The sequence below is a fragment of the Streptomyces triculaminicus genome (genome assembly GCF_017349075.1).
Lineage (GTDB): Bacteria > Actinomycetota > Actinomycetes > Streptomycetales > Streptomycetaceae > Streptomyces > Streptomyces triculaminicus.
Window position 1 is genome coordinate 340,512 of sequence record NZ_JAFMOF010000003.1, and the last position, 115,343, is coordinate 455,854.

The 115,343-nt window shown below is 72.1% G+C and carries 99 protein-coding genes, 1 tRNA gene and 7 pseudogenes (2 of these 107 cut by a window edge); 76 read left to right on the top strand and 31 right to left on the bottom strand.

Annotation, left to right across the window (positions count from 1 at the left end; translation table 11 throughout):
• Positions 1 to 453, top strand: partial view of a TolB family protein gene (locus J1792_RS20185; RefSeq protein ID WP_207247941.1) — the 3' portion only. Its footprint begins 153 nt before the window's first position; 453 of the gene's 606 nt are visible here — the last part of the coding sequence; its start codon lies beyond the left edge, outside the window; it ends in the stop codon at positions 451 to 453.
• Between the two features lie 106 nt (positions 454 to 559).
• Here J1792_RS20185 and J1792_RS20190 read toward each other — a convergent pair whose 3' ends face one another.
• Positions 560 to 1,774, bottom strand: a complete 1,215-nt coding sequence (locus J1792_RS20190; protein WP_086567958.1) for an NAD(P)-dependent malic enzyme — start codon at positions 1,772 to 1,774, stop codon at positions 560 to 562.
• Positions 1,775 to 2,351: 577 nt separating this feature from the next.
• Between J1792_RS20190 and J1792_RS20195 the strand changes: the two genes are divergently transcribed.
• From J1792_RS20195 to J1792_RS20210, 4 genes are all read left to right on the top strand, one after another.
• A complete protein-coding gene (locus J1792_RS20195) occupies positions 2,352 to 3,320 on the top strand; it encodes an ABC transporter substrate-binding protein (protein WP_086567957.1) in 969 nt (322 codons plus the stop codon).
• Between the two features lie 468 nt (positions 3,321 to 3,788).
• On the top strand, positions 3,789 to 4,673 hold the full coding sequence (locus J1792_RS20200) for an amino acid ABC transporter permease (RefSeq protein ID WP_086567972.1): 885 nt from the start codon (positions 3,789 to 3,791) through the stop codon (positions 4,671 to 4,673).
• Positions 4,670 to 5,431: an amino acid ABC transporter ATP-binding protein gene (locus tag J1792_RS20205; RefSeq protein WP_086567955.1), complete on the top strand. Its 762-nt coding sequence runs from the start codon at positions 4,670 to 4,672 to the stop codon at positions 5,429 to 5,431. The genes J1792_RS20200 and J1792_RS20205 overlap by 4 nt, the downstream gene beginning before the upstream one ends.
• Before the next feature lie 148 nt (positions 5,432 to 5,579).
• A complete protein-coding gene (locus J1792_RS20210; protein WP_207247942.1) occupies positions 5,580 to 6,227 on the top strand; it encodes a CGNR zinc finger domain-containing protein in 648 nt (215 codons plus the stop codon).
• Here the strand turns inward: J1792_RS20210 and sodX are convergent.
• On the bottom strand, positions 6,113 to 6,583 hold the full coding sequence (gene sodX, locus J1792_RS20215; RefSeq protein ID WP_307843050.1) for a nickel-type superoxide dismutase maturation protease: 471 nt from the start codon (positions 6,581 to 6,583) through the stop codon (positions 6,113 to 6,115). The two genes, J1792_RS20210 and sodX, sit on opposite strands and share 115 nt — an antisense overlap.
• A gap of 146 nt (positions 6,584 to 6,729) precedes the next feature.
• On the opposite strand from sodX, the gene sodN reads away from it, so the two are divergent.
• Together sodN and J1792_RS20225 are read left to right on the top strand one after the other, a co-directional pair.
• Positions 6,730 to 7,125, top strand: a complete 396-nt coding sequence (gene sodN, locus J1792_RS20220) for a superoxide dismutase, Ni (RefSeq protein WP_086567954.1) — start codon at positions 6,730 to 6,732, stop codon at positions 7,123 to 7,125.
• A 247-nt stretch (positions 7,126 to 7,372) separates the two neighbouring features.
• Positions 7,373 to 8,086, top strand: coding sequence for a VC0807 family protein (locus J1792_RS20225; RefSeq protein ID WP_207247943.1), 714 nt, complete (start codon positions 7,373 to 7,375; stop codon positions 8,084 to 8,086).
• A 31-nt stretch (positions 8,087 to 8,117) separates the two neighbouring features.
• Here J1792_RS20225 and J1792_RS20230 read toward each other — a convergent pair whose 3' ends face one another.
• Positions 8,118 to 9,107, bottom strand: a complete 990-nt coding sequence (locus tag J1792_RS20230; protein WP_086567934.1) for a PadR family transcriptional regulator — start codon at positions 9,105 to 9,107, stop codon at positions 8,118 to 8,120.
• Positions 9,107 to 9,970 carry a DUF4097 family beta strand repeat-containing protein gene (locus tag J1792_RS20235; protein WP_086567933.1) on the bottom strand — a complete coding sequence of 288 codons (864 nt, stop codon included), beginning with the start codon at positions 9,968 to 9,970 and terminating at the stop codon, positions 9,107 to 9,109. Before J1792_RS20235 ends, J1792_RS20230 begins: the two co-directional genes overlap by 1 nt.
• 111 nt (positions 9,971 to 10,081) lie before the next feature.
• Between J1792_RS20235 and J1792_RS20240 the strand changes: the two genes are divergently transcribed.
• A complete protein-coding gene (locus J1792_RS20240) occupies positions 10,082 to 10,918 on the top strand; it encodes a hypothetical protein (RefSeq protein ID WP_086567931.1) in 837 nt (278 codons plus the stop codon).
• 67 nt (positions 10,919 to 10,985) lie between these two features.
• Here the strand turns inward: J1792_RS20240 and J1792_RS20245 are convergent, their stop codons facing one another.
• Positions 10,986 to 11,165: a DUF6104 family protein gene (locus J1792_RS20245; protein ID WP_086567929.1), complete on the bottom strand. Its 180-nt coding sequence runs from the start codon at positions 11,163 to 11,165 to the stop codon at positions 10,986 to 10,988.
• A 264-nt stretch (positions 11,166 to 11,429) separates the two neighbouring features.
• On the opposite strand from J1792_RS20245, the gene J1792_RS20250 reads away from it, so the two are divergent.
• The 5 genes and pseudogenes from J1792_RS20250 to J1792_RS35430 all read left to right on the top strand — a co-directional run.
• On the top strand, positions 11,430 to 11,798 hold the full coding sequence (locus J1792_RS20250; protein WP_179198818.1) for a CU044_2847 family protein: 369 nt from the start codon (positions 11,430 to 11,432) through the stop codon (positions 11,796 to 11,798).
• Positions 11,795 to 13,081, top strand: a complete 1,287-nt coding sequence (locus J1792_RS20255; RefSeq protein WP_207247944.1) for a trypsin-like serine peptidase — start codon at positions 11,795 to 11,797, stop codon at positions 13,079 to 13,081. Before J1792_RS20250 ends, J1792_RS20255 begins: the two co-directional genes overlap by 4 nt.
• Positions 13,078 to 13,938, top strand: coding sequence for a VMAP-C domain-containing protein (locus tag J1792_RS20260; protein ID WP_207247945.1), 861 nt, complete (start codon positions 13,078 to 13,080; stop codon positions 13,936 to 13,938). Before J1792_RS20255 ends, J1792_RS20260 begins: the two co-directional genes overlap by 4 nt.
• A gap of 154 nt (positions 13,939 to 14,092) precedes the next feature.
• Positions 14,093 to 15,097, top strand: a complete 1,005-nt coding sequence (locus J1792_RS20265) for an AAA family ATPase (protein ID WP_086567925.1) — start codon at positions 14,093 to 14,095, stop codon at positions 15,095 to 15,097.
• Positions 15,098 to 15,103: 6 nt separating this feature from the next.
• Positions 15,104 to 16,051 (top strand): annotated as a pseudogene (locus tag J1792_RS35430) (SAV_2336 N-terminal domain-related protein); the annotation flags it as partial.
• A 55-nt stretch (positions 16,052 to 16,106) separates the two neighbouring features.
• Here the strand turns inward: J1792_RS35430 and J1792_RS35435 are convergent.
• A complete protein-coding gene (locus J1792_RS35435; protein ID WP_207247946.1) occupies positions 16,107 to 16,427 on the bottom strand; it encodes a hypothetical protein in 321 nt (106 codons plus the stop codon).
• Between the two features lie 407 nt (positions 16,428 to 16,834).
• Between J1792_RS35435 and J1792_RS35440 the strand changes: the two genes are divergently transcribed.
• The 9 genes from J1792_RS35440 (at position 16,835) to J1792_RS35845 (ending at position 26,715) form a co-directional block, all read left to right on the top strand.
• A complete protein-coding gene (locus tag J1792_RS35440) occupies positions 16,835 to 18,205 on the top strand; it encodes a hypothetical protein (RefSeq protein WP_207247947.1) in 1,371 nt (456 codons plus the stop codon).
• Positions 18,206 to 18,305: 100 nt separating this feature from the next.
• A complete protein-coding gene (locus J1792_RS20280) occupies positions 18,306 to 18,524 on the top strand; it encodes a hypothetical protein (protein ID WP_143587933.1) in 219 nt (72 codons plus the stop codon).
• Between the two features lie 774 nt (positions 18,525 to 19,298).
• The gene (locus J1792_RS20290; RefSeq protein WP_278186376.1) at positions 19,299 to 19,895 is read left to right on the top strand and encodes an aKG-HExxH-type peptide beta-hydroxylase; all 597 of its coding nucleotides are present in this window, start codon (positions 19,299 to 19,301) and stop codon (positions 19,893 to 19,895) included.
• A gap of 61 nt (positions 19,896 to 19,956) precedes the next feature.
• Positions 19,957 to 22,941, top strand: coding sequence for an FxSxx-COOH system tetratricopeptide repeat protein (fxsT, locus tag J1792_RS20295; protein ID WP_207247950.1), 2,985 nt, complete (start codon positions 19,957 to 19,959; stop codon positions 22,939 to 22,941).
• Positions 22,942 to 23,793: 852 nt separating this feature from the next.
• On the top strand, positions 23,794 to 24,258 hold the full coding sequence (locus J1792_RS20300) for a hypothetical protein (RefSeq protein WP_207247951.1): 465 nt from the start codon (positions 23,794 to 23,796) through the stop codon (positions 24,256 to 24,258).
• A 67-nt stretch (positions 24,259 to 24,325) separates the two neighbouring features.
• Entirely contained in the window at positions 24,326 to 24,592 is a 267-nt protein-coding gene (locus J1792_RS20305; RefSeq protein ID WP_207247952.1) for a hypothetical protein, read from the top strand.
• A gap of 223 nt (positions 24,593 to 24,815) precedes the next feature.
• Complete coding sequence (locus J1792_RS20310; protein WP_307843051.1) at positions 24,816 to 26,039, top strand: helix-turn-helix domain-containing protein; 1,224 nt, start codon at positions 24,816 to 24,818, stop codon at positions 26,037 to 26,039.
• A gap of 122 nt (positions 26,040 to 26,161) precedes the next feature.
• The gene (locus tag J1792_RS20315; RefSeq protein ID WP_086568417.1) at positions 26,162 to 26,482 is read left to right on the top strand and encodes a hypothetical protein; all 321 of its coding nucleotides are present in this window, start codon (positions 26,162 to 26,164) and stop codon (positions 26,480 to 26,482) included.
• A 17-nt stretch (positions 26,483 to 26,499) separates the two neighbouring features.
• Positions 26,500 to 26,715: a DUF6255 family natural product biosynthesis protein gene (locus J1792_RS35845; protein ID WP_372446140.1), complete on the top strand. Its 216-nt coding sequence runs from the start codon at positions 26,500 to 26,502 to the stop codon at positions 26,713 to 26,715.
• Positions 26,716 to 26,894: 179 nt separating this feature from the next.
• Here the strand turns inward: J1792_RS35845 and lon are convergent, their stop codons facing one another.
• Both lon and J1792_RS20325 read right to left on the bottom strand, forming a co-directional pair.
• A complete protein-coding gene (lon, locus tag J1792_RS20320; protein WP_086568415.1) occupies positions 26,895 to 29,291 on the bottom strand; it encodes an endopeptidase La in 2,397 nt (798 codons plus the stop codon).
• A gap of 141 nt (positions 29,292 to 29,432) precedes the next feature.
• On the bottom strand, positions 29,433 to 30,257 hold the full coding sequence (locus J1792_RS20325) for a rhomboid-like protein (protein WP_086568414.1): 825 nt from the start codon (positions 30,255 to 30,257) through the stop codon (positions 29,433 to 29,435).
• A gap of 185 nt (positions 30,258 to 30,442) precedes the next feature.
• On the opposite strand from J1792_RS20325, the gene J1792_RS20330 reads away from it, so the two are divergent.
• The 6 genes from J1792_RS20330 to J1792_RS20355 all read left to right on the top strand — a co-directional run bounded on the left by J1792_RS20330 (position 30,443) and on the right by J1792_RS20355 (position 43,147).
• Positions 30,443 to 31,177, top strand: a complete 735-nt coding sequence (locus J1792_RS20330) for a spermidine synthase family protein (RefSeq protein ID WP_086568412.1) — start codon at positions 30,443 to 30,445, stop codon at positions 31,175 to 31,177.
• 89 nt (positions 31,178 to 31,266) lie between these two features.
• Positions 31,267 to 32,004: a response regulator transcription factor gene (locus J1792_RS20335; RefSeq protein ID WP_086568410.1), complete on the top strand. Its 738-nt coding sequence runs from the start codon at positions 31,267 to 31,269 to the stop codon at positions 32,002 to 32,004.
• Complete coding sequence (locus J1792_RS20340; protein WP_086568408.1) at positions 32,001 to 33,101, top strand: HAMP domain-containing sensor histidine kinase; 1,101 nt, start codon at positions 32,001 to 32,003, stop codon at positions 33,099 to 33,101. The genes J1792_RS20335 and J1792_RS20340 overlap by 4 nt, the downstream gene beginning before the upstream one ends.
• Positions 33,102 to 33,342: 241 nt before the next feature.
• Positions 33,343 to 37,128, top strand: coding sequence for a multifunctional oxoglutarate decarboxylase/oxoglutarate dehydrogenase thiamine pyrophosphate-binding subunit/dihydrolipoyllysine-residue succinyltransferase subunit (locus J1792_RS20345; protein ID WP_207247954.1), 3,786 nt, complete (start codon positions 33,343 to 33,345; stop codon positions 37,126 to 37,128).
• A gap of 282 nt (positions 37,129 to 37,410) precedes the next feature.
• Positions 37,411 to 40,131, top strand: coding sequence for a M4 family metallopeptidase (locus tag J1792_RS20350; RefSeq protein ID WP_307843052.1), 2,721 nt, complete (start codon positions 37,411 to 37,413; stop codon positions 40,129 to 40,131).
• Between the two features lie 124 nt (positions 40,132 to 40,255).
• Positions 40,256 to 43,147 carry a M4 family metallopeptidase gene (locus J1792_RS20355; RefSeq protein ID WP_207247956.1) on the top strand — a complete coding sequence of 964 codons (2,892 nt, stop codon included), beginning with the start codon at positions 40,256 to 40,258 and terminating at the stop codon, positions 43,145 to 43,147.
• Positions 43,148 to 43,250: 103 nt separating this feature from the next.
• Here the strand turns inward: J1792_RS20355 and J1792_RS20360 are convergent, their stop codons facing one another.
• Positions 43,251 to 44,096, bottom strand: a complete 846-nt coding sequence (locus J1792_RS20360; protein ID WP_086571829.1) for a lysozyme — start codon at positions 44,094 to 44,096, stop codon at positions 43,251 to 43,253.
• A gap of 112 nt (positions 44,097 to 44,208) precedes the next feature.
• Here J1792_RS20360 and J1792_RS20365 point away from each other — a divergent pair, with 112 nt between their 5' ends.
• On the top strand, positions 44,209 to 44,703 hold the full coding sequence (locus J1792_RS20365; protein ID WP_086571831.1) for a MarR family winged helix-turn-helix transcriptional regulator: 495 nt from the start codon (positions 44,209 to 44,211) through the stop codon (positions 44,701 to 44,703).
• Between the two features lie 47 nt (positions 44,704 to 44,750).
• Here J1792_RS20365 and J1792_RS20370 read toward each other — a convergent pair whose 3' ends face one another.
• Complete coding sequence (locus J1792_RS20370) at positions 44,751 to 45,524, bottom strand: hypothetical protein (protein ID WP_086571833.1); 774 nt, start codon at positions 45,522 to 45,524, stop codon at positions 44,751 to 44,753.
• 165 nt (positions 45,525 to 45,689) lie between these two features.
• Here J1792_RS20370 and J1792_RS20375 point away from each other — a divergent pair, with 165 nt between their 5' ends.
• The 6 genes and pseudogenes from J1792_RS20375 to J1792_RS20400 all read left to right on the top strand — a co-directional run bounded on the left by J1792_RS20375 (position 45,690) and on the right by J1792_RS20400 (position 51,653).
• Complete coding sequence (locus J1792_RS20375; protein WP_207247957.1) at positions 45,690 to 48,488, top strand: nitrate- and nitrite sensing domain-containing protein; 2,799 nt, start codon at positions 45,690 to 45,692, stop codon at positions 48,486 to 48,488.
• Positions 48,464 to 48,667 (top strand): hypothetical protein, encoded by a 204-nt coding sequence (locus J1792_RS20380; protein WP_207247958.1) that lies wholly within the window; start codon positions 48,464 to 48,466, stop codon positions 48,665 to 48,667. The genes J1792_RS20375 and J1792_RS20380 overlap by 25 nt, the downstream gene beginning before the upstream one ends.
• The gene (locus J1792_RS20385) at positions 48,664 to 49,206 is read left to right on the top strand and encodes a roadblock/LC7 domain-containing protein (RefSeq protein WP_086573051.1); all 543 of its coding nucleotides are present in this window, start codon (positions 48,664 to 48,666) and stop codon (positions 49,204 to 49,206) included. The genes J1792_RS20380 and J1792_RS20385 overlap by 4 nt, the downstream gene beginning before the upstream one ends.
• On the top strand, positions 49,203 to 49,676 hold the full coding sequence (locus J1792_RS20390; protein ID WP_086573050.1) for a DUF742 domain-containing protein: 474 nt from the start codon (positions 49,203 to 49,205) through the stop codon (positions 49,674 to 49,676). The genes J1792_RS20385 and J1792_RS20390 overlap by 4 nt, the downstream gene beginning before the upstream one ends.
• Positions 49,657 to 50,355, top strand: a complete 699-nt coding sequence (locus J1792_RS20395; RefSeq protein ID WP_207247959.1) for a GTP-binding protein — start codon at positions 49,657 to 49,659, stop codon at positions 50,353 to 50,355. The genes J1792_RS20390 and J1792_RS20395 overlap by 20 nt, the downstream gene beginning before the upstream one ends.
• A gap of 36 nt (positions 50,356 to 50,391) precedes the next feature.
• A pseudogene (locus J1792_RS20400) lies at positions 50,392 to 51,653 on the top strand (styrene monooxygenase/indole monooxygenase family protein).
• A 13-nt stretch (positions 51,654 to 51,666) separates the two neighbouring features.
• Here J1792_RS20400 and J1792_RS20405 read toward each other — a convergent pair.
• The 4 genes from J1792_RS20405 to J1792_RS20420 form a co-directional block, all read right to left on the bottom strand.
• A complete protein-coding gene (locus J1792_RS20405) occupies positions 51,667 to 52,311 on the bottom strand; it encodes a coiled-coil domain-containing protein (RefSeq protein ID WP_086573045.1) in 645 nt (214 codons plus the stop codon).
• A 102-nt stretch (positions 52,312 to 52,413) separates the two neighbouring features.
• On the bottom strand, positions 52,414 to 52,677 hold the full coding sequence (locus tag J1792_RS20410; protein ID WP_086573044.1) for a DUF8847 domain-containing protein: 264 nt from the start codon (positions 52,675 to 52,677) through the stop codon (positions 52,414 to 52,416).
• Positions 52,678 to 52,810: 133 nt separating this feature from the next.
• Positions 52,811 to 53,533, bottom strand: coding sequence for a TetR/AcrR family transcriptional regulator (locus J1792_RS20415; protein WP_207247960.1), 723 nt, complete (start codon positions 53,531 to 53,533; stop codon positions 52,811 to 52,813).
• A 42-nt stretch (positions 53,534 to 53,575) separates the two neighbouring features.
• Positions 53,576 to 54,511: an AurF N-oxygenase family protein gene (locus tag J1792_RS20420; RefSeq protein ID WP_086573042.1), complete on the bottom strand. Its 936-nt coding sequence runs from the start codon at positions 54,509 to 54,511 to the stop codon at positions 53,576 to 53,578.
• Between the two features lie 124 nt (positions 54,512 to 54,635).
• Between J1792_RS20420 and J1792_RS20425 the strand changes: the two genes are divergently transcribed.
• Positions 54,636 to 55,733, top strand: a complete 1,098-nt coding sequence (locus J1792_RS20425) for a ferritin-like domain-containing protein (RefSeq protein ID WP_086573041.1) — start codon at positions 54,636 to 54,638, stop codon at positions 55,731 to 55,733.
• 155 nt (positions 55,734 to 55,888) lie between these two features.
• Positions 55,889 to 56,707, top strand: coding sequence for a polysaccharide deacetylase family protein (locus J1792_RS20430; RefSeq protein ID WP_086573039.1), 819 nt, complete (start codon positions 55,889 to 55,891; stop codon positions 56,705 to 56,707).
• 129 nt (positions 56,708 to 56,836) lie between these two features.
• Here J1792_RS20430 and J1792_RS20435 read toward each other — a convergent pair.
• Positions 56,837 to 56,908 (bottom strand) — tRNA-Arg (locus tag J1792_RS20435).
• 181 nt (positions 56,909 to 57,089) lie between these two features.
• Between J1792_RS20435 and J1792_RS20440 the strand changes: the two are divergent.
• From J1792_RS20440 to J1792_RS20560, 25 genes and pseudogenes are all read left to right on the top strand, one after another.
• Positions 57,090 to 57,505 (top strand): annotated as a pseudogene (locus tag J1792_RS20440) (response regulator).
• A gap of 44 nt (positions 57,506 to 57,549) precedes the next feature.
• Positions 57,550 to 58,395 (top strand): ArgS-related anticodon-binding protein NrtL, encoded by an 846-nt coding sequence (gene nrtL / locus J1792_RS20445; protein ID WP_086566590.1) that lies wholly within the window; start codon positions 57,550 to 57,552, stop codon positions 58,393 to 58,395.
• 15 nt (positions 58,396 to 58,410) lie between these two features.
• Positions 58,411 to 59,802 (top strand): diaminopimelate decarboxylase, encoded by a 1,392-nt coding sequence (gene lysA, locus J1792_RS20450; RefSeq protein ID WP_086566592.1) that lies wholly within the window; start codon positions 58,411 to 58,413, stop codon positions 59,800 to 59,802.
• A gap of 148 nt (positions 59,803 to 59,950) precedes the next feature.
• On the top strand, positions 59,951 to 61,243 hold the full coding sequence (locus J1792_RS20455) for a homoserine dehydrogenase (RefSeq protein WP_086566593.1): 1,293 nt from the start codon (positions 59,951 to 59,953) through the stop codon (positions 61,241 to 61,243).
• Positions 61,244 to 61,280: 37 nt separating this feature from the next.
• The gene (gene thrC / locus J1792_RS20460; protein ID WP_086566627.1) at positions 61,281 to 62,351 is read left to right on the top strand and encodes a threonine synthase; all 1,071 of its coding nucleotides are present in this window, start codon (positions 61,281 to 61,283) and stop codon (positions 62,349 to 62,351) included.
• A gap of 325 nt (positions 62,352 to 62,676) precedes the next feature.
• Positions 62,677 to 63,591 carry a homoserine kinase gene (thrB, locus tag J1792_RS20465; protein ID WP_086573288.1) on the top strand — a complete coding sequence of 305 codons (915 nt, stop codon included), beginning with the start codon at positions 62,677 to 62,679 and terminating at the stop codon, positions 63,589 to 63,591.
• A gap of 417 nt (positions 63,592 to 64,008) precedes the next feature.
• The gene (rho, locus tag J1792_RS20470) at positions 64,009 to 66,069 is read left to right on the top strand and encodes a transcription termination factor Rho (protein ID WP_086573287.1); all 2,061 of its coding nucleotides are present in this window, start codon (positions 64,009 to 64,011) and stop codon (positions 66,067 to 66,069) included.
• A gap of 321 nt (positions 66,070 to 66,390) precedes the next feature.
• Positions 66,391 to 67,509, top strand: coding sequence for an LCP family protein (locus J1792_RS20475; RefSeq protein ID WP_086573285.1), 1,119 nt, complete (start codon positions 66,391 to 66,393; stop codon positions 67,507 to 67,509).
• A 136-nt stretch (positions 67,510 to 67,645) separates the two neighbouring features.
• Positions 67,646 to 67,870, top strand: a complete 225-nt coding sequence (rpmE, locus tag J1792_RS20480) for a 50S ribosomal protein L31 (protein ID WP_086573283.1) — start codon at positions 67,646 to 67,648, stop codon at positions 67,868 to 67,870.
• 120 nt (positions 67,871 to 67,990) lie between these two features.
• A complete protein-coding gene (gene prfA, locus J1792_RS20485) occupies positions 67,991 to 69,070 on the top strand; it encodes a peptide chain release factor 1 (RefSeq protein ID WP_086573282.1) in 1,080 nt (359 codons plus the stop codon).
• Between the two features lie 83 nt (positions 69,071 to 69,153).
• The gene (gene prmC / locus J1792_RS20490) at positions 69,154 to 69,999 is read left to right on the top strand and encodes a peptide chain release factor N(5)-glutamine methyltransferase (protein WP_086573280.1); all 846 of its coding nucleotides are present in this window, start codon (positions 69,154 to 69,156) and stop codon (positions 69,997 to 69,999) included.
• 59 nt (positions 70,000 to 70,058) lie between these two features.
• Positions 70,059 to 70,706 carry an L-threonylcarbamoyladenylate synthase gene (locus J1792_RS20495; protein WP_086573278.1) on the top strand — a complete coding sequence of 216 codons (648 nt, stop codon included), beginning with the start codon at positions 70,059 to 70,061 and terminating at the stop codon, positions 70,704 to 70,706.
• Positions 70,703 to 71,356 carry an arsenate reductase/protein-tyrosine-phosphatase family protein gene (locus tag J1792_RS20500; protein WP_086573277.1) on the top strand — a complete coding sequence of 218 codons (654 nt, stop codon included), beginning with the start codon at positions 70,703 to 70,705 and terminating at the stop codon, positions 71,354 to 71,356. The genes J1792_RS20495 and J1792_RS20500 overlap by 4 nt, the downstream gene beginning before the upstream one ends.
• Positions 71,357 to 71,444: 88 nt before the next feature.
• Positions 71,445 to 72,752, top strand: coding sequence for a serine hydroxymethyltransferase (gene glyA, locus J1792_RS20505; RefSeq protein WP_086573275.1), 1,308 nt, complete (start codon positions 71,445 to 71,447; stop codon positions 72,750 to 72,752).
• Positions 72,753 to 72,864: 112 nt separating this feature from the next.
• Positions 72,865 to 74,151 carry an MraY family glycosyltransferase gene (locus J1792_RS20510; protein WP_086573274.1) on the top strand — a complete coding sequence of 429 codons (1,287 nt, stop codon included), beginning with the start codon at positions 72,865 to 72,867 and terminating at the stop codon, positions 74,149 to 74,151.
• Positions 74,152 to 74,448: 297 nt separating this feature from the next.
• Entirely contained in the window at positions 74,449 to 74,886 is a 438-nt protein-coding gene (locus tag J1792_RS20515) for a Cg1360 family ATP-synthase-associated protein (protein WP_086573272.1), read from the top strand.
• Positions 74,887 to 75,150: 264 nt separating this feature from the next.
• Complete coding sequence (atpB, locus tag J1792_RS20520; RefSeq protein ID WP_242705350.1) at positions 75,151 to 75,963, top strand: F0F1 ATP synthase subunit A; 813 nt, start codon at positions 75,151 to 75,153, stop codon at positions 75,961 to 75,963.
• A 76-nt stretch (positions 75,964 to 76,039) separates the two neighbouring features.
• Entirely contained in the window at positions 76,040 to 76,291 is a 252-nt protein-coding gene (atpE, locus tag J1792_RS20525) for an ATP synthase F0 subunit C (RefSeq protein ID WP_030367998.1), read from the top strand.
• A gap of 41 nt (positions 76,292 to 76,332) precedes the next feature.
• The gene (locus tag J1792_RS20530) at positions 76,333 to 76,893 is read left to right on the top strand and encodes a F0F1 ATP synthase subunit B (protein WP_086573271.1); all 561 of its coding nucleotides are present in this window, start codon (positions 76,333 to 76,335) and stop codon (positions 76,891 to 76,893) included.
• Complete coding sequence (locus tag J1792_RS20535; RefSeq protein ID WP_086573269.1) at positions 76,890 to 77,705, top strand: F0F1 ATP synthase subunit delta; 816 nt, start codon at positions 76,890 to 76,892, stop codon at positions 77,703 to 77,705. Before J1792_RS20530 ends, J1792_RS20535 begins: the two co-directional genes overlap by 4 nt.
• Before the next feature lie 147 nt (positions 77,706 to 77,852).
• A complete protein-coding gene (gene atpA / locus J1792_RS20540; RefSeq protein WP_086573268.1) occupies positions 77,853 to 79,427 on the top strand; it encodes a F0F1 ATP synthase subunit alpha in 1,575 nt (524 codons plus the stop codon).
• Positions 79,428 to 79,429: 2 nt separating this feature from the next.
• A complete protein-coding gene (locus J1792_RS20545) occupies positions 79,430 to 80,350 on the top strand; it encodes a F0F1 ATP synthase subunit gamma (RefSeq protein WP_086573266.1) in 921 nt (306 codons plus the stop codon).
• A complete protein-coding gene (atpD, locus tag J1792_RS20550; protein ID WP_086573264.1) occupies positions 80,351 to 81,793 on the top strand; it encodes a F0F1 ATP synthase subunit beta in 1,443 nt (480 codons plus the stop codon).
• Between the two features lie 113 nt (positions 81,794 to 81,906).
• Complete coding sequence (locus J1792_RS20555) at positions 81,907 to 82,281, top strand: F0F1 ATP synthase subunit epsilon (protein ID WP_086573262.1); 375 nt, start codon at positions 81,907 to 81,909, stop codon at positions 82,279 to 82,281.
• Positions 82,282 to 82,402: 121 nt separating this feature from the next.
• Positions 82,403 to 82,852, top strand: coding sequence for a DUF2550 domain-containing protein (locus J1792_RS20560; RefSeq protein WP_086573290.1), 450 nt, complete (start codon positions 82,403 to 82,405; stop codon positions 82,850 to 82,852).
• Between the two features lie 97 nt (positions 82,853 to 82,949).
• On the opposite strand, the gene J1792_RS20565 is transcribed toward J1792_RS20560, so the two are convergent.
• Positions 82,950 to 83,543 (bottom strand): hypothetical protein, encoded by a 594-nt coding sequence (locus tag J1792_RS20565; RefSeq protein ID WP_086573260.1) that lies wholly within the window; start codon positions 83,541 to 83,543, stop codon positions 82,950 to 82,952.
• Positions 83,544 to 83,702: 159 nt separating this feature from the next.
• Here J1792_RS20565 and J1792_RS20570 point away from each other — a divergent pair.
• From J1792_RS20570 to J1792_RS20580, 3 genes and pseudogenes are all read left to right on the top strand, one after another.
• A pseudogene (locus J1792_RS20570) lies at positions 83,703 to 84,895 on the top strand (sensor histidine kinase).
• Entirely contained in the window at positions 84,892 to 85,551 is a 660-nt protein-coding gene (locus tag J1792_RS20575; RefSeq protein ID WP_207247961.1) for a response regulator, read from the top strand. The pseudogene J1792_RS20570 and the gene J1792_RS20575 overlap by 4 nt, the downstream one beginning before the upstream one ends.
• 166 nt (positions 85,552 to 85,717) lie before the next feature.
• Positions 85,718 to 87,724, top strand: a complete 2,007-nt coding sequence (locus tag J1792_RS20580) for a glycoside hydrolase family 18 chitinase (protein ID WP_207248158.1) — start codon at positions 85,718 to 85,720, stop codon at positions 87,722 to 87,724.
• 233 nt (positions 87,725 to 87,957) lie between these two features.
• On the opposite strand, the gene J1792_RS20585 is transcribed toward J1792_RS20580, so the two are convergent.
• Positions 87,958 to 88,530, bottom strand: coding sequence for a cob(I)yrinic acid a,c-diamide adenosyltransferase (locus J1792_RS20585; protein ID WP_207247962.1), 573 nt, complete (start codon positions 88,528 to 88,530; stop codon positions 87,958 to 87,960).
• 243 nt (positions 88,531 to 88,773) lie between these two features.
• Between J1792_RS20585 and J1792_RS20590 the strand changes: the two genes are divergently transcribed.
• From J1792_RS20590 to J1792_RS20600, 3 genes are all read left to right on the top strand, one after another.
• Positions 88,774 to 89,622 carry a 3-hydroxyacyl-CoA dehydrogenase family protein gene (locus J1792_RS20590; protein WP_086574661.1) on the top strand — a complete coding sequence of 283 codons (849 nt, stop codon included), beginning with the start codon at positions 88,774 to 88,776 and terminating at the stop codon, positions 89,620 to 89,622.
• Between the two features lie 136 nt (positions 89,623 to 89,758).
• A complete protein-coding gene (locus J1792_RS20595; protein ID WP_086574659.1) occupies positions 89,759 to 90,085 on the top strand; it encodes an STAS domain-containing protein in 327 nt (108 codons plus the stop codon).
• A gap of 278 nt (positions 90,086 to 90,363) precedes the next feature.
• Positions 90,364 to 92,964 carry an ATP-binding protein gene (locus J1792_RS20600; protein ID WP_207247963.1) on the top strand — a complete coding sequence of 867 codons (2,601 nt, stop codon included), beginning with the start codon at positions 90,364 to 90,366 and terminating at the stop codon, positions 92,962 to 92,964.
• A gap of 101 nt (positions 92,965 to 93,065) precedes the next feature.
• Here J1792_RS20600 and nucS read toward each other — a convergent pair whose 3' ends face one another.
• The gene (gene nucS / locus J1792_RS20605) at positions 93,066 to 93,725 is read right to left on the bottom strand and encodes an endonuclease NucS (RefSeq protein WP_086574721.1); all 660 of its coding nucleotides are present in this window, start codon (positions 93,723 to 93,725) and stop codon (positions 93,066 to 93,068) included.
• Positions 93,726 to 93,932: 207 nt separating this feature from the next.
• Here nucS and J1792_RS20610 point away from each other — a divergent pair, with 207 nt between their 5' ends.
• Positions 93,933 to 94,325 (top strand): SCO5389 family protein, encoded by a 393-nt coding sequence (locus tag J1792_RS20610; RefSeq protein ID WP_086574723.1) that lies wholly within the window; start codon positions 93,933 to 93,935, stop codon positions 94,323 to 94,325.
• Positions 94,326 to 94,470: 145 nt separating this feature from the next.
• On the opposite strand, the gene J1792_RS20615 is transcribed toward J1792_RS20610, so the two are convergent.
• Complete coding sequence (locus J1792_RS20615) at positions 94,471 to 95,496, bottom strand: LLM class flavin-dependent oxidoreductase (RefSeq protein ID WP_086574725.1); 1,026 nt, start codon at positions 95,494 to 95,496, stop codon at positions 94,471 to 94,473.
• A gap of 203 nt (positions 95,497 to 95,699) precedes the next feature.
• Between J1792_RS20615 and J1792_RS20620 the strand changes: the two genes are divergently transcribed.
• Complete coding sequence (locus J1792_RS20620) at positions 95,700 to 96,032, top strand: Rv1322 family protein (RefSeq protein WP_086574727.1); 333 nt, start codon at positions 95,700 to 95,702, stop codon at positions 96,030 to 96,032.
• 25 nt (positions 96,033 to 96,057) lie between these two features.
• Here J1792_RS20620 and J1792_RS20625 read toward each other — a convergent pair whose 3' ends face one another.
• From J1792_RS20625 to mce, 7 genes and pseudogenes are all read right to left on the bottom strand, one after another.
• Positions 96,058 to 97,038 carry an ABC transporter permease gene (locus J1792_RS20625; protein ID WP_372446141.1) on the bottom strand — a complete coding sequence of 327 codons (981 nt, stop codon included), beginning with the start codon at positions 97,036 to 97,038 and terminating at the stop codon, positions 96,058 to 96,060.
• Positions 97,016 to 98,190 (bottom strand): annotated as a pseudogene (locus J1792_RS20630) (ABC transporter ATP-binding protein). The gene J1792_RS20625 and the pseudogene J1792_RS20630 overlap by 23 nt, the downstream one beginning before the upstream one ends.
• A 164-nt stretch (positions 98,191 to 98,354) precedes the next feature.
• Positions 98,355 to 99,125 (bottom strand): ABC transporter permease, encoded by a 771-nt coding sequence (locus J1792_RS20635; protein ID WP_207247965.1) that lies wholly within the window; start codon positions 99,123 to 99,125, stop codon positions 98,355 to 98,357.
• A gap of 2 nt (positions 99,126 to 99,127) precedes the next feature.
• Entirely contained in the window at positions 99,128 to 100,114 is a 987-nt protein-coding gene (locus J1792_RS20640; RefSeq protein ID WP_086568305.1) for an ABC transporter ATP-binding protein, read from the bottom strand.
• Positions 100,115 to 100,320: 206 nt separating this feature from the next.
• Positions 100,321 to 101,259 carry a coiled-coil domain-containing protein gene (locus tag J1792_RS20645; RefSeq protein WP_086568306.1) on the bottom strand — a complete coding sequence of 313 codons (939 nt, stop codon included), beginning with the start codon at positions 101,257 to 101,259 and terminating at the stop codon, positions 100,321 to 100,323.
• Positions 101,260 to 101,383: 124 nt separating this feature from the next.
• Positions 101,384 to 106,270, bottom strand: coding sequence for a polarized growth protein Scy (scy, locus tag J1792_RS20650; RefSeq protein WP_278251602.1), 4,887 nt, complete (start codon positions 106,268 to 106,270; stop codon positions 101,384 to 101,386).
• 177 nt (positions 106,271 to 106,447) lie between these two features.
• Complete coding sequence (gene mce, locus J1792_RS20655) at positions 106,448 to 106,888, bottom strand: methylmalonyl-CoA epimerase (RefSeq protein ID WP_086568309.1); 441 nt, start codon at positions 106,886 to 106,888, stop codon at positions 106,448 to 106,450.
• Positions 106,889 to 107,026: 138 nt separating this feature from the next.
• Between mce and J1792_RS20660 the strand changes: the two genes are divergently transcribed.
• Positions 107,027 to 108,238, top strand: coding sequence for an acetyl-CoA C-acetyltransferase (locus J1792_RS20660; protein WP_207247966.1), 1,212 nt, complete (start codon positions 107,027 to 107,029; stop codon positions 108,236 to 108,238).
• Between the two features lie 44 nt (positions 108,239 to 108,282).
• On the top strand, positions 108,283 to 109,239 hold the full coding sequence (meaB, locus tag J1792_RS20665; RefSeq protein WP_086568312.1) for a methylmalonyl Co-A mutase-associated GTPase MeaB: 957 nt from the start codon (positions 108,283 to 108,285) through the stop codon (positions 109,237 to 109,239).
• Positions 109,240 to 109,330: 91 nt separating this feature from the next.
• Here meaB and J1792_RS20670 read toward each other — a convergent pair whose 3' ends face one another.
• From J1792_RS20670 to J1792_RS20685, 4 genes and pseudogenes are all read right to left on the bottom strand, one after another.
• Positions 109,331 to 109,807: a MarR family winged helix-turn-helix transcriptional regulator gene (locus J1792_RS20670; protein WP_086568314.1), complete on the bottom strand. Its 477-nt coding sequence runs from the start codon at positions 109,805 to 109,807 to the stop codon at positions 109,331 to 109,333.
• Positions 109,808 to 109,909: 102 nt separating this feature from the next.
• Positions 109,910 to 110,675 (bottom strand): annotated as a pseudogene (locus J1792_RS20675) (AIM24 family protein).
• Positions 110,672 to 111,322, bottom strand: a complete 651-nt coding sequence (locus tag J1792_RS20680) for an AIM24 family protein (protein ID WP_207247967.1) — start codon at positions 111,320 to 111,322, stop codon at positions 110,672 to 110,674. Before J1792_RS20680 ends, J1792_RS20675 begins: the two are co-directional and overlap by 4 nt.
• Positions 111,322 to 111,960, bottom strand: a complete 639-nt coding sequence (locus J1792_RS20685) for an AIM24 family protein (protein WP_086567696.1) — start codon at positions 111,958 to 111,960, stop codon at positions 111,322 to 111,324. The genes J1792_RS20680 and J1792_RS20685 overlap by 1 nt, the downstream gene beginning before the upstream one ends.
• A gap of 182 nt (positions 111,961 to 112,142) precedes the next feature.
• On the opposite strand from J1792_RS20685, the gene J1792_RS20690 reads away from it, so the two are divergent.
• Positions 112,143 to 112,487 carry a DUF3817 domain-containing protein gene (locus tag J1792_RS20690; RefSeq protein ID WP_086567697.1) on the top strand — a complete coding sequence of 115 codons (345 nt, stop codon included), beginning with the start codon at positions 112,143 to 112,145 and terminating at the stop codon, positions 112,485 to 112,487.
• A 390-nt stretch (positions 112,488 to 112,877) separates the two neighbouring features.
• On the opposite strand, the gene J1792_RS20695 is transcribed toward J1792_RS20690, so the two are convergent.
• Positions 112,878 to 114,266, bottom strand: a complete 1,389-nt coding sequence (locus J1792_RS20695; protein WP_086567699.1) for a recombinase family protein — start codon at positions 114,264 to 114,266, stop codon at positions 112,878 to 112,880.
• A 77-nt stretch (positions 114,267 to 114,343) separates the two neighbouring features.
• Here J1792_RS20695 and J1792_RS20700 point away from each other — a divergent pair.
• From J1792_RS20700 to J1792_RS20710, 3 genes and pseudogenes are all read left to right on the top strand, one after another.
• Positions 114,344 to 114,511 (top strand): annotated as a pseudogene (locus J1792_RS20700) (thiamine-binding protein); the annotation flags it as partial.
• Between the two features lie 79 nt (positions 114,512 to 114,590).
• Complete coding sequence (locus J1792_RS20705; RefSeq protein ID WP_086567705.1) at positions 114,591 to 115,100, top strand: MarR family winged helix-turn-helix transcriptional regulator; 510 nt, start codon at positions 114,591 to 114,593, stop codon at positions 115,098 to 115,100.
• 55 nt (positions 115,101 to 115,155) lie between these two features.
• Positions 115,156 to 115,343 carry the 5' portion of a DUF3817 domain-containing protein gene (locus J1792_RS20710; RefSeq protein ID WP_086567707.1) on the top strand. It continues 145 nt past the right edge of the window, so 188 of the gene's 333 nt are visible here — the first part of the coding sequence; its start codon is at positions 115,156 to 115,158; the stop codon falls past the right edge of the window.

A 115,343-nucleotide genomic window follows, 5' to 3' on the forward strand; every position in this document is an offset into this window, starting at 1 on the left:
AGCGGCGACGGACGCTTCGTCGTCCTGCGCTCCATGGCCACCAACCTGGTGCCCGGCACCCCGGACATCCAGCACCGCGTCTACGTCAAGGAACTGCGGACCGGCCGGATCGAGCTGGTCAGCGTGGCCTCGGACGGCACCCGCGCCAACGGCGCGTCGTGGTCGTCCTCGATCAGCGCCGACGGGCGGTACGTCGTCTTCGACTCCGAGGCGACCAACCTGGCGCCGGGCCGCAACCCCGGCACCAACGGGGACGTCTTCCTCCGCGACCGGGCGACCGGCAAGGTCGAGCGCGTCAGCCTCGCGCACGACGGCTCCCAGGGCAACGGCCGCTCGGCCGCCCCCAGCACCGACCTGGCCGGGAAGACGCTCGTCTTCACCAGCGCCGCGGACAACCTCGTCCCCGGCGACACCAACGCGGTGTACGACGCCTTCGTACGCCGCCTGGGGTGACTTGGGATGACCTTGGGATGACCTTGGGATGAATCGTCACCCGGGGGGAAAGCCGTGCGGGGCCGGACCGTCCTGCGGTCCGGCCCCGCACGGGGATGCCCGGGGCTCAGCGGCGCGCGACGCCCTCGGCCCGCGCGGCGGCGGCGACGGCCGCCGTCACGGCGGGGGCGACCCGCTCGTCGAACGGCGAGGGGATCACGCACTCCGCGCTCAGCTCGTCCGCCACCACCGCGGCGAGCGCCTCGGCCGCGGCGAGCTTCATGCCCTCCGTGACGCGCGAGGCCCGCACCTGCAGGGCGCCGGCGAAGATGCCGGGGAAGGCGAGCACGTTGTTGATCTGGTTCGGGAAGTCGCTGCGGCCCGTGGCCACGACGGCCGCGTACTTGTGGGCGACGTCCGGGTGGATCTCCGGGTTCGGGTTGGCCATCGCGAAGATCAGCGCGTTCTTCGCCATCTTGGCGACCGCCGCCTCCGCGACCGTACCGCCCGAGACGCCGATGAAGACGTCGGCGCCGTCCAGCGCGGTCTCCAACGGACCGGACAGACCAGCCGAGTTGGTGAACCCGGCCAGCTCGCGCTTGACCTCGGTGAGGTCCTCGCGGTCCCGGGAGACGATGCCCTTGCGGTCGCACACGGCCACGTCGCCGATGCCGGCCTCGACCAGGATCCGGGCGATGGCGACGCCGGCGGCGCCCGCACCCGAGATCACGGCGCGCAGCTCGCCGAGCGTACGACCGGTCAGCCGCGCGGCGTTGCGCAGCGCGGCGAGCGTGACGACGGCGGTGCCGTGCTGGTCGTCGTGGAAGACGGGGATGTCCACGCGCTCCTGGAGCTTGCGCTCGACCTCGAAGCAGCGGGGAGCGGAGATGTCCTCCAGGTTGATGCCGCCGAAGGACGGCGCGAGCCGGGCGACGGTCTCGACGATCTCGTCGACCTCCCGGCAGTCCAGCGCGATCGGCACCGCGTCCACGCCGCCGAACTGCTTGAAGAGGATGGCCTTGCCCTCCATCACGGGCAGGGACGCCTCCGGGCCGATGTCGCCGAGGCCGAGCACCGCGCTGCCGTCCGTGACGACCGCGACGACCTTGGACTTCCACGTGTAGTCGTGGACCAGCTCGGGTTGTTCGGCGATGGCGCTGCACACCTTGGCGACGCCCGGCGTGTACGCGAGGGACAGGTCGTCCCTGTCGCGCACGGGGACGGTCGCCTGGACCGCCATCTTGCCGCCTTGGTGCAGCACGAAGGCCGGATCGGTGAGCTCACCCTGAGCTCCCCCGTCCGGGCCGCCGGCACTGCGAGGATTCACGATCTCCGCTGCCACTGTTCTTGACCCCTTTGTCAGATTGCCATCGAGGGTAACCGCCCCTGGGTTCGCGGAGCGGGTCGGGCACCTGCCCGCGGACCGGACGGCGGATGGGCCACCGTGCGACGGAAGCGCTGCGGACATCGGGCACGCCGCACACACGTGCCCTGAGCCCCGGGTGAGGGGTGTAACTGGTCTTTCTACCGGAAGAGCGCTACGGCCGACGAGTGAGTTCCGGCCCGGTGAGCACCGACGGCGCTGTGCGATCCGGCCGGAAACGTGTGAACTGGAGACGACGGCCCGAAAGTGTCCACACAGTGAGACAGAGCGGGCGTGACCTGGGTCTCGCGCCCAGAAGCCGATCAGAACGGATATCAGGGCCAAAAGGGGAGTGAACCACCCGGTACTACTTGGCGATCACCCGTTATCCGATTTTGACATCGCTGGCCCCCCGAATGGGGTAGTCCGGATGGCAAGATGCGCAGACCGCACGAGGTCGCGGCACACGAGGAAGTGTGCTGCGAGATCTGCCGTGTTTTTGCGTGATTGCCGAGTTACCAGTCGGACCCCCCCTCAACCGCAGGAGGAACGAGCAATGACCGCAAGCACCACCCCCCGCCCGGCTGCTGCCAGGAGTCGTTTGGCCGCCGTCGGCGCGATCGCGGTCGCCGGCACCCTGCTGCTGACCGGCTGCGGCGACCAGCGTGACAAGACCACCACCGGCAATGGCGCCGGGACCACCGCGAACTCCAACGCGCCCCTCTTCGACAAGCTGCCGAAGAAGATCCAGGACGCCGGGGTCATCAAGGTGGGTTCCGACATCGCCTACCCGCCCGTCGAGTTCAAGAAGGACGGCAAGGTCGTGGGCATCGACCCCGACATCGCCGCCGCCATGGGCAAGGAACTCGGGGTGAAGGTGCAGTTCGAGAACGGCACCTTCGACGCCCTGCTGACCGGTCTGCGATCCAAGCGTTACGACATCGCGATGTCCGCGATGACGGACACCAAGGACCGCCAGGAGGGCATCGACCCCAAGACCAAGAAGAAGGTTGCCGAGGGCGTCGACTTCGTCGACTACTTCAACGCCGGCGTCTCGCTCTACACCAAGAAGGGCGAGACCAAGGGCATCGGCGGCTGGTCCGACCTCTGCGGCAAGAAGATCGGAGTGCAGCGCGGCACCGTCTCGCACGACCTGGCGAAGGCCGAGTCGGAGAAGTGCGAGAAGGGCGACAAGGACGCGATCGGGATGGAGGCGTTCGACACCGACCTCGAGGCGCAGACGCGCCTGAAGGCCGGCGGCGTCGACGCCGTCTCCAGCGACTTCCCCGTCGCCGCCTACGCGGTGAAGACCTCGGGCGGCGGCAAGGACTTCGAGCTGGTCGGCGACCAGGTGGAGGCCGCTCCGTACGGCATCGCCGTCGCGAAGCAGAACAGCCAGCTGCGGGACGCCCTCCGGGAGGCCCTCGAAGCGATCCTCAAGAACGGTGCGTACGAGAAGGTCGTCAAGACCTGGGGCGTCGATGCGGGCGTCATCAAGGAAGCCAAGATCAACGGCGGTTCCTGACTCTTCCCTGACCTCGTACGGCAACGCTGAAAGGCAACATCCGTGACTGACTCCCCTGACAAGCCCGAGCCCGGGACGACGGGATCCGAGCCCGAGACGCCGGAGACCGGGAAGGCCGCGACCGAGCTGGCCAAGGCCGCGTCCGAGCTGGCCAAGGCCGCGTCCGACCTGGCCAAGGCTGCGTCCGAGCCGGCCAAGGCCGACGAGCCCGCCCAGGCTGAGGAGCCCGCCAAGGCCGCGTCCGAGCCCGCCCCGGCCGAGGAGCCCGCCAAGGCCGACCCCGCCCCGGAGCCCGAGGGCGACAAGGGTGGCAAGGACCCCAAGGACCCCAAGGGCGACAAGGACCCCGAGGACCCCAAGGACGCCCCCAAGGGCGACAAGGGTGACAAGGGCGGCAAGCCCGCCAAGGCGGACCTCGCCAAGAAGGACGCGGCCGGCGCCACGGCCACCGCGACCCTCCCCGAGGCGATCAAGGCCATCCCGGTCCGGCACTACGGCCGGTGGATCTCGGCGGTCCTGGTCCTGGCCCTGCTGGCCCTGCTGGTGAACGCCTTCGCCTCCGCGAACGTCCACTACAGCGCCATCCCGGACTACCTCTTCGACCCCACGGTCCTCTCGGGCCTCGGCAAGACGGTCCTGATCTCGGTGCTCGCCATGGTGCTGGGCCTGGTGCTCGGCATCCTGCTGGCCGTGATGCGACTGTCGAAGAACCCGGTGACGTCATCCGTCTCCTGGCTCTACATCTGGTTCTTTCGGGGCACCCCGGTCTACGTCCAGCTGCTGCTGTGGTTCAACCTCGCGCTGATCTTCCCGTACATCAACCTCGGCCCGATCTACCGGGACGAGATGAGCGACTTCATGACCCCCTTCATGGCCGCGCTGCTCGGCCTGGGTCTGAACGAGGCCGCGTACATGTCGGAGATCGTGCGGGCCGGCATCCAGTCGGTCGACGAGGGTCAGACCGAGGCCGCCCACGCGCTCGGCATGAGCCAGTCGAAGACGCTGCGCCGGATCGTGCTGCCGCAGGCGATGCGCGTGATCGTGCCGCCGACCGGCAACGAGTTCATCAACATGCTGAAGACCTCGTCGCTGGCGGCGAGCGCCGCCCAGTACCTCGAGCTGCTGCGGTCCACGTCCGACATCGGACAGACCACCGGTGCCACGGTGGAGATGCTCTTCCTCGCTGCCACCTGGTACCTGATCCTCACCAGCGTCTTCAGCGTCGGACAGTTCTACCTGGAGCGGCGTTACGCCCGTGGCTCGCTGCGCACTCTGCCGCTCACCCCGTGGCAGAAGGTCAAGGCGAACCTGTCCTCCTTCAGCAACCGTTCCAAGGGAGGCGTCACCGCATGAACGCCATGGTGAAGGCCGAGGGCGTCCACAAGTCCTACGGCGCCGTCCAGGTCCTCAAGGGCATCGACCTCGAGGTCGCCCCGCGCGAGGTGTTCTGCCTCATCGGCCCCTCCGGGTCCGGCAAGTCCACCTTCCTGCGCTGCATCAACCACCTCGAGCAGGTCAACTCGGGCAAGCTGTACGTCGACGGCCAGCTCGTCGGCTACCGCCAGTCCGGCAACAAGCTCTACGAGCTCAAGGACAGCGAGGTGGCCCGCAACCGCCGGGACATCGGCATGGTGTTCCAGCGCTTCAACCTCTTCCCGCACATGACGGCGCTGGCCAACGTCATGGAGGCGCCGATGCAGGTCAAGGGCGAGACCAAGGCCGTGGCCCGGGAGCGCGCCCTGAAGCTGCTCGACCGCGTCGGCCTGGGCGACAAGGCCGGCAACTACCCCTCGCAGCTGTCCGGCGGCCAGCAGCAGCGGGTCGCGATCGCGCGGGCGCTGGCGATGGAGCCGAAGCTGATGCTCTTCGACGAGCCGACCTCGGCCCTCGACCCGGAGCTGGTGGGCGACGTCCTCGACGTCATGCGCGGCCTCGCCGAGGACGGCATGACGATGATCGTGGTCACCCACGAGATGGGCTTCGCCCGCGAGGTCGGCGACTCGGTCGTGTTCATGGACCAGGGCGTCGTCGTGGAGTCGGGCAACCCGCGTGACGTGCTGACGAACCCGCAGCACGAGCGCACCAAGTCCTTCCTCTCGAAGGTGCTGTAACCCGGCACGCGGAACGAGGGGCGGTACGGGCGGCGGCCCGTGCCGCCCCTTTCCGCGTTGCCGCGCCCGTCTGTAATACCCTCGACAGTGGAACATCCATTACCGATGTTCCCTTGCCGATATTCGGGCGCCATCAGAGGGACCGGACGTGGAACTTGCCTCCTACTCGGACTACGCCGTGCGGCTGGTCAACACCGAGCAGCCCGCGCGCGCGGCCGACGCGCTCACCTCGCTCGACGCCGTCCGCGAGCTCGTGGGCCCCGAGTCCCAGTCCGCCCGCCGCCTGACCGACGGCGACCTCACCCGGCTGCGGGCCGTCCGGACCCGGCTGCGGGCCGTGTTCGAGGCGGCAGCCGAGGGCGAGGAGGTGCGGGCCGTGGACCTGCTCAACGCGCTGCTGATGGAGTTCCCGGTCAGCCCGCAGGTCTCGGGCCACGAGTACCGGGACGAGGACGGCCGCCCCAAGTGGCACCTGCACATCGCCGACCACGCCCCCAGCGCCGCCGCGTCCTACACCGCCATCGCCTGCATGGGCCTGGCCGTCCACCTCACCGAGCTGGGCGTCGACCGCCTGGGCATCTGCCAGGCCACGCCCTGCCGCAACGCCTACCTCGACACCTCCACCAACCGCTCCCGCCGCTACTGCTCCGACCGCTGCGCCACCCGCGCCAACGTCGCCGCCTACCGGGCCCGCAAGCGCCTGGGGAACGGCCGCTCGGAGGAGCGCGCGGAGGGCGACCGTACGGGCCGTACCGCCGACGCCGCCCACGACAGCAGCGCCGCCGCCGAGCGCTGACCGCGCTCCGGCGGCCGGCGCAGCCGCACCCAGGCGCGGGCCACCACGAACTCGTCCGGCACCGGGCCGAACTCCCGGCTGTCGTTCTCCACCAGCGGGTTGTCCCCCGTCACCCACCAGCCGCCCGCGCGCCGCTCCACCGCGCGCTTGACGATCAGCAGGTCCTGGCGGAACGGATGCCGCATCACCACCACGTCACCCGGCCGCACCACCGCCCCGTACCGCACGACCAACTGGTCCCCGGGGGTCAGCGTCGGGACCATCGAGGGGTTGTAGACCTCCGCCATCCCGATCCGCAGCAGTCCACGACGCTCACGGTCCAGCTCGTGCCCGCGTTCCTCCACCTGCTCCTGCACCGCGGCACCTCCGTGTCCGTTCCTTCCACGCCCGGTCCCAGACTGACACCGGACTTTTGTCCTAAGCCCCCCGGGGCACCCGAGAAAAGCCTTCCCACACCGAGTAATCTCGCACCTGAGAAGACGATCACGAGGAAGGACAGCACATGCTCTCCCGCCTGTTCGCCCCCAAGGTGAAGGTCAGCGCCCACTGCGACCTGCCCTGCGGTGTGTACGACCCGGCCCAGGCCCGCATCGAGGCGGAGTCGGTCAAGGCCGTCCAGGAGAAGTACCAGGCCAACGAGGACGCGCACTTCCGCGCCCGTGCCACGATCATCAAGGAGCAGCGCGCGGAGCTCGCCAAGCACCACGTCTCGGTGCTGTGGAGCGACTACTTCAAGCCTCCGCACTTCGAGAAGTACCCGCAGCTGCACCAGCTGATCAACGACACCCTGAAGGCCCTGAGCGCCGCCAAGGCGTCCACGGACCCGAAGACGGGAGAGAAGGCGCTGGAGCTCATCGCCGAGATCGACCGGATCTTCTGGGAGACCAAGAAGGCCTGACGTCAGGTACGCGACCGCGCCCGGACCATCTCATGGTCCGGGCGCGGTCGTCTGTCGTGCGCGGGCGCCGACCTCGGCTGACGCGCGCCGGTGTGTGTGGGCGCGTGCCGCACTGTCATGCTCCGCGCCTGACAAAAGTCATGCCGAGGGGTGGACGGTCGGCTCTGCCGTGAAGAGGGTCTGGGCCGTGATGCTGTACGTGTCCCCGGGAAGGGGGCGCGTACGACTCACGGGGGAGAGGCCCATCATGCGGACGGTCACGAGGACGGCGGACACCTTCAGAGCGCGGACGGCGGCCGCCGACCGGCGTCGTGCGGTGGTGCAGAGCCTGGCGCCGCTGGTCGTGGACGCGCTCCTGCCCATGGCCGCCTACTACGCGCTGCGCGAGGGCTTCGGCATGAGCACCTTCGCCGCGCTGGCCTGGAGCAGCGTCCTGCCGGCCCTGCGCACCGTCTGGAGCATCGTCAGGGACCGCCGGCTCAACGGCCTCGCGGCCCTCATCCTGACCGTCAACGTCCTGGGCCTGCTGCTCACCACGGTCACCGGCGACGTGCGCCTGATGCTCGCCAAGGAGAGCGCCGGCAGCGGCGTGGTCGGCGTCGTGGTGCTGGCGTCCGTCCTGGCCGGGCGGCCGCTGATGACCGCGGGCCTGCGGCCGTGGGTCACGCGCGGCGACGCCGCCAAGAACGCCGCCTGGGACCGGCTCGTGGCCGGCACCGCCCGCTTCCGCCGCGCCGAGCTGGCCTTCTCGGCGGTGTGGGGCGCCTCCCTGCTGGCCGAGTCCGTCGTCCGTGTCGTCGGCGCCTACACGCTGCCGGCCGACACGATGGTGTGGCTGGGCAGCGTGATCATGGGTGTCGCCGTCGTCGCCGCGATCGTCGTCTCGGGCGGCATGGCGGTCGATCCCATGGAGAAGATGGTCGCGGCCGAGGCGGCCGGCGGCGAGCCCTCGTCCGTCTGACCGCCGCCTCCCCGGCCCCGCCTCTTCCTCCTCAGTCCTGCCGCTCCCTCAGCAGCGCCCCGACGCGGGCGGCGGCGGCCGCCAGGTGGTGGCGGGCCTCGGCCAGTTGATCGGCCGTCACACCATGGTCGCGGGCCGCGTCGCGCACCTCGTCGCGGAAACGATCCAGCAGCCGGTCGAGGTCACGGCCCGGGTTCTTGGAGAAGGCGTCGTCGGCCGTGGCCCAGTCGGGCAGCGGGATCCCCTCCGCGGCCGGCTCGTCGCGGTCGGTGCGCTCGACCGTGACGGTCGTGGGGCCCGAGGGGGCGTCGCCGCGGCCGGCCTGGCCGGCCAGCGCGCCGAGCTCCCTGGCCAGGGCGCCGAAGCCCTCGACCAGGCCGGCGGGCCAGTCGCCCTTGCGGGCGTGCTCGCGCATCTGCTCGCGGACCCGCTCCTGGATGCGCAGCATCTCCTCGCGGGCGTGCTCCTGGGCGGCGCGGGCCTGGCTGCGGGCGGTGTGGGCCTCCTCCCGGGCGCGGTGGCTCTCCTCCTTCGCCCGGCGGGCCTGCTCCTTCCACTCCTCCTTGGCCTTGCGCAGCTCCTCCTTCGCCGTGGCGAAGTAGTCGGCGGGGTGGCCGTCGGCGGGGGCGCCGGCGCGGGCCTGGCGCGCGGCCTCGCGCATCTCGCGCCGCAGGTCGCCCGCCGCGCCCCGGACGTCCTCGCGGATGTCGGCGGCGAGCGCGGCGACGGACTCGCGGATCTCGAGCTCGAGGTCGGCCAGTTCGCCCTGGCGCTCGGCCAGCTCGGCGCGCCCGGCGTCGGTGAGGGAGTAGACCTTGCGGCCGCCTTCGCTGGTGTGGGTGACGAGCCCCTCGGCCTCCAGCTTGGCCAGACGCGGGTAGACGGTGCCGGCCGAGGGTGCGTACAGCCCCTGGAAGCGCTCCTCCAGCAGCCGGATGACCTCATAGCCGTGGCGCGGGGCCTCGTCGAGGAGCTTGAGCAGGTACAGCCGCAGTCGGCCGTGGGCGAAGACGGGAGGCATCAGAGGACCTTTCCCTGGACGGGGACATCGGCGACGTCCTCCTGGGACGGGGGCCGCCGCAGCAGCGCCACCGCGCCCGAGAGGGTGGTGACCTTGAGCCGGCCGCGGCCCGCGCCGAGCCGGCCGGTGATGCGCTTGGCGCCCCACTGGCCGCTGACCCGCAGGTCGTCGAAGGCGCAGGAGACCTGGCCGCTGGTGGTGTTGGCGTTCACCTCGGCGTCCACCGGGTGCGGCAGCCGGACGGCGACCTCGCCGGAGACGCTGGTCAGGTCGAGGGTGGGACGGTCCGGGGCGCCGGCGGCCAGGTCGACCGTCATGTCGCCGCTGACGGTCTCGGCCTTGACCGATGCGCTCGCACTCTCGATGAGGGTCAGGTCGCCGGAGACGGAGTTGAAGCGCAGGCCGCCGGCGAGCGCCTGGGCCTGGAAGTGGCCCGAGACGGTCTCCGCGCGGACCTCCCCGCGCACGCCGACGAGCGTGGTGTCACCGCTGACGCCGCGCACCTCCGTGGCGCCGGTGATCCCGGAGACCACGGCGCTCGCGCCGACGACGCCCAGCTCGACCCGGGTGGCGGTCGGCACGGTCAGGGTCACCGTGACGCTGCGCTTCCACTCCTTGCGGTCGAACCACTTGAGGACGTTCTTCCAGGGCAGGTCCTCGTACGCGACGGTGAGCGTGCCGCCCTCGTGGATGACGATCAGGGGCGGGCCGTCGATCGCGGACAGCTCAAGGCCGGCCGGCCCGCCGTCCGTGCCGACGACGTTGACGGTGCCGCCGACGACGCGCACCTTCAGGGCCGTCACGGGCCCCTCGAAGGCGAGCTTCTGCGGCGTGGTGAGCGACCACTCGGACCGGTCCGACATTCCGGGCTCCTCTGCGGGTGGACGGGACGCAACATATCGCGTCTGTCAATAAACACGATATATCGCGTCGTCCGGAAGTCAAGTGCCGCTCGAGTGGCATAGCGTTGACGCATGTCCGCTACTGATCGCAGCCGGGCGGCGGGGGTACTGCTGCTCTGCCGGGCCGAGCCCGACCGTGTCCGTCCCTCCGCACAGCTCCTGCGCGAGCCGATGATCCTCGCCCCCGCCGGCGAGGACTGGACCGTGCTGGTGCCGGCCGAGGAGGCGTGGCGGGAGGAGGGCAGCCACCTGGCCGCCGTCGCGGCCGAGTGGGCGCACGCCCTGACGGTCGCCGAGTCCTGGCCGGCGGTCGGGCTGTGGTGGGACGAGGAGGGCGCGGGCTTCGTGGTGGCCGCGGGCTTCCGCCGCACGGTCGGCTACACCTGGCTCGCCGACGGCGCGCCGGTGGGCGAGGAGGGCGCGATGACCGCCCTGCGCGCCCGGCTGGGCCTGGACCCGGTGCTGGACGCCGAGGCTTTCGACCAGCTGACCCGGCCGGACTCCGACGCCGACGCGGCGGCGCGCGTACGCGGGGTGATCGCCGTGCTGGCGCGGTCGGGCCTGCACCTGCCGGCCGGCCTCGTCCCCGGGGCGGGCACCGACGCGCTGCGCGCGGCGGCCGAGGCGGCGCCGAGGGCCGAGGCGGTGGAGTGGCCCGGCTGGCGCGAGGCGGTGCGCGGCGGGCTCGACGCCTCGGAGAACGGCCTCATGGGGGAGTGGATACGGGGCCCGAGGGCGCGGGCGCTGGGGGCCGCCGAGATCGCGGCGGGCGTCTGCCTGCTGGTCTACGCCCGGCGGGGTGCCGGTTCGCGTCGGCGCTGGTCGGCGGCGGGCGTGGTGCTCGTCGCGGACGGGGCGCTGACGATCGCCTACGACACGTGGCGCTCGCGGGGGACGAGCGGGGCGTAAGCCCGTACGCGGTGCCGGGCCGTCGCCGCCGCCCGGCACCGCGAGAGGGACGCGCGAGCGGGAGGGACTACTCGTCGTCCTCGTCGTCCAGCCGGGCCAGCCACGTCGCGAGGCGCTCGACCGGGACCTCGAAGTCCGGGTTGAGGTCGACGAACTCGCGGAGCCGCTCGGCGACCCAGCCGAGGGAGACCTCCTCCTCGCCCCGCCGGTTCTCCAGTTCCTCGATGCCGCGGTCGGTGAAGTACAACGTGATCTCCGTTGGGGATGGTGGACGGGCCTGCAGTCCAGCCCAGGATAGGCGGCGGCCCCGACGGCCTTGGCCAGGACCTCTCGCGCCGGTGCGATCAGAGGACTAGCCTGCTGCCTCACTCGCGGCGACACCGCCGGCAACGACGGCACCGCCCGCGGCGACGCCACCGCCCACAGCGGCGGCAACGGGGACAACGGCAGCAACGGCAGCGACGGAGGCGTCCGCGGCGACCGGTCGCGGACGCGGTAACGGGGGTGGCGCGTGGCCGACGGCATCACTCAGGTCCGGCTCGACGACGGCACGGTCGTCTGGGCGAGGATCACGGAGGCACAGGAGCTCGCGGAATCATCCGGGGGCGCGTACGAGGACTCGAGCGCCGCCCGGCGCGTGGCCGATATGGCGGGCGGTCTCGCCGACGTCGTACGCGGCGTCGTCGGATCCCTGCGCATGGGTCTCGCGGCGGCACGACCGCACGAGGTCAGGGTGGAGTTCGGCATCGAACTGGCCGCTCAGGCGGGCCAGGTGATCAGCCTCATCGCCGACGGCAGCGGCAAGGCGTCGATCACCGTGGCGCTCACCTGGGCGGAGCGGGCCGAGCAGGGGGCGCCCGCCGCCCCCGGCGCTCCTTGAGCGCCCTGGAGGGGACCGCGCGCCGTGCGGTCGTACGCATCGCGGAGCGCGACGGCGGGTATGACCGAAGCGGCGCCCGGTTCTGGGGCAGTGGCTTCTTCATCGCCCCCGGCTGGGTCCTGACCTGCGCCCATGTGGTGGGGAACGGGGGTGGCGACGTGCTCCGCGGCCGTAGCGTCGTCGACGTCACCGACTGGCGGGACCGCACCGCCGCCGGCCGGGTCGCGCTCGCCCTGCCGTTCCCCGACGACGCCGACCGCCCGCCCCGGCCCTGGCCCCTGCCGGACCTGGCGCTGGTGGAGGTGGACGCCGCGGACGACACCGAATGCCTGTGGCTGAGCGACCGTTCGACGATCGTGCCCGCCGACATCAGCGTGCACGGCTGGTCCCGGGACACCGGCGAGCTCGCCCCGCGCCACGGCCTCGGCACCGCCAGCGGCGGCGAGGGCGGCAGCGCCATGCTGCTGCGCGGCGAGATCCCGGTGGCCGGCTGCTCCGGCGGGCCCGTGGTGGACACCGGCAGGGGAGCGGTCATCGGCGTCGGCAAGGGGCGGGGCAAGGGCGACGCCGGACTCGCCGTGCCGATCACCGCCCTGCGCCGCGTCGCCGACGACCGGCCCGGCCGGGACCGGCTGCACGCGATCATCCGCGCCCACGACCGCCACCACTACGACCGCTACCGCGCGCTCGGCACCGGCGGCAGCTGGCCCGGCCTGCAACAGCGCCTGCGCGAGGCGGCGCTGCGGGCCCCGGTCGGCGGCTTCACCCCCCGCCTGCGCACCCACCTCTTCGCCCGCCTGTCCAGACCCCGCCCCGCACCCCGGCGGGTGATGCAGCTGGTCAGGGACACCAAGCGCCGCATGATCCAGGACCCGTACCACCCGGGCGTCGAGCACGACCCGCGCACCTGGCGGGAGGGCGTGGGCCTGCTGTACGACCTGCGCGACGGAGCCGGACGGGCCAAGGAGCCCGACGGCGAGCGGGACCTGGAGCTGGAGGCGGTGCTGCTCTACTCGGCCCGGGTCGCGGCGGCCGTCAGCCGCCTGGGCCACGACCGGGACCTGCCCCACCTGCGCGACCTGAGCGGATGGCTGACCGGCGAGGCCGAGCCCCTGTCCTACGTCATCCGCGAGGAGATACGGCAGATACTGCACGGCGGTTCCCCGGCGCCCGAGGCGCCGGCGCGGCGGCCCCGCCGGGGACGGTCGAGCTGCGCAAGCCCGAGCGCAGGGACGTCGAGCCCGGCCCGGGCGGCCCGCCCACCCGCCGCCGGGGCGACGTGATCGTCGAGATCGACCCCCTCCTCTACGGCGACCGCTACCCCTGGCGCGTCAAACTCCTGCTCGAGGACGGCATGGTCACCCCGCTGCACGCCGACGACGAGGGCGTGCCCCGGGCCCTGCTGCGCGAGCGGCTGCGCGAGCCCGTCGCCGCCGCGCTGGACCAGGGCGACGTCGGCGAACACCTGGCCGAGCTGCATGTGGTGCTGCCGCGCGAGCTGTTCGACGAACCGCTCGACGACTGGCGGCTCGCCCCGCCCGGAGCCGACGACGACGGCTTCGACCCGCGCACCATGCCCCTCGGCCTGCGCCGCGTGGTGATCCTCAAGGACCGCAGGCGCCGCGACCAGCCCGCCACCCCCGAGTGGAAGAAGCGCTTCAAACGGGCGAGTCTCGGCCCGATGACCGCCGTGCCGCTGCGCCGCGAGGCGCCGGCGCACGGCCACGACGGCCCGCGCCGGGAGGGCGGCCACGTGGCGTACGCGCGGCTGTCCGAGGCGCCCGGCACGGCCGTGCCGGTGTACTGCGGCGAGGTCGGCCGGGGCGCGGGCGCGACGGCGATGGACGCCGCCCTGGCCGCCGGGCACGGGGTGGTGATCTGGCGCCGGTGCGCGACCGGCCATACGGATTGCGCCGAATTCCACGAGCGGGCGGCGAGGCTCGTGTGCGAGGCGGGGAACGCCGAGGGGCTCCACCGGCGCGTCCGCAACCTCCGCATCCGCTGCGGCGACCCCGACTTTCCCGATCCGGACGCCTTGTGGGCGCGTTCCATCGCGCTCCTGTTCGACGATCCGGATCGTCCGCCGGGGCCCGACACGCCGTTGCACGCCCCCGGCGTCCGCCCCGGGACGGCGCCATGACACCACGTCAAGTACCTGCCAGGAGAGTCCCGAAAGGGTCGGCAGGGCAGTGTCCGGACGGTACCGTCGAGCGGGGGACGGCAGCGGGCGGCAGGGACGCGAAGCCCCGGGCACGGCAGGCCTCACGGTCATCACCAGCTACGAGGAGCCCAGTGTGAACGATTGGCGCATCTATCGGGGAGCCGGCCTGCCGCACGACGGAATCCGGCGGCTGCCGCCGCCCCCGCCCTGGCGGGACTTCGCCTCCGCCGGACCCGACACCGGCTCCGGCAGCGACCCCAGCGCCGCCCGCCGGCTCGGGGTGCTGCGCCGCCTGGTGGAGAACCACCACCCCCGCCCCGAAGAGGTGGAGGCCGTCAACGCCGCGCTCTACCTGCGCCGTCCGCTCCTGGTCACCGGCACCCCCGGAACGGGCAAGTCCACTCTCGCCCACGCCGTCGCCCACGAACTGGGCCTGGGCCGCGTGCTGCGCTGGCCCATCGTCAGCCGCAGCACCCTGCGCGACGGCCTCTACCACTACGACGCCATAGCCCGCCTGCAGGACGTCCAGCTCGAGCGCGCGGGCGGCGACGGCGACGCGCGGCGCTCCATCGGCTCGTACGTCCGCCTCGGCCCGCTCGGCACCGCCCTGCTGCCCGTGGCCCGGCCGCGGGTCCTGCTGATCGACGAGCTGGACAAGGGCGACCTCGACCTGCCCAACGACCTCCTCAACGCCCTGGAGGAAGGGGAGTTCCGGCTCCCCGAGCTGGAGCGGATCGCCGACCGCGAACCCGAGGTCGAGGTCCTCACCGACGACAGCGAACGGGCCGTCGTCCACGGCGGCCGGGTGCGCTGCACCATGTTCCCGCTGATCGTCCTCACCTCCAACGGCGAGCGCGACTTCCCCGCCGCGCTGCTGCGCCGCTGCATCCAGCTCGACCTCGAGCCACCGCGCGAGGAGCAGGTGACGGCCATGGTCAGAGCCCACCTCGGCGACGACGCGGTGGCCTCCGGCGACGCCCTCATCCAGCGCTTCCTCGAGCGGGAGCCCGGCGAGGTGATCGCCGCCGACCAGCTGCTCAACGCCCTCTTCCTCACCCAGCACGCGCCCCGCGCCGAACGCGTCACCCGCGAGCGGCTCGCGAACATGCTCATGCAGCCCCTGGACCGTCCGAGGTGATGAGAGATGACGGCGCCCCCCGACCATCGGCTGGGGCAGTTGGTCGCCCGGCTGCGGTCCGCGCGGTGGGACCTCACCGCGCGGGAGCTCGCGGACGCCGTGTGGCTGGCCCAGTGGGTCACCCCGGACGCGGCCCCGGCGACGGACGGGGAGCGCCCGGCGGGTGAGGCGCCCCTGACCGCCGGCCGCCCGGCCGGCCGCCCCGGCGGGGCGGGCCGCACCGCCCCGCCGGACGCCCGGCGCGGGCCCGGCGGGCGGGAGGACCGTACGGCCCCGGGCCGCACCGAGCGTCCGGTGGGGCGGTCCGGCCCGGTGTCCCTCTACGCCCACGGCGCGGGCCCGGGGACCGACCCCGGCGAGGCCCGGGGCGAGACCTTCCCGATCCGCATCCCGATGGCCGCGTCCCTGCCCGGCCTGCTCGGCCTCCAGCGTGCCCTGCGGCCCCTGCGCGGCTACCGCGTCCCCGGCGCCCGCCCCCCGGGCCCGCTCGACGAGGACGCCACCGCCGAGACCGGCGCCTCCTCCGGCGTCCTGGACCCCGTCTACCGCTCGGGCGAACACCGGGCCGCCACCATGCAGCTGCTGATGGACGCCTCCGCCTCGATGGCCGTCTGGGAGCGCATGCTGGAGGAACTGCGCCAGACCTGCGCCCAGCTCGGCGTCTTCCGGGACGTCCAGGTCCGCTATCTGCACCGGGGCGCCGACGGCGACCCCCTGATCGGCACCACCGCCCAGCCCGGCGCCGCCGGCCGGCCGCACCCGCGCGCCGCCCAGCAGTTCCGCGACCCCACCGGGCGCAGCCTCACCCTGGTCGTCAGCGACTGCGTGGGCCGGCTGTGGCAGGAAGGCCAAGCCCAGCGCCTCCTCCACGACTGGGCCCGCACCGCGCCGCTCGCCGTCGTCCAGCCCCTGCCGCCCCGGCTGTGGCCGCGCACCGCCCTGCCCGCCGAGCCCGGAACGCTCACCCGCGACCCGCCACGGGCGGCAGGCCGCACTTCGAACCCGACGGCTACGGCCCCCGCCCCGCCGCCGCCCTGCCCGTCCCCGTCCTGCCCCCACCCGCGACGCCCTGGGCACCTGGGCCCGGCTGCTGTCCGGCCCCGGCCGGCAGAGCGTGCGCGGCGCCGCCGCCTGGCTGCGGCCGGACCAGCCGCCCCACGACGTGCCGGCGCCCGGCCCCGGCCAGGACGCCGCGCCCGACGCCGGCGAACTGCTGCGCACCTTCCGCGCCGGCGCCTCCCCGGGCGCCCTGCGCCTGGCCGTGCACCTGGCCGCCGTACCGCTGACGCTGCCGGTCATGCAGGTCGTCCAGCGCGATGCTGCCCGACACCGGCCCCATGGAGCTGGCCGAGGTGCTGCTCAGCGGGCTGCTGTGGCGGCTGCCCGGACCCGGCCCGGACCCCGCCGCCGGACACCGCTACGAATTCGCCGACGGCGTACGGGAGATGCTGCTGCAGTCCCTCGACCGCAGCGCCGCCGCCCTCGTCCTCAAGCACTGCTCGGACTACGTCGAGCGCCACTTCGGCAAGGGCGCCCGCAACTTCTCCGCCCTCGCCGCCGCCCAGCTCTCCGGCCGCCCCCTCCCGGACGACGACACCCGCCCCGCCGGCCCCCGCCCGCCGACGCCCCGGCCGAACCGGAGCTCTTCGCCGAGGTGCCCGCCCGCGTGGTCCGCTGGTACCAGCCGTCCGCCGTGGGCAGCGGGCCCGTCGCCGAGGCCGAACGGCTGCTGCGCCTGTGGCACGTCAGGCCGACCCCACCCTGCTCCACGAGGCCCGCGAACGCGCCGCACCTGCCGCGGCCATCCCCTGCCCCCTCGCTTCCGAGGGCCCCACCGGCCCCGCCGCCGCCGAGGGTACGGGCCCGGCTCGTCCTCGGCCGGGTCCTGCGCGCCTGGCCGGCACCGAGTCCGTACGCCATGACCCCATCCAGCGGCACACGATGCTGACGGAGGCCGTCGCCCTGCTCACCGAGGCCCACGACCACACCGGCCCCACGGGCGAACACCGCACGGAGGCCGCCCTCGAGCTCGCCGCCACCCAGCACACCGCCTGGCTGGCCGACGGCGACCACGAACGCCTCCTCGCCGCCGAACGGACCCTGCGCGCCCTGCCCGCCGGCACCCCCGAACGCCACCTGCGCCTGGGCCGGGTGCTGCTGGACCTCGCCCGGGCCGGCCACGACACGGCCGCACGCGCCGCCGAGGCCGCATCCGAACTCCACGAGGGCCACGCCCTGCTCGAGGCCGACGACGCCCCCGGCATCCGGCGCTGCGCCGCCCTGCTGGACCTCGCCCGGGCCCTGCGGCTGTCCGGCGCGCCCGCCGCCGGCACGCTCGCCGTCCTCGAACGCGCCGCCGGCCGGGCCGTCGACGACGTCCAGCGGCTGAGCTGCCGCACCGAACAGGCCCGCGCCCACGCGGACGCCCGGTCCTGGCCGGAGGCCGACGACGCCTACGCCGCCGCCGTCGCCCTCACCGGACGGCACAGCCCCCGCCGGTGCGAACTCCTCGCCGAATGGGGCGAGTCGCTGCTCGCCCGGGCCGAGACGGCCGGCGAGGGCGGCTCCGTGGAGATCGTCGGCCGCGCCGAGGCGGTGCTGCGGGAGGCCTTCGCGGTCAGCCCCGGCCGCTCCCCGCTGCGCGCGCGGACCCAGCTGATGCTGGGCCGCGCCCTGGTACTGCGGTTCGGCCGGCAGGGCTTTCTGCCCGACCTCTACGAAAGCTGCCACCTGCTGGAACAGGCGGTCCGCCAGGCCCCCGACGGCCTCACCCGCGCCGAGGCCTGGCTGGCGCTGGGCACCGCCCGGCTGACGCTCGCCGAACACTCCGCCACCATGCCGGTGGCCGACGCGGCCTCCGCCTTCGAGACCGCCGCCAAGGAGGCCCGGCGCCGGTCCGCCGACGACGAGCCGGGCTCGGTGACCGCCGCCCGCGCCCTGCACCGCCACGGCGTGGCCCTGGAACGCATGGGCATGCCGGGGGCCGCACTGGCCGCCTACCGCGACGCGCGGCGCGAATGGCTCGCTCTCACCGGCCGGCTGGCCGAGGTGCCCTGGCCCGAGGTCCAGGCCACCCGCGAGAGCGTGGCACGCCTCGGCGGCCCATGACCGGAGGTGGCCCTGGCGTGTTTCTGCGCCATGGGCCCCGGGAAGAACCGTGCAGCCGCGGGGGCCGCTCCCGGCGGAGGGCGGCAGGGAGGAGAAGAAGGTGCCTGAGCACGAGAACGCCGCTACGGTCGCGCGGGACGACGTCCCGCGGGTGCCGCCGCTGCCCGACCTCACCGGCCTGGGCCTGCGGGCCTTGCGCGAGACGACGGACCGGGACGTGGCGGTCGCCGTGGAGCACGCGCTCGCCCGCCCGGCGGAGCTGGCCGAGACCTGGTACTCCGGCGGCAGCGAGGCGGGCGCGACGGGCGCCGCGCGCTGAACCCGCCGCGACGAGCCGGTTTCCGGACAACAAACCCCGGGGCGGCGGAATGAGGTGGCCCGTATGACCGTCGAACGCCTGCCCCCGGGGCCCTGGCCCGCCTGGCCCGGACCCGGTCCGCCCCGGCGACCACGCCGCGCTGCGCGACGGCGCCCACAGCCTGCGGCTGGTGCTGCTCAAGTCCCTGCTGACCCGCCTCGAACGCCACCCCGGCGCGGTGCCCCGCCCCGCCCGCGAACGCTTCGAGGAGCACTGGCGGTTACTCGAGCGCACCGAGGCCCGCGACCGGCGCCCGGTGCGCGACACCCTGGACTACCCCTCCGTCGGCCACTGGCTGGCCCGCACCTGCCGCCCCCGACGGCGACGCCCTGGCCGGCGCCCTCGGCCACTTCAGCGCCGTCGTCGCGGCCGCCGCCCTGCGCGCGAGCGGCTCCTTCACCCTGGAGACGGCCACCCCCGGCGGCGTCCTCGTCCTCCCCGGCGCCGGCCTCGCCGAGACCGGCACCGACACCGTCCGGCTCACCGCCCACGGCCGCACCGCCCGCCTGACCGCCGCCGGCCGCCGCGCCGGACCCGTACTGCTGCGCGTCCCCGGCCGCGTCTGCGGCGTCGGCCCCGGCTGGCGCGCGCTGAGCGCTCCTCCCCGGCAGCGACGCCCTCGTCGACGACCTCGACCCTACCGGGCCCCGCCCGAAGGCGTCAGCCGCGCGGCCCTGCCCCCGCCCCCGCTCCGAGACCGGCCGCGAGCCCTGGGCCCGGCACTGGCGCGCCGCGCTGGACCTGCTGCGCGCCACCGACGCCGAGCGCGCGGCCGAGGTGACGGCGCTGCTGCGCTGCCTGGTGCCGCTCGCCCGCTCCGGCCCGTACGGACGCGCCGTCACCCGAGTGAGCGCCACCTACCGGGTGGCGCCCGGCGCCGTCCTCACCTCGGCCCCCGACACCGCCGAGGACCTCGCCGAGGTCCTCGTCCACGAGACGCAGCACGGCAAGCTCGCGGTCCTCCACGACCTTCTGCCGCTGCACCGCGCCGCGCCCGAGGCCGTGCACCGCGTGGCCTGGCGCGCCGACCCCCGGCCGCTCGCCGGGGTGCTCCAGGGCACGTACGCGCACCTGGCCCTGGCCGACCTCTGGGCCCGCGCGGCCGCCGGCCGCACCGGCACGCCGTCCGCCCGGCGCGAAGCCCGGGCGCGCCGGGATTCCTACCTCCGGCAGGTCGCGCAGGCCCTGCCCATCCTGCTTGAATCGGGAGAACTGACTCCCGCCGGACGGGAGTTCACCCAAGGCATGGAGCGGCACCTCGCGGACCTGGGGCGGCTCCGCGACCCGTCCGCGGCGATCGGCGGTACGTCACCAGCTGGTGACGTACGGTAATCTTGCGTCCGTGCCGGCCCCTCGGCCGACGCAGTGCGAAGGAACAGAGGGAGACGTGCGGATGGCCACGCAAGGGCAGGGCAGCGAGCATTTCGTCGTCGTCTTCGCCGGGTACCACCGGCCCTGGGCCACCTGGATCGGCCACCGGCTGGAGAGCCACGGCCACCGGGTCACCCTGCAGCGCTGGGATCCCCGGCGGGAGGTCCCCCTGGAGACCGCCCTCGGCGACCTGCTGCTGGCCTCCGGGCGGATACTGCTCGTCCTCAGCGACTGGTTCTTCCAGCTCGGGCCGCGCCGCGAGGGCGAGTGGAGCGAGGCCCTGCGCGGCGTCGTCGCCGCCAACGCCCAGCGCTTCGCCGCCGTCAACCTCACCAACCGCACGCTGCTGCCCGCCACCGCCGTGCTGGAGCCGGTGGACCTGTGGAGCGTCGGCGCCCAGGAGGCCGAACGCCGCCTCCTCAGCCGCCTCGGCCTCCCGGCCTCCGGCCGCCGCCCCTGCCCGCCACGCCCGGCTCCCGCTTCCCAACGACCCCCGGCCGTCTGGGGCGAAGTACCCCGCCGCAACGTCCGCTTCACCGGCCGCGACGACCTCCTCAACAGCCTCCAGCAGCACCTCATGGACGCCGAGCAGGGCACCGCCGTCGTCACGCTCCTGGGCATGTCCGGCATCGGCAAGACCCAGATGGCCGCCGAATACGCCCACCGCTTCAGCTCCGACTACGACGTCGTCTGGTGGGTGAACTCCGACACCCGCGGCACCCTGCGCGAACGCCTCGGCGAGCTCGCCCCCGAGCTGGGCCTCGCCAGCGGCTCCGAACCCGGCGAGCGCATCCGCGCCGTGGGGGAGGCGCTGCGCCGCGGCGACCCCTACGGCCGCTGGCTGATCGTCTTCGACGGCTGGGACGACATCGACGGCGCCGAGGACCTGCTGCCCGAGGGCCCCGGCCACGTACTGATCACCTCCCGCAACCGCAGCTGGAACGACAGCCGCACCACCCTGGTCGAGGTGCCCGGCTTCGACCGCCACGAGAGCACCGGCTACCTGATGCGCCGCGCCCCCCGCATCACCGCCGACCAGGCCGACGAGGTCGCCGCCGAGCTCGGCGACATCCCCCTCGCCCTCGTCCAGGCCGCCGCCTGGCTGGGCGAGTCCGACATGGACGTCACCGACTACCTGCGCATGGTGCGCGACGGCGAGCTGTCCGAACTCGCCGACCAGAGCGGCTTCGACGGCGTCCCCCGCTCCTCCCTCACCTCCTGGTCGATACTGATCAACCGGCTCCGCGAGTCCCAGCCCCACGCCGTGGAGCTGCTCTCCCTGTGCACCTCCTTCGCCCCCGGCCGCATCCCCATCGGCCTGGTCCGCCACCTCGCGGCCGCCGACCTGCCGGAAGGCCTCGGCTGGCTCGCCACCGACCTGGCCGGCTGGACCCGCGCCCTGGACACCCTCGTCAACTACTCGGTCTTCACCCGCGACACCCGCAGCGCCCTCGCCGGCGAGGAGCCGGGCCCCGAGCAGGAGTCGGTGCACATGCACCGCATCGTCCACGACATCGTCGGCCGCCTCACCTCCCCCGAGGACCGCAGGCGGCACCGCGAGGTCGTCCGCCGGATGCTCGTCGCCGCCGACCCCGGCAACCCCCAGGACTCCCGCCTGTGGCCCCGCTACGCCGAGCTGCTGCCCCACCTCGAGCCCTCCGGCGCGCTCGGCAGCCGCGACGACCGCGTCCAGGAGACCATCCTCAACCTGCTGCGCTACTGCTTCCGCAGCGGGGAGTTCCGCACCGGCGTCGAGCTCGCCGACCAGGTGCGCGAGCACTGGTCGGAGCTCTTCCCCCCGGAGCACCCCCGCATGGTCGAGCTCACCACCCAGCAGGGCAACATCCTGCGCGCCTACGGAGGCTTCCGCGCCGCCTACGAACTCGACCGCGAGCTCCTGGACCGGCTGCGCGCCGCCCCCGCCACCGACCCCACCCACCTGATGACCGCCACCAGCTGCCTGGCGGCCGACCAGCGCTACCTCGGCCAGTTCTCCGAGGCCCTCCAGGCCCAGCGCGAGGTCCTCGAGACCGCCCTCGAACTCCTCGGCCCCGACGACTACCTGACCCTCCTCGCCCAGCACAACCTCGGCGCCGGCCTACGGCTCCTGGGCCGCTACGCCGAGGCGTACGAGGTCGACCTCGAGACCCTGCGCAAACGCGAGTCCCTGCTGCGCGCCCGTCACGCCACCACCCTGGTCTCCGGCATCGCCTGCGCCCGCGACCTGCGCCTGATGGGCCGCTACCGCGACGCCCTCGCCCGCCAGGAGCTGGGCATGCGGCTGCACGTCCAGGTCCTCGGCCCCCAGCACCCCCAGACCCTGCGCGCCCGGCACAACCTCGTCCTGTGCGAGCGCCGCGCCGGCGCCCTCCAGGACGTCGGCGGCGTCATGGCCAGCCTGCTCGACCAGACCGAACAGGTCCACGGCCGCCGCCACTACGCCACCATCTGCCTCGTCGTCGACTACGGCAACTACGCCCGCGAACACGGCGACCTCGGCCAGGCCCGCGACCTCATCGCCGAGGGCGAGAACGGCCTCCGCGAACTCCTCGGCCCCGCCCACCCCATCAGCACCGGCATGCTCTCCAACACCGGCCTCGTCCTCCAGGCCGCCGGCGAACGCGCCGAAGCCCTCACCATGTTCGAAGCCGCCCTCGCCGGCCTCACCGCCACCCTCGGCCCCGACCACCCCTGGGTGCTGGGCTGCGCCCTCAACGCCGCCGCCGGCCGCAACTTCACCGGCCGCCTCGACAGCGCCCAGGAACTCAGCCGCGACACCCTCCGCCGCGCCCGCCACGCCCTGGGCGAGGACCACCCCTTCACCCTCTCCTGCGAGGTCGCCCTCGCCATGGACCTCCGCGCCCTGCGCGAACACGAGGAAGCCGGCAAGGTCGAAGAGGGGGCCCTCCAACGCCTCACCCGCACCCTGGGCGCCCAACACCCCCACACGTTGGCGGCCAGGCAACGGATGCGGCCCTACTGGGACTTCGAGCCGTACATGGGGTGAGGGGGCGCCGCGCGTCCGCCGACGGCGGCTGGCGAAGGCCCGTCCGAGTGAGTGGGGCGGGCCTTCACGCATGCCTCGGCGACGAACGAGTGCCATTCGACCGGGGCGCCTGAAATCCCAGCCTTCCGTGGAGCGGAGATCGACAGCTTCGCAAGGATGTCGAACGGGCTGTCGAATGTCTGGCCGAAATTCGACGGCTGGGATCCAGGCGGGTAGCAATGCTCGTGGAGCAAGCTAATGAACTGCCGATGCCGATAGCGGGTTGATGGGCTTGCGCAGTAGGATCTGCGATGACGCGATCGCCCGCCCGCGCCGGGTGATGGGATGTGACAACACGCCAGACGTTAAACCGGCCATTAAGGTCCTGTCGAAAGGCGTGAGGGAAAGACGTCGAGCCCGTTCCCGTACGTGGCATCGATATATGGCCAGTCCGGGCAGTGCCGCGTGGGTCTATATCCGCTGGTCAGCACTGATCGGCGGCGCTCGTGGCGACCGGGAATGAGCCAACTCCTTTACATTTCTTGCCCTTTGATCAGTCGGTGGCATACATTCGAAACGCACTCAGCGAAACGGGCAACTGGGGACCGTTCAGCACCGAGTCGGGGGGATGGCTTGCGAGAGCCCTGTAGGGCAAGAAAGCGTCGCGTCGTCGACGTCTTTGGCCGACGCGTTCGGAGCGTTTTCTCCCACGCCTCACCTGTAAAGGTAGCTACCAAGTAGCTCTCTCGCGCGCAAGTGATCGTTCCTCAGAATCGAAACACTGCCTTCGCTGCGCCCTTAAATGTCCGCGCCCCAGCTGGTTTTGGCGACCCTCGCAAGGACGCGGACACTCTCCAACGGAGGAAAGACTACATGAATCACAAGTCCCTGAGAATAGCGGCCGCGACCGCGATGGCCGCCGTTGCGTTCGGTGCGGCCGTCCCCGCTGCCAACGCCGTGGACGCCCACCGCAACGCCGCCGCCGTATCCGCGCCGGCCATCTCCGAGGCGGAACTCGCTGCCCTCAAGGCGGCCAACCCGCGGTCCGCTACCAACGGTGAGGCCAGCATCTCGGCCGCCGAGCTCGCTGCCCTGACCGCCGCTGCCAACGCTGCGGAGGGCCAGCAGATCCTCGGAGGCAAGCTCGACGCTCTCATCGCCCTGCTGAAGAAGTCTCCCGGGCTCTTCAAGGATGCCGTGAAGGCCGCCAAGAAGGGTGCAGACGCCTTCAACGACTGGGTCGACGGGCTCTCCAACTGGAACCCGGTCAAATGGGCCATCAAGGGAGCGCCCAGCGAGATCCTGTACGAGCTGATCCGCTACCTCGCCGGCATGTAATACCGCTTCTGGCTGCGGTGTCCTCCGATTCTGGAGGGCGCCGCAGCCCCCTGCTTGGAGCTGCAGATTGAACAAAACAAGGGAACAGGCCGTCGCCGATAATATCTGGGGTGCGTCGGCGCTGTTCATGATTGCCGCCTTCGTCTGCTTCAATTTCGTGAGTGGTGCGTCTGCCACGAAAGCGGGCTGGATCCTGTACGCATGCGGGTGGGTTCCGGTACTCGCGATGCTCATCTGGTGTGCCATCAAGCGGCGTAAGCCCGGTGTCGGCGGCGCTGTGAGTATTTCCCTGCTGATTATTTTCGCCCTCGTTTTCTGGCTGAACCATAGCTGATTGCGTACAAGGAGTAACGGAACTTCTTCCGCTGCCTTGTCGCCGCCTTGCCGCTGAGGGCTGCGCGCGGATCTCGCGCAGTCCTCGATCGTCATGAGGCGACCCGGGCTCATTCTTTCGCGCTCCCGCCACAGCAGGATGCTTGAACATGGAATCGGCGTCGACAAGTGCCTGTCAGACGTAGCCTGTTGCTGAGGGGATGGTGAAGCCCATGTCGTCAGGGTTGGCAGACAACGTCCGCAAGTTCCGCCGCGCGGCAGGCCTGAGCCAGGAGAGGCTGGCCCACGAGTCGGGTCTCTCCGTCGGTGTCGTGCGCAAGCTCGAGCAGGGCGGTGACGCGCGTGTCGAGACATTGCACGCGCTGGCTCGCGTGCTAGGCGTGACGACGTCGGCCCTGTTCGCGACGGAGGCACCCCAGCCGGTCGTTGGGGACGAGGCGAACCGGCGGTATCTGGTCGAGCTGCGGAAGGCGTTGATGCCACCCATCGGGCTCGCCGCCCCTCTGACGGATCCGGGCGAGGCAAGTGACCTTTCCCTGCTCCAGAGGGAGATCGCGGACGGCGACGCGCTCTATCAGGCGGACCGGTACGGCTCCGTGGCCAAGAGGCTGCCGTGGCTCTTGCGGTCGACCGAGGCGTCCGTTGCCGTGACGGAAGGCGAGAAGAGGCAGCACGCGGAGATCGTGCGGGCACACGCTCTACTGCTGGCGGGCAAGTACCTCACCCAGGTCCGGCAGTACGACATGGCGTACTACGCCCTTGCCGAGGGCATTCGTCTCGCCCGGGAGGCCGGCCAGACGCTCACCACCGCCACGGGGGTCGTCGGCATGTGCTGGCTCCTGTTGCGCCAGGACCGCTTCGACGAGAGCGAACACCTCGCCGCTGTCACGGCAGCGGCGATGGAGCCACGTATCTCGTCGGCCAGTCCAGGCCACCTGGCTGTCTGGGGCGAGCTGTGGCTGCGGGTGGCGTCGTCGACCGTACGTAATAACCGCCCACAGGAGGCCCGGGAGGCACGCAGGATGGCAGGAACGGCGGCGAGCGCACTCGGTAAGCAGTTCTGCGCCTTCGGGCAGAACTGGGGGAACTTCGGCCCTGTGACGACGGAGCTGAAGGTCGTCGAAGACCTGTCGATCGCCGACGATGCGCGAGGGGTGCTCCGCCGCGCCGATGATGGTCTGTTGAGCTCGAAGGCCATCGGCGCATATGGCGAGCCGGGCGTGAACAGCTGGGGCCGTCACCGGCTCGACGTCGCCAAGGCACACGTCACCCTTGGGTCTCATGAAGACGCGTTGGGCGAACTGAAGCAGCTTCGGCGCAGCTCCGGGCAATGGCTGAAGCATCAGCCCATGGCCCGGTACGTCATGAGCGATCTCCTCAAAACGCGGAAACGAACGCTGACCGAGGAGATGCGAGAGATGGCCTCCCACCTGGGCATCAAGGATTAAGTACCACGAAGCGTGGTACTTCCTGTTCAGCCTCCCACCCAACTACCACGCTTCGCGCCTGGTCCACGGCTTCGCCCGCCCATACGTTCCTCGTGAGTCACGAGACGAAAGGCGTTGTGTGAATGACGTACCGGAACGGTGCCTACGTGATGGACATCCGCGAGGACAGAATCGCCCAGGTCATCGGGCGCGCCGGCGCCATGGTGCAGGTCCGGACGCCGGGCGGCGGTCTGCAGTGGGAGGTACCCGCGTCCGCGCTGCGGCTGGCGACTCGTGAGGAGCGCGAGGCGGCCGGGCTGCGGCCCTACCTCAGTGGGTGCGCCAAGTGCGTGGAGCTCGAGACGGCTCGGCAGAAGGCGGGGCCCGGCGAACGTCCTCGGGCCACCGCCGCCGCGCGTACGCACTGGATCGTGGAGCACTCGGCGTCGGAGGCGCGCCGGTGAGGGCCGTAGGCCGCCTGGTGAACCACTGTGCTCACCGTAGGGGCTGGGTCGTCACCGCCGAGGGTGAGCAGCGGTGCGACGACTGCGGCACCCGCCGCTTCACCGGCTACGGGGCCCTGAGGCCCCCGGGGCTGCCGGAGCGTACGGCCCCTCCATCAAGGGACCGTGCCCGGGCCGACCGTGACGCGGCCCGGCTGATCTCACGGATCCGGCGCCGGGGCGCCGTCGCCTGAAACGCCACTGGGCCCCCGCCGGTGGGGCAGCGGGGGTCCACGTCCAGGTAGCGGTCGTCTGCCATCGCACACCCCTCCCCGCCGCTCAACGATGCGGACAACGGCCGGGACACGCCTGCGGCCCGGCCCCCGCTCACGGGAAACCGGGCCACAGGCGCGAACCCCCGGCCGTCAGGCCGTCACGCCGCCACTGCCACCTCGGCCGTCGCTGCCGTCAGGGCCAGGTCCAGGACCTGGCGGACGTCCGAGACCGGGTGGACGTCGAGCTTGGCCAGGATCTCGGCGGGGACGTCGTCGAGGTCGGGCTCGTTGCGCTTGGGGATGATCACCGTGGTGATGCCCGCCCGGTGCGCGGCGAGCAGCTTCTGCTTCACGCCGCCGATGGGCAGGACGCGGCCGGTCAGCGAGACCTCGCCCGTCATGGCCACGTCGGGGCGGACCTGACGGCCGGAGAGCAGGGAGGCCAGGGCCGTCGTCATGGTGATGCCCGCGCTCGGGCCGTCCTTGGGCACCGCGCCCGCCGGCACGTGCAGGTGGACGCCGCGCTCCTTGAAGTCGCCGACCGGCAGTTCCAGCTCGGCGCCGTGCGAGCGGAGGAAGGAGAGCGCGATCTGGGCGGACTCCTTCATCACGTCACCCAGCTGGCCGGTCAGGGTCAGGCCGGCTCCGCCGGTCTCCGGGTCGGCCAGGGAGGCCTCGACGAAGAGGACGTCGCCGCCCGCGCCCGTCACCGCCAGGCCCGTGACCACGCCGGGGACGGACGTGCGCCGCTCGGCCGGGTCCTGGGCCGACTCGGGCGTGTGGTGCGGTCGCCCGATCAGCGGGCGCAGCTGGTCGGCGCCGATGGTGAAGGGCAGCTCCTGCTCGCCCAGCTCGTGCCGTGCCGCGACCTTGCGCAGCAGCCGGGCCACCGCGCGCTCCAGGTTCCGTACGCCCGCCTCGCGGGTGTACTCGCCGGCCAGACTGCGCAGGGCCTCGTCCTCCAGCACGACCTCCCCCGGCTCCATGCCCGCCCGCTCCAGCTGCCGGGGCAGCAGGTGGTCGCGGGCGATGACGACCTTCTCGTCCTCGGTGTAGCCGTCGAGGCGGACCAGCTCCATGCGGTCGAGCAGTGCCTCGGGGATGGCCTCGAGGACGTTGGCGGTGGCCAGGAAGACCACGTCGGACAGGTCGAGCTCGACCTCCAGGTAGTGGTCGCGGAAGGTGTGGTTCTGGGCCGGGTCGAGGACCTCGAGCAGGGCGGCGGCCGGGTCGCCCCGGAAGTCGGAGCCGACCTTGTCGATCTCGTCGAGCAGGACGACCGGGTTCATCGAGCCGGCCTCCTTGACCGCCCGGACGATGCGGCCGGGCAGCGCGCCCACGTACGTACGCCGGTGGCCGCGGATCTCCGCCTCGTCGCGGACGCCGCCGAGCGCGACGCGCACGAACTTCCGGCCCATGGCGTGGGCCACGCTCTCGCCCAGCGAGGTCTTGCCGACACCGGGCGGGCCGACGAGCGCGAGCACCGCGCCCCCGCGCCGCCCGCCGACCACGCCCAGCCCCCGGTCGGCGCGCCGTTTGCGCACCGCCAGGTATTCGGTGATCCGTTCCTTGACGTCCTCCAGGCCCGCGTGCTCCCGGTCGAGCACGGCCTTGGCGCCGGGGATGTCGTAGGCGTCCTCGGTGCGCTCGTTCCACGGCATCTCCAGGACCGTGTCGAGCCAGGTGCGGATCCAGCCGCTCTCGGGGCTCTGGTCGGAGGCGCGCTCGAGCTTGCCGACCTCCTTCAGCGCGGCCTCGCGGACGGCCGGCGGCAGGTCGGCGGCCTCGACGCGGGCGCGGTAGTCCTCGGACTCGTTCTCCGGGTCGCCGTTGAGCTCGGAGAGCTCCTTGCGGACGGCCTCCAGCTGGCGGCGGAGCAGGAACTCGCGCTGCTGCTTGTCGACACCCTCCTGGACGTCCTTGGCGATCGACTCGGCGACGTCCTGCTCGGCGAGGTGGTCGCCGAGCCGCTTCACGGCGAGCCGGAGCCGGGCCACCGGGTCGGCGGTCTCCAGCAGCTCGACACGCTGGGCGACGGTGAGGAAGGGGGAGTAGCCGGCGTTGTCGGCGAGCTGGCCGACGTCGTCGATCTGCTGGACGCGGTCCACGACCTGCCAGGCGCCGCGCTTGCGCAGCCAGCTGGTGGCGAGGGCCTTGTACTCCTTGACCAGCTCCGTCACCGCGCCGGGCAATGGGTCGGGGGTGATCTCCTCCATCGCGACGCCCTCGACCCACAGCGCGGCGCCCGGGCCGGTGGTGCCGGCGCCGATGCGGACGCGGCGCACGCCGCGGATCAGGGCACCGGGGTCGCCGTCGGAGAGGCGCCCGACCTGCTCCACGGTGCCGAGCGTGCCGACGCCGGCGTACGTGCCGTCCACGCGCGGCACGAGCAGGACCCTGGGCTTCTCGCCCGGGGTGGCCGCGGCCTGGGCCGCCTCGACGGACGCCCGGGCCTCGGGGTCCGAGAGGTCCAGCGGGACGACCATGCCGGGCAGCACCACCTCGTCGTCGAGCGGCAGCACGGGCAGGGTGAGCGGTGTGGACGTCGAAGCCATGATCTCCCCTTCGGCAGGCAAGTTGAGCTATGTCGACTCAATGCACGGGGGTCGCAAGATGTTCCCAGGGCTTTGTTCGCTCTGAGCGATCAATGGGGATCACGGAAAACCGCGGGAGAACGAGCCAGGACGTACGAACGGTCAGCCGCGCCGCAGCGCGTCCTCCGGGCGGCGCGACGCCTCACCCTCCGCGCGCGGGCGGGGAACGGACACCGGCGGCGGGGCCACAGAGGCGGCGGTGGGCGCCGGCGGGGGCGTGCGTACCGGGCCGGGCGCCGGCGTACGCGGCGCGCGGCGTGAGCGGGCCTCGTCGCGGATCAGCGCGTGGCAGGCGACCCCGGTCAGCAGCGCGATGGGGTGGCCCCAGCTGGCGAGCGGGTCGACGAGCTCGATCAGGTCCCGGGCGCAGATCGCCCCGGCCACGCCCAGCAGCGTCCACCTCCAGCGGCCCGGCAGCAGCCCCGACAGGGCTCCGACGCAGGCCATCAGACCGAAGCTGATGCCGTAGTCCAGGCGGTGCAGCGAGGCCTCGGGCAGCCGGCCGGCCGCGACCGCGCCCGCCACGGGGAGCTCGGTGGCCAGCGTGGCCAGCACGTGCCCCGCCAGGAACACCCCGGCCGTCCGGGCCGCGCCCACGCGACGCTCCAGCGCGGTCCCGACGAGGGCGAAGGCGGGCCCGTACGCGGAGAGGAGGCCGCCGGCCACCCACAGGGCGCTGGCCAGGAGGACGACCAGCGGCTGATCGGCCAGGTGGGCCGCGTCCGTGCTGGAGTCGCGCAGCAGCTGGTTGACGGTGGCCTCGTCGCCGACGTCGGCGTAGACGGCGAGGGTCAGCAGGATCAGGCCATAGAAGAAGGTGAACGGCGTCCCCGTGGGAGTGGGCAGCAGCCGGCCGACGCGCCTCAGCGCACGGCGGCGACGCGAGGGCGTCGCGCCGGAGTTCGCGCCGGCGTCAACCGCGGTCACTCGGTCATGCCCCTTTCCGCGCACCACTGCGGGGCCGCGGAAAAAATCGCCCGCCCGCCCATTCAAGAACATTAAGGTGCACAGGCTCCGCCGAATCAACCTCTGGCCGTGACTCCGGTCACCCTTGTCAACCTCTTGACGCGCGGTTGCGTCGGCGCAGCCCGTCGACCTGAGGAGGCATGAGAATGACCGTCCCGGACATCCGGCGCACCGCCGACGAGACGCCCGTCACGATCGAGCGACGCGAGGGCCCCCACGGCGAGGTCGTACTGCGGCGCAGAGGGACGCACTACGAGATCATCGCCAACGGCTGCTTCCTGATGGACACCGCCGACGGCCGCTCCGAGCGCCTGCTGGTCGACGCCGCCCTCGCCGCGCTGCCCCCCGGTCGCCCGTCACCGTCCGTGCTGATCGGCGGCCTCGGCGTCGGCTTCTCCCTGGCCCGGGCGGCCGCCGAGCCGCGCTGGGGGCGGATCACGGTCGTCGAACGCGAGGAGGCGGTCATCGACTGGCACCGCACCGGCCCGCTGTCCGCGATCTCCGCTCCGGCGCTGGCCGACCCGCGCACCCGGATCGTCCACGACGACCTCCTCGCCCACCTGCGCGACGCGGCCGCCGACGGCGCCGAAGACGCCGCTCGTGCAGCGGACACCCGCTACGACGCCCTCTGCCTCGACATCGACAACGGCCCCGACTGGACCGTCACCGAGGACAACGGCGGCCTCTACTCACCCGCCGGTCTCGCCGCCTGCCGGGCCCGGCTGACCCCCGGCGGCGTGCTCGCCGTGTGGTCCGCGCAGCCCTCCCCGGCATTCGAACAAGCCCTCCGGAATGCCGGATTCGCCGGGGTAACCACCAGAGAGATCACCGTTGCCCGGGGCGTCCCCGACGTGGTCCACCTCGGCATCGGCGCCGCGTAGCCGAGCCGCGCCGGGTGCCCGTAACCTGCCTTCCACAACTGCAGGACTGCCAGCGAGAACGCTACGGGAAGACGCTAGGGGCGGGGCGCATGGAGCAGACACACATCGGCCCGAGCGGCGCCGCAGCCTCCGCCGGGGCACAGCGCCGGGTACTGATCGTCGAGGACGACAGAACGATCACCGACGCCATCGCGGCCCGGCTGCGGGCCGAGGGATTTCAGGTACGCACGGCGGGCGACGGGCCCGCGGCGGTGGACACCGCCGAGGCGTGGCAGCCGGACCTGCTGGTCCTGGACGTCATGCTGCCCGGCTTCGACGGGCTGGAGGTGTGCCGCAGAGTGCAGGCCCAGCGGCCCGTCCCCGTCCTGATGCTCACCGCGCGCGACGACGAGACCGACATGCTCGTCGGTCTCGGCGTGGGCGCCGACGACTACATGACCAAGCCGTTCTCGATGCGCGAGCTGGCGGCCCGGGTGCATGTGCTGCTGCGCCGCGTGGAACGTGCGACGCTGGCCGCGCACACGCCGCGCAGCGGCATCCTGCGGCTGGGCGAGCTGGAGATCGACCACGCCCAGCGCCGGGTCCGGGTGCGCGGCGCGGACGTCCATCTGACGCCGACCGAGTTCGACCTGCTGGTGTGCCTGGCCAACACGCCGCGCGCGGTGCTCTCCCGCGAGCAGCTGCTGGCCGAGGTGTGGGACTGGGCCGACGCCTCCGGCACCCGGACGGTGGACAGCCACATCAAGGCGCTGCGCCGGAAGATCGGGGCGGAGCGGATCCGTACGGTCCACGGGGTGGGCTACGCGCTGGAGACCCCGGCCGCATGACGCGCGAGGGCGGGCCCGCGGCAAGGGTGTGGGGCCGGGTCTGGGAGGCGCTGCGCCCCCTGGACCCGTACCGGTCGGTGAAGGCGGCGCTGGGCGCGCTGGTCATCGGCTCGGTGGTGATCACGACGTTCCTGGTGTTCGTCGCGATCCGCTCGGCGACCGAGCTCCGGGTGATCACCATCTTCTCGATCATCGCCTCGCTGCTGATCACCCAGTTCGTGGCGCACCGCCTGACCGCGCCGCTGGACGAGATGACCGAGGTCACCCGAGCCATGGCGCAGGGGGACTACACCCGCCGGGCGGGAGCCGGCCGGCGGGACGAGTTCGGGGACCTGGCCGCCGCCTTCAACCGCATGGCGGCCGACCTGGAGGCGGTGGACACCCACCGCAAGGAGCTGGTCGCCAACGTCTCGCACGAGCTGCGCACGCCCATCGCCGGCCTGCGGGCCGTCCTGGAGAACGTGGTGGACGGCGTCTCGGCCGCCGACCCCGAGACGATGCGCACGGCGCTGCGGCAGACCGAACGGCTGGGCCGGCTGGTGGAACAGCTGCTGGACCTGTCCCGGCTGGACAACGGCGTGGTGCCGCTGCGGGCCCGGCGCTTCGAGGTCTGGCCGTACCTGGCGGGCGTGCTGAAGGAGGCGAGCATGGCCTGCGTCAGCGGCTCCTCGCCCCGCGCCCGCAAGGACGTGCACCTGCACCTGGACGTCTCGCCGCCGGAGCTGACGGCGCACGCGGACGCCGAACGGCTGCATCAGGTGGTGGCCAATCTGGTGGACAACGCGGTCAAGCACAGTCCCCCGCACGGCCGCGTCACCGTGCGCGCCCGGCGCGGGGAGGGAGCGGAGTCGCTGGCCCTGGAGGTGCTGGACGAGGGCCCCGGCATCCCCGAGTCCGAGCGGCACCGGGTCTTCCAGCGCTTCAACCGGGGGACCTCCGGCACCCCCGGGCCGGGCAGCGACGGCGGTACGGGCCTGGGGCTGGCGATCGCGCGCTGGGCCGTCGACCTGCACGGCGGGGACATAGGAGTGGCCGAGTCACCGCGTGGCTGCCGCATCCGGGTCACTCTTCCGGGCGGACCTCGGGAACAGTCTTGACGTAGGGTCGGTGGTGGGAGCACACGTCCGAACCGGGCGTGGGGCAGGCCCCGGCGAACCCAGGAAGCCCCGGGACGAGTGGAACCACCGGGTTTTCCCGCCATGTCATGCCCTGAAACCCGGGTCCGAGTGTGACTTAGGCGACGACTGGCCCGGGTGGCCTGCATCTAAGGTCCCGACAGGCGTAGCCTTTATTCCCGCTGTCCACCACCTTAGGAAGCGGAAGAGGGCGGTTGCCGCCGTGTCGCCACAGTCCCCCAACACCTCGAGCATCTCGACCGACCAAACGGGGCAGGCCAAGAGTCCTGCCGACGTGTTCGGTCCCAATGAGTGGCTCGTCGACGAGATCTACCAGCAGTACCTCCAGGACCCGAACTCGGTCGACCGAGCCTGGTGGGACTTCTTCGCCGACTACAAGCCGGGCCAGGCGGCGGCTGCGCCGCCGACGGATGCCGGGGCCCCGGTGACGCCGGCCGCGCCGGCGCCGGCCCCCGTCGCCCCGGCCCAGCCGGCCCCCGCTGCCCAGGCCCCCGCGGCCCCGGCCGCTCCGGCCCCTGTCGCCCCGGCTCCGGCCGCCGCGCCCGCGAAGCCCGCCCCCGTGGCGAAGCCCGCGGTCGCCAAGCCGGCCGCGGCCGCGAAGCCGGCCACCGAGCCGGCCGCCGGCCCGGAGTTCGTCACCCTGCGCGGTCCGTCCGCCGCGGTCGCCAAGAACATGAACCTCTCCCTGGAGCTGCCGACGGCCACGTCCGTCCGCGCGGTCCCGGTGAAGCTGCTGTTCGACAACCGCATCGTCATCAACAACCACCTGCAGCGTGCCCGCGGTGGCAAGGTCTCCTTCACGCACCTCATCGGCTTCGCCATGGTGCAGGCGCTGAAGCTGATGCCGTCGATGAACTACTCCTTCACGGAGAAGGACGGCAAGCCCACCCTCGTCAAGCCCGAGCACGTCAACCTCGGTCTGGCGATCGACCTGGTCAAGCCCAACGGCGACCGCCAGCTCGTGGTCGCGGCCATCAAGAAGGCCGAGACGCTCAACTTCTTCGAGTTCTGGCAGGCGTACGAGGACATCGTCCGCCGCGCCCGGGTCGGCAAGCTGACGATGGACGACTTCACCGGAGTCACCGCGTCGCTCACCAACCCCGGCGGCATCGGCACCGTGCACTCCGTGCCGCGCCTGATGCCCGGCCAGGGCCTGATCATCGGCGTGGGCGCCATGGACTACCCGGCCGAGTTCCAGGGCACCTCGCAGGACGCCCTGAACAAGCTGGGCATCTCCAAGGTCATGACCCTGACCTCGACGTACGACCACCGCGTGATCCAGGGCGCCGCCTCCGGCGAGTTCCTGCGGGTCATGAACCAGCTGCTGCTGGGCGAGAACGGCTTCTACGACGAGATCTTCGAGGCGCTGCGCATCCCCTACGAGCCGGTCCGCTGGCTCAAGGACATCGACGCCTCGCACGACGACGACGTCACGAAGGCCGCCCGCGTCTTCGAGCTGATTCACTCCTACCGGGTCCGCGGCCACGTCATGGCCGACACCGACCCGCTGGAGTACAAGCAGCGCAAGCACCCCGACCTCGACATCACCGAGCACGGCCTCACCCTGTGGGACCTCGAGCGCGAGTTCGCGGTCGGCGGCTTCGCCGGCAAGTCGATGATGAAGCTGCGCGACATCCTGGGCGTGCTCCGCGACTCGTACTGCCGCACCACCGGCATCGAGTTCATGCACATCCAGGACCCCAAGCAGCGCAAGTGGATCCAGGACCGCGTCGAGCGCCCGCACTCCAAGCCGGAGCGCGAGGAGCAGCTGCGCATCCTGCGCCGCCTGAACGCCGCCGAGGCGTTCGAGACGTTCCTGCAGACGAAGTACGTCGGCCAGAAGCGGTTCTCCCTGGAGGGCGGCGAGTCCGTCATCCCGCTGCTGGACGCCGTGCTGGACGCGGCCGCCGAGGCCCGCCTGGACGAGGCCGTCATCGGCATGGCCCACCGTGGCCGCCTCAACGTCCTCGCCAACATCGTCGGCAAGTCCTACGCGCAGATCTTCCGCGAGTTCGAGGGCAACCTCGACCCGAAGTCGATGCACGGCTCCGGCGACGTGAAGTACCACCTGGGTGCCGAGGGCGTCTTCACCGGCCTGGACGGCGAGCAGATCAACGTCTCGCTGGCCGCCAACCCCTCCCACCTGGAGACGGTCGACCCGGTCGTCGAGGGCATCGCCCGCGCCAAGCAGGACATCATCGGCAAGGCCGGCACGGACTTCACCGTCCTGCCGATCCAGCTGCACGGCGACGCGGCCTTCGCGGGCCAGGGCGTCGTGGCCGAGACCCTGAACATGTCGCAGCTGCGCGGCTACCGCACCGGCGGCACCGTGCACATCGTCATCAACAACCAGGTCGGCTTCACCGCGCCGCCGGAGTCCTCGCGCTCGTCGATGTACTGCACCGACGTCGCCCGGATGATCGAGGCGCCGATCTTCCATGTGAACGGTGACGACCCGGAGGCCGTGGTCCGCGTCGCGCGGCTCGCCTTCGAGTTCCGCCAGGCGTTCAACAAGGACGTCGTCATCGACCTGATCTGCTACCGCCGCCGCGGCCACAACGAGTCCGACAACCCGGGCTTCACCCAGCCGCTGATGTACGACCTGATCGACAAGAAGCGCTCGGTGCGCAAGCTGTACACCGAGTCCCTCATCGGTCGTGGCGACATCACCCTCGAAGAGGCCGAGCAGGCGCTGCAGGACTACCAGGGCCAGCTCGAGAAGGTCTTCATCGAGGTCCGCGAGGCCGACACGGCTCCGGCCCCGGCCGCCGCCCCGGCCCCGCTGGACGGCTTCCCGGTCGCGGTGGACACCGCGATCTCCCAGGAGGTCGTCAAGCGGATCTCCGAGTCCCAGGTCAACCTGCCGGAGGGCGTCACCGTCCACCCGCGCCTGCTGCCGCAGCTCCAGCGCCGCGCCTCCAGCGTCGAGGACGGCACGATCGACTGGGGCACGGGCGAGACCCTCGCCTTCGGCTCGCTGCTGATGGAGGGCACCCCGGTCCGGCTCGCCGGCCAGGACTCCCGCCGCGGCACCTTCGGCCAGCGCCACGCGGTGCTCGTCGACCGCGAGACCGGCGAGGACTTCACCCCGCTGCTCTACCTCTCCGAGGACCAGGCCCGCTTCAACGTCTACGACTCGCTGCTCAGCGAGTACGCGGCGATGGGCTTCGAGTACGGCTACTCGCTCGCCCGCCCCGAGGCGCTGGTGATGTGGGAGGCCCAGTTCGGTGACTTCGTCAACGGCGCCCAGAGCATCGTCGACGAGTTCATCTCCTCCTCCGAGCAGAAGTGGGGCCAGACCTCCGGCGTCACCCTGCTGCTGCCGCACGGCTACGAGGGCCAGGGCCCGGACCACTCCTCGGCCCGCGTCGAGCGCTTCCTCCAGCTGTGCGCGCAGAACAACATGACGGTCGCCATGCCGACGCTGCCGTCGAACTACTTCCACCTGCTGCGCTGGCAGGTCCACAACCCGCACCACAAGCCGCTGATCGTCTTCACTCCGAAGTCGATGCTGCGTCTGAAGGCCGCGGCGTCGAAGGTGGAGGAGTTCACCACCGGCGGCTTCCGCCCGGTGATCGGTGACGACCAGGTCAAGGCCGAGGACGTCCGCAAGGTCGTCTTCTGCGCCGGCAAGGTCTACTACGACCTCATCGCCGAGCGCGACAAGCGCGGCGCGACCGACACGGCCATCATCCGCCTCGAGCGCCTCTACCCGCTGCCGGGTGCCGAGCTCCAGGCCGAGATCGCCAAGTTCCCCAACGCCGAGAAGTACATCTGGGCGCAGGAGGAGCCGGCGAACCAGGGTGCGTGGCCGTTCATCGCGCTCAACCTGATCGACCACCTGGACCTGGCGGTCGGCGCCGACGTCCCGGCCCGTGAGCGACTGCGCCGGATCTCCCGGCCGCACTCCTCCTCCCCGGCCGTCGGCTCCGCCAAGCGCCACCAGGCCGAGCAGCAGGCCCTGGTCGCCGAGGTCTACGACGCCTGACCTCGGATGATCCGGTAGCACCACATCACCGGCCCCCACCGCTTCGGCGGTGGGGGCCGGTGGCGTTCCCGGGCCGTAGGCCCGTCCGGAGCGGCCGGAAGCCGCCCTTGCAGTTCCCTCGCACCCATTGAACCGCCTCCGTCACCCCGGTTGCATGTTCCCCTGTCATGGTTCGTTCCGGCGTCGGCCGGTACGTACGGAGGGGGCAACTTGCGCGGAAACAGAGCACGTTCGAGAAGACAGGCAGGGGCGGCAGCGCTGGTCGGCGCTGCCGCCCTTGTCGTGACCGGCCTGCCCGGCCAGGCCCTCGCGGCCTCTCCGGCGCCCGGTCCGGGCGAGGTGGTGCCGGGGACGGGCACCGCCACGCCGGCGCTGGTGGACGGGATCCGGGAGGGGGTGACGGCCGCCGGCAGCGCGGCCGACGCGGCGCGCGGGCACCTCGCCGGCAAGCGGGACCGTTACCGCATCGCCGATCCGGGCCGCGACCTGAAGCCGTTACGGACCACGAGCGCCGGCTCCTCCGAGACGGTGCGGCTGCAGCAGAAGCACCGGGGGATCGACGTCCTGGGCGGGCAGTACGTGGTCCGGATGGAGAAGAAGGACGGCAAGCGCGTCGTCACCGGCACCTCCGGCAAGTACTTCACCGCCCTCAAGGCCGACACCAAGGCCGACGTGAGCGAGGAGACCGCCGTCGAGCGGGCGGTCGACGCGACGCTCGCGCAGTTGGGGCGCGACGACGGCTTCGGCGGGGGCGACGAGGGGTCGCCGTCGCTGACCGGCACCGCGCGCGGGCTCGTCATCGTGCCCAAGGGCGCCGGCGTGCTGGCCCACCACGTCACGGTGCGCGGCACGGACCGGGCCGGCGGGCAGCCGGTGCTGCGCGAGGTGTACGTCGACGCCAAGGCCGGCTACCCGGTGCTGCAGTACAGCGGCATCAGGACATTCGGCGCCCCGGCCGCCGCGAGCGGTGGCGCGGCGCAGGCCCCGCGCGCCAAGGCGGCCGCCGACGCCCCGGGGGTCAGGGGCTCGGGGGTCACGTACGACGGCACCACGGTCGAGCTGCAGCTCACGCAGGACGACGGGAGCAAGGAGTACCTCATGCGGGACCAGTCCCGCATGCGCGGCAGCAGCAAGAACGTCCTCTCGACCTGGGACGCGCGCGGCAAGGACGTGAGCGAGACGTCAGGCCGCTGGCCCGAGGGCATCAAGGAGTTCGGCTCGAAGGGCCCGCAGTTCTCCCAGGAGTTCACCGAGGCGGGCGCGGTGGACGCGCACTGGGCCGCCGGCAAGGTCTACGACTACTACAAGCAGGCGCACGGCCGTGACAGCCTCGACGGCCGGGGCATGACCATCAACTCCCTCGTCGGCGTCACCTACTTCGGCATGCCGTACGTCAACGCCTTCTGGGACGGCACCAAGATGGTCTACGGCTCGGGCGACAAGGAGTACCGCACCCTCTCCGCCGGCCTCGACGTGGTCGGTCACGAGATGACGCACGGGGTCGTGGAGAACACCGCGAACCTCGTCTACGCCGGACAGTCCGGCGCCATGAACGAGGCGGTCGCCGACTACTTCGGCAACGCCATCAAGACGGACGCGTACGGCACCTCCATGGACAGCCCAGACTCCGGGCTGCTCGGCGAGCGGCTGTGCCGTACCAAGACCCCGCGCGAATGCGCCATCCGCGACCTCAACGACGGCCGGACGACCTCCAAGTCCTTCCTCGGTGTGAGCTTCGCGACCGACAACGGCGGCGTGCACCTCAACTCCACGATCTTCTCGGGCGCGCTGTGGGACATCCGCAAGGACGTCGACCGGGCGCTGGCGGACCGGATCGTCTACAAGGCGCTCACCGAGTACATGACGCCGCTCGACGGCTTCACCGAGGGCCGCAACGCGGTCATCGCCGCCGCCAAGGCCCTCAAGGTCCCGGCCAAGGACCGGAACGCGGTCACCCGTGCCTTCAACGCCCACGGCATCGTCCCCAACTGGGAGCAGGCCATGGGAGTGGACTCCGACCAGCTGCTGGGGCGGCTGAACACCTCCAACACGACGGTCGGCGCGGGCGGCGGCTGGTGGGCGGCGTCCAAGTCCGACGACAGCGGTGGCGAGGCGTACTCCGTGTGGGCCGGCAAGGTGGCCGGCGGCGGCGCCCAGAAGCTGATCAGCCCCAACGACGGCCGCTACCACGTCAACCCGGCCACCGACGGCAAGACGGTGGTGTGGGAGGCCTACGGGCCGGGGAACGTGGAGCTGCTGTCGCGGCCGCTGGCGGGCGGACCGGTCAAGAAGCTGTGGTCCAACCGGCGGGGGATGCGCGGGCTGAAGGTCGAGGGCAAGGTCGTGGTGTGGGCGGAGTCCCCGCGCGCGTCCGTCGGCCTGCAGGTGATGTACCTGCGCCCCGGTGACGCGGAGCCGACCCCGGTGGGCCACCGCAGCACCCGGGACGCGACGTCGCTGCAGTCGATCAGCGGCGGGCGGATCGCCTACGCCCAGCGCACGTACCACGCGCGCCCCACCAGGGGATACACGTACTCCGTCGAGGTCCTCGACACCGCCACCGGGAAGACCACGGTCGTCCAGGCCCCCGGCAGGCACTCCGTGGGGCAGACCGGCGTCACCGGCAAGCACGTCTTCTGGCTGGTCGACGAGGTCGACGACCAGGGCCAGCGGGGCGTCCGGCGGGCGAACCTCGACGGTACGGGCACGGTGGACGTCAGCAAGGAGCAGGGCGCCGACGCCCTCCACGCCGTCACCCTGACCGCCTCGGACGAGGCGGTGACGGTCACCGCCGCCACCCCGGACACGCAGTACCGCAACGAGACGCTCTCCAAGCTCTGGCAGCTCTCGGCGGACGGCACGCGCTCGGGCCGCGTCTCCTGCAACCGCGGTGAGCAGGCCGCCGCCGCGGCGGCGGGCGGCAGGCAGGTGGTGTGGATCGACGGCACCACCGGCTACACCGACCTGGTGACCCGCGGCCGTCCGGCGGGCAACTGCGGCTGAACCGGAGGGGAAACGACCGTGCCCGCGTGCGCAGGAACGCCATCACGACGCGCCGCGTGGGCACGGCCGAAAGTGACCCATCGACACTGACGACCCATTGATCTCTCTTCGCCACACCGATTGCATGTCCCCCGACCACAGATGTTCCGGCGTTCCGGCACGTACGGAGGGGGAATCCTTGCGTAAGCCCAGAGCACGTTCAGGAAGACCGGCTACGAAAAGCGGGATAGCGGGGGCGGCAGCGCTGTTGGGCGCTGCCGCCCTCGTCGTCTCGGCGGTGCCCGGCCAGGCCCTCGCGGCCCCGGCCGGTTCGGACCCCGCCGAGGTGATACCGGGGACGGGCACCTCCACCCCGTCGCTGGTGGACGGCATCCGGGAGGGTGTGAAGTCCACCGGCAGCGCGGCCGACGCGGCGCGCGGGCACCTCGCCGACAAGAAGAGCCGCTACCGCATCGCCGACCCGGGCCGCGACCTCAAGCCCGTCCAGACGCTCACGACCGGGGCGTCCGAGACGGTCAGGCTGCAGCAGAAGCACCGGGGGATCGACGTCCTCGGCGGGCAGTACGTCGTGCGGATGGAGAAGAAGGACGGCAAGCGCGTCGTCACCGGCACGTCCGGCAAGTACTTCACCGCTCTCAAGGCCGACACCAAGGCCGAGGTCGGCGAGGAGCTGGCCGTCCAGCGGGCCGTGAACGCGACGCTCGCCCGGATCGGCGGGAAGAAGCTGGACAAGAGCGCCGTCGCCGCGCAGCGCGGCCTCAAGGCGGCGCCGCGCCTGACCGGCACGGCGCGCGGCCTGGTCGTGCTGCCCAAGGGCGCCGGCGTGCTGGCCCACCACGTGACCGTACGCGGCACCGACCCGGCCTCGGGCGAGCCGGTGCTGCGCGAGGTCTACATCGACGCCAAGGCCGGCTACCCGGTGCTGCAGTACAGCGCCATCAAGACCTTCGGCGCGTCGGCGGCGGCCCCCGCGGCGGGCGCGAGCGAGGGCAAGGCGGGTGCGGGCAAGGCCCCCGAGGAGGCCGGGCGCCACCCGGGCGTCGCGGGGTCCGGCGTCAAGCTCGACGGCAGCACCGTCGAGCTGGGCCTGTACTTCGACACCGCGCGCGGCGAGTACCTCATGCGTGACCACGCGCGCATGTGGGACTCCAGCAAGAACCTGATCGCCACCTGGGACGCCCACGAGAAGGACGCCAACGAGGCGTCCGGCCGCTGGCCCGAGGGCATCAAGGAGTTCGGCTCCAAGAGCCCGCAGTTCCCCAAGGAGGCCACCGAGGCGGGCGCGGTCGACGCGCACTGGGCGGCCGGCAAGGTCTACGACTACTACAAGAAGGTCCACGGCCGGGACAGTCTCGACGGCCGGGGCATGACGATCAACTCCCTCGTCGGCGTCACCTTCTTCGGCATGCCGTACGTCAACGCCTTCTGGGACGGCACCAAGATGGTGTACGGCTCGGGCGACAAGGAGTACAAGACGCTCTCGGCCGACCTCGACGTCGTCGGCCACGAGATGACGCACGGCGTGGTGGAGAACACCGCGGGCCTGGTCTACGCCGGCCAGTCCGGCGCGCTCAACGAGGCGATCGCCGACTACTTCGGCAACGCCATCGCCGTGGACGCGGCCGGCATGGCCATGGACCACCCCGACGCGGGCCTGCTCGGCGGCGACCTGTGCCGCACCAAGTCCCCGCGTCAGTGCGCCCTCCGCGACCTCAACGACGGCGCGACGACGTCCAAGAACTTCCTGGGCGTGAGCTTCGCCAACGACAACGGCGGCGTGCACCTCAACTCCACGATCTTCTCGGGCGCCCTGTGGGACATCCGCGAGGACCTGGGCCGCACCCTCGCCGACAAGATCGCCTACAAGGCGCTGTCGGAGTACATGACGCCGCTCGACGGCTTCACCGAGGGCCGTAACGCCGTCCTTTCCGCCGCCAAGGCCCTCAAGATCTCGGCGAAGGACATGAACGTCGTCAAGCGGTCGTTCAACGCCCACGGCATCGTCCCGAACTGGGAGGAGGCCCTCGGCGTCGACACCGACCGTCTCTTCGGCCGGCTCAACACCGCCGACACGACGGTCGGCGCGGGCGGCGGCTGGTGGTCCGCGTCGAAGTCCAACGACGACGGCACCGAGGCCTACTCGGTCTGGGCCGGGCGTACGGACGGCAAGGGCTCGCCGAAGCTGATGAGCCCCAACGACGGCCGCTTCCATGTGAACCCGGCGACCGACGGCAAGAGCGTGGTGTGGGAGGCGTACGGGCCGGCGGGCGTGGAGGTCCTGTCCCGGCCGCTCGCGGGCGGTCCCGTCAAGAAGCTGTACGTCACCACCGACCTGGTGCGCGGCGTGCGGGTCGAGGGCGCGGTGGTGACCTTCGAGACGATGGACAGCTTCGGCGCCCGGCACGCGGGGTACCTGCGCACGGGTGACAAGGAGCCCACCTGGGTGGACGGGCGCAAGGCCGACGTGGGGTCGGCCGTGCCGTCCATCGGCGGCGGGCGCATCGCGTACGCCAAGGCGTACCCGGAGGGCGACTCGTACCGTATGGGCGTCGAGGTGCTGGACCTGGCGAGCGGCGGGCGCACGCTGATGCCGCAGCTGGGCACCCCGCAGACCATCGGCCAGACGGCCGTCACCGGCAAGCACGTGTACTGGCTGGCCGACGAGGTCGTCGACCAGGGCCAGACGGCGGTCCGGCGGGCGAACGTCGACGGTACGGGCGTGGTGGACCTCAGCAAGGAGAAGGGGGACGACGCGCTGTACGCGTCCGACCTGACCGCCTCCGAGGCCGCGGTGACCGTGACGGCCCAGCTGCCGGACGTCCGCTACCGCAACGAGTCGATGGCCAAGCTGTGGCAGTTCGGCGTGGACGGCGGGGCCCGGGCGCGGGTCTCCTGCAACCGTGGTGAGCAGGCCGCCGCCGCGGCGGCGGGCGGCAAGCAGGTGGTGTGGCTGGACGGCACCACCGGCTACACCGACCTGGTCACCCGCACCCGCCCGGCGGGCAACTGCGGCTAGCCCCCGCGGCCGGAAGTACCGCTGAACACGGCCGGGCCCCCGGCGCCGATGGCGCCGGGGGCCCGGCTCGTATTCGCCTCCTCGCCGTGCCGGCGCGCGGGCGTCAGCCGTAGGCGAGCGTCTTCAGGCGGCTGAGCGTGCCGTTGAAGCGGTTGTGGTCGCCGACGGTCGGTCCGGAGTCGGTGTACTGCCAGAAGGTGTAGAAGCCCCAGCCGGCCGGGAGCTCGCCGGAGGCGGAGCCGTAGCGCGGCATCCACAGCGGGTTCCAGCCGCCGAATCCGTTGTGGTTGCCGGTGCACTTCTTCCACCACGTGGTGGAGGTGTACAGCACCGCGTCGCGCCCGGTGCGCTCGCGGTAGGTGTCGAAGAAGTCCTCGATCCAGTCGATCATGCGGCCGGTGGACATGCCGTAGCACTGACTGCCGTAGGGGTTGTACTCCATGTCGAGCACCCCCGGCAGCGTCCTGCCGTCACTCGACCAGCCGCCGCCGTGGTCGGTGAAGTAGTCGGCCTGCGCGGCGCCGCTGGAGGTGTCCGGGAGCGCGAAGTGGTACGCGCCGCGGATCATGCCCTCCCGGTACGCGCCCTTGTACTGCTGAGAGAAGTAGGGGTTGGTGTAGCCGGTGCCCTCGCTGGCCTTGACGTAGGCGAACCGGGCCCCGCTGTCCCAGAGCTTCGACCAGGAGACGTTGGCGTTGTGGCTGCTGACGTCGACGCCCTCGACATGGGCGAGCGCGGAGTTGTCGGGGAGTGCGGGCGCGCTCTCGTGGTCGCGGAGGGTGGAGCCCATCCAGTCCCGGTCGGGGTGGGCGGGGCGTCCTTCGCTGGACGCCGCCGTGGCGGACGGGAGGGTGACGACCAGGGCGAGCGCGGCCAGCAGGGAGACGAGGTGGGCCGCCATGGTGGTGGGGGGTGTCCGGCGGCCCGGACCGCAGCGGTACACGGGCATGAGCTGCCTCCGAGACCAGGGTGGGGGGAGTGGGCGATACTGACACAGCCGCGGCGACGTGCCGCGGCCGCGGACATCTTTCGGTGGCCGGTAACGCAGGAGAGGGCCTCACGTGCACGAGAGCAGGACGCCGTCCGGCGAGGGGGGCTGCCCGGGCCCGGGCGACGGCACGGGAGTGGACCGGGCCTTCCTCGCCCTGGAGCGGGAGCTGTCGGTCTTCCTCCGCCGCGCCCGGGCCTCCTCCGGCGAGCTGGCCCGCCAGGTCCACCCGGACCTCGAGCCGGCGGCGTACGGCCTGCTCGTCCGGCTGGAGGAGACCGGCCAGCAGCGGGCCACCGACCTCGCCGCGTACTTCGGCGTCGGCAAGGCCACGATGAGCCGTCAGCTGCGCGCCCTGTACGACCTCGGGCTGGTCGACCGCGAGCCGGATCCGGCCGACGGCCGGGCCTCCCTCGTCCAGATCACCGACGAGGGCCGGGCCCGCTTCACCCGGGTGCGCGACGCCCGGCGCACGCTGTACATGAGCAAGCTCGCCGACTGGGACCGCACCGAGATCGCCGAGCTGGCCCGGCTGCTCCACCAGCTGAACGAGCGGGCGGAGGCGTAGCCGCGGCGCGGTGACGGGTCCGACATTCGGACAAAGAGCGCATCTCATTACAATTCAGCGTAAAGGGCTGCCGCATCGTCATGGGGCTTGCCGCGCCGGAAGGACCGCCCGTCCGGGTCGGCGAGCTCCGCCTCGCGCACCCGCTCGATGAGCGCCTCGGGCCCCTCCTTCGCCAGGACCGAGAGGCACTCCCGCCAGCCGCCCGCCCGGAACACCTCCACCCAGCGGGCGGCGCCGTCGCTGAGCGCGCCCAGTGCCCGTACGTCCGTACGAGGCGTGGCGCCGGTGACCGCCCGGCCGGCCACGGCCGGGTCCGCGGCCGCCGTGAAGAAGCCCCCCTCCGCGTTGCGCAGGCGGTCCGTCACCGGGCCCACGGCCGCCAGGCGCGCGATCCGGTCGTCGAGCACGGCCCGTACCGTGCCGTCCAGCGCCTCGATCAGCAGCACGGAGTCCGACAGCACCAGGTGCTCCACCGTCGTCGCGTCCCAGCGCGCCAGGACGACCGTGGCCTGCGGGGTGCGCCGGTGGGAGAGGTCGCAGCCGTCCCGATGGGCGTCGGCGGTACGGGAGATGGCGGCCGACAGGCAGTCGGACAGGGTCATGTCGGGCCGTGAGACGGCCAGTTCGAGCAACGCGCCGCCGAGCCGCGCCGTGAACCACGGGACGCCGTGCATGCACCCCGTCCCGCCGTCCGGCGGCGGCGTCACCCCGTCGAGCAGCACGAGCGCCCCGCCGTGGCCCGAGGCGGGCAGGGCGACCGACACGAAATCCTCGTTCGGGCGAAGCGAATCCCCGGGCTGGGTGGCCAGTTCGATGCGCATGCGACCAGTGTGCAGGATGCCCGAATTTCCCCACCCGTTGACGCGCATCCTTCCGGCGCGCCGGGCTGTTTACCTGAGTGGGCACTTGCCGGGGGGATGCGGTCGGTGCCACCAGCCAGGGGCCACCAGGGGTGGGACACGGACGACAGCAGATTGCGAGCACCGGTGCGGAAGAAGCGACTTCGCGGCGGCCAGCGCGAACAGCAGACATCGGGGGTGCCGGAGCGCACCGCCCGCGTACGCAACCGACTCATCGCCTCCGTCGCCGTCGTCTCCCTGACGGCCCTGGGCGCGGGCGCGTTCGGCATCGCCGACGCCATACGCGACCTCGGCGACTCCCGCCGCCTGGCCGCCCTCGCCACGTCCGGCAGCGGTGCCGTCGCGCTCGCCCATTCCCTGGCCGACGAGCGCGACGCCATGACCGAGCACGCGGCCGCCGGGCGCGGCGGCGCCCCCGAGCCCGTCGGCGCCGCCGAGGACCGCCGCGCCCGCGTCGACCGCCAGGTCGACGAGTTCCGGACCACCGCGCCCCTGTCCCTGCAGCGCCGGCTGGACACCCTGCCCGAGGTGCGCCGCCGCGCCCTGACCGGCTCCGCCGACGCCCGCTCGGTCTTCACCGCCTACACCGCCGTGATCCAGGCCCTGCACGGCAGCGCCGCCTCCCTCGCCCACCGGCTGCCCTCGCGCGCCCGGTCCGACGACGCGACGGCCCTGCCCGCGCTCGGCCGCGCCGTCGAGGAGGCCTCCGCCGGCCGCGGCCTGCTCCTGGCCGCGCTCGCCGCCCGCGGCACCCAGCCGCAACTGACCGCCCTCGCCCAGGGAGCCGCCCTGCGGGAGCGGGCCGCCCTCGACGAGTTCCGCCTGCTCGCCCCCGCCGCGCTGCGCGCCGAGTACGCCCGTACGCTCGCCGGAGCGCAGGTCGCCGACGCCCGGGCCCGGCTGGACCGGCTCGTCGCCAGGCCGCAGGCCGCCGCCGCCGAGATCGAGCACCCCGGCCCCGTACGGGCCGGGCTCACCGCCCGCCTCGACCGCCTGCGCGGCCTCGAATCCGGCCTCGCCACGGAGCAGATGGCCCGCCTGGCCGCCCTGCGCGACCACGACGCGACGGCCCTGGAGGTGCGCGGCACCCTCGCCGCGCTCTGCTTCCTGCTCGTGCTCGGCACCTGCGTCCAGTCCGCCCGCTCCATCACCCGCCCGCTCGCCGCCCTGCGGACCGGCGCCCGGCGGGTGTGCGCCGACCCGGTCACCAAGGAACCGGTCTCCTTCCAGGGCCGCGACGACGAATTCGCCGAGATCGCCCGCTCCGTCAACGTCCTGCACGGCACGGTCGTGCGCATGCGCGAGCGCATCGCCCTCCTCGAGGGCGAGCGCAACCGCCTGGACGTGGCCCGGCAGGACCTCGCCGACGAACGCGACGCGCTGCGCGGCCGGTTCCAGGAGCTCGACGAGCGGATGGCCGGGCTGTCCGGCCGGGTGCACTCCACCTTCGTCAGCCTCTCCCGGCGCACGCTGGGCCTCGTCGAACGGCAGCTGACCGTCATCGAGTCCATGGAGGCCCACGAGGCGGACCCCGACCGCCTGGAGATCCTCTTCAAGCTCGACCACCTCGCCACCCGGATGCGCCGCTACAACGAGAACCTGCTCGTCCTCGCGGGCGCCGAGCAGCAGTGCGGGCACGCCGGGCCCGTCCCGCTGCTGGACGTCCTGCGGGCCGGCGTCAGCGAGATCGAGCGCTACGAACGCGTCCGCATCCACTCCCTGCCCGCCCGGGCGCAGCTCGTCGGCTTCGCCGCCGACGACATCAGCCACCTGGTGGCCGAGCTGCTGGAGAACGCCACCGCCTTCTCACCCCCCGACGTGCAGGTGCAGGTCTGCGGCTGGCTGCTGGAGAACGGCGAGGTCATGCTCTCCGTCCAGGACGAGGGCATCGGCATGGCCCCCGAGCGGCTGGGCGAGCTCAACGCCCTGCTGGCGGAGGCCGACCCCGACCTCGGGCGGTCCGGCCGCGGCGGGACGGAGGAGCCCGTCATGGGGCTCGGCCTGTACGTGGTCGCCCGGCTCGCCGCCCGGCACGGCGTCCGGGTCCAGCTGCGCGAGCAGCGGCCCGGCGGCATCACCGCCGTCGTCGTCCTGCCCGGCCACCTGCTGCCCGCCGAGCCGCCGTCCGTCACCGACCCGGCCACCGCGCCGCCGGTCCCGGGCAGCGCGCGGACCACACCGCACTCCGACCTGCCGGGCGCGGTCGCCGAGGCCAACTCCCATACGCTTCCCGGCCGTCCGCAGCACACCGGCCTGCCGGGCCAGCGGCGCTCCGGGCCCTGGGTCGAGCAGGATGAACAGACCATCCAGCTCACCACCGTGCGGTCGATCCCCGGCCCGGCCTGGCAGATGCCCGGCCCGGCGGCCGGACAGCCCCCCGTCGCGGACGACGGCCCGGCCCCGGGCCGCCACGCCCGCGCGGCGGCGGTGCCGCCCCAGGCGGCGGCCCGGCCGACGGCCCGGCCGACATCCCGGCCGCACGCGTCGTACGAGGCGTACGGGGAGTACGGGGTCTACGCCCCGGGGCCCGTGGAGGCCGGGGGAGCGGGAGGGGCTGGAGGGGGCAGGGGGCGCACGGGCAGGGCGCGCATCCGGTCTCGCACCCCACCTCGCACCCGGCCTCGTACGACCGTACGCCCCGGCCGTCCCCGTACGCCCAGGCGTCGCAGCCGGCGCAGACGTCGGCGCGCACCGCGCACGCTCCGTCCGGGCACCCGGCGGGCTCCCATGCCCAGACGCCCCACGCCCAGACGCCTTACGCGCAGCCGTCGTACGCCCAGGCCCCGCGCCCCGAGCCGCTGCGCCCCCGGCCCCGCCCCGAGCCCGCCCCGGACGGCCCCGGCGATCCGGGGCCCGGGCAGCCCGCGGGACCGGCGCTGCCCAAGCGGACGCCCAGGGTCGTGGCCCGTAACCCCGTGCCGCTGAGCGTGCGGCCGGGCGTGGACGCCGACGCTCTGCGGCGCAAGCTCGCCGGCTTCCAGCAGGGTGCGCGGGACGGACGCCGGGACGCCGAGGCGGAGTTGGCGGAGCGTGATCGTGGTACTGATCGAAACCGAGCGGGGGCGCCGGACGAGGGCGGCACTGTCGAGGAGGCACGCGGTTGACTGCATATTCCCAGGGGGCGACGCCAGTAACCCCCACGCGCACCACTGAAGTCACTGCCTTCGGGTTGAGCGACGAGGCGCGCAACCTGCGCTGGCTGCTGGCGGACCTGGTCGAGGAGGTGCCGGGCGTGCTGTCCGTCGCCGTGGTCTCCTCCGACGGCCTGCTGCTGCTCTCCTCCACCGCCGAACACCCGGCGCCGCCACCGCCCCCCGGGGCCCCGGCCGGCAGAGGCGCTTCCGGCCCGCGCGGCTCCTCCGCCGACCTCGCCACCATCGTCGCCGGGCTGGGCAGCCTGACCACGGGCGCGGCGGCCCTGATGGACGGCGGAGCCGTCAAGCAGACCATGGTCGCGATGGACGGCGGTGGACTGTTCGTCATGACCATCAGCGACGGCTCCCTGCTCGGCGTCCGCACCGCGACCGACTGCGACATGGGCGTCGTCGCCTACCACATGGCGCTCTTCGTGGGCCGGGCCGGACACGTCCTGACCCCCGAACTCCGCCGGGAGCTGCGGCAGTCGGTGGAGGCCGTCGGATGACCACGGCCGCACCCGCCCCGCCCGCCACCGCGCGCGTCCCCGCGCAGGCCAGGGCCGCCGCCCCGCGGCGGGGCGGCGGCCCGGCGGTCCGCAGGAGCGCGCGCGTCCGCCCGTACTCGCTCACCGGCGGCCGGACCCGCTTCGGGCACGTCCTGCTCGTCGAGACCTTCGTGGGCGCCCCGGCCGCGCCCCGGGCCGCCGGGCCCGGGCCGGACGTGCCCGCGCCCGGGCCCGGCGGGCTGGCCTCCCGGGTCCTGCCCGAGGCCCGCGCCATCCTCGGGCTGTGCCGCCGGCTGCGCTCGGTCGCCGAGGTCGCCGCGCTGCTGAAGATGCCGCTGGGCGTCGTACGGGTGCTCATCGCCGACCTGGCGGACCAGGGAAGGATCCGCGTCTACGGCTCCGGCCACACCCCCGGCCGGCCGGACCGCGCGCTGCTGGAAAGGGTGCTCAGTGGACTACGCAGACTCTGACCCGTCCCCCGACGCGCCGGCGGGGGAGGAGGGGGCCGCGAGCTGGCAGACGGACCTCTCCCGCGCCCCCGCCGCCACGAAGATCGTCATCGCGGGCGGCTTCGGCGTCGGCAAGACCACGTTCGTCGGCTCGGTCTCCGAGATCACCCCGCTGCGGACGGAGGCCGTCATGACCTCCGCCGGCGAGGGCGTCGACGACCCGGACGCCGTCCCGGGCAAGGCCACGACCACGGTCGCCATGGACTTCGGGCGGATCACCCTCGACGCCGACCTGGTGCTCTACCTCTTCGGCACGCCCGGCCAGAAACGGTTCTGGTTCATGTGGGACGACCTGGTGCGCGGGGCCATCGGCGCGGTCGTGATGGTCGACACCCGCCGCCTGGCCGACTGCTTCCCCGCTCTCGACTACTTCGAGAGCGGAGGCCTGCCGTACGTCGTCGCCGTCAACCACTTCGAGGGCACCCCCCGTCACGAGGCGGGGGCGGTGCGCGAGGCGCTGGCGCTGGCCCCGGACGTACCCGTCCTGATCATGGACGCCCGGCGGCGGGTCGGCGTCGTCGAGACGCTGCTGACCCTCGTCGGCCGGGCCCTCGACGTCTCACCGGGCGTCCCGGGCGTTCCGGGCGCCACGGGCGTTCCGGCCGCGCGGGGCGCCGCCCGCGGCGTCAACCCGGCGTAACCCCGGCTCAGTCACCCGATCGGAGGCGAACACACCGTGCGACGGATCCTCATCGTCGGAGCCGGCCAGTCCGGACTCCAGCTGGCCCTCGGCCTCCAGGCCAAGGGCTACGACGTCACCGTGATGACGAACCGCACACCGGAGGAGATCCGCACCGGGCGCGTGATGTCCACCCAGATCATGTTCCGCACGGCGCTGCGCTACGAGCGCGAGCTGGGCCTCAACTTCTGGGAGGCCCTCGCCCCGCGCGTCGAGGGCCTCGGCCTGTCCGTCGCCGGAACCCTGCCCGGCGTCCCCGGGGTGCAGCGGCTGATCGACTGGGTGGGACGGCTCGAGGGGCCCGCCCAGTCCGTCGACCAGCGGGTGAAGATGGCCGGCTGGCTGGACACCTTCGCCGAACGCGGCGGCAGGATCGTCCTCCACTGCGCCACCGTCTCGGACCTGGACTTCCTCGCCCACCGCTACGACCTCGTGCTCGTCGCGGCGGGCAAGGGCGAACTGGTGTCCCTCTTCCCCCGTGACCCCGCCCGCTCCCCTACGACACCCCGCAGCGCTCCCTCGCGCTCGCCTACGTCCACGGCCTGGGCCCCCGCGCCGAACACCCGGAGTACGACGCGGCCCGCTGCAACCTCGTCCCCGGCGCCGGCGAACTGTGGGTCATCCCCACCCTCACCACCTCCGGCCGCGCCGACATCCTCTTCTGGGAAGGCATGCCCGGCGGCCCCCTCGACGTCTTCCAGCACGTCGACGGCCCCGGCGAACACCTGGCCCGCACCCTGGAGCTGCTCGAGCGGTACGCCCCCTGGGAGTACGGCCGCGCCACCGCCGTCGAACTCACCGACGCCCACGCCACCCTGGCCGGCCGCTACACCCCCACCGTCCGCGACCCCGTCGGACGGCTGCCCTCCGGCGGCCTGGCCCTGGGCGTCGGCGACGCCGTCGTCGTCAACGACCCGCTCACCGGCCAGGGCTCCAACTCCGCCGCCAAGTGCGCGGCCTCGTACCTCGCCTCGATCATCGAGCGCGGCGACGAGCCCTTCGACGCCGACTGGATGCGGATGGCCTTCGAGCGGTACTGGGCCTCGGCCCGGCACGTCACCCGGTGGACCAACGCCATGCTCGGCTCACCCGCCCGGCACGTCCGCAGCCTCATCGCGGCGGCGGGCGGCCTGCAGCACGTGGCGGACCGCTTCGCCAACGGCTACGACGACCCCGCCGACTTCGAGGACTACTTCTTCGACGCGACGAAGGCGGAGGCGTTCGTGGCGGAGGCGACGGCGGTGGGGGTGGTGGGGTGAGGGCAATGGGCGGCTACGCGCGCCGCTCGAGCCGCCGCAGCTCGGCGAGCTGCTCACTGGTCACCGAGGCCAGCAGCCGCTCCACCTCGCCGAGCTGCTGCCGCGCCCGGTCGCGGTGCCGCTTGTGCGCGGCGGCGAGCGTCTGCTGGGCGTTGAGGGCGTCGCGCGCCCGGGAGGCGAGGGCGGCGGCCCGCTGCTCGCCGGACCGCAGCCGCTCCACGGTGCCCGCCCGGCGCTCGGCCGCGATCGCGATCGCGTGGCCGCGCTCCACGGCCTGGCGCGGGTCGGCCCCGAGCAGGAACTGCAGGCAGGGGGAGAAGCTCCGGGCGCCCCGGTACTGCTCCCGGGCGATCCGGCCCGCGGCCTCCCGCTCCTCCTCGAGCGCCAGCCGCGCGTCGGACAGCTCCCGGGTGAGCCGCTCGGCCTCGGCGCGCTGCTTCTTGAGCTTCTTCCCGGTGGCCGTGTAGCTGTCGGTGGCCTCCTCGGCCTGCCGGTAGAGCGCCCGCAGGCGGGTCAGCAGGGCGCTGACCGGCTGCTCGGGCGACGCGGCGGGCACCGCGCCGGCCGTCGGCGCGGGCAGGGCGAGCACGGTGCTCGCCGCGAGCGCGGCGGCGCAGGCGGCGCGACCGAGACGACTGATGCACGGCAGGCACGGCATGAGGCCGATCGTGCCACGCCCAGTATGACTAATAGGGGTAATTGGGGCGGAGTCTGCCCCGCCCATCCCTTGCATCACCCGGGTGGAGTCAGCACCCAGCGGTCACCGCGAGGACCAGGGCCACCGGATCCGGCCCTCCGGCTGCCCCTCCGGGTCGTAGACGAACTTCCACCCCTTGGGCAGCCCGAGCCGGCGCGTCACCCCCGCCTGCACCCGCCGGTAGACGAGCACGGTGGGCGCCGCCCCTTGTTCGCCCGGCACGGGAATCCGGTAGACCTTCGGCGGCAACCCCGTATGCCCGAGCAGCACGGGCAGCACCCGCCCGTCCATGGGCCCGCCCTCGAAGGGCGTGTTCTCACTTCTCACCCCACCAGTCTCCGCCAGCCCACGCGCCCGGCGCTCGCGGGGCGGCGCCGAGGCTCGACGAGGAGATCACCGCCCAGTACGGCGTGGGGTAGCGGCGCCGCCTGTCGGAGCGGATCGAGAAGACCACAACGGATCAGAACAGGTGCGACGCGCCCTCCACCACCGGCGCCACCCGGCGGGCGAGGTCGGCGACCGGGCCGTCGGAGGGTTCGAGGGCGAGGGCCGTGCGGGTGACGTGGGCGGTCTGGGGGTCGCTCGCCGCGGTGGCCGTCAGCATGGCCACGAAGTGGTCGACGAGCCAGTCGCGCAGTTCGGGCAGGGGTGGCTGCTTGTCCTCGTCCAGCCAGATCAGGGAGGCGGCCTCGACGGCCGATATCCACGTACGGACCATCATGCGCAGCCGTATCCCGGGGTCGGGGACGGACAGGTGGGTGAGGATCTGCGCGGCGGCGGCCCGGCGGACCTCGTCGACTATGGCGCCGGTGCGCGAGGTCTCGGCGACGCTGCCGCCCTGCAGCAGGGCGCTGTAGCCCGCGTCGTGCTGGTCGACGAAGGCGAGGTAGCGGTCGAGGGCCGCGGCGAGCCGGCCGGTGAGGGGGCCGGTGGGGGTCTCGGCGAAGCACAGTTCGAGGTCGTCGGCGGCGCTGCGCAGGGCCGCCTCGTACAACTGCGGCTTGCCGCCGGGGAAGTAGCGGTAGACCAGCGGCCGGGAGACCTCGGCGGCGGCCGCGACGTCGTCGAGGGAGACGTCCTCCGGGGCCCGGTGGGCGAACAGGCCGAGCGCGGCGCTTATCAGCTGGGCGCGGCGCTCGGTGACGCTGAGCCTGCGGTAGGAGGTGGTTCCGCTGCCGGTCATGCCTCGCAGGGTAACCGGCCGGGGGAGACCGGAGGGCCCGGCTCAGGCCAGCAGGCCGGAGCTCTTCCACAGCCGTCGTCCGACGCCCCTCATGAGGCCGATGTCGTCGAGGAAGTCGGTCAGCCGTTCGGCGCCGGCCCGCATCACCTCGCGCCGGTGGCCGCTGGCGCGGACCTGGGCGACGGCCTCGCGGCGGTCGAGGCCGGCGTTGGTGTAGACGGCCGGGTTGACGAAGGCGAGGGAGAAGACGCGGGCCGCCTCGCCGGCGCTGATGCGGGTGAGTTCCGCCTCCCAGCGCGGGGCGGTCGCCATCTGGCGGCGCAGCTCCTCGCGCGCGTAGCGGACGTGGCGGGCCTCCTCCACGACGTGGATGCGGGTGATGCCGCGGACGAGCGGCTGGACGCGCTCGTCGGGGAAGGTCAGGCGCTGCATGTGGTCGAGGATCTCCTCGCCGAGGAGCGTGCAGGTGAAGGAGCCCGGGGTGGTGGAGACCGTCTTGAGGACCCTGGCGAGATTGTGGTGCAGGGGGCCGACGGGGTAGGTGGGGCCGCCGACCTTGTGGATCATCCGGGCGAACATCTTCGAGTGCCGGCACTCGTCGGCGATCTCGGTGAGGGCGTAGCGTACGTGCGCGCTGGTGACCGGCTTGTCGTAGATGTGACGGACCAGCAGCTGCATCAGGATGATCTCGAACCAGATGCCCAGCGACCCGAGCGAGGCCAGCTCGTGCCGGGCCAGCTCCATGCGCTGCTCCTCGGGCATTCTGCGCCACAGCGGGGTGCCGTAGAGGGATATCAGCTCCGGCGGGAGGAGCCATTTGCCGGGCTCGAGGGGAGCGTCCCAGTCCAGTTCGGTGTCGGGGTCGAAGGAGTGCCTGGCGGAGGATTCCAGCAGTCGCTCGGCGACGCGCTCACGGTCCTTGAGGGGGCCGAGTGCGTCCTGGGGCCGGAGTGAGTGCCGATCAGACGCCGTCGTCATGGCCGATTCCACCTCAGATCGGGGTTACCCGGGGTACGTTCTTATGAGACTGCGTGTCAGCAAGGTGGGTCAAGCCCCGCACGAGACAGGACCTGAGACAGGACACGAGACAGGAGGCGCGACGATGACGACGCGCGAACCCTACGTCCACGACCCCGGTACCGCCGTTTGGGAGATCCCCGCCACCGGCGCCGCCCGCTTCGGCTGGGACTACGACGACGGCCGAGAACGGCTCCTCGCCCTCTACCAGAAGGGCAAGGACAAGCAGTGGGACGCCGCCAAGCGCATCGACTGGGACCTGGAGGTCGACCCGTACGACCCGCTGGGCGTCCCCGACGAGAACATGACCGTCTACGGCACCCCGTACTGGGACCGGATGAGCGAGCGCAACAGGCGCGACATGCGCCGCCACTACGCCTCGTGGCAGTTCAGCCAGTTCCTGCACGGTGAGCAGGGGGCGCTGGTGTGCGCCAGCCGCATCGTGGAGTCCGTGCCCGACGTGGACGCCAAGTTCTACTCCGCCACCCAGGCCATGGACGAGGCCCGGCATGTGGAGATCTACAGCCGGTTCCTGCACGAGAAGATCGGAATGCTCTATCCGGTCAATTCCAGCCTTCAGTCGCTGCTCGACGACACCCTGCGCGATTCCCGCTGGGACATGCCGTATCTCGGTATGCAGGTGCTCATCGAGGGCCTCGCCCTCGCCGCCTTCGGCATGCTGCGCGACGTGACCAAGAAGCCGCTGCCCCATCAGATTCTCGCCTATGTGATGCAGGACGAGGCGCGCCATGTCGCTTTCGGCCGTCTGGCCCTGAGGGACTACTACCGGCAGCTTTCCGACGCCGAACTCCGCGAGCGCGAGGAGTTCGTGATCGAGGGCTGCTATCTGATGCGCGACCGGCTGCGCGGCGAGGAGGTGCTGGCCGATTTCGGCATCCCGGCCGCGGACGCCTCCGAACTCAGCGAGCGGTCCGAATATCTGCAGATCTTCCGGAAGTTGCTGTTCAGTCGCATCGTGCCGTGTGTGAAGGACATCGGCCTGTGGGGTGAAGGGCTCCGGCGCGCCTACGTCGACATGGGGGTGTTCGACATGGGCGACGCCAGCCTCGATCAGCTGATGGCCCAGGACGAGGAGATCGCCGATCAGCTCGACGCCCGCCGTTTCGCGGCGGAGGAGGCCGCCCGTACCGCCGAGATCGCGGAGACGATCGCGGAAGGGTAACGGTCGTGTTCATGTCGAGGGGCTTTACACAGGACTCGTGCGTGTTCTGTCCGAATGTCGTGAGGGATGCGTTACTCCGGAACGGAATGCGGTAAACGGCCGTCTACGCGGGCAGGAACCTTTCAGGTTGCGCGGGGGGATGGGGGGACAAGTCCATGGCTCGCTTGACTGCCCGTAGTCGGCACATCGCGATCGCGGTGGGAGGGGTAATGGCTCTCGCGGGGGTGATATCGGGAACGGTGGCCGTCGCTACAGAGGATTCGGGTAACTCCAGTGGTACGAGTTCGGTGGAGTTGACCGTTCCGTCATCGTCGGACGCCACCCGGAGCAAGCCCACCACCCCACCCGCCGACCCCGGCCCCAGCGGCCCCGTGTCGTCGGAGATGGCCCACGAGACCGAGCGCGGCGGCAAGTCCGTGGCCCTGACGATCGACGACGGCCCCGACCCCAAGTGGACCCCGAAGACCCTCGCCGTCCTGAAGAAGTACGGCATCAAGGCCACCTTCTGCATGATCGGCCCGTCCGCCAAGGCCTACCCCGACCTCGTCAGGAAGGTCCTCGCCGACGGCCACCGCCTCTGCGACCACTCGGTCGACCACAACACCGCGATGGACAAGCGCTCCGAGGACTACCAGAAACAGCAGATCCTCGACGCCAAGAAGATGATCGAAGACGTGGCCGACGGCGCCAAGGTCCGCTACTACCGCGCCCCCGGCGGCGCCTTCACCCCCTACAGCCGCCAGCTCGCCGCCGCCAACGGCATGCGCCCCCTGGGCTGGAGCGTCGACACCCACGACTGGCAGCGCCCGGGCGTGGACCGCATCGTCGAAACGGTCAAGCACGAGATCGCCAACGGCCCGATCATCCTCTTCCACGACGGCGGCGGAGAACGCAGCCAGAGCGTCGAGGCCCTGTCCCGCTGCATCGACTGGCTGAAGGAGGAGGGATACGGCTTCGACTTCCCGAAGATCTGACGCGTCTTCGGGACGGCCCCATGAAGTCCGTGCCGTTCGCGGCGAGAGCCTTGGGAAGTGCTCCTACGCAAAAGACCCCGCTCCCAGCGAAACCGCTGGCGGCGGGGTCTTCCGGCACTTCGATCGAAGTGCCCCCGGCAGGATTCGAACCTGCGCACACGGCTCCGGAGGCCGTTGCTCTATCCCCTGAGCTACGGGGGCGTGTCATCCGGCGGCTTTCGCTCGCGGCGACGGGTAGAACACTACCAGCTTCGGGTGGGTGGACGGCAACGGTGATCGAATCGGGGGCGGGAGCGGGCCGGGAGGTCGCTCGGGTGGGGTGGAAGTGGGGAAAAGCCGGACGGCGGGGTGGGGGCGCGCCTACTCTCGGGGTGTGCCTGGCTTGTCCGGCCGGGTCCTTGTTGTCGACGACAACAAGGTCATCCGGCAGTTGATCAGGGTCAACCTCGAGCTCGAAGGCTTCGAGGTCGTGACCGCGGCCGATGGTGCCGAGTGTCTGGAGATCGTGCACCGGGTACGTCCCGACGTGGTCACCCTGGACGTGGTGATGCCCCGGCTGGACGGGTTGCGGACGGCGGCGCGGCTGCGGGCCGACGCGCGGACGCGGGACATTCCGGTGGCGATCATCAGTGCCTGCACCCAGTTCCCGGTGGAGAGCGGGTGGTCCGCGGGGTGGACGCGTTCCTGGCGAAGCCGTTCGAGCCGGCGGAGATGGTGCGGCTCGTCCGGAGGCTGGCGGGCCGGCCGGGGGGAGGGGGCTCCGGGGATCCCGAGCCCGTCGTCCGTCCCGCAGGGTGAAACCGGTTCGCGGAGGGGGGCACCCTCTCCCCTAGGCTTGCCCTGTGACCCCCGCCGATCTCACCCGCACCGTGTTGCACACCGTGCGCTGCGCCGTCGAGGCGGACGAGCTGCCCGCCGTCGTGCCGGAGCGGGTCAGTGTGCGGGTTCCGCCGCGGCCGGGGTGCGGCGACTACGCCACCAACGTCGCCCTGCGCGTCGCCCAGGAGACCGGCCGGCCCGCGCACGAGGTCGCCGAGGTGCTCCGGCGGCGGCTCGCCCGCCGGCCCGGCATCGCCCATGTCGAGATCGCCGGACCGGGGTTCCTCAACATCACCCTCGCGAGCGACGCGGGGGCAGGGATCGTCCGTGACCTGCTCGGCGGCGACAGCGGCGACAGTAAGGAAAGTGGCGGCCTCCACGGCGAGCCCCTTCCGCTCTCTCCCGCCCCCGCCCTCGTCGCCCGGCTCGGCTCCGACGCCGCGCGGTGGGCCCTGTTGTGCCCGCCCGGGCTGGACCGGGACCTGCTGCTGGTGCAGCGGGAGGCCAACCCCCTCTTCCGGGTGCGGTACGCCCACGCCCGTACCCACGCCCTCGTACGCAACGCCCGTGACCTCGGGTTCGACGCCGTGCCCGGCGACGTCGACGAGGCGAGCGCCGCGCCGCTGCTCGCCGCCCTCGGCGACCACTCCCGCGTGAGCTCCACGCGCGCCCCCGAGCGACTCGCCCGGCATCTCGAGCGGGTCGCCGACGCGTTTCTGCGGTGGCAGGCCGGCTGTCCCACGCTGCCGCGCGGGGACGAGAAACCCTCGGTCGTCCACCGAGCCCGCCTGGCCCTCGCCGAGGCCACGGGCAAGGTGCTCGCCGACGGCCTGAACCAGCTCGGCATCACCGCACCCGTACATCTGTAAAAGGGGATCGCCACCATGAGCCGCTCCGCCCACCCCGCCGGGCCCCGCCACGCCGACGTCCTTCCCGAGGGGCACTACACCGCCCCGCCCGCCGACCTCAACGCGCTCGACCCGCGCGTGTGGTCCCGTACGGTCTCCCGCGCCGCCGACGGCGTCGTCTCCGTGGGCGGGATCGACGTCAAGCGGCTCGCCGACGAGTTCGGCACGCCCGGGTTCTTCCTCGACGAGAGCGACTTCCGCGAGCGCTGCCGCGCCTGGCGGGACGCCTTCGGCGAGGACGCCGACGTCTTCTACGCCGGCAAGGCGTTCCTCTCCCGTGCCATCGTGCGCTGGCTGCACGAGGAGGGCCTCAACCTCGACGTCTGCTCCGGCGGCGAGCTCGCCACGGCGCTGGCGGCCGGCATGCCCGCCGAGCGCATCGCGCTGCACGGCAACAACAAGTCCACCGAGGAGATCACCCGCGCCGTCGAGGCCGGCGTCGGGCGGATCGTCCTCGACTCCTTCCAGGAGATCGTGCGCGTCGCGCACATCGCGGAGCGGCTCGGCAAGCGGCAGCGCGTGCAGATCCGGGTGACGGTCGGCGTCGAGGCGCACACCCACGAGTTCATCGCCACCGCCCACGAGGACCAGAAGTTCGGCCTCGCGCTCGCCGGCGGTCAGGCCGCCGAGGCCGTGCGACGGGCGCTGAAGCTCGACGGGCTGGAGCTCGTCGGCATCCACTCCCACATCGGCTCGCAGATCTTCGACATGGCCGGCTTCGAGGTCTCCGCCCGCCGCGTCGTCCAGCTGCTCGCCGAGGTCCGCGACGAACACGGCGTCGAGCTGCCCGAGATCGACCTGGGTGGCGGCCTCGGCATCGCGTACACCTCCGAGGACGACCCGCGCGAGCCGCGCGAGATCGCCGCCGCGCTGCGCGACATCGTCACCCGCGAGTGCGCGGCCGCGGGCCTGGCCGTGCCGCGGATCTCCGTCGAGCCGGGCCGCGCGATCGTCGGCCCGACCGCCTTCACGCTGTACGAGGTGGGCACGGTCAAGGAGCTGCCGGGCCTGCGGACGTACGTCAGTGTCGACGGCGGCATGTCCGACAACATCCGTACGGCGCTGTACGACGCGGACTACTCCGTCGCGCTGGTCTCCCGCACCTCCACCGCCGAGCCGATGCTCACGCGTGTCGTGGGCAAGCACTGCGAGTCCGGTGACATCGTCGTGCGCGACGCCTTCCTGCCCGCCGACGTCGCGCCCGGCGACCTGCTCGCCGTGCCGGCCACCGGCGCGTACTGCCGCTCGATGGCGAGCAACTACAACCACGCGCTGCGTCCGCCGGTGGTCGCGGTCACCGACGGCGAGGCGCGAGTGATCGTCCGACGGGAGACGGAGGAGGACCTCCTCCGTCTCGACGTCGGCTGACGTGAGGAACCGTCCGCCGGCCGTGGAAAGACCGGCGGACGGGCCCACGGAAATACGAAAAAGAGGTCTCGAATACTGGACCGGGCGCGGAATCGCCCGTCCGGTGAGTGAGACTGGTACCCCGAAGATGGATGAGAAACGAGGTCGGATGATGCGTACGCGTCCGCTGAAGGTGGCGCTGCTGGGCTGTGGAGTCGTCGGCTCTGAGGTGACGCGCATCATGACGACGCACGCGGAGGACCTCGCGCAGCGCGTCGGGGCGCCCGTCGAGCTCGTCGGCATCGCCGTGCGCCGCCCCGACCGGGTGCGTGAGGGCGTACCCGCCGAGCTGATCACCACCGACGCCACCGCTCTGGTCAAACGCGGTGACATCGACGTGGTCATCGAGGTCATCGGCGGCATCGAGCCCGCCCGCGCCCTGATCACCACCGCCTTCGAGCACGGCGCCAGCGTCGTCTCCGCCAACAAGGCGCTGCTCGCCCAGGACGGCGCCGCGCTGCACGCCGCCGCCGAGCAGCACGGCGCGGACCTCTACTACGAGGCCGCCGTCGCCGGCGCGATCCCGCTGGTCCGGCCGCTGCGCGAGTCCCTGGCCGGCGACAAGGTCAACCGGGTGCTGGGCATCGTCAACGGCACCACGAACTTCATCCTCGACAAGATGGACACCAGCGGAGCCGGTTACTCCGAGGCGCTCGACGAGGCCACCGCGCTCGGCTACGCCGAGGCCGACCCGACCGCCGACGTCGAGGGCTTCGACGCCGCCGCGAAGGCCGCGATCCTCGCCGGGATCGCCTTCCACACCCGGGTCCGCCTCGACGACGTCTATCGCGAGGGCATGACCGAGGTCACCGCCGCGGACTTCGCCTCCGCGAAGCAGATGGGTTGCACTATCAAGCTGCTGGCCATCTGTGAGCGGGCCGCGGACGGGCGGTCCGTCACCGCCCGAGTGCACCCGGCGATGATCCCGCTCAGCCACCCGCTCGCCTCCGTGCGCGAGGCCTACAACGCCGTGTTCGTCGAGGCCGAGGCGGCGGGGCAGCTGATGTTCTACGGTCCGGGCGCGGGCGGCTCGCCGACCGCCTCCGCGGTCCTCGGCGACCTCGTCGCCGTCTGCCGCAACAAGCTCGCCGAGGCGACCGGACCGGGCGAATCCGCCTACACCCGGCTGCCGGTGAGCCCGATGGGCGAGGTGGTCACGCGCTACCACATCAGCCTGGACGTGGCCGACAAGCCGGGCGTCCTGGCCCAGGTCGCGACGGTCTTCGCCGAGCACGGAGTCTCCATCGACACGGTCCGCCAGACGGGCAAGGACGGCGAGGCCTCCCTCGTCGTGGTCACCCACCGGGCCGCCGACGCCGCCCTCTCCGCGACGGTGGAGAAGCTGCGCGGACTGGAGACGGTCCGCGGGGTCGCGAGCATCATGCGGGTCGAGGGCGAGTAAGGCGAGTAAGGGGATTACGAAAGCAATGTCTGCCAACATCAGCCGCCCAGGCACCCACCAGTGGCGCGGCATCATCGAGGAATACCGCGACCGTCTTCCGGTCACCGCCGACACGCCGGTCGTCACCCTGGGCGAGGGCGGCACGCCGCTCGTCCCCGCCCAGGTGCTCTCCGAGCGCACGGGCTGTGAGGTCCACCTCAAGGTGGAGGGCGCCAACCCCACCGGGTCCTTCAAGGACCGCGGCATGACCATGGCCATCACCCGGGCGAAGGAAGAGGGAGCGCGCGCCGTCATCTGCGCCTCCACGGGCAACACGTCCGCCTCCGCCGCGGCCTACGCCGTACGCGCCGGAATGGTCTGCGCCGTTCTCGTCCCGCAGGGCAAGATCGCGCTCGGCAAGATGGGCCAGGCCCTGGTCCACGGCGCGCGCATCCTCCAGGTCGACGGCAACTTCGACGACTGCCTCACCCTCGCCCGCGGGCTGTCCGACAACTACCCCGTGGCGCTGGTCAATTCGGTCAACCCGGTACGTATCGAGGGGCAGAAGACCGCCGCCTTCGAAATCGTCGACGCCCTGGGCGACGCGCCGGACATCCACGTCCTGCCGGTGGGCAACGCGGGCAACATCACCGCCTACTGGCGGGGTTACCGCGAGTACGCCGCGGACGGCATCGCGAGCCGCACCCCCCGCATGTGGGGCTTCCAGGCCTCCGGTTCGGCGCCCATCGTGCGCGGCGAGCCCGTGAAGGACCCGCACACCATCGCCACCGCCATCCGCATCGGCAACCCCGCCTCCTGGCGGTTCGCCGAGGAGGCGCGGGACGAGTCGGGCGGCCTCATCGACGAGGTGACCGACCGACAGATCCTCGCTGCGTACCGGCTGTTGGCCTCGCAGGAGGGCGTCTTCGTGGAGCCGGCGTCGGCGGCGAGCGTCGCCGGGCTGCTCAAGGCCGCCGAGGCCGGGCTGGTGGATCCGGGGCAGCGGATCGTGTGCACGGTCACCGGGAACGGGCTCAAGGACCCGGACTGGGCGGTGGCGGGGGCTCCGCAGCCGCTGACCGTGCCGGTGGATGCCGGGGTCGCTGCGCGAGAGCTTGGGCTGGTCTAGCCGGCCGGATGCGGGCCGTCCCGGGGTTGTGCCCACCCTCCCCCAGCTACCGCTGGGGGTGCCCCCAGCCTTGCGGGACGGTTGCCCACAACCCCGCGACGGCCCCTCCGCAAGATCCCGCAAATCCGACAGATGCACAGGTAGTCGTGCGACACGCATCGTGCGCCTCCTGTGCGCCCTATGTCGCCACTGAACCTTCCTTCGATAGGCTGTGCACACTCCGCCCCGTCGCAGACCGTGCCGTCCCCACGCGGTGTCGCCGTCGCGGCCCTTGCGGAAGTCGCACGCCATCAACCACGGCCACACCAAGGAGAGTCTTCGAGCGATGGCCGGTCCCGCGTTCCGCGCCGCCGCCGTCCGAGTGCGCACCCCCGCCACCAGCGCAAATCTCGGTCCCGGCTTCGACGCCCTCGGCCTGTCCCTGGGTCTCTACGACGATGTCGTGGTCCGGGTGGCGGAATCCGGGCTGCACATCGACATCGCCGGAGAGGGCGCCGACACCCTCCCGCGCGATGAGAGCCATCTCCTCGTACGGTCCCTGCGCACCACCTTCGACCTGCTCGGCGGCCAGCCGCGCGGCCTCGAGGTCGTCTGCGCCAACCGCATTCCGCACGGGCGGGGCCTGGGCTCCTCCTCCGCGGCCATCTGCGCGGGCATCGTCGCCGCCCGCGCGGTGACCATAGGCGGGGCCGAGAAGCTCGACGACGCGGCCATGCTCGAGCTGGCCACCGAGATCGAGGGCCACCCCGACAACGTCGCCGCCTGCCTGCTCGGCGGATTCACCCTCGCCTGGATGGAGTCCGGGGTCGCCCGGGCCATTCGGATGGACGCTGCGGATTCCATCGTTCCGGTGGTCTTCGTGCCGTCGAGACCCGTACTGACCGAAACCGCGCGCGGACTGCTGCCGCGCAGCGTCCCCCATGTGGACGCGGCCGCCAACGCGGGGCGCGCGGCGCTGCTCGTCGAGGCCTTGACCAGGCGCCCCGAGCTGCTGCTGCCGGCCACCGAGGACCGGCTCCACCAGGAATACCGAGCTCCGGCGATGCCGGAGAGCGTGGCCCTGGTCAACCGACTGCGGGCGGACGGGGTGCCCGCGGTCATCTCCGGCGCGGGGCCCACGGTGCTCGCGCTGGTCGAAAGCGATGCGGCCGACAAGGTCGCACGGCTGGCGGGCGAGGGATGGGCGGCCAATCGGCTGACCCTCGACGCCGGGGGGACGAGCGTGCTGCCGCTCGCCTGACCAGTGGCGTCCGGGGGAGCCCGGGCCCACGAAAAACGCGGTTGCCGGTCTTGGAGAGGGGGAATGTTTGTGGGATCCGGTAGTGTTAACCTCAAGTCTGCACTCGAAGCCATTTCGGCTCGGTGCTACGTGTCCCGATCAGGGACCGCTTTTCTTCCGGGAGCCTCCCCAACTGCCTGAGCAGCCTGCCTGAGCAGTTGCGAGCACGCTCCGGAATCGGCGTGGGCGACATGAGTGAAGCGTTATGTCGTGCCCTTCCCTCATTCTTCACGCCGGCACCAATGCACTGATTCTTCCGCCGCGAGAACCGGCGGACCACCGCCCCGGCCCGGTCCGATAGATCAGGACCGCAGCCGGACAGCACAACCGGTCGCCGAGCCAGACAGGCCGACGCCCGCTCCAGGGAAGGACCCCTTCGTGAGCGACACCACCGATCTGATGGGCGTGAACGCCGGCGCCGCCGGTAATGCCTCCGCGCCCGCCACGGACGCTCCCGCCGCGCCTGCCACCGGTGCAACCGCCCCCAAGCGGCGCCGTTCGGGCACGGGCCTCGACGCCATGGTCCTGGCAGAGCTCCAGCAGCTCGCTTCCGGCCTCGGTATCAAGGGCACCGCGCGGATGCGTAAAGGCCAGCTGATCGAGGTCATCAAGGAGAGGCAGGCCGGCGGAGGCGCCGCGCCCGCCAAGGCCGAGGCCCCGGCCGCCGAGGCGGCCGCCGAGACCAAGCCGAAGCGCCGTACGACCTCCCGTGCCCGTACGGGCGAGAGCGCTGCCGAGAAGCCGGCCGAGAAGGCCGCCGCCCAGCAGCAGATCGAGATCCCGGGCCAGCCCAGCAGCGACGAGGCCCCGGCCGGCGAGCGCCGTCGTCGTCGCGCCACCGCGGCCGCGGGCAGCCCCGAGCCGGCCGCCGCCGAGGCCCGTGCCGAGACCAAGACCGACGTCCGCACCGAGGAGCGCGCCGAGGCCAAGGCCGAGGCCGCCGTGGACACCGCCGAGGGCAAGGCCGCCAAGGGCGGCGAGCGCCAGGACCGTGCCGAGCGCGGCCAGAAGGGCGAGCGCCGGGAGCGCGGCGAGCGTGCCGAGCGCGGTGAGCGTGCCGAGCGCGGTCAGCGCGACCGTGACCGCGACCGCCGTGGCGGCCGTGACGGCGACGCCGGGCAGAAGGGCGACCGCCAGCAGCGCGGCGACCGCGGCCCCCAGGGCGCCCCGCAGGGCGGCCCGCAGGACGAGGACGACTTCGAGGGCGGTCGTCGTGGCCGTCGTGGCCGCTACCGCGACCGTCGTGGCCGTCGTGGCCGCGAGGAGTTCGCGGGCGAGCCGCAGGTCTCCGATGACGACGTCCTGATCCCGGTCGCGGGCATCCTGGACATCCTCGACAACTACGCCTTCATCCGGACCTCCGGCTACCTGCCGGGCCCGAACGACGTCTATGTCTCCCTCGCCCAGGTCCGCAAGAGCGGCCTGCGCAAGGGCGACCACGTCACCGGTGCGGTCCGTCAGCCGAAGGACGGCGAGCGGCGCGAGAAGTTCAACGCCCTCGTCCGCCTGGACTCGGTGAACGGCATGGCGCCCGAAACGGGCCGTGGCCGCCCGGAGTTCGGCAAGCTCACCCCGCTCTACCCGCAGGACCGCCTGCGGCTGGAGACGGACCCGGGCGTGCTGACGACCCGGATCATCGATCTGGTCGCCCCCATCGGCAAGGGCCAGCGCGGTCTGATCGTGGCCCCGCCGAAGACCGGTAAGACCATGATCATGCAGGCGATCGCCAACGCGATCACCACCAACAACCCCGAGTGCCACCTGATGGTCGTCCTGGTCGACGAGCGTCCGGAAGAGGTCACCGACATGCAGCGGTCGGTCAAGGGCGAGGTCATCTCCTCGACCTTCGACCGCCCGGCCGAGGACCACACCACCGTCGCCGAGCTGGCCATCGAGCGCGCCAAGCGCCTGGTGGAGCTGGGTCACGACGTGGTCGTCCTGCTGGACTCGATCACCCGTCTGGGCCGTGCGTACAACCTGGCCGCCCCGGCCTCGGGCCGCATCCTGTCCGGTGGTGTCGACTCGACGGCGCTCTACCCGCCGAAGAAGTTCTTCGGTGCCGCGCGCAACATCGAGGACGGCGGCTCGCTGACCATCCTGGCCACCGCGCTGGTCGAGACCGGCTCGCGCATGGACGAGGTGATCTTCGAGGAGTTCAAGGGCACCGGCAACATGGAGCTCAAGCTCGACCGGAAGCTCGCCGACAAGCGCATCTTCCCGGCCGTGGACGTCGACCCGTCCGGCACCCGTAAGGAGGAGATCCTCCTGGGCAGCGAAGAGCTGGCCATCGTCTGGAAGCTCCGCCGGGTGCTGCACGCGCTCGACTCGCAGCAGGCGATCGAGCTGCTTCTGGACAAGATGAAGCAGACGAAGTCCAACGCCGAGTTCCTGATGCAGATCGCCAAGACCACGCCCTCTTCGGGCAACGGCAACGACTGATCCGCATATCGCGTCACGCACGAGCCTCCCCGTCACACCCGTGACGGGGAGGCTTCGTCGTGTGGTGCCGCACGCCACACCGCGTCGTGATCTTTCTGTGACCTTTTGAGACATCCGCCACAGGCGCCCCGTCCGCAAATGGCCGGAATCCGCACCCCCCGAATGCCCGAAATCGCAGGTCGCGGGGGTAAACGCGGGGGTACGGGCGGTCCTCGGCCGGTGTCGTTCGTAAGACCGTCCTCAGAATCCGCTGTGCAACCCTGGCGCAGACTTCCCCGTCAACCAGCAGGGGCACATCGCACGACAAGGACTGAGGAGCGCATGGCCGACGACAGCAGGAGCCCGCGGGACGGCTCGCACCGACGCCGCGTGGCCGGCGGGCGCGGCCGCCGCCGCAAGCCGCCCGTGCGCCGCACGGGCCGGCGAATAGCCGCCTGGAGCGCCGCCTCCGTGGTGCTCGTCGGCGGAGCGGGGCTCGGCTTCGTGTACTTCAAGCTCAACGGCAACCTGCACAGCGTCGACATCAACGCCGCCCTGGGCAAGAACCGCCCGGACAACGTCGACAACGGCTCCCAGGACATCCTCGTCCTCGGTTCCGACTCCCGCGCCGGGGCCAACGGCAAGTACGGCCGGGACGAGGGCAGCTCCCGCTCCGACACCGCGATGATCGTCCACGTCTACGCGGGTCACAAGAAGGCCAGCGTGGTCTCCATCCCGCGCGACACCATGGTTCCCCGCCCCGAGTGCACGACGCCCGCGGGGAAGACCAGCCCGGCGGTCAGACGCGCGCAGTTCAACGAGGCGTACTCCATCGGCGGCGCCGTCTGCACGGTCAAGACCGTCGAGGCCATGACGAACATCCGGATGGATCACTATCTGGAGGTCGACTTCGACGGCTTCCAGAAGCTCATCGACAAGCTGGGCGGGGTCGAGGTCACCACGACCAAGGCGATCCACGACAAGTCGAGCCACCTCGATCTCGCGGCCGGCACCCACAAGCTCGACGGCGAGCAGTCCCTCGGCCTGGTGCGTACCCGCAAGAGCGTCGGCGACGGCAGCGACCTCGGCCGGATCAAGCTGCAGCAGGCCTTCATCAAGGCGCTGCTGGACCAGGTGAAGTCCGTCGGCATCTTCACCAGCCCCACCAAGCTCTACGGCATCGCGGACACCGCCACCAAGGCGCTCACCACCGACCGCGACCTGAACTCGGTGAACAAGCTCTACAGCTTCGCCAGCGGCCTCAAGGGCATCGGCTCCGACGACATGCACATGATCACGCTTCCGGTCGGTGCGGACCCCCGCGACGCCGACCGCGTGGTGCCGCTCGCCGAGGAGTCCGCCCAGCTGTGGCGAGCCCTGCGCGGCGACGACGACATCCCCGAGGCCGCTCTGAAGGAGAGCCGCGCCTCCGGGGCCGAAGCAGACGGCGTGGTCAAGTGACCCCCGGGAATACCGGCCCCCGGCCCCCCGTTTTGGGGGATACGGCCAGTACTGGCAGACTGGTACGTCGGCCCCGGTTCACGTAAGGCAATCCCGCCTCTACGACCCGGTGCCCTCCCGAACCTAGGAGAACCCCTTGAAGCGCGACATCCACCCGGAGTACGTCGAGACGCAGGTCAGCTGCACCTGTGGCGCCTCGTTCACCACGCGTAGCACCGTCGCCGACGGCACCATCCGTGCCGACGTGTGCTCCGAGTGCCACCCGTTCTACACGGGCAAGCAGAAGATCCTCGACACCGGTGGCCGTGTGGCGCGGTTCGAGGCCCGCTTCGGCAAGACCGCCGGGTCGGCCAAGAAGTAGCGACCCGCAGGCGCCGGTCCTCGGTCGTCCAGCCCCGGCTGGCGACCGGACCGGCGCTTTGTCGTCCAGCAGGCCGCCAGGCCCGCCAGGCCCGTCACCTCCAGCAGCTAGGGAAGATCGATGTTCGAGGCAGTCGAGGAACTGATCGGTGAGCACGCCGACCTCGAGAAGCGGCTCGCCGACCCCGCCGTGCACGCGGACCAGGCCAACGCACGCAAGCTCAACAAGCGCTACGCCGAGCTGACCCCGATCGTCGGCACGTACCGCTCCTGGAAGCAGACCGGCGACGACATCGAGACCGCGCGCGAGCTGGCCGCGGACGACCCCGACTTCGCCGCCGAGGTGAAGGAGCTGGACAAGCAGCGCGAGGCGCTCACCGAGAAGCTGCGCCTGCTGCTGGTCCCGCGCGACCCCAGCGACGACAAGGACGTCATCCTCGAGATCAAGGCGGGCGCGGGCGGCGACGAGTCGGCCCTGTTCGCCGGCGACCTGCTGCGCATGTACCTGCGCTACGCCGAGCGCGTCGGCTGGAAGACCGAGATCATCGACTCCACCGAGTCCGAGCTGGGCGGCTACAAGGACGTCCAGGTCGCGGTGAAGACCAAGGGCGGCAACGGCGCCACCGAGCCCGGCCAGGGCGTCTGGGCCCGGCTGAAGTACGAGGGCGGCGTCCACCGCGTCCAGCGCGTGCCCGCCACCGAGTCCGCGGGCCGCATCCACACCTCCGCGGCCGGCGTGCTCGTCACGCCCGAGGCGGAGGAGGTCGACGTCGAGATCAACATGAACGACCTGCGGATCGACGTCTACCGCTCCTCGGGCCCCGGCGGCCAGTCCGTCAACACCACCGACTCGGCCGTGCGCATCACGCACCTGCCGACCGGTGTGGTCGCCTCCTGCCAGAACGAGAAGAGCCAGCTCCAGAACAAGGAGCAGGCCCTGCGCATCCTGCGCTCGCGCCTGCTGGCCGCGGCCCAGGAGAAGGCCGAGGCCGAGGCCGCCGACGCCCGCCGCAGCCAGGTCCGCACCGTCGACCGCTCCGAGAAGATCCGCACCTACAACTTCCCGGAGAACCGCATTTCGGACCACCGCGTGGGGTTCAAGGCGTACAACTTGGACCAGGTGCTCGACGGCGAGCTGGATCCCATGATCCAGGCGTGCGTCGACGCCGACTCGGCCGCCAAGCTCGCCGCCGCGGGCTGACCGAGTGGGATCGACCGGGTGCTGACATTGCGAGCCCGTCCGGCAAGCGCGGACAACCGGGGCGCCGACGCGAGAGGAACAACGTGAACCTGCTGCTAGCAGAGGTGGCGCAAGCCACTCAGCGGCTGGCCGACGCCGGCGTACCGTCCCCGCGCTTCGACGCGGAGGAACTCGCCGCCTTCGTGCACGGCGTCAAGCGCGGCGAGCTGCACAACGTCAAGGACGCCGACTTCGACGCCCGCTACTGGGAGGCCGTGGCCCGCCGCGAGGCGCGCGAGCCGCTCCAGCACATCACCGGCCGCGCCTTCTTCCGCTACCTGGAGCTCCAGGTAGGCCCCGGCGTCTTCGTGCCCCGCCCCGAGACCGAGTCGGTCGTCGGCTGGGCCATAGACGCCGTCCGGGCCATGGACGTCGTCGAGCCCCTCATCGTGGACCTGTGCACCGGCTCCGGCGCCATCGCCCTGGCCCTGGCCCAGGAGGTGCCGCGCTCGCGGGTGCACGCCGTCGAGCTCGACGAGACCGCCCTGGGCTGGGCCCGCAAGAACATCGAGGGCTCCCGCGTCCAGCTGCACCACGGCGACGCGCTCGCGGCCCTGCCCGAGCTCGACGGCCAGGTCGACCTGGTCATCTCCAACCCGCCGTACATCCCGCTCACCGAGTGGGAGCACGTCGCCCCCGAGGCCCGCGACCACGACCCGCAGCTCGCGCTGTTCTCCGGCGAGGACGGCCTCGACACCATCCGCGGCCTGGAGCGCACCGCGCACCGCCTGCTGCGCCCCGGCGGCGTCGTCGTCATCGAGCACGCCGACACCCAGGGCGGCCAGGTGCCGTGGATCTTCACCGAGGAGCGGGGCTGGGCCGACGCGGCCGACCACCCCGACCTGAACAACCGGCCCCGCTTCGCCACCGCCCGCAAGGCGATGCCATGACGGCTCCGACAGCCCCGGCCGCCGCACGACTTCAGACACCGACCCAGGAGGCGCGTTAAATGGCACGGCGATACGACTGCAGCGACGCGACCGACCGCAAGACCGGTCTGCGCGAGGCGGCCGCAGCGGTGCGCCGCGGCGAGCTGGTCGTGCTGCCCACCGACACCGTCTACGGCATCGGCGCGGACGCCTTCAGCCGCGAGGCCGTCGGCGACCTCCTGCAGGCCAAGGGCCGGGGCCGGGGCATGCCCTCGCCCGTCCTCGTCGGCTCCCCGAACACCCTGCACGGGCTGGTCACGGACTTCTCCGAGCAGGCCTGGGAGCTCGTCGACGCCTTCTGGCCCGGCGCGCTGACCCTCGTCGCCAAGCACCAGCCGTCGCTGACCTGGGACCTGGGCGAGACCCGCGGCACCGTCGCCGTGCGCATGCCCCTGCACCCGGTCGCCATCGAGCTGCTGACCGAGTTCGGCCCGATGGCCGTCTCCAGCGCCAACCTCACCGGCCACCCGGCCCCGCAGACCTGTGACGCCGCGCAGGACATGCTCGGCGACTCCGTCTCCGTCTACCTCGACGGCGGCTCCACCCCGGCGGACGTGCCGTCCTCCATCGTGGACGTCACCGGCAAGGTGCCCGTCCTGCTGCGCGCCGGCGCCATCAGCGCCGAGCAGCTCCGCGAGGTGGTACCCGAGCTCGAGGTGGCCAATTGATCGCCCCGCAGGGGCGTGGCATAGCGGGACCGGACACCACCACCGACACTTTCCGCATCCTCCACGTCAGCACCGGCAACGTCTGCCGCTCGCCCATCACCGAGCGGCTGACCCGGCATGCCCTCGCGCATCGCCTCGGCGACCCCGCGACGGGCGGCCTGGTGGTGGAGAGCGCCGGCACCTGGGGCCACGAGGGCGCCCCGATGGAGGCCCACGCCGCCACCGTCCTGGCCGACTTCGGCGCCGACGCGCAGGGCTTCACCGGCCGTGAGCTGCTGGACGAGCACGTCATCCGCGCCGACCTGGTCCTGACCGCCACCCGCGACCACCGCGCCCAGGTCATCTCCATGGGCCACTCGGCGGGGCTGCGCACCTTCACGCTGAAGGAGTTCACCCGGCTGGTACGGGCCATAGACCCGGCGACGCTGCCGGACCCCGAGGAGGCCGGCGGGGTGGTCGACCGTGCCCGCGCCCTGGTGCAGGCCGCGGCCGCCCTGCGCGGCTGGCTGCTGGCGCCCAACGCGGAGGCCGACGAGGTCCACGACCCCTACGGCGCCCCCATCACGTTCTTCCGCTCCATCGGTGACGAGATCAACCAGGCCCTCGACCCGGTCGTCACCGCCCTCACGGGAGTTCCGGCCCGCTCCTGAGGCGACCCCCGGCGGCCTGCTGCGGGCGCGCCGACCCGGGCCTACAGTGGGTGCTGAGACCATCGCGCCGCACAGCCCGGAGGCAGCGATGCCCGTCACCCACACACCCGCACGGGGCGCCGGCGCCCCCGTGAGCGGGGAGCAGCAGCGGTCGCACCCTCCCTGGGGAAACGGCTTCGAGGCGCTGCGGCGCCAGGACCCCGAGCTGGCCGGGCTGCTGCTGGCGGAGGCCGAGCGCCAGGCGACCGGTCTTCAGCTCGTCGCCGCCGAGAACTTCACCTCTCCCGCCGTTCTGGCCGCCCTCGGCTCGCCGCTGACCAACAAGTACGCCGAGGGGTATCCCGGCGCCCGCCACCACGGCGGCTGCGAGCTCGTCGACCTCGCCGAGCGCGTCGCCGTCGACCGGGCCAAGGCCCTCTTCGGCGCCGAGCACGCCAACGTCCAGCCGCACTCGGGCACCGCCGCCGTGCTGGCCGCCTACGCCGCGCTGCTGCACCCCGGCGACACCGTGCTGGCCCTGTCCCTGCGGCACGGCGGCCACCTCACCCACGGCTCCCCGGCCAACTTCTCGGGCCGCTGGTTCGACTTCGCCAACTACGGGCTGCACGAGGACACCGGCCTCATCGACTACGCCCAGCTGCGCGTCCTGGCCCGGGACCGTATGCCGCGGGCCATCGTCTGCGGTTCGATCTCCTATCCCCGGCATCCCGACTACGCGGCCTTCCGCGAGATCGCCGACGAGGTCGGCGCGTACCTCGTCGTGGACGCGGCGCATCCCATCGGCCTGGTCGCCGGGGGAGCGGCGCCCAGCCCTGTCCCGTACGCCGACGTGGTGTGCGCCACCACCCACAAGGTGCTGCGCGGGCCGCGCGGCGGGCTGATCCTGTGCGGGGCGCGGCTGGCCGAGCGGATCGACCGGGCGGTGTTCCCGCTCACCCAGGGCGGCGCGCAGATGAACACCGTCGCGGCGAAGGCCGTCGCCTTCGGGGAGGCGGCCACGCCGGCGTTCACGGCGTACGCCCATCAGGTGGTCGCCAACGCCCGCGCGCTGGCCGCCGCGCTGGCCGCTGAGGGGCTCCTGATCGCCACCGGGGGCACCGACACCCACCTGATCACCGCGGACGCCGCACCGCTCGGCCTGGACGGCGCCACGGCCCGTCGGCGGCTCGCCGCGGCCGGGGTGGTCCTGGACACCTGCGGCCTGGCCCGGGGCGGCGTGCGCGGCCTGCGGCTGGGCACGGCGGCCCTGACCACCCAGGGCATGGGCGAGGCGGAGATGGTGCGGGTGGCGGCGCTGATGGGGGCGGCGCTGCGCGGGGAGGCGAGGGACGGCGCGGTGCGCGCGGAGGTGGCGGCGCTGGCCGGAAGGTTCCCCCCGTATCGCTCCCACATGTGATCATTTGGAACCGCGGCGGGCCGGTGGCCGTCTTCTGCTGCATTCACGGTTCCGGGGCGGACGCGAATATGGTGTGAGGCTGTGATGTCCGGCGCGATCCCTGGGGCAGCCCGTGCGTGAATACCTGCTGACGTTGTGCGTCACCGCGGCGGTCACCTATCTCCTGACGGGCCCGGTGCGGAAGTTCGCGATCCTTGCCGGCGCCATGCCGGAGATCCGCGCGCGCGACGTGCACCGGGAGCCCACGCCCCGGCTCGGCGGTATCGCGATGTTCGGCGGGCTGTGCGCGGGGCTGCTGGTGGCCGCGCACCTGTCCAACCTCAAGCACGTCTTCGAGCTGTCCAACGAGCCCCGGGCGCTGTTGTCGGGCGCGGGGCTGATCTGGCTGCTGGGCGTGCTGGACGACAAGTGGGGCGTGGACGCGCTGGTCAAGCTCGGCGGGCAGATGATCGCCGCCGGTGTGATGGTGCTGCAGGGTCTGACGATCCTCTTCATCCCCGTCCCCGGTGTGGGCACGGTCTCGCTGACCCCGATGCAGGGCACGCTGCTGACGGTCGCGCTGGTGGTGATCACCATCAACGCGGTGAACTTCGTCGACGGCCTGGACGGCCTGGCCGCGGGCATGGTGTGCATCGCGGCGGCCGCGTTCTTCATGTACGCCTACCGGATGTGGTTCGGGCACGGCCTGGAGGCGGCGGCCCCCGCGACGCTGTTCGCCGCGATCCTGATGGGCATGTGCCTGGGCTTCCTGCCGCACAACATGCACCCCGCCCGGATCTTCATGGGCGACTCCGGCTCGATGCTCATCGGGCTGGTCCTGGCGGCCGGCGCGATCTCCATCACCGGCCAGGTGGACCCGGACGCGCTCAAGCTGTGGGCGGGATCCGAGCGGGCGGCGGTGCACGCCACGGTGCCGGTCTACATTCCGCTTCTGCTGCCGCTGACCGTGATCGCGGTGCCGGTGGCGGACCTGCTGCTGGCGATCGTGCGACGCACGTGGAAGGGGCAGTCGCCGTTCGCCGCGGACCGCGGCCACCTGCACCACCGGCTGCTGGAAATCGGGCACTCGCACAGCCGCGCGGTATTGATCATGTATTTCTGGTCGGCCCTCATCGCTTTCGGCGCGGTGGCCTATTCCGTGAACTCCGCGAGTGTCTGGATCCTGCTGCTGGTGGTGGTGCTGAGCGCGGTCGGCCTGGTGCTGCTGCTGATGCCGCGCTTCACCCCGCGCGCCCCGCGCTGGGCCGAGCGGTTCGTCCCGCCGCGCTACCGCCGCAAGGCCGTGCCGACGCCCGCCGCCGGCGCGGAGGAGCGCGGGGAGCCGGTGCCCGCGGGCCTGCACGGGGCGACGGCCATCGGGGACCGCTCGCGCTTCGCACACAGCCGGAAGGTCTCCTAGAGGACCCCTGGAGGACCCCTGGAGAGCCGGGAAACACCCTCCCGAGCAAGGTCGCATAGCAGAGAATTCAGGGCCTCGTCAGCCCGATGACCAGCGAATTGACCCGTGCGTGTGACGTGCGGCACACGATGTAGGTAAAGACCTCATCAAATAGTTTGTGATACCGTTCACGAAACCCGAGTGATAGAGCCGAAGGGCCGTGGTGCGGCGGTCCTTCGTGGCGAGCTGTGCCTCACTCCCGGGGATACGCTCGTCCACGACGAATCGTTGCTTCCGACTTCGCCGGAGAAACCCTTCATGCAGTCCAACGACGCCCGAACACTTCTGCAGTGCGCCGTCCCGACCGCCGTCGCCGGCGTCGTCGCCGTCGTCGCCGCCTCGGTGCTCGCCGGCGGCAAGGGGGGAATCGGTGCCGCCGTCGGCACCGCCGTGGGGGGCGGGATCATGGCCTTGGGCCTGTTCGTCCTCCAGCGGACCGCCAAGTCGTTTCCGCATCTGTTCCAGGCCATGGGCCTGGTGCTCTATGTGACGCAGTTCCTGATCTCCGCCGTCGTTCTCGCGGTCTTCCGGGACACGTCGCTCTTCAATACCCGTGCCTTCGCCTTCGCCCTCCTGGCCGCCGTCCTCGTGTGGACCGCCGCCCAGACGCGGGCGTACCTGAAGGCCAAGATCTTTTATGTGGATCCGGAATCCGTTGACGCGAAGAAGTCCGCGCCCGCCGGGTCCGTGTCGTGACAGGTAGGCCCGGGATAAGTGCTCGCGCGCTCACCTGCTATCGTCCGGTGCCATCTGAGGCACAGTGGGCGCAGGCGGCTGAACTCCCGAGAATCCCGGGACGCAATCGGCGGTCCATGCAGCTGATGCCAGTCACGCCGGTCGGTTCCGAGCCGATCACCTGCCCCCCCATCCGCAAGACCAGTCCAGTGCCGTTCCGCGGCTGTGCGCCGCGCCGACACAACGAGGTTGCCGTACCTATGCGCCACGCTGAAGGAGCTCGCGGTGAGTGCTGACCAGACGCTGCTCGCCTTCGAGACCGATTGCCACATCTTCGATGGGTGCGGCTTCCCGGCCCCAGGCCTCCACTCGTTCTTGTTTGAACCCCTGTTCAGCATTGGCGGCGTCGACTTCAACAAGCCGATGCTGCTGGCCGTGCTGACCTCGGCCATCGTCATCGGGTTCTTCTGGGTGGCATTCGGCAAGGCCAAGGTGGTCCCGGGCAAGCTCCAGATGGTGGGAGAGGCGGGCTACGACTTCGTCCGCCGGGGCATCGTCTACGAGGCGCTGGGCAAGAAGGAGGGCGAGAAGTACGTCCCCTTCATGGTCTCGCTGTTCTTCTTCGTCTGGATCATGAACCTCTGGTCGATCATCCCGGTCGCCCAGTTCCCGGTGACGTCGATCATCGCCTTCCCGGCGGCGCTCGCCCTGATCGTCTACGTCCTGTGGATGTTCCTGACGTTCAAGAAGCACGGCTTCGTCGGCGCCCTGAAGAACATCACCGGTTACGACAAGTCGCTCGGCGGCGTTCTCCCGCTGGCCGTGACCCTGGAGTTCTTCTCGAACGTGCTGGTGCGGCCGTTCACCCACGCCGTCCGGCTCTTCGCCAACATGTTCGCCGGCCACCTGCTGATCCTGATGTTCACCATCGCCAGCTGGTACCTCCTGAACGGCATCGGCATCGCCTACGCCGGCGTCTCGTTCGTGATGACCATCGTGATGACGGCCTTCGAGCTCTTCATCCAGGCCGTCCAGGCGTACGTCTTCGTCCTGCTGGCCACCAACTACGTCCAGGGCGCGCTCGCCGAGCACCACTGAGCACCTCGCCTGCCCAGTCCAACAATCGTCCGGTGGCCAACCCCCACCGGTCCGTGAAAGAGAAGGAAGAACGAGCATGTCTGCTGCTCTCCAGACCATCGCCGCTGGTGTCGAGATCAAGGGCAACCTGGGCTCGATCGGCTACGGCCTCGCCGCGATCGGCCCCGGCGTCGGCGTCGGCATCGTCTTCGGTAACGGCACCCAGGCGCTGGCCCGCCAGCCCGAGGCGGCCGGCCTGATCCGCGCCAACCAGATCCTCGGCTTCGCCTTCTGTGAGGCGCTCGCCCTGATCGGCCTGGTCATGCCGTTCGTCTACCCGTCGTCCTGATCCAGGCCTGACGACCACTTGTTTCGACGAAAGGCACTGATGTGAACGCCCTGCTGGCGTCCGAGGGGGAGCTGGAGAACCCCCTCCTCCCGCCGATCCCAGAGCTTGTCATCGGTCTGATCGCCTTTGCCATCGTCTTCCTCTTCCTGGGCAAGAAGCTCCTCCCGAACATCAACAAGGTTCTGGACGAGCGCCGGGCAGCCATCCAGGGTGGCATGGAGAAGGCCGCCGCGGCCCAGACCGAGGCGCAGCAGGTGCTCGAGGACTACCGGGCACAGCTGGCCGACGCCCGCCACGAGGCCGCGCGTCTGCGTCAGGAGGCGCAGGAGCAGGGCGTCGCGCTGATCGCCGAGATGCGGTCCGAGGGACAGCGGCAGCGTGAGGAGATCATCGCTGCCGGCCACGCCCAGATCGATGCCGACCGCAAGGTCGCCGCGGCCTCGCTGCGTCAGGACGTCGGCCAGCTGGCCATCGACCTGGCCGGCCGGATCGTCGGCGAGTCCCTCACGGACTCGGCGCGGCAGAGCCGGACCGTCGACCGCTTCCTCGACTCGCTCGAGGACAAGGCGGCCGACGTGAAGAAGGCCGAGGCCACCCGATGAACGGAGCGAGCCGGGAGGCCTTCGCCTCCGCACGTGAGAGCCTCGACGCGCTGACGGCGGGCACGTCCGTGGACGTGGCCAAGCTCGCCGACGAGCTCGCGGCCGTCACCGCGCTGCTCGACCGCGAGGTGTCGCTGCGTCGGGTCCTGACCGACCCGGCGCAGCCCGGCGAGGCCAAGGCCGAGCTGGCCCGGCGCCTGCTGGGCGGCCAGGTGGGCGGCGAGTGCGCCGACCTGGTGGCGGGCATGGTCCGCTCCCGCTGGTCGCGTTCGCGTGACCTGGTGGACGCGATCGAGGAGCTGGCGTCCGGCGCCGACCTCGTCGCGGCCGAGCGTGCCGGTGACCTGGACGACGTCGAGGACGAGCTGTTCCGCTTCGGCCGGATCGTCGCCTCGAACCCCGAGCTGCGCGCCGCGCTGACCGACAAGGTCGCGGACCGGTCCGCCAAGGCGGCCCTGGTGCGCGAGCTGCTGGGCGGCCGGGCCAACCCGGTCACCGAGCGCCTGGTCGTCCGACTGGTGTCCGCTCCGCGTGGCCGTAGCCTGGAAGGTGGGCTGAACGCCCTCTCCAAGCTGGCCGCGGACCGACGGGACCGCATGGTCGCGGAGGTCGTCTCGGCGGTGCCGCTGAACGATCAGCAGAAGCAGCGCCTCGGTGACGCGCTCGCCAAGCTGTACGGGCGGCGTGTCCACCTGAACCTGGACGTCGACCCCGAGGTCCTCGGCGGCATCCAGGTGCGGATCGGCGACGAGGTCATCAGCGGCACCATCGCGGACCGGCTCGCTGAGGCGGGCCGCCGGATGGCCGGCTGACCAGCCACCAACTCAAGAGCATGTACTGACGGCCCGAGTTGGGTCGACGGTGTCCTCTGGGGGCCCGGAGCAGCGCGGCTGCTCCGGGAGCAAGTCCCCAGACCCCCAGAATTACTTCGGGCCCAACAAGGAGAGCAGGGAACCCAGATGGCGGAGCTCACGATCCGGCCGGAGGAGATCCGGGACGCACTGGAGAACTTTGTCCAGGCGTACAAGCCGGACGCGGCCTCGCGCGAGGAGGTCGGTACGGTCAGCGTTGCCGGCGACGGCATCGCGAAGGTCGAGGGTCTTCCCTCGGCCATGGCGAACGAGCTGCTGCGGTTCGAGGACGGCACCCTCGGTCTCGCCCTCAACCTCGAGGAGCGCGAGATCGGTGCGGTCGTCCTCGGCGAGTTCAGCGGCATCGAGGAGGGCCAGCCGGTGCAGCGCACCGGTGAGGTGCTCTCCGTCGCGGTCGGCGAGGGCTACCTCGGCCGCGTCGTCGACCCGCTGGGCAACCCGATCGACGGCCTCGGCGAGATCACTGGCATCGAGGGCCGCCGCGCCCTCGAGCTGCAGGCCCCCGGCGTCATGGTCCGCAAGTCGGTCCACGAGCCGATGGAGACCGGCTACAAGGCCGTCGACGCGATGACCCCGGTCGGCCGTGGCCAGCGTCAGCTGATCATCGGTGACCGTCAGACCGGCAAGACCGCGCTGGCCGTCGACACGATCATCAACCAGCGCGACAACTGGCGCTCGGGCGACCCCAAGAAGCAGGTCCGCTGCATCTACGTCGCCATCGGCCAGAAGGGCTCCACCATCGCGTCCGTGCGCGGTGCGCTGGAGGAGGCCGGCGCTCTGGAGTACACGACGATCGTCGCGGCTCCGGCGTCCGACCCGGCCGGCTTCAAGTACCTCGCCCCGTACACCGGTTCGGCCATCGGCCAGCACTGGATGTACCAGGGCAAGCACGTCCTGATCGTCTTCGACGACCTCTCGAAGCAGGCCGACGCCTACCGCGCCGTCTCCCTGCTGCTGCGCCGCCCGCCGGGCCGTGAGGCCTACCCGGGTGACGTCTTCTACCTGCACTCGCGTCTGCTGGAGCGCTGCGCCAAGCTCTCCGACGAGATGGGTTCCGGTTCCATGACCGGTCTGCCGATCGTCGAGACCAAGGCGAACGACGTGTCGGCGTTCATCCCGACCAACGTCATCTCCATCACCGACGGTCAGTGCTTCCTGGAGTCGGACCTCTTCAACGCCGGTCAGCGCCCCGCGCTGAACGTCGGTATCTCGGTCTCCCGTGTCGGCGGCTCCGCCCAGCACAAGGCCATGAAGCAGGTCTCCGGCCGCCTCCGTGTGGACCTCGCCCAGTACCGCGAGCTCGAGGCGTTCGCCGCCTTCGGTTCCGACCTGGACGCGGCCTCCAAGGCCGCCCTGGAGCGCGGTAAGCGCATGGTCGAGCTGCTGAAGCAGGGCCAGTACGCCCCGTACTCCACCGAGGACCAGGTCGTCTCCATCTGGGCCGGCACCACCGGCAAGATGGACGACGTTCCGGTCGAGGACATCCGCCGCTTCGAGCGCGAGCTGCTGGACAACCTCCACCGTGAGCACAAGGGTCTGATGGACAGCATCCGCGAGGGCGGCAAGATGTCCGACGACACGCTGCAGTCCGTGGCCGACGCGATCGCGTCCTTCAAGCAGCAGTTCGAGACCTCGGACGGCAAGCTGCTGGGCGAGGGCTGAGCATGGGTGCTCAGATCCGGGTCTACAAGAGGCGGATCAAGACCGTCTCCGCGACCAAGAAGATCACCAAGGCGATGGAGATGATCGCCGCCTCGCGCATCGTCAAGGCACAGCGCAAGGTGGCCGCGTCCGCTCCGTACGCCGGTGAGCTCACCCGGGCAGTGACCGCGGTTGCCACCGGCTCCAACACCAAGCACGCCCTGACCACCGAGGTGGAGAACCCGGTCCGGGTCGCGATCCTGCTCGTCACGAGCGACCGCGGCCTGGCCGGCGGCTACTCCTCCAACGCGATCAAGGCCGCCGACCTGCTCACCACCCGCCTGAAGGCGGAGGGCAAGGACGTCGTCACGTACATCGTCGGCCGTAAGGGCGTCGCGTACTACGGCTTCCGTGAGCGCCCGATCGTCGAGTCGTGGACGGGCTTCACCGACAGCCCGACCTACGCCGACGCCAAGCGGGTCGCCGGCCCCCTGATCGAGGCCGTCCAGCAGGACACGGCCGAGGGCGGCGTGGACGAGCTGCACATCGTCTTCACGGAATTCGTGTCGATGATGACGCAGACGCCGGTCGACAAGCGGCTGCTGCCACTGAGCCTGGAGACGACGGCCGAGGAGTCCGAGGCGGTCAAGGACAAGATCCTTCCGCTGTACGACTTCGAGCCGTCGGACGAGGGCGTGCTCGACGCACTGCTCCCGCGGTATGTCGAGTCCCGCATCTACAACGCTCTGCTGCAGGCCGCCGCTTCCGAGCACGCGGCCCGCCGCCGGGCGATGAAGTCGGCGACCGACAACGCCGAAGAGCTCATCAAGTCGCTCACGCGGCTTGCCAACGCGGCCCGCCAGGCCGACATCACCCAGGAAATCAGCGAGATCGTCGGTGGCGCCAGCGCTCTGGCCGACGCGACCGCGGGGAGTGACCGATAAATGACCACCACTGTTGAGACGGCCACGGCGACGGGCCGCGTCGCGCGGGTCATCGGCCCGGTCGTCGACGTGGAGTTCCCCGTCGACGCCATGCCGGAGATCTACAACGCCCTGACCGTCGAGGTCGCCGACCCGGCCGAGGCCGGCAAGACGAAGATCCTGACGCTCGAGGTCGCGCAGCACCTGGGCGAGGGCATGGTGCGCGCCATCGCCATGGAGCCCACCGACGGCCTGGTCCGCCAGGCCGCCGTGACGAACACCGGCGACGGCATCACCGTCCCCGTCGGTGACGTCACCAAGGGCCGGGTGTTCAACACCCTGGGCAAGATCCTGAACGACCCCGAGGCCGAGTCCGAGGTCACCGAGCGCTGGTCCATCCACCGCAAGGCCCCGGCGTTCGACCAGCTCGAGTCGAAGACCGAGATGTTCGAGACGGGTCTGAAGGTCGTCGACCTTCTCACCCCGTACGTCAAGGGCGGCAAGATCGGTCTGTTCGGTGGTGCCGGTGTCGGCAAGACCGTTCTGATCCAGGAAATGATCATGCGTGTGGCGAAGCTGCACGAGGGCGTTTCCGTCTTCGCCGGCGTCGGTGAGCGCACCCGTGAGGGCAACGACCTCATCCACGAGATGGCGGACTCCGGCGTTCTGGACAAGACCGCGCTGGTCTTCGGCCAGATGGACGAGCCCCCGGGCACCCGTCTGCGCGTGGCCCTGGCCGGTCTGACCATGGCGGAGTACTTCCGCGATGTGCAGAAGCAGGACGTGCTGTTCTTCATCGACAACATCTTCCGCTTCACCCAGGCCGGTTCCGAGGTCTCGACCCTGCTCGGCCGCATGCCGTCCGCGGTGGGTTACCAGCCGAACCTCGCCGACGAGATGGGCCTCCTGCAGGAGCGCATCACCTCGACCCGTGGTCACTCGATCACCTCGATGCAGGCGATCTACGTTCCCGCGGACGACCTGACCGACCCGGCCCCGGCGACGACCTTCGCGCACCTCGACGCGACGACCGTTCTGTCGCGTCCGATCTCGGAGAAGGGCATCTACCCGGCGGTCGACCCGCTGGACTCGACGTCCCGCATCCTGGACCCGCGCTACATCGCGCAGGACCACTACGACGCCGCCATGCGCGTCAAGGGCATCCTGCAGAAGTACAAGGACCTCCAGGACATCATCGCGATCCTCGGTATCGACGAGCTCGGCGAAGAGGACAAGCTGGTCGTCCACCGCGCCCGCCGTATCGAGCGCTTCCTGTCGCAGAACACCCACGCCGCGAAGCAGTTCACCGGCGTCGACGGCTCCGACGTGCCGCTGGACGAGTCCATCGCCGCGTTCAACGCCATCGCCGACGGCGAGTTCGACCACTTCCCGGAGCAGGCGTTCTTCATGTGCGGTGGCCTCGAGGACCTCAAGGCCAACGCCAAGGAGCTGGGCGTCTCCTGAGCCCCGTGCTCTTGACGGCCGGGGGCGGGGCTGCCCCGCCCCCGGTCCGTACGTCCCCTATTCTTTGACCCAACACCCGCCACACCCGGCGGGTGGAGACCCGAGGAGCCACGTTGGCTGCTGAGCTGCACGTCGAGCTGGTCGCGGCGGACCGAAGCGTCTGGTCCGGCGAGGCCACTCTGGTCATCGCGCGTACCACATCGGGTGACATCGGCGTCATGCCCGGCCACCAGCCGCTGCTCGGTGTGCTGGAGTCCGGCCCGGTGACCATCAAGACCGCCGACGGCAACGTCGTCGCCGCGGTGCACGGTGGGTTCATCTCGTTCGCGGACGACAAGCTTTCGCTGCTCGCCGAGATCGCGGAGCTTGCGGACGAGATCGACATCGAGCGCGCCGAGCGGGCGCTCGAGCGCGCCAAGGCGGACGCCGACGCGGCCGCCGAGCGCCGCGCGGATGTCCGGCTGAAGGCGGTCACGGGCGTTCGCTAGCCCGCGTCCCGCTTCGAGTACGACCCTCAGCCGCGGACCGGCCTGGACGACCTCCAGGGCGGTCCGCGGCTGAGGCGATAACGCAGGTGCAGCTCTAGATGATGCGAGGAGGTCGGTGGAGATGGTCCTCGCTCTGCTCGTGAGCGGCATCGTCGTTCTACTGGTGCTGGTGGGACTCTTCGTCTTCGGGCTGCGCAGGCGGCTCATCCAGCGGTCCGGCGGGACGTTCGACTGCAGTCTGCGCTGGAACGTTCCCGAGGACGACCCCGGACCCGCCGGAAAAGGCTGGGTGTACGGGGTCGCTCGCTACAACGGTGACCGGATCGAGTGGTTCCGGGTCTTCTCGTACGCCCCCCGCCCGCGCCGCGTCCTGCAGCGCGACTCCATCGAGGTGCTGGAGCGGCGCACGCCGCAGGGCGAGGAGGAGCTGGCGCTGCTGTCGGACGCCATCGTCCTCGCCTGCCTGCACGAGGGCACCCGCCTGGAGCTGGCGATGAGCGAGGACGCGCTCACCGGCTTCCTGGCCTGGCTCGAGGCGGCCCCGCCCGGGCAGAGAGTCAATGTCGCCTAAATAAGGCTTCTCTCTGGATGGGGGTACCCCCGGACGAAGTCTGGGGGAGGGTCAACGTCGCCTGACGCCGCGGCACGATGCCACGGCGTCATGAGGCTCAGCTGCGCGTCGTTTCGTGGTGCTCGACCGGCTCCGCGCCGGCGTCCTTCTTCGGCGCCTTCTTCGGCTCCTTGGGCCAGATCGTGTAGCTCAGCGCGATGACCACATTGATGCCGATCACCCACAGCATCCTCGTCTGCCACATGCGCAGCGAGCTGGTGTCGCCCCCGTCGCCCACGTACCAGGCGGCCGCCTGCAGCAGGCAGATGGCGACCACCGCGGACAGCACCCACTTCCCGGCCGTCTTCCACTCGTGCACCGTCCGCGCCATGCCGTACTTCGGCGGCTTCACCGGCGGCGGGCCACCGGCGAAGCGGTGGGCGAAGCGCTGGTCGGCCCACTTGATCGTGGAGTGGCCGAGCCCGACCGAGAAGCCGATGTAGACCGCGGCCAGGCCGTGCTTCCAGTCGGCCGAGGCGCCGTTCCCCAGGTCGATCGCGGTGGCGATCAGCAGCACCAGCTCCAGCACGGGCTCGAGCAGCAGCACGGCGATCCCCGCCCGGGGCATCCGGGCGAGATAGCGCAGGCTGAGACCTGCTGCCAGCAGGAGCCAGAAGCCCACCTCGCAGGCGACGATCAGCGTGACGATCACGGTTCTCTCCCTTCCCTCGCCTCCAGCGTCACCGCTGTGACCGGGGTTTTCGTCGTCGCGGGCGACGAGATGGCACTGCATCCTTCGATGTACCGCCGGCCGGTACGGGCGGCCGCCCGGCGGACGGCCGCACCCCGCCCGACGTGCTGAGATGGAGCCATGCCGGTCCGCTTCCTCCGCCACCCCGCGCGCGTCGACATCCTCATCGCGGTCTCCGGGCTGCTCGGGGGACTGCTGCTGTGGTTCCTCGGGCTGAGCGAGGGCAAGCCGCTCTTCGGGCTGCCCAAGTGGCTCGTCCTCGTCGCCCTGGTCGTGATGTCGGGCAGCGAACTGCTGCGCCGCCGCGCCCCGCTGACGGCCCTGGCCATCGGCACGGCGGCCGTGGCGCTGGACCTCTGCACGGGCACGCTCGTCGCCACCGTGGTGATGTACACGGACCTGGTCTACGCGGCCGTGCTGTACGGGTCGCCGGCCGTGGCCCGGCGCCTTCCCCGGGCCTGCGAGATCGGCACGGCGCTGGTGACGGCGCTGGCCCTGGTCCTGATACAGAAGCCCTCGGCGCTGCTGATCGGCTTCGCCTTCTCGCTGATCACCGTGGCCCCGGCCTGGACCGGGGTGGGCATCCGGGTGCACCGGGACCGGGCCGAGGCCGCCCGGCTGGCGGCCGAGAGGACCGCGCTGCTGGCCGAGCTGGACCGGCGCGAGGCGGTCGGGGCGGAGCGCGCCCGCATGGCGCGCGAGCTGCACGACATGGTCGCGGGCCATCTGTCCGCCATCGCCATCCACTCCTCGGCCGCGCTGTCGATCGGCGAGCCGGAGGCGTCCCGGGAGGCGCTCGGGGTGATCCGGGAGAACAGCGTGCAGGGCCTCGCGGAGATGCGCCGGCTGATCGGCCTGCTGCGCGAGCAGACGAAGGACGCGGACGAACCGGCGGCCACGCCCACGCTCGACGGCCTCGACGCGCTGCTCGAGCGGGCCCGTACGGCCGTGCGCGACGACCGCTTCTCGTTCGTCCTGCGCGACGAGCGGGGCCCTGGCGCCCTGCCCGCGCCGGTCGAGCTGGCGGCGTACCGCATCGTGCAGGAGTCGCTGACCAACGCGGTCAAGCACGCGGCGCCGGGCGAGGTGAGCGTGGCGCTGGCCAGGGACGACGGGGCGCTGGTGGTGCGGGTGGCCAGCGTCCTGGGGAGCGGCCGGGGCCGCGCGCGCCGGGGGCCGGGGCGGGCCTGACCGGCATGCGCGAGCGCGTCGCGCTGCTGGGCGGCGCGCTGGCCGCCGGGCCGGCGGCGGGGGAGGAGACGTTCTGGGAAGTACGGGCGGAGCTGCCCGTGGACGAGGAGGAGATCAGATGATCCGCGTCGTTGTCGCCGAGGACCAGGCCGCGGTGCGGTCGGGGCTCGTGCTCATTCTGCGCTCGGCGGCGGACATCGAGGTCGTCGGGGAGGCGGGCGACGGTGAGACGGCCGTCCGGCTGGCCCGTGAGCTACGGCCCGACCTGGTGCTGATGGATGTGCAGATGCCGCGGCTGGACGGGGTGTCGGCCACCCGCCTGATCACCGACGAGCGCCTCGCCGACGTGCTGGTGCTGACCACCTTCGACCTGGACGAGTACGTCTTCGGGGCGCTGCGGGCGGGCGCCGCGGGCTTCCTGCTCAAGGACAGCGAGGCGGCGGACCTGGTGACGGCGGTGCGCACGGTGGCGCGGGGGGAGGGGCTGATCTCCCCGGTCGTCACCCGGCGCCTCATCGCGGAGTTCGCGCATCCGACGCCCGTGCGCTCTCCGGGCGCGCCCGACGCGTCCGTGCTCGACGTCCTGACCCGCCGCGAGCGGGAGGTCCTGGCGTGCGTGGGGGAGGGGCTGTCGAACGCGGAGGTCGCCGGGCGGCTGGGAATGGCCGAGGCGACGGTGAAGACCCATGTCAGCCGGGTGCTGGGGAAGCTGGAGCTGCGCAGCCGGGTGCAGGCGGCGGTGCTGGCCCGGGAGTTGGGTCTGGTCCAGACCTCTTGACCGTTGGTACGGACCTTCCTACGCTCCCTTCACAACGCGCACCCTCATAACGCGCCCCTTCACCACGCGCACCCCCCACCCTGTCCGGCCCTCACTCGAGGAGCTTGCCTTGAGCACAGGAACCACGGGACACGGAAGATCACGCAGACGTCTCATCACCCGCGTCATGGCCCGCGCCCCGCTCGCGGCGCTCACCGCACTGCTGCTCCCCCTCGGCCTGGCCGTCGGCCTCGCGGCCCCCGCCCACGCCGCCCCCGCCGCCACGGCGACGTTCGTCAAGACCTCCGACTGGGGGACCGGCTTCCAGGCGCAGTGGACGGTGAAGAACACGGGCACCACCGCCCTCGACGGCTGGACCGTCGAGTGGGACTTCCCCTCCGGCACCACCGTCAGCTCGTACTGGGACGCGCTGGTCAGCGGATCCGGCGGGCATGTGACGGCCAGGAACCGCGAGTACAACGGCTCCGTCGCCCCCGGCGCCTCGGTCACCTTCGGCTTCGTCGGCTCGGGCGACGGCGAGCCCTCCGGCTGCCGGATCAACGGCGCGTCCTGCGACGGCGGATCGCCGTCCGACAGCCCGCCCGGCGCCCCGGGCACGCCCACGGCCGCCTCCGTCACCGCCGACAGCGTCTCGCTCAAGTGGGGCGCGGCCACGGACGACAAGGGCGTGAAGAACTACGACGTCTACCGGGGCAAGGCCAAGGTCGCCACCGTCGCCAAGCTCGCCTACACCGACACCGGCCTGAGCGCGGGCACCGACTACACCTACACGGTCGTCGCCCGTGACACCGCCGACCAGACCGGCCCCGCCAGCGCCCCGCTCAGCGTGCGGACCACCGGCGGGGGCGGCGACCCCCAGCCGGGCACGGACGCCGTCAAGGCGGGCTACTTCGTGCAGTGGGGCATCTATGGGCGCGGCTACACCGTGAAGTCCCTGGACACCACGGGCGCCGCCGGCAAGCTCACGCACATCAACTACTCGTTCTCCAACATCGACCCCGTCAACCTGACCTGCCTCAACGGCGTTACCAAGGCCACCAGCCCCAACCCCCAGGACCCCGGCCAGGGCGACGGGGCCGGTGACTCCTGGGCCGACTACGAGAAGGGCTTCGGCGCCGGCGAGTCCGTCGACGGCGTGGGGGACACCTGGGAGCAGCCGCTGGCCGGCAACTTCAACCAGCTGAAGAAGCTCAAGGCCAAGTACCCCAAGCTGAAGATCAACATCTCGGTCGGCGGCTGGACGTACAGCAAGTACTTCTCCGACGTCGCGAAGACGGACGCCTCCCGGCAGAAGTTCGTGAAGTCCTGCATCGACATGTACATCAAGGGCGACCTGCCCACGACGAACGGGCGCGGCGGCGCCGGCGTCGCGGCCGGCGTCTTCGACGGCTTCGACATCGACTGGGAGTGGCCGGGCTCCGAGGGCCACGCCGGCAACCACGTCTCCAAGGACGACAAGGCCAACAACACCCTGCTGTTCGCCGAGTTCCGCCGTCAGCTCGACGCGCTGAGCGGCACGACCGGGAAGAAGTACCTGCTGACCGCCTTCACCCCGGCCGACCCCGCGAAAATCGACGCGGGCTGGGACATCACCACCAAGGACGGCACCCCCAGCGTGCTGGACTACATGGACTTCGCCAACGTCCAGGGCTACGACTTCCACGGCTCCGGCAGCGACAACAGCTGGGAGCCGAACCGCACGGGACACCAGGGCAATCTCTTCACCGACCCCAAGGACCCGTACCCCACGAAGTTCAGCGTGGCCACGACCGTGCAGACCTACCTCGACGCCGGCGTCCCGCCCCGCAAGGTCGTCCTGGGGCTGGCCTTCTACGGCCGCGGCTGGCAGCAGGTCGCCGACGGCGGCGCGAACGGCGCCTGGCAGAGCGCGGGCGGCGCGGCGCCGGGGCAGTTCCCCGAGGAGGCCGGCACCCGCGGCTACGACAACCTCCTGGCCTCCGTGCCGAACCTGACGGTCCGCCATGACGAGACGGCGGTCGCGACGTACGGCTACACGGGCGCGGGCGGCCAGTGGTGGACGTTCGACGACGCCTGGTCCATCGGCAAGAAGACCGCCTGGCTGAAGTCCAAGGGACTCGGAGGAGTCATGATCTGGGAGATGTCCGGCGACCACGGCACGCTGATGAACGCGGTCGTCGGCGGCCTGGGCTAGCGCCCGCCCCCGAACCGACCGGGGAGGCGGAGCGGCCCCCCGCCTCCCCGGTCTTCCACCCGTCTTTTCAGCGGTTCTCGCCCGGCACCCACAGGCTGCATTTCCCGGGGGGCAACCCCCGGACCCCCGGCCGCGCCGAGGGCCGCCGCCTCAGCGGTTCTCGCCCGGCACCCACAGGCTGCATTTCCCGGGGGGCAACCCCCGGACCCCCGGCCGCGCCGAGGGCCGCCGCCTCAGCGGTTCTCGCCCGGCACCCACAAGATGTCGCCGAGCTCCTTGTTCGCCGTCCGCGCGAGGATGAACAGCAGGTCCGAGAGACGGTTGAGGTAGGTGGCCGTCAGGTGGTTCATGATGTCGCCGTGCATCTCCAGCGCCGCCCATGTGGAGCGCTCGGCGCGGCGGGCCACCGTGCAGGCCTGGTGCAGCAGGGCCGCGCCCGGCGTGCCGCCCGGCAGGATGAAGCTGCGGAGCTTCTCCAGGTCCGCGAGGAAGTGGTCGCAGTCGGCCTCGAGCTTGTCGATGTAGGACTGCTCGACCCGCAGCGGCGGGTACTTGGGCTCCTCCACGACCGGGGTCGCCAGGTCCGCGCCCACGTCGAAGAGGTCGTTCTGGACCCGTACGAGCACCTTGACGACCTCCGCCGGCAGCTGCCCGAGCGCGATGGCCACCCCGATCGCGGCGTTGGCCTCGTTCGCGTCGGCGTACGCCGCGATGCGGGTGTCGGTCTTGACGGTGCGGCTCATGTCACCGAGTGCGGTCGTGCCGTCGTCGCCGGTGCGGGTGTAGATGCGCGTCAGATTGACCATGGGGACGAGCCTAGCCACGCACCGCCCTCGAGGGCCGCCCACGCCGCACCCAACCTGTGATCAGTGTGACTGAAGTGACCCAACTGCACCGTGGGGCGCGCCCCGTGGCCGTCTCGGTGTGACGTCCGTCATCTGGGACGTGACGCGCATCTCTTACTGCCCACACGTGCGCCGACGGGCGCTAATCTCCGGGCGGAGAGGCGTGAATGCACAGATACATGCACAGGGAGTAAGGGGACAGTGGTGGCCAAGAAGCTCGCCGTCATCGGCGCCGGACTGATGGGCTCCGGGATCGCGCAGGTCTCCGCCCAGGCCGGATGGGACGTCGTGCTGCGGGACGTCACCGACGCGGCGCTGCGGCGCGGTACGGACGGCATCAAGGCCTCGTACGAGAAGTTCGTCTCCAAGGGGAAGCTGGAGGCCGCGGCCGCCGAGCAGGCGCTGGCCCGGATCACCACGACCACCGACCTCGACGCGGCCGCCGACGCCGACATCGTCGTGGAGGCGGTGTTCGAGGACATCGACACCAAGCGGGACATCTTCCGCACCCTGGACGGCCTGGTGAAGGACGAGACGGTCCTGGCCTCCAACACCTCCGCCATCCCGATCACCAAGATCGCGGCCGCCACGCAGCGCCCCGAGCGCGTCGTGGGCGCGCACTTCTTCTCGCCCGTTCCCATGATGCAGCTGTGCGAGCTGGTGCGCGGCTACAAGACCAGCGACGAAACGCTCGCCAAGGCCCGGGAGTTCGCCGAGGGCGTCGGCAAGACCTGCATCGTGGTCAACCGCGACGTCGCCGGCTTCGTCACCACCCGCCTGATCTCGGCGCTGGTCGTCGAGGCGGCCAAGCTGTACGAGTCGGGCGTGGCCAGCGCCGAGGACATCGACATCGCCTGCAAGCTGGGCTTCGGGCACGCCATGGGGCCGCTGGCGACCGCCGACCTGACGGGCATCGACATCCTTATGCACGCCACGGGCAACATCTACACCGAATGCCAGGACGAGAAGTTCGCCCCGCCGGAGATCATGCGCCGCATGGTGGACGCGGGCGACCTCGGCCGCAAGAGCGGACAGGGCTTCTACCAGCACTGACGGTCGGACGGATACCAAGTTCACCCACCCGGGTGAACTTGGTATTGGTTCGCCTGAAGGCGGCAACTTTGTGGTGTGAGAGGCAGTCAGTTCTTTAGAACCACATCCACATCAGGGACCACTCCCGGGAGCGCATATGCACATCAGGGGCGATCACGCCGAACTGGTCGTCGGGGGCCGCCTCGACGTCCGCAGCGCGGCGGACGCCCGTACGGTCCTGCACTCCGCCCTGGACGGCGGCCGGGGCGACCTCGTCCTGGACCTGACCGAGCTGGACTCCTGGGACGCCACCGGGCTCGGCGTCATCATGGGCGCCCACCGCCGGGCCGGCCGCACCGGCCGGCGGCTCGTCCTGCGCGGGGTGCCGGACCGGATGCAGCGACTCCTGGTGGCCACCCGGCTGCACCGCATCCTCGCCATCGAGGAGGACTGCCCCCGGCGGCGCCCCCTGCCGCACGTGTGAGACCCCCGTGTGCAAACGGGGCGCCGGACGGGCCCGGTGAGCCCCTCGAGGCGCGAGTGCCCCGATCCTCATGAGACTGTGACGTCCCGTGGCGCCGGGGCACCCTTCCCGTCGTAGATACTGTGGCAAGGTCTGTTCGGTTTCCCGCCGCCTACGAAAGCCCACGGCGGGCACCGGACCGGAATCGACGGCCCGGACAGCTCCCGGCCGGAGGTCGAAGGAGTGCGGACAGGCCGGAGGACACGACGGCACGCCACGCATCTTGGGGGCTCTGAACCATGGACCCGACGAACCGCGGATCCGAGGAATTCCACGACGACGAGCGGACTCCCGACGAGCCGGGCGCCACGGGGCGCCCGCCGCGCGAGTCCGCCGCGGCACCGGAGGTCCCCGCCGCCCAGGGTCCGGTCCGCGTCGTCCAGCTCGTCGCCGGTGACTACCTCCTCACCGTCAACCCCGTCGACGGCAGCGAGATAGAGCCCTGCCCGCCCGGCGCCCTGCCCGCCAGACCGGAGCGCCACGGCCCCGAGCGGCGCGAAGGCCTGCGCCTCGCCGCCGCGCCCCCGCCGCCCGCCCGTCAGGCCGGGCCCCAGCTGCCCCTGGTGGGCCGCTCGGAGGAGCGCGAGCGCCTGGGCCGGCTGCTCTCCCGCGGCCGTTCGGTGCGGCTGACCGGCCCCTCCGGCTCCGGCCGCAGCGTCCTGCTGGACGCCGTCGCCGAGGACTGCGCGGGCCTGGCGCCCGACGGCGTCGTCCGGCTCAGCGGCTACCACCGCACGCCCACCGACCTGCTCCACGAGCTCTTCGCCGTCGTCCACCACGCGCCGCTGCACCGCCTCGAGCGGGGCGAGTTGCTGGCGGCCGTGCACGAGATCGGTGCCGTGGTCGTCCTGGACGACCTCGAGTTCGGCGGCGCCGCGCTCGACGAACTCCTCGACGCCACACCCGAGTGCGCCTTCCTCCTCGCGGCCACCCCCGACGTCGCCGCGCCCTCCACCGACTCGCACGTGGAAGAGGTCTTCCTCGGCGGCCTGGACCGCACCGGCTGCCTGGAGCTGCTGGAGCTGGCCGTGGACCGGCCGCTCACCGACGAGGAGGCCGACTGGGCCGCGGACCTGTGGTTCGAGTCCGAGGGCCTGCCGCTGCGGTTCGTCCAGGCCGGCGCGCTGCTGCGGCAGAAGGACGAGCTCGCCTCCGCGCCGGCCGCCGCCGACGACGGGTTCGGCGTCTTCGCGGAGCGGCCCTACGCGGCCGCGGGCGACGGCGAGGACGAGGGGCGGCCCGCGTCGCTGCCCAGCCTCGCCGAGGCGGCGGGCCCCGCCGTCCTGCTCGCCTCCCGCCTGGACGAGGCCGCCCGCAACGCCCTGCGCTTCGCCGTCGCGCTCGGCGGCGAGATGCCCCACCAGGCGCACCTGCCGGCCCTGGCCGGCGACACCCACGCCGACGCCGCCGTCGGCGACCTCCTCGCCTGCGGGCTGATCACCCCCGTCGGCGCCCACTACCGGCTCGCGGCCGGCGTGGCCGAGCAGCTCCTCGCCGGGGGCTACGGCGACGAGGCCGCCGCCCGGGCGCACTCCGCCGCCCAGCACTACGCCTGGTGGGCCGGGCACCCCTCCGTCACCCCCGAGCGGATCGCCCAGGAGGGCGAGGTCATCCTCGCCGCGCTGGGCGCCCTCATCGGCGACGGCGACTCCGGGCACCGGGCGGCCGCGGTGCTGCTCGCCCGTACCGCCGCACCGGCCTTCGCGGCCGCGCTGCACTGGGGGGCCTGGGAGCGCGCCCTGCGGGCCGGGCAGGAGGCCGCACGGCTGGCGGGCGAAGTCGGCGAAGAAGCGTATTTCCACCACGAGTTGGGCGTGCTGGCGCTGTGCACCGGCAACCTCGACCGGGCCCGCGCCCAGCTGGAGGCCTCCATCGGGCTGCGCGGCGTGCTCGCCGACAAGCGCGGCGCGGTCGCCGGACGCCGGGCGCTGGCGCTCGTCGCCGACCGCTCGGGCCTGGCGATGGGCGCCCGTACGGTGCCCGGCGGCGGCCCGGCGCGCACCGGCTCCACGCGCGTGCCGCCGCTGCCCCCGCTGCGCACGCCCTCCGGCGAGGAGGTCCCGGCCGCCCGCCGCGAGGAGTCCGCCGCGCCCCCGGCCAAGCCGGCCACGGCGCGCCCCGTGCGGCCGCAGCCCGCCGACTCCACCACCACGATCGTCAGCCGTGTGCCGGCCGCGGCCGGTGCCCCGGCGGCGGCCGCCGCGCCGGTGCCCGTACCGCCCGCGCCCCCGCGGCGCGGCCCGCTGGGCCGGGCGTCGTGGGCGCACAAGCTCATGGCCGGCGGCAACCGGCGCAACCTCCTCGCGGCGGGCGCGGGCGCCCTCCTCGCCGCCGTCCTCGGCACCGTCGTCACCCTCGGCGCCACCACGGGCGGCGGGGACGGAGACCGCTCGGAGACGGTCCGGCCCGGCCAGTCGGCGGACCGGCAGGACGGCGACGGCGGGCTGAGCGCCGACGAGCCGGCGCCGGGCGAGAGCGGGCGCCCGCAGGTGCCCGGCCACGCGGGCAAGCCCGGGCAGTCGCCCGGGCCCAGCGGGACGGCCGGCTCGCCCGGCGCGTCCGGCAGCCCCTCGCCGTCCGCGTCCGGCAGCGGCGGCCCGGCCACCCAGTCGCCCACGCCGGGCCGGCCGTCCCAGAGCCCGACCCGCTCGCCCGGCGGCGGGGAGAGCCCCAAGCCGACGCCGCCCACGCCGACGAAGACCGAGGAGAAGCCCCCGACGACGCCGCCCACGCAGCCGCCGACCAAGGACCCGCTGCCCCCCACGGCCGCCGGCTCCAACTCGGCGAGCGGTCCCGCCCCGGGCGGGACCGGCTCCGGCGGCGGCACCCCCGTCGCCTAGCCCCGGGGCCCGGCGCCCACGCGAAGAGGGCCCGTACGGTGCGTACGGGCCCTCTTCGCGTGGTGCGGCGGCCGCCCGGAAGGGTCCGGGCGGCCGGCCGCTCAGAACAGTCGCAGCTTGTCGTCCTCGATGCCGCGCATCGCGTCGTAGTCCAGGACGACGCAGCCGATGCCCCGGTCGGTGGCCAGCACGCGGGCCTGGGGCTTGATCTCCTGGGCGGCGAAGACGCCGCGCACGGGGGCCAGGTGCGGGTCGCGGTTGAGGAGCTCGAGGTAGCGGGTGAGCTGCTCCACACCGTCGATGTCGCCGCGCCGCTTGAGCTCCACGGCCACCGTCGCGCCGTCCGCGTCGCGGCAGAGGATGTCCACCGGGCCGATGGCCGTGGGGTATTCGCGGCGGATGAGGGTGTAGCCCTCGCCGAGGGTCTCGATGCGGTCCGCCAGGAGCTCCTGGAGGTGCGCCTCCACGCCGTCCTTGATCAGGCCGGGGTCCACGCCCAGCTCGTGCGAGGAGTCGTGCAGGACCTCCTCCATGGTGATGATGAGCTTCTCGCCCGCCTTGTTGATCACCGTCCAGACGCCGTCGCCCTCCTTGAGGGTGCACGGCGGCGACATCCAGTTCAGGGGCTTGTAGGCCCTGTCGTCGGCGTGGATCGAGACGCTGCCGTCCGCCTTCACCAGAATCAGGCGCGGGGCGGAGGGCAGGTGGGCGGTGAGCCGGCCCGCGTAGTCCACGGAGCAACGGGCGATGACGAGACGCATGGTGAGCCACGCTACTCGACTCCTGCCACTTCACGCGATTCGCCCTGGAAGGCCCCCTCGGGCTTTGGCCAGTTGTCGGTGTTCTCCTGGTGGGGCAGCAGGGGCCGGATTACCGTTGAAGCGGGCGGTCGTCGTACGGGCACAGGGCGTCGTCGTCCGCTCGCCCATCCCTGAGACCCCGCTCGCGGGGTCGCGAGAGGAGAACCCATGTCGCTCGACGTCTCACCGGCCCTCCTCGAACAGGCCGAGCGAGGCGAGGTCGACGAAGCCGATTTCGTCGACTGCGTCCGGACCTCCCTGCCCTACGCATGGGAGATGATCAGCTCCCTGGTGGACCGGCTCAAGGTCGAAGGCGGACAGTTCGCCGACAACCGGACGCCCCCGCCGGACGAGCAGGCGCGTGGCCAGCTGCTGCGCGCCCTGGCGAGTGACGCGATTCGCGGTGCGCTGCAGCGGCACTTCGGGGTGCGCCTGGCGTTCCAGAACTGCCACCGGGTGGCCGTCTTCCCGACCGACCCTTCGGTGGACGAGCGACTGGCCCGCTTCACCTCGGTGAGGGGCCAGCTGCTGAACCAGTCGCCGGAGCTCCGGGACTGCTGACGCGTCCTGTGCTGCCGCTCCGAGTGCGGGAGGTGCGGAGAAACGGGGGCGGCAGCTCCGCCGGGGCCTGTGGCCGGCGGACGGGACGGGACCATGCGGGACCATGCGGGCGCCGACCGGTCGGGAGCCGGCCGGAGGCCCCGGGTCAGGCGAGGAGGGGCAGCACGTCCGCGCCGAGGCGGCGGAGGTTCTCCTCGGTGGCCGCGAGGTCGCCGGAGCCCTCGGCGAGCAGGGCGAAGCGGCCGATGCCCGTGCGCTCGCGGGTGGCCGCGAGGCGGTCGGCGCACAGCCTGGGCGAGCCGACGGGGTGGAGATCGCACAGCAGCTCCGTGTACGCGAGCGGATCGCGCATCCGGCGGATCCTGCCGTCGACGGTCACATGCGCCGACAGTCCGTGGTGCAGCCAGCCCGGCATCGTCTTCAGCAGCGTCTCCCGCGCCTCCTGGCACCGGTCGGCGATCTGCACCACCCCGGCCGCCACATGACCGGCCGACGCCACCTCATCGGGTGAACGCCCCTCCTCCAGCGCGCACTTGCGCCACAGGGCGACCATGTCCGCCTTCTCCTGGTCCTCGCTGTGCATGCCCAGCAGCATCGGCAGCCCGTGCGCCGCCGCCAGCCGCACGCTGGCGGGCGAGGTGCACGCGACGACCACCCCGGGGCCGGTCGAGTCCAGCAGCTCGTCGGGCCGGGGCACCACCGGGACCTCGCGGAAGGAGAACCGTTCTCCCTCACTGCCCACCCGGGGCTCCCGCAGCCAGCGCATCAGCAGTTCGAGCGACTCGGGGAACCCTTCTTCGTACGCCTCCAGGCCCGAGTTGAAGACCTCGAGGTCCACCCAGGGCCCGCCGCGGCCCACCCCGAGGGTGAACCTTCCGCCCGAGGTGAGGTGCAGCAGCGCCGCCTGCTCCCCCAGGGTCACGGGGTGGGTGGTGGGCAGGACGCTGACGGCCGTACCCACCCCGAGGGTGCGGGTGCGGCCGAGCAGCAGGGCGGCGAGGGTCACCGCGGACGGACACACTCCGTACGGCACGAAGTGGTGCTCCGCCAGCCAGACCGCGTCCAGCCCCGCCTCCTCGGCGACCTCCGCCGAGCGGACGGCCCGGTACAGCGCCTCCCCGTGCCCCTGGCCGGGGAATTGGGCGGCCAGGACAAATGCTCCAACGCGCATCGCTCTTTGTTCCTCCTAGCGACCGACGCGGCATCCCCCTGGAGGCAATAACGGCTGACACGTGCCGAAGGTACGGCCCTGCGTGAAGTTTTCATGATGATCGGTGCGCGGGCGCCATAGAGCCGGGGGACGCCGGGACGGGGCGGTGACCGTGCCGCGTAGGCTGGTCACGACCCGTAGCCCCAGACCCACCGAGGTGCCCCGTGTCCCCGCGCCGAAACCGCCCGCGAGGCGGGACCGACCGATCGTCACCCCTCCCGCCCGACACCGGGGGCGCGCGGTACGGCCTGGAGCGCACCGAGAGCTGGCAGGGCGAGGAGTGGGCGGTCCGCATGATCGGCGGCGGCGCGGCGGCGAAGCACTACCGGTGCCCGGGGTGCGACCAGGAGATCCCGCCCGGGGTGCCGCACGTGGTGGCCTGGCCGCAGTTCGGCGGCGGCGTCGAGGACCGCCGGCACTGGCACACCTCCTGCTGGAACGCGAAGGACCGCCGGAGCGCGCGGCTCCAGCGGTCCCGTAACGCGCCCAGGTACTGACCCCGGGCCGCCTATCGGCGGTCGCTCACGCGTCCCGCCTGGTCAGCGAGACGTACGCGCCGGCCAGCGCCACACCGGCCACGCCCAGCATGATCCACAGCGGGGTCCAGCCCGTGGGCCCCTCGATGTGGTCGGCCGAGGTGGCGTAGAACGCCGAGAGCTGCATCGGGATCGAGTACTCGATGAGCGCCTTGCGGACCTCCGAGAGGGCGTCGCCCATCATGAACAGCGACAGCACCATCGGCAGCAGGACCACGCCCAGCATGAGCGTGATCGCCCCGGCGGAGTGCCGCAGCAGCGCGCCCACGGCGAGCCCCAGCAGGCCCAGCGTCGCCACGTACAGGCTCACCCCGACCGTCGCCCGCAGCCAGGTCTCGGCGTCCGGGGTGAAGGTGGTCCTGTCGCCGAGCAGCGCGGAGTCCACCACCGCGATCATCCCGGTGGAGATGAGGGTGATCACGAACGTCAGGAGGAAGAAGACGATCGACTTGGCCCCCAGCACCCGCCCACGGTCCGGGCACGCGGTCAGGGTCGTACGGATCATGCCGGTGCCGTACTCGGAGGAGATCGTCAGCACGCCGAGCGTGACCACGCAGATGATGCCGAGCAGGACCCCGAAGAAACCGAGGGCGAGCGGCGAGGAGTTGCCGGTGTCGCCGTCCTGGCCGGCGACGAGGGTCGCGGCCAGGAAGCCGATGCCGAGGACGAGCAGCACCATGACGCCCAGCGTCCACATCGTCGACCGCACGGACCGGATCTTGGTCCACTCGGAGGCGACGGCGTCGAGGAGCGTGGCCTTGCGGATCGGGATCGGCGACACGTAGCCGACGGGACCGCCGGCGGGCATCTGGCCCGGCCAGTAGCCCTGCGCCTGGCCGGGGTGCGGGGCGGCGGCCTGCGCGCCCGGGTGCGGCGGCACGGCCGGGGCGTGGGGCGGGGTCTGCGGGGCGGTCTGCGGGGGCGCGGGGGCTGCTGCGGGGTGGTCATCGGGCGTCCTCGCTGTCACGCTTGGTCAGGTCGGCGGGCGCGCCCTGCGGAGCGGGCCCGGAGGGCGGGGAGTGGTCGGGGCGGCGGGGGCTGCGGGAGCCGGCGCCTGCGGCGCGGCGACGGGCTGGGCGTAGGGGTTGGGCTGCTCGCCCGGCAGCACCGGGTAGGCCTGCTCGGCCCAGCCCTGCGGGGCGGCGGCGGGCTGCTGCCAGCCGTGCTGGGCGGGCGGCGCCTGCAGGCCCGCGCGCTGGTCCTGGGTGGAGCGGTAGTCGACCGCGCCCTGCGTCATCCGCATGTACGCCTCCTCCAGGGAGGCCTGGTGCGGGGAGAGCTCCCACAGGCGGGTGTCCACGTCGTGGGCGATGTCGCTGATGCGGGGGAGCGCCAGGCCCGTCACCCGCAGGGCGCCGTCCTGTTCGGACAGCACCTGGGCGCCGGCCTCGACCAGCGCGGTCGTCAGCTTCTCGCGGGCCGCCACCTCGCCGTCGGGGGTGCGCACGCGCGCGAAGCCGGCCGAGTTCGCGGAGATGAAGTCCTTGACGCTCATGTCCGCCATGAGCTGCCCGCGCCCGATGACGATCAGGTGGTCGGCGGTCAGCGCCATCTCGCTCATCAGGTGCGAGGAGACGAAGACCGTACGGCCCTCGGCCGCCAGGCCCTTCATGAGGTTGCGGACCCAGAGGATGCCCTCGGGGTCGAGGCCGTTGACCGGCTCGTCGAAGAGCAGCACCTGGGGGTCGCCGAGCAGGGCGGCGGCGATGCCCAGGCGCTGGCCCATGCCGAGGGAGAAGCCCTTGGAGCGCTTGCGCGCCACGTCCTGGAGGCCGACGACGCCGAGGACCTCGTCCACGCGGCGGGCGGGGATGCCGGAGAGCTGGGCGAGGGAGAGCAGGTGCATGCGGGCGCTGCGGCCGCCGTGCACGGCCTTGGCGTCGAGCAGGGCTCCGACCTGGCGCGGGGCGTTGGGGAGCTTGTGGAAGGGCTGCCCGCCGATGGTGACCCGGCCGGCGGAGGGCACGTCCAGGCCGAGGATCATGCGCATCGTCGTCGACTTGCCGGAGCCGTTGGGCCCCAGGAAGCCGGTGACGGCCCCCGGCCGTACCTGGAACGTCAGGTTGTGCACGGCCGTCTTGGCGCCGTAGCGCTTCGTCAGGCCGACTGCCTCGATCATTCTCCGCCCCTCGCGAGCTTCGTCCAGGGCGTGAGCCCCCGTAAGGGTTAGGAGGATAGACGAGGGGTTGACGGTTCCCGATATGTGAGAGGTACGGGTGCGATAAGGCCCGAGGCCCCTGCCACGCGGGCCGTCCGGGGCCTCGGGAGCCGGTCCCGGGGGGCCTAGGCGTCCCGGCGGGCGAGCACCGCGTACCCGCCGATCAGCGCCGCCACCACCCACAGGGTCATGATCGCGAAGCCGCCCCAGGGGCCGTAGGGGGCGTCGTCGCCGACGGTGACGACCTGCATGACCTTCTGCCCGGCCTGGTCGGGGAGGTAGCGCCCCACCTTCTTGGTGGCGGAGACGTTGCCCAGGATGGCGGAGATGAGGAAGAAGAACGGCATCAGGATGCCGAGGGCGAGCATCGGGCTGCGCAGCATCGTCGCGACGCCCATCGAGAAGACCGTGATCAGCGTCATGTAGAGGCCGCCGCCGATGACGGCGCGCAGGACGCCGGGGTCGCCGAGGGAGGCCCGGTGGATGCCCAGCATCGCCTGGCCGGTGAAGAAGGCCGCGAAACTCGTGATCATTCCGACGGTGAACGCGAGCAGCGTGGCAATAGTGATCTTGCTGAAGAGAAAGGTGGCGCGCTGCGGTACCGCCGCGAGCGAGGTGCGGATCATTCCTGTGCTGTATTCGTTCGATACCACCAGCACCCCGAAAACGATCAATGCCAGCTGGCCGAGTCCCATTCCCGCGAAGCTGACGAATGTCGGATCGAATTCGATCTTTCCCTGGGGGTCGAGGCGGTCGAAATCCTTCTTGGCCAGCGCGCTGATCAGCGCGCCGAGAGCGACGGTCACCACCAGGGCGAGCCCCAGCGTCCACACCGTGGAACGCACCGATTTGATCTTCGTCCATTCCGACCGCAGGACCTGGGCCGCCACCGCCATGGTCAGGATCCCTTCTTCCGCCAGCCGGCTCCCCACTGCCCGCCCGCCTCCGCCGTCGGCGCCGCGGCGGCCGCCGGGCGGTGGTTCTCGTGCGCGTGGTACTCCACCGACCCCGCCGTCAGCCGCATGAACGCCTCCTCCAGCGAGGCCGACCGCGGGCTCAGCTCGTGCAGCACGAGCTGATGCCGCGCCGCCAGCTCGCCCAGGTGCGCCGCGTCCTCGCCCTCGACCTCCAGCGCCCCCTCCGCGCCGGGCACGAAGTCGATGCCGGCGCCGCGCAGCACCTCCCGCAGCCGCTCCTGGTCGGGCGAGCGCATCGTGACGAACGCGCGGGAGTTCTCCGCGATGAAGTCCGCCATGCTGGTGTCTGCCAGCAGCTTCCCCTGGCCGATGACCACCAGGTGGTCGGCGGTCAGCGCCATCTCGCTCATCAGGTGGGAGGAGACGAAGACCGTACGGCCCTGCGCGGCCAGGCCCTTCATGAGGTTGCGGATCCAGTGGATGCCCTCGGGGTCGAGGCCGTTGACCGGCTCGTCGAACATCAGGATCCGCGGATCTCCCAGCAGGGCGCCCGCGATGCCCAGGCGCTGGCCCATGCCGAGGGAGAAGCCCTTGGTGCGCTTGCGGGCCACCGAGGTCAGGCCCACGGTGTCCAGCGCCTCCCGCACCCGGCCCGCCGGGATGCCGTTGCTCTGCGCCAGGCACAGCAGGTGGTGGTAGGCGCTGCGGCCGCCGTGCATCGCCTTGGCGTCCAGCAGGGCACCGACGGTCTTGAGGGGGTCGTGCAGCTCGCGGTAGTGCCGGCCGTCGATGCGGACCGTGCCGCTGGTCGGACGGTCCAGGTCGAGCATCATCCGCATGGTCGTCGACTTGCCCGCACCATTGGGGCCCAGGAAGCCCGTGATGACGCCGGGCCGGACGGTGAACGTGAGGTGATCCACGGCGCGGACGTCGCCGTAGTGCTTGGTCAGCCCCTCAAGCTCGATCATTCCGCCACGGTAAGCGCGCCCACCGGGCCCCGCCACCGGTGGCGCGGACTCCGCCGGACGTCGTACGCGCCCCTCCGGAAAGGCCCCCGCGCAGGCCCCCGCACAGACCTCCGGGAAAGACCACTCGGCGCGTCACGCGCCCCTTCGGGCGGCGCATGACGCGCCGAGCACAGGATCTCCCGGTCGAATGCCGTGCGGCCGCCGTGTCAGCGGCTCTGCTGGGCCGGAACGCCGCGCGAGATCGGCTCGTCGTCACCGGGCACCCCGGCCGCCGCCACGGCCGCGCCGGTCAGCGTGGCCAGCATCTCGCGGACGTTGGTCAGCTGGGCGTTGATGCTGTCGCGGCGGTTGGTCAGGGCCGCCAGCTCGCGCTCGGACTCGCTGCGGATGCGGTCCGCCTTGGCGTTGGCGTCGGCCACGATGTCCTCGGCCTGGCGCTGCGCGGTCTCCACCGTCTGGCGGGCCCGGCGCTCGGCGTCCGTACGCAGCTTCTCGGCCTCCAGGCGCAGCTGCTCGGCACGGTGCTCGATCTCCGCAAGGCGCTTCTCGGCCTTCGCCTGCCGGGAGGCCAGGTCGCGCTCGGACTGCTCACGGCGCTTGGCCAGGTTGGTCTCGAAGTCCGCGGCGGCCTGGGCGGCCTTGGCGCGGGTCTCCTCGAAGAGGGCGTCCGCCTCCTCGCGCTTGGACTGCGCGTCCTTCTGCGCCTCGCTGCGCAGCTGGGCGGCGTCGCCCTTGGCCTTCTCGACGATCCGGGCGCCCTCGTCCTCCGCCTTCGCCTTGCGGTCGGCGGCGAACGACTCGGCGTCGTTGCGCACCTGCTGGGCGGCCGACTCGGCCAGCTCGCGGTGCTGCTCGGCGGCGCGCCGGGCCTCCTCACGCAGGTCCTTGGCCTCCTCCTCGGCCAGCCGGAGGATCTTCTCGACCCTGGCCCCGAGCCCCGCGTACGACGGCTCGGCGTCATTGATCTGCGCCTGAGCGTTCTGCGTTTCGAGGTGCAGCTCCTCGATGCGCTTTTCCAGAGAAGTGATCCGGGCCAGTGCGCTGTCACGGTCCGCTACGAGCTTCGTAATGCGGTCGTCCACCTGGCCGCGGTCGTATCCACGCCGCACCAACTCGAAGCCGAAGGGGGAGGAAGTGTCGCTCATGGGGTTCCTGTCATTGGAGACCTGTGAGGTGATAGAGCGAATCCTAGGGGCGTGAGCGGCGTGTCATCGAGCAGATGGTGGTAGACGGTGGGGGAATCTGGAAAATGACCCCTCGATTGAGTGGCTACTTTCGGTCTTGCTTGCCACCCGATCGAGTTGCGCCGACACCGGCCGCCGCCTTCACCCCGCCGTCCTTGGAGCCACCCGCCCCCGGGGACTCAAATGATTCCAACGCTTCCAACACGTCCTGGACACGGGAAATCTCGGCCTGAATGTCCTCACGACGGCGGACCAGGACGTCCAACTCCCGCTTCCCCTCCTCGAGAAGCCGTGCGGCCTCCTCGCGAGCCTCGGTGCGCAGGCGCTCGGCCTCGCGTACCGCGGTCGTCTTCTTCTGCTCGGCCTCCTTGATGAGCGCGTCCGCCTTCTTCACGGCGGTGATGCGCACCTTGCTGGCCTCGCTCTGGGCGTTGGAGATGAGCTTCTCCGCCTTCTCCTCGGCCTCCGTCAGCTGCTCGGTGGCGGCCGCGACCAGCTTGTCGCAGCGCTCGCCCGCCGACTGCATCGCCTCGGCCGCCTCCCGGCGGGCCCGGTCGTGCAGCTCCTCGACGTCGGTCTCGATCCGGGTGCGCAGCTCCTCGGCCCGCTCCCTTATGGCGGTGGCGTCCCCACGCGCCTCGGCGAGCATGGTGTTGGCGTCCGTACGGGCCTGCTCCACCAGGGCGTTGCCCTCGCCGGTGGCCTCGTTGACGATCCGCTCGGCCTCCTTGCGGGCGGCGCCCACCATGGCGTCGGCCTGCTCCTCGGCGGCGGTGGCGGCTCGTACCGCCTCCTCCTGCGCCTTGGCGACCAGCGCGTCCGCCTGCTCGGCCGCGTCCGCCAGCTTCCTGGCACCCGCGTCCCGGGCCTGGTCGATCGTCCGCTCGCCCTCGGCACGGGCCTCGGCGCGCAGCCGCTCCGCCTCCTGGACGGCGTCGGCCTTGATGCGCGCGGAGTCGGCCCGCGTGCTGTTGGCGTTCTCCTGCGCGGCGGCCAGCGCCTCGGCGGCCTCGGCGGACATCCGCTCCGCCTCCGCCAGCGCCTCGGCGACCAGGGTGTCCGCCTGCTCGGCGGCCTCCGCCCGGCGGGCGTTGGCGGCCTCGCGGGCCTCGTCGGTGGTGCGCGCCGCCTCCCGGCGGGCGCTCTCCAGCGCCTCGTCGGCGTCGCCGCGCAGCCGCGCGGCCGCGGCCTCCGCCTCGGCGACGGCGCGCTCGGCCTGCTCGGCGGCCTCGGCGCGGTGGGCGTCGGCGGCCTCGCGGGCCTCCTCGAGGGCGAGGGCGGCCTCGGCGGCCATGTTCTCCGCCTCGCTCACCGCCTTCGCGATGAGCTCGTCCGCCTGCTGGGCGGCCTCCGCGCGGCGGGCGTTCGCCGCCTCGCGGGCCTTGTCCACGATCCGGTCGGCGTCGTCCTGCGCCGAAGCCGTCAGCTCCGCCGCCTCGTCGACGATGCGCTCGGCCTCGGCCCGGCCCTCGGACCGGATCTTGTTCGCGTCCTCGCGGGCCTCGGCGCGGGTACGCGCCGCGTCCTGCTCGGCCGACGCCAGCGCGTCGGAGGCGTCCGTGCGCATCTGCTGCGCCTTCGCGGACGCGTCCGCCACCAGCCGCTCGGCCTCGGCCGTCGCCTTGGCGAGCACGGCTTCGGCCTGCTCGTCGGCCTTGGCCTTCTTCTCGGCGGCGGCCGTACGCAGCCGCTCCGCCTCCTCCGCGGCCTCGGCGCGCTGGGCGTCGGCGGCCTCGCGGGCCTCGTCCAGGGCGAGGGTGGCCTCGTCGGCCAGCTTCTCCGCCTCGCTCACGGCCTTCGCGATGAGCTCGTCGGCCTGCTGAGCGGCCTCCGTGCGCTGGGCGTTCGCGGCCTCGCGGGCCTCGTCGACCGTACGGGCGGCCTCGGCGCGCAGCCGGTCCGCGTCCGCCTCGGCCTGCGCCCGGTGGGCCTCGGCCGCCTCGCGGGCCTCGCCCTCGAGCCGGGTGGCGTCCGCCGTGGCGGCCTCCACCAGCTCGGCGGCCTCGGCGACCAGCCGCTCCGCCTCGTTCGTCGCCTCGGCGATGAGCTCGTCCGCCTGCTGGGCGGCCTCGGTGCGACGGGCGTTCGCGCTCTCGCGGGCCTCGTCGACCATGCGGGCCGCCTCGGTCCGCAGCCGCTCGGCCTCCTCGCCGGCCTCGGCCAGCGTGACGCGGGCCTGCTCGGCGCTCTCCGCCCGCTGGGCGTCGGCCGCCTCACGGGCCGCCTCGACCGTACGGGCCGCCTCGGCGCGCAGCCGCTCGGCCTCCTTCGCGGCCTCGGCGATCAGCTCGTCGGCCTGCTGGGCGGCCTCGGTGCGGCGGGCGTTGGCCGCCTCGCGGGCCTCGTCCAGGACGCGGGCGGCCTCGGTCTCCACGCGCGTGCCCTCGGCGATGGCCTCCGCGACCGTGCGCTCCGCCAGCTCCTTGGCGGCCTCGGAGGCGGCCTTGGCCTCCGCACGGGTGGCGGCCGCCTCCTCGTCGGCGCGCTCACGCTCGGCGTAGGCCTCGGCACGGACCCGGTCGGCCTCGATCTGGGCGTCGGTGACGGTCCGTTCGGCGTTGTGCTCGGCGGCCGAGCGCAGCCCGGCGATCTCCTCCTCGGCCTGCTCGTGCAGCCCGGCGACGGCGTCGCGCACCTGCTGGGCGGTCTGCTCGGCGGCGGCCACGAGCTCGCTCGCGCGCTGCTCGGCCTCCTCGACCAGGCGCCGCCCCTCCTCCTGCGCCTCGGCGACCCGCTTGCGCGCCGAGGCCAGCAGCTCCTCGCTCTGCTCGTGCGCCGCCTCGCGCTCGGCCTGCGCCTCCGTACGGGCGTCGCCGAGCAGCTCCTCGGCCTCCCGGCGGCGCCGGGCGGCCTCCTCCTGGGCGGCGGCCAGCGCCTCGGCGGCCTCGGCGGCCGTGCGCTCGGCGGCGGCGTTCGCCTCCGCGCGCAGCCGGTCGGCGCTCTCCTGCGCCTCCGTGCGCAGCCGCTCGGACTCCTCCTCGGCCTCGCTCACCAGGCGCGCGGCCGTGGCCTCGCCCTCCGCGCGGGCCCCGGCGGCCTCCTCGGCCGCCTCGGTCCGCAGCCGCTCGGACTCCTCCTCGGCCTGCTCCCGCAGCGTGCGCACCCGCTCCGCGGACTCCGTGCGCAGCCGCTCGGCCTCCTCGGCCGCCTCGCGGCGCAGCCGCTCGGCCTCGGCACGGGCCTCGCGCAGCGCCGTCTCGGCCGACTCCACGCGCTGCTCGGCCTCGGTCTGCAGCCGGGCCAGTTCGGACGCGGCCTCCTCGGCGCGGGCGCGGGCGGCCTCCTCGGCCTCCTCGCGGGTACGACGCGCGGCCTCGGCGGCCTCGGTGCGCGTGCGCTCGGCGTGGTCCTCGGCCTCCTCGGCCATCTCCTCGGCCTCGGCGCGGGCCCGCTCCAGGGCCTCCTCGGCCTGCTTGCGCAGCGTGGCGGCGCGCTCGCCGGCCTCGGCGCGCACCCGCTCGCTCTCGGCGGTCGCGCCGGCGCGCGTCTCCTCCGCGTTGGCCTTGGCCTTGGCCAGCAGCTCCTCGGCGGTGGTGGCCGCCTCCTCGATCTGCTGCAGCGCCTCGCGGCGGGCCTCGCCGCGGATGCGCTCGCCCTCGGCGACGGCCTCGGCACGCAGCTGCTCGGCCTCGCCGCGCAGCCGCCGGGCCTCCTCCTGGAGCTCGACGGTCCTGGCGCGGTACTCCTTGGTGTCGTCCTTCGCCTCGCCCTTGAGCTGCTCGGCGGTGTCCGCGGCCTGCTCGCGCAGCCGCTCGGACTCGGCCTCCGCCTCGCCGCGGATGCGCTCGGCCTCGGCGGCGGCGGCCCTGGTGGTGGCCAGGGCGTCCTCCGACGCCTTCGCCAGCACCTCCTCGGCCGTACGGGCGGCCTTGGCCAGGGCGGCGGCGGAGTCCTCGGCGACGGCGCTGCGCGCCTTCTCGGCGGCCTCGGCCACCAGCCGCTCGGCCTCGGCCGCGGCGTCCGCGCGCAGCTGCTCGGCCTCGGCCTTGAGGGCCTCGGCCTCCTTGGTGGCCTCGCTCACCAGGCGGGCGATCTCGGCCCTGGCCGTACGGGTGCGCTGCTCGTTGTCCGACTCGGCGCCGGCCAGCCGCCGGGAGGCGGTCTCCTTGGCCTCGGCGACGAGCTTGTCGGCCTCGGCGCGCGCCTCGCGCAGCGCCGTGTCGGCCTCCTGCAGGCGCGCTTCGGCCGTGCGCGTCATCTCGGCGGAGGCGGTGCGCGCCTGGTCGGACTCGGCGCTGGTGGACGAGCGCAGCTGCTCGGCGTGGTCGGTGGCCTCCTGGGCCTGCGCGGAGGCGGCGCTCAGCAGCCGCTCGGCGTCCGTGCGCGCGCGGCGCAGGATCGCTTCGGCTTCCGCGCGGGCCTCCTCGGCGGCGGCTCCGAGCCGGCTGCTGGCCTGCTCGGTCAGCCGCTGGGCCTCGGCGCGGGCCGCGGTCAGGGCCTGCTCGGCCTCCGCCCGCGACTCCTCCAGCAGCCGGCGCGCCTGCGACTCGGTGCGGGCGCGCAGCTGCTCGGCCCAGGCGACGTTCTCGTTGACGTGCGACTCGACGGTGCGGCGGCGCTCGTTGAGCTCCTCGTCCAGGCGCTGGCGGCGGGCCACCGCCTCGGCGTGCAGCTCCGACTCCAGGCGGGCCTGGCGCTCGGCCTGCTCCTGGAGCAGGCGCTGCGTCTGGGCCCGGGCCTCGCGCAGCTCGCGCTCGGCGTCCGTGCGCAGCTGCTCGGCCTGGATCTGGGCGTTGCGCAGCAGCTGCTCGGCCTGGTAGCCGATGTCCGCCGAGTCGTAGGCGGGACGGTGTGCGAGGTTGCGGCGCGCCTCATGGAGCTTGGCGCGCAACACCTCGACCTGGTAGCCGAGGTCGTCGGCGTGCTGGACAGCCTTTTCCCGCTCGGTCTTCAGCCGCTTCATCTCGGCCTCGAACTTCGAGAGGTGGTCGGCTTCCTCCAGCTGACTCTCCTGGCGCTCGTAGCCCCGCACAGCGCGGTCCATCCGTCCCCTGGTCGCGTCGGCGGCCGGCCCCGTACTGCGTCGGTGGTGGAACCCGGAGCCCGCCCTTCCGAAGAAATGGTGTCAGATCATCGGTACAGCCCGGGCCCGGGGGCCACCCGGTAACCCCGGCCGAACCCGCACTCTACCGGCCGGGGGAGGGGTGGGTCAGTGCTCCGCCTCCGGGCGGGGTGCCGAGGTGACCAGTTCGGTGAGCACGCCGTGGCAGTCCTTGGGGTGCAGGAACGTGATGCGCGAGCCCATCGAGCCCCGGCGGGGCTCGTCGTAGAGGACCCGTACGCCCTTGTCCCCGATGGCCCGCGCGTCCCCGTCGACGTCCGCGGTGCCGAACGCGATGTGGTGAACGCCCTCGCCGTTCTTCGCGAGCCACTTGCCGACCGCGGAGTCCTCCCGCGTGGGCTCCAGCAGCTGCAGATAGGAGGCCCCGCCGTCGGAGGTCCCGTTGATTTTCAGCATGGCCTCGCGGACGCCCTGCTCCTCGTTGACCTCGGTGTGGAACACCTCGAAGCCGTACGTGGCACGGTAGAACTCGACGGTCCGGTCGAGGTCGAAGCAGGCGATCCCGATGTGGTCGATGCGCGTCAGCATGGCTCCAGTGCACCGCCGGACGGGGTGGTTACGCAACGTGCGCGCGATCACACCTTCCGCCCGGTGACCGGGTGCCGCACGCTCAGTACATTGACGGGAACCGTCGTTAACATCCCTCTGCTCGAAGGGGCCGCGCCCATGTCTGGTACGAACGGGAACAACCGCCGCACTTCCGTCATCGTCGCGGGCGCCCGTACGCCCATGGGCCGCCTGCTGGGCTCGCTGCGCAGCTTCTCCGGCGCCGACCTGGGCGGCTTCGCCATCAAGGCGGCCCTGGACCGGGCCGGCATCGGCGGCGACCAGGTGCAGTACGTGATCATGGGTCAGGTGCTGCAGGCCGGCGCCGGGCAGATCCCGGCCCGCCAGGCCGCCGTCAAGGCCGGCATCCCCATGAACGTCCCCGCCCTGACCGTCAACAAGGTCTGCCTGTCGGGCCTGGACGCCATCGCGCTGGCCGACCAGCTCATCCGCGCGGGCGAGTTCGACATCGTGGTGGCCGGCGGCCAGGAGTCGATGACCAACGCCCCGCACCTGCTGCCCAAGTCCCGCGAGGGCTTCAAGTACGGCGCCGTCGAGATGCTCGACACGATGGCCCACGACGGCCTGACGGACGCCTTCGAGAACATCGCGATGGGCGAGTCCACCGAGAAGCACAACACCCGGCTGGGCATCCGCCGCCCCGAGCAGGACGAGATCGCGGCGCTGTCCCACCAGCGGGCCGCCGCCGCCCAGAAGAACGGCCTGTTCGAGGCCGAGATCACCCCGGTGGAGATCCCGCAGCGCAAGGGCGAGCCGGTCGTCTTCAGCAAGGACGAGGGCATCCGCGCGGAGACCACGACGGAGTCCCTGGCCAAGCTGCGCCCCGCCTTCACCAAGGACGGCACGATCACGGCCGGCACGTCCTCGCAGATCTCCGACGGCGCCGCCGCGGTGGTCGTGATGAGCAAGGAGAAGGCCGAGGAGCTGGGCCTGGCGTGGATCGCCGAGATCGGCGCCCATGGCAACGTGTCCGGCCCCGACAACTCCCTGCAGTCCCAGCCCTCCAACGCCATCCTGCACGCGCTGGGCAAGGAGGGCCTGACGGTCGGCGACCTCGACCTGATCGAGATCAACGAGGCGTTCGCCGCCGTCGCGGTGCAGTCCATGAAGGATCTGGGCGTATCCCCTGAAAAGGTGAACGTCAACGGTGGCGCCATCGCGCTCGGCCACCCGATCGGCATGTCGGGCGCCCGCATCGTGCTGCACCTCGCGCTGGAGCTCAAGCGGCGCGGCGGCGGGACCGGCGCGGCCGCGCTCTGCGGCGGCGGCGGCCAGGGCGACGCCCTGATCGTCCGCGTGCCGGGCAACTGACTCCCGGCCCCCGGCCGGCATCCGATGTGTGGAACGGAGCAGTGATGGTGGACGTCCCCGCTTTGGTCGAGCAGGCCCGCGACGGCAGGCCGCGCGCGGTGGCCCGGCTGATCTCCCTGGTGGAGGGGGCGTCCCCGCAGCTGCGCGAGGTGATGGCCGCGCTGGCCCCGCTCACCGGCGGCGCCTATGTGGTGGGCCTGACCGGCTCGCCCGGCGTCGGCAAGTCCACCTCGACGTCGGCGCTGGTGAGCGCGTACCGGCGGATGGGCAAGCGGGTCGGCGTGCTCGCCGTCGACCCCTCCTCGCCGTTCTCCGGCGGCGCGCTGCTCGGCGACCGGGTCCGGATGTCGGAGCACGCCTCCGACCCGGGCGTCTACATCCGCTCGATGGCCACCCGCGGCCACCTGGGCGGCCTGGCGTGGGCCGCCCCGCAGGCCATCCGGGTGCTGGACGCGGCCGGCTGCGACGTGGTCCTGGTGGAGACCGTGGGCGTGGGGCAGTCGGAGGTGGAGATCGCCTCCCAGGCCGACACGTCGGTGGTGCTGCTGGCGCCCGGCATGGGCGACGGCATCCAGGCCGCCAAGGCGGGCATCCTCGAGATCGGCGACGTCTACGTCGTCAACAAGGCCGACCGCGACGGCGCGGACGCCACGGCCCGCGAGCTCAACCACATGCTGGGCCTGGGCGAGGCCCGCGCGCCCGGCGACTGGCGGCCCCCCATCGTCAAGACGGTGGCCGCGCGCGGCGAGGGCACCGACGAGGTGGTCGAGGCGCTGGAGAAGCACCGCGCCTGGATGGAGGAGCGGGGCGTCCTCGCCGACCGGCGGCGCCGGCGGGCCGCGCACGAGGTGGAGACCATCGCCGTGACGGCGCTGCGCGAGCGCATCGGCGACCTGCGGGGCGACCGCCGGCTGGCCGCGCTCGCGGAGCGCGTGGTGGGCGGCGACCTCGACCCCTACGCCGCCGCCGACGAGCTCGTGGCGGGCCTGACCGAGGGCTGACCCGGCCGAGGGCCGGAACGACCGATCGCCGTCGCCGCCGGAGGAGTTCCGGTGGCGACGGCGATCGGCGATCAGTGGTGACCGGGAACGGTCAGATGCGCCCCCGCGTGGACCGCAGGTGCTGGGCGACCGGACGCAGGGACTCCTGGAGGGCCTTGAGCTCGTCCGTCGACAGCAGGTCGATGAAGTGCTCGCGCACGGACGCCACATGGTGCGGGGCGACCTTGCGCATGGTCTCCCAGCCGTGGTCCGTGAGCACCGCGAACAGGCCGCGCCGGTCGGACTCGCAGTTCTCCCGGCGGACGAGCCCGGCGTTCTCCATGCGCGTGATCTGGTGCGACAGACGGCTCTTGGACTGCAGGGTGGCGGTCGCGAGATCGCTCATCCGCATCCGGTGGTCGTCCGACTCCGAGAGGTTGACCAGGATCTCGTAGTCGTTGTTGGTGAGGCCGAACGGCTGCAGGTCCCGTTCGAGCTGGTGCATCAGCAGCCGGCTCACGTCCAGGTGGGCGCGCCAGGTGGCCTGTTCCTCGTCGCTGAGCCAGCGAGTGCCGTTCTCGGTGTCCATGGATGGATTCTACCTAAGAGGTTGAAAGATTAACTAAATGACAGGGCGGAACGAGCAGAACGAGAGGTCATGCGTTCGACGTCACACTCCGCAGGGTACCGCTCACAGCCCGAAGCGGCGCTGGAGGTCGCCCAGCTGACCCGGCAAGCGCGGTGTCATTGGCTGATTTCCGGGACTTGCGTGCGGAACGCCCGCCTGCTCAGGGGGAGCGTCGCCCGTCGGGATCTCCTCCATCAGCCGCTCGGTGGACTGCAGCAGCACGGTCCCGGCGCCCACGAACTCGAACTGGTGCTCCTCGCCGGACGCGCCCCCAGCCCCGTCAGCCGGCGCACCCCGCCCATGACCCCCGCAGGTACTGGTGGTCGTAGTGATGGCAGGGCGACGGGCAGTCCGCCCAGCCCACCAGCGCCTGCGGGTCCACCCGGATCGGCGGCTCGACGAAGACGACCGGCCCGTTGGAGGCGGCCACGAACTTCCCCGTGCCGATCAGGGTCAGGAACCCCGGGATGATGGACTGCTTGAGCGAGAGCGACGGCTCGAAGGCCAGCAGATTCCCCGAGCGGACGGTGAGGTTGCCGTCCTCGAGGTCGTAGGAGTTGACGTCGAAGGAGCGGTCGGCGAGCAGCATCTTGCCCTGCCCCTCGGCCACCACCCAGTCCGCCGCGTGCAGCGGCGAGTGGAAGCTGCCCGCGATCAGCCGGTCGAGCGGACCGTGGCCGATGCCGTGGAAGCTGATCCGCCCGTAATAGGCGATCATCTTCCCCTTCTGCAGGAACCACTGGCCCTTCAGGTCCACGCTGAACGCGTACGCGTTGACGTTGTCGTTCGCCGGAAGGGTCGTCACGTCATGAATGACCGGGCCGCTCACAGCTTCTCCTCCGACGCCTGTACGTACACCGTGCCGTTGCCCGACAGCTCGAGCCGGAACGCCTCCCCGCTGCCCCGCCCGACGACCTCGCGCCAGCCGAGCGCGGCCGTCAGCTTGTTGCGTACGTCCCCGCGGTGCGCGACGTACGCCTGCGGGTCGACGGTGACCGGCCGCTGCGCGCTGATGGGCAGCTCGATCACGCCGCCGTGCGCCATCACCGCCACCGCGCCATGGCCCTTGAGGGTCGTGGTGAAGAGCCCCTGCCCGGTCACCTGACCGCGCACCATGCCCATCACGCCCCCCTGCGACCCCATGAACATCGTTCCCTGCTGCAGGCCGCCCTCGAAGGCCAGCAGCCGGTCCGCCTCCACGTACAACGTGTCCCCGGAGAGCTCCACGACATGGACGTGATGGCCGCCATGGCCGAACATCACCGTCCCGCTGCCCTCCACGGTCATCAGCGGGGTGGCCTCGTTGGCGATCCGCCGGCCGATCATCCCCATGACGCCGCCCTGGCCGCCGGCGATGCTCGGGGTGAAGGAGACGTCGCCCTTGTAGGCGAGCATCGCCCCGCGCTGGCTGAACAGCCGCTGCCCCGGAACCACCTGGGCCTCGACCATCCGCGAGTTCAGAAGCCGGAACGCCATCAGATGTCACCCCCCACCGTGTTCCGCTCGCTCGGCTGGACGTACACGAGCCCCTCGCCCTCGAAGCGGATCTGGAACGCCTCTCCCGAGCCCTCGCCCATGAACGTCCGGAAGTTCACCCCGGACTGGAAGTGCTGCTTGAGCCGGCCCGTGTGCGCGATGTACGCGCCCGGGTCGACCTGCAACGGCGTCTGCGGGGTCACCCGCAGGATGATCGCCGACCCGTCGGAGAGGATCGCCGCCTGGCCGGAGCCCTCGACGGTCGTGGTGAACAGCCCGTTGCCCTGCGAGGCGCCCCGCAGGCCCGTGAAGGTCGTCCCGGTCCGCAGCGCCGAGTCCGTACAGAGCAGGTTGCTCGCCTCGACGTACAGCGTCTCGCCCCGCAGCGTGACGAGGTTGATCTCGCTCGCCCGGTCCGCGAAGTAGCAGGTGCCGTGTCCCTTCACCTCCATGACTTCCATCGATTCGCCGGTGAGCCGGCGGGTGACCATGCCCCGCAGGCCGTCACCGCCGCCGGTCATCTTCTTGAATGCCATCTCGCCCTCGTACGCGACCATCGAGCCGTTCTTGGCCTTGACCGCGTCCCCCGTCATGTCGACGGCGAGGACCTTGCTCCCGTGGAGCCGAAACTGAGCCACGCCCCGACGCTAGCGGGCGGACATACGGCTCCAACAGGCCCCATGGTCCGGCAAACGCGCCACACCACCCCGGAACCGGACCCGCATCCCTTGATCACCGGCGTGGCTGCGACAATGGGGGAGTTTGTGAATGCCGTCACAAGCTGTGACGGCCCCGCCACTAGCGACGAAGGTGTGCCCCCGTGGACCTCATGACCGCCTCCGCCCTGCGCCGGCTCCGCCTGGTCTCCGCCCCGGAGGCCGTTTCCTTCCTGCTCCTGGGCGTCTGCTCGGTGCTCAAGCGCACCACCGACTTCAACGCCGTTCCGGTGATGGGCGCCGTCCACGGCATCCTCTTCATCATCTACGTCATCTTCTGGCTCGACGCCTGGAACAAGACCAAGTGGGACCTGAAGACCGCGGCCCTCTACTTCGTCCTCTCCGTCCTGCCCTTCGGCGGCTTCTTCGCCGAGCGCAAGCTGCGCCGTGAGGCCGAGGCGAGCGTCATCGCCGCCCGCGCCCGCAAGGAGAGCGTGATCAACGCATGATCGTCGCCTTCTCCGTCTCCCCAGTGAGACACCGAGGGCAGCCAGGCAGCCGCTAAGGCTTCATGCGCGTCTGTGGCCCGTGCGTGGGAGTTTCGCCAGGTCCGCATGTCCATCATGCGGCCACGGCCTGACCCGGGCATTCGTCGGTGTGCCGGTAGATCATGACAGGTGGCCCGGACGCGTGGTCCGTGTGCCCCCGGCGGACCAGTTCCAGGGGCTTGATCAGCCTCTTGCAGGCAGAACAGTGCTCACCCCTCAACAACACCTCTCCATGAGAGGTAACCGGAATTGAGCGTCATACCGTCACTTCGTCACCGTGATGCCGACGGCCTATGCGAACGGCCCGCTGCCATAGTTCCGGCAACGGGCCGTGAGCGGGTGTCGGGTGGCCTACGCGGCCTCGGCCTCCACCCTGGGGATGGCGGCCGACTTCGCTGCGTGGGCTTCTTCTTCGGTCGCCGGTCCCCATGCGAAGGACAGGCGGTCCGCGACTCCGCGCGGGTGCAGAGTCACGCACATGTTCATCAGCCGGAGAAGGTGGGCGCGGCCGGTTTCGTCCTCCGCCTCCCACGCTTCCGCCATGGTGCGTCCGGTCGGAACGGATACCTCCCGGGTCTCCGGGTCGTGATCGGCTTGCAGCCGGGTGTACGCGGCTTCCAGCTCCGCCGCCTTGCGCTCAAGGATCGGCAGCATCAGCGCACCGGCGGTGGCCATGCGCTCCGCCACCCGCTCGGCCTGCTCCTGGATCTCTTCGATCTCCGCCGACAAGTCGTTGCCGCCCTCAAGGCGAACATGCCATTCGTTGAACCTGCCGAACACGGTCAGGAACTCATGCTCCACGCGTTGATCAAGCGTCTCGGCGTAGATGGTGGTGTGGCCTGCCTTGCAGCGGTAGAGCGGTACGCCCTTGTCCGATGTTCCGCCGTTCAGCTTGCAGCCGCGATAGCAGACCGTCATGCCGGAGCACATCGGCGTAGCACGTCGCGGCGCGCGATTCTTGCCGGTGGCCAGGGCGTCCATGCGGTCCCGCGCCGCCCGCAACTCCGCAGCGGAGAGGATCGGCTCCGCGAACTGGACGGGCGTGACGCCGTCTGCCCCAGTGATCAGCTTCCCCTTGTGGGTGCGCTGGCCGCGCAGCGTCGGTGCCTTCAGCAGGCGTCGCCACTGCGGCTCGCTGACACCCACGATCCTCGCCGTGCCAGCCACCGTTCCGCCGTTGACCAGGGTGGCCACAGCGTCCCGGATCTGTGCCGCTTGCTCGGGGTCTATCTCCAGGTAGGCGGCGTCGTCACGTCGCACGATGCGGTACCCGCGAGGTGCGCGCCCCGATGCCCAGCGTCCTTGCTGGCGGCGCGTGGCGTGGCCTTCCGTGATGCGATCCTTGATCATCTCGCGTTCCCACTCGGCCAGTGCCGCCAGCACGACGGCGACCATGCGGCCAGTGGGGGTCAGGGTGTTGATCGTGCCGTCGGTCGTGGCGATGTTGACGCCGTAGCGCTCGCCCCATGACACGAGCCGCAGGAACTCGGACACGCTGCGCGCGTACCGGTCCAGCTTCCACGCGATCACGAGGTCGGGCCGGGCGGCCATGAGCGCACTCATCTGCTGTCGCGCCTCAAGTGGCTTGGCGCCCGACACGTTGGCGTCGGAGTACTCCACGGCGTCGCTCAGGTCGTACCCATTCGCCGTGAGCCACCGCCGGGCCGCCTCTCGCTGCGTCTCAAGCGATGCGGAGTCCTCCGCCTCCCGGGACAGTCGCAGGTAGATCGCAATGCGCATGCCTCAATCCCCTCCCACCCCAAAACAGGGATCACCATGTTGTCAGAATGTGTTGCCAGAGGTGCCCCTTTTCCAGTGAGTGGGACGAGGTCATGGACGTCGTCAAGCGCGCCGTCGCCGCCGTCGAGGCGCGCTACGGACGCGTCTCGCTCGTCCTGAAGGCCGACATCCGCGAAGGTGTCACGGACGGTCTCACGTCCAAGGTCGCCACGGTCGAGCGCTATCTGGAGCAGGGCGGGGCCTGACGCCCCGCACCGCCGTGGTCGCGTCCCGGTATCCGGGATGGGGGAGATCGGGATGCGACCGCCCGGTATGGTCGGTCGGGTGCCGAAGCCGCTCAGCCTCCCGTTCGACCCCATCGCCCGCGCCGACGAGCTCTGGAAGCAGCGCTGGGGATCGGTGCCCTCCATGGCCGCGATCACCTCGATCATGCGGGCGCACCAGATCCTGCTCGGACAGGTCGACGCGGTCGTCAAGCCGTACGGGCTCACCTTCGCGCGCTACGAGGCGCTGGTGCTGCTGACCTTCTCCAAGGCCGGCGAACTGCCGATGTCCAAGATCGGCGAGCGGCTGATGGTCCACCCGACGTCGGTCACCAACACCGTGGACCGCCTGGTCAAGGCCGGCCTGGTGGACAAGCGCCCCAACCCCAACGACGGCCGCGGCACGCTCGCCTCGATCACCGGCAAGGGCCGCGAGGTCGTCGAGTCGGCCACCCGCGACCTGATGGCGATGGACTTCGGGCTCGGCGCGTACGACGCGGAGGAGTGCGGGGACATCTTCCGGATGCTGCGGCCCCTGCGGGTCGCCTCCGGCGACTTCGCCGAGGACTGACGCGCGGGCCGACCCGCGCGAAGATCCCGCAAATCGGGCGGTTACGCTCATGGGCATGAAGCGAAGCGTGCTGACCCGCTACCGGGTGATGGCCTATCTGACCGCCGTGATGCTGCTGGTGCTCTGCGCCGCCATGGTCTTCAAGTACGGCTTCGATACCGGCGCGGGCGCCACGCTCGTGATCTCCCAGATCCACGGCGTGCTCTTCATCATCTACCTCGTCTTCGCCTTCGACCTGGGCTC

Excerpts from the sequence above, each read along its gene's own strand:
- J1792_RS20330 (WP_086568412.1), top strand. The coding sequence starts at position 30,443 with ATGACCGTCCCGGACATCCGGCGCACCGCCGACGAGACGCCCGTCACG.
- atpA (WP_086573268.1), top strand. The coding sequence starts at position 77,853 with ATGGCGGAGCTCACGATCCGGCCGGAGGAGATCCGGGACGCACTGGAG.
- J1792_RS20315 (WP_086568417.1), top strand. The coding sequence starts at position 26,162 with ATGACGTACCGGAACGGTGCCTACGTGATGGACATCCGCGAGGACAGA.
- prfA (WP_086573282.1), top strand. The coding sequence starts at position 67,991 with ATGTTCGAGGCAGTCGAGGAACTGATCGGTGAGCACGCCGACCTCGAG.
- J1792_RS20670 (WP_086568314.1), bottom strand. The coding sequence starts at position 109,807 with ATGGACACCGAGAACGGCACTCGCTGGCTCAGCGACGAGGAACAGGCC.
- J1792_RS20390 (WP_086573050.1), top strand. The coding sequence starts at position 49,203 with ATGACCACGGCCGCACCCGCCCCGCCCGCCACCGCGCGCGTCCCCGCG.
- J1792_RS20680 (WP_207247967.1), bottom strand. The coding sequence starts at position 111,322 with ATGGCGTTCCGGCTTCTGAACTCGCGGATGGTCGAGGCCCAGGTGGTT.
- J1792_RS20455 (WP_086566593.1), top strand. The coding sequence starts at position 59,951 with ATGATGCGTACGCGTCCGCTGAAGGTGGCGCTGCTGGGCTGTGGAGTC.
- J1792_RS20360 (WP_086571829.1), bottom strand. The coding sequence starts at position 44,096 with ATGCCCGTGTACCGCTGCGGTCCGGGCCGCCGGACACCCCCCACCACC.
- glyA (WP_086573275.1), top strand. The coding sequence starts at position 71,445 with ATGCCCGTCACCCACACACCCGCACGGGGCGCCGGCGCCCCCGTGAGC.
- J1792_RS20640 (WP_086568305.1), bottom strand. The coding sequence starts at position 100,114 with ATGATCGAGCTTGAGGGGCTGACCAAGCACTACGGCGACGTCCGCGCC.
- J1792_RS20580 (WP_207248158.1), top strand. The coding sequence starts at position 85,718 with ATGGCCCGCGCCCCGCTCGCGGCGCTCACCGCACTGCTGCTCCCCCTC.
- lon (WP_086568415.1), bottom strand. The coding sequence starts at position 29,291 with ATGGCTTCGACGTCCACACCGCTCACCCTGCCCGTGCTGCCGCTCGAC.
- J1792_RS20300 (WP_207247951.1), top strand. The coding sequence starts at position 23,794 with ATGAATCACAAGTCCCTGAGAATAGCGGCCGCGACCGCGATGGCCGCC.
- J1792_RS20335 (WP_086568410.1), top strand. The coding sequence starts at position 31,267 with ATGGAGCAGACACACATCGGCCCGAGCGGCGCCGCAGCCTCCGCCGGG.
- J1792_RS20225 (WP_207247943.1), top strand. The coding sequence starts at position 7,373 with ATGCGGACGGTCACGAGGACGGCGGACACCTTCAGAGCGCGGACGGCG.
- J1792_RS20645 (WP_086568306.1), bottom strand. The coding sequence starts at position 101,259 with ATGAGCGACACTTCCTCCCCCTTCGGCTTCGAGTTGGTGCGGCGTGGA.
- J1792_RS20420 (WP_086573042.1), bottom strand. The coding sequence starts at position 54,511 with ATGACGACGGCGTCTGATCGGCACTCACTCCGGCCCCAGGACGCACTC.
- J1792_RS20595 (WP_086574659.1), top strand. The coding sequence starts at position 89,759 with ATGCACATCAGGGGCGATCACGCCGAACTGGTCGTCGGGGGCCGCCTC.
- nucS (WP_086574721.1), bottom strand. The coding sequence starts at position 93,725 with ATGCGTCTCGTCATCGCCCGTTGCTCCGTGGACTACGCGGGCCGGCTC.
- J1792_RS20600 (WP_207247963.1), top strand. The coding sequence starts at position 90,364 with ATGGACCCGACGAACCGCGGATCCGAGGAATTCCACGACGACGAGCGG.
- J1792_RS20205 (WP_086567955.1), top strand. The coding sequence starts at position 4,670 with ATGAACGCCATGGTGAAGGCCGAGGGCGTCCACAAGTCCTACGGCGCC.
- J1792_RS20370 (WP_086571833.1), bottom strand. The coding sequence starts at position 45,524 with ATGCGCATCGAACTGGCCACCCAGCCCGGGGATTCGCTTCGCCCGAAC.
- mce (WP_086568309.1), bottom strand. The coding sequence starts at position 106,888 with ATGCTGACGCGCATCGACCACATCGGGATCGCCTGCTTCGACCTCGAC.
- atpD (WP_086573264.1), top strand. The coding sequence starts at position 80,351 with ATGACCACCACTGTTGAGACGGCCACGGCGACGGGCCGCGTCGCGCGG.
- fxsT (WP_207247950.1), top strand. The coding sequence starts at position 19,957 with ATGGCCACGCAAGGGCAGGGCAGCGAGCATTTCGTCGTCGTCTTCGCC.
- J1792_RS20355 (WP_207247956.1), top strand. The coding sequence starts at position 40,256 with ATGTCCCCCGACCACAGATGTTCCGGCGTTCCGGCACGTACGGAGGGG.
- sodN (WP_086567954.1), top strand. The coding sequence starts at position 6,730 with ATGCTCTCCCGCCTGTTCGCCCCCAAGGTGAAGGTCAGCGCCCACTGC.
- J1792_RS20340 (WP_086568408.1), top strand. The coding sequence starts at position 32,001 with ATGACGCGCGAGGGCGGGCCCGCGGCAAGGGTGTGGGGCCGGGTCTGG.
- J1792_RS20575 (WP_207247961.1), top strand. The coding sequence starts at position 84,892 with ATGATCCGCGTCGTTGTCGCCGAGGACCAGGCCGCGGTGCGGTCGGGG.
- J1792_RS20475 (WP_086573285.1), top strand. The coding sequence starts at position 66,391 with ATGGCCGACGACAGCAGGAGCCCGCGGGACGGCTCGCACCGACGCCGC.
- J1792_RS20415 (WP_207247960.1), bottom strand. The coding sequence starts at position 53,533 with ATGACCGGCAGCGGAACCACCTCCTACCGCAGGCTCAGCGTCACCGAG.
- thrB (WP_086573288.1), top strand. The coding sequence starts at position 62,677 with ATGGCCGGTCCCGCGTTCCGCGCCGCCGCCGTCCGAGTGCGCACCCCC.
- J1792_RS20635 (WP_207247965.1), bottom strand. The coding sequence starts at position 99,125 with ATGGCGGTGGCGGCCCAGGTCCTGCGGTCGGAATGGACGAAGATCAAA.
- J1792_RS20235 (WP_086567933.1), bottom strand. The coding sequence starts at position 9,970 with ATGTCGGACCGGTCCGAGTGGTCGCTCACCACGCCGCAGAAGCTCGCC.
- J1792_RS20240 (WP_086567931.1), top strand. The coding sequence starts at position 10,082 with ATGTCCGCTACTGATCGCAGCCGGGCGGCGGGGGTACTGCTGCTCTGC.
- J1792_RS20545 (WP_086573266.1), top strand. The coding sequence starts at position 79,430 with ATGGGTGCTCAGATCCGGGTCTACAAGAGGCGGATCAAGACCGTCTCC.
- J1792_RS20405 (WP_086573045.1), bottom strand. The coding sequence starts at position 52,311 with ATGCCGTGCCTGCCGTGCATCAGTCGTCTCGGTCGCGCCGCCTGCGCC.
- J1792_RS20515 (WP_086573272.1), top strand. The coding sequence starts at position 74,449 with ATGCAGTCCAACGACGCCCGAACACTTCTGCAGTGCGCCGTCCCGACC.
- lysA (WP_086566592.1), top strand. The coding sequence starts at position 58,411 with ATGAGCCGCTCCGCCCACCCCGCCGGGCCCCGCCACGCCGACGTCCTT.
- J1792_RS20585 (WP_207247962.1), bottom strand. The coding sequence starts at position 88,530 with ATGGTCAATCTGACGCGCATCTACACCCGCACCGGCGACGACGGCACG.
- J1792_RS20660 (WP_207247966.1), top strand. The coding sequence starts at position 107,027 with ATGTCTGGTACGAACGGGAACAACCGCCGCACTTCCGTCATCGTCGCG.
- atpE (WP_030367998.1), top strand. The coding sequence starts at position 76,040 with ATGTCTGCTGCTCTCCAGACCATCGCCGCTGGTGTCGAGATCAAGGGC.
- J1792_RS20230 (WP_086567934.1), bottom strand. The coding sequence starts at position 9,107 with ATGCCTCCCGTCTTCGCCCACGGCCGACTGCGGCTGTACCTGCTCAAG.
- J1792_RS20425 (WP_086573041.1), top strand. The coding sequence starts at position 54,636 with ATGACGACGCGCGAACCCTACGTCCACGACCCCGGTACCGCCGTTTGG.
- J1792_RS20615 (WP_086574725.1), bottom strand. The coding sequence starts at position 95,496 with ATGCGCGTTGGAGCATTTGTCCTGGCCGCCCAATTCCCCGGCCAGGGG.
- J1792_RS20560 (WP_086573290.1), top strand. The coding sequence starts at position 82,403 with ATGGTCCTCGCTCTGCTCGTGAGCGGCATCGTCGTTCTACTGGTGCTG.
- J1792_RS20695 (WP_086567699.1), bottom strand. The coding sequence starts at position 114,266 with ATGCGCATTGCGATCTACCTGCGACTGTCCCGGGAGGCGGAGGACTCC.
- meaB (WP_086568312.1), top strand. The coding sequence starts at position 108,283 with ATGGTGGACGTCCCCGCTTTGGTCGAGCAGGCCCGCGACGGCAGGCCG.
- J1792_RS20195 (WP_086567957.1), top strand. The coding sequence starts at position 2,352 with ATGACCGCAAGCACCACCCCCCGCCCGGCTGCTGCCAGGAGTCGTTTG.
- J1792_RS20535 (WP_086573269.1), top strand. The coding sequence starts at position 76,890 with ATGAACGGAGCGAGCCGGGAGGCCTTCGCCTCCGCACGTGAGAGCCTC.
- J1792_RS20430 (WP_086573039.1), top strand. The coding sequence starts at position 55,889 with ATGGCTCGCTTGACTGCCCGTAGTCGGCACATCGCGATCGCGGTGGGA.
- J1792_RS20495 (WP_086573278.1), top strand. The coding sequence starts at position 70,059 with ATGGCACGGCGATACGACTGCAGCGACGCGACCGACCGCAAGACCGGT.
- J1792_RS20610 (WP_086574723.1), top strand. The coding sequence starts at position 93,933 with ATGTCGCTCGACGTCTCACCGGCCCTCCTCGAACAGGCCGAGCGAGGC.